The sequence below is a fragment of the Micromonospora sp. NPDC049107 genome, from assembly GCF_040648595.1.
In the GTDB taxonomy this organism is placed as follows: Bacteria; Actinomycetota; Actinomycetes; order Mycobacteriales; family Micromonosporaceae; genus Micromonospora.
Map to the genome: position 1 here is coordinate 1 of NZ_JBEZEC010000004.1, position 113,030 is coordinate 113,030.

Genomic DNA, 113,030 nt, shown 5'->3' on the forward strand with positions numbered 1-113,030 from the left:
CCCCACCCCACCCCCCACCCGCCCCCCGTCCGGACGGAACGCGGTTGATCAAGAGGTTTGCGTCACCGAATGCCACTCTGCTGACGCAAACCTCTTGATCACGCTTCTCAGGCGCGGTTGGTTGGCTCGGGGAGGGGTTCGTTTGGGGCGCGGTGGCGGCGGACGGTGTGGGTGAGGAAGAGCACCCAGGCGACGGCGGCCACCACTCCGGCGAGGGTTAGCGCGGTGACCAGCAGCCAGGTGGAACCCCCGGCGGCGGCGAAGACGCCCTTGCGCGCGCCCGTGTCCAGTGCGGGGGCCGTCTCGCCCGTCGACAGGGTGTCCGGGGCGTCGTAGAGGATCACGTCCGCCCGCTTGGCACCGTCGTCGGCCACGAAGTCGCCGTGCCAGGTGCAGCTTCGACGGGAACACTCCTCCGAGACGGCCGTGAAGGTGCCCGCGGTGCCACCACCGCCCTTCGCCTGCCAGGCCGGTCCGAGGTCACCAACGCCCAGCAGCAGACCGATGCCGGCGATGACAGGCAGGCCGACCCAGACGAAAACCTTGGCCCGCCAGTCGCTGATCTTGTTGAAGATTTCCACGGCGGGAGACACTAACGGCAGGCAGCCGCTCCCGCCGCCCCGTTTCGACGGTCCCCGCGCGGCACGCGTCCGCAGGCCCTACGGCTGCCGCCGCTCACCCTCGTCGGACTGCTCGTCCTCGCCGGCCAGGGCGGAGCGGAGGCGCTCCTTCTCTGCCTTGCGACGAGCCGTGGCCTCGGCCATCTCGTGGGCCATCTCGTCGCGCCAGCCGCGCAGCAGGAAGAAGGAGAGCGCGGCGGAGAACGCCAGCGCCAGGATCAGCTTCAGGAAGATGTCCACGTCGACCAGCCAGAGGGCCGCCAGTACGGCGACGAACAGCCCGATCCGGCCCAGCGTGTACTTGAGCGCCGCGCTCACCTCATGTACTCCTTCTCCGCGCCCGATGGGCGGGTCACTCAGCCCGTCCGGCGGGCCAGCCAACGGACGCCGGGGAACCAGATCGTCGCGTACGCCACTGTGAACGCCGCCGCCGCCAACGCGCCGGACAGCAGCGGCGGCAACCCCGCGCCCAGCCCGGCGACCAGCAGCCCCACGAACACCGCGACCGCCGCCGCGACGAGCGCCGCCACCACCCGGGCAGCCCCGAACCCCCAGGCGCGGAAGTCGTCCCAGAACAGCCAGGCCGGCAGGATCACCGCGAGCCAACCGTTGGTGTGCCCGAAGTCGGCGGCGCCGAACGAGGCGAACGCCCACTCGAACAGCACGAGCGCCAGCACACCGATGACCAGGCCGGCCAGGCACACCCCGAGCAGGTCACCAAGCGTACGGACGCGCCCCTCGGCGTCTCGTCGGGGGAAGCCGCCCTGCTGCTCGGCGCTGCGCTGCTCGGTCATCGACTGCGAGGGTACGTGGTGTCTCAGGCCCAGACCTGCTGCGGCTCGGCGCGGCGCTCGGCCAGCGACGGCGCCCGGTCGTACTCCCGGACGACGTTGTAGCGGGTGTCCCGCTCGACCGGCTGGAAGCCGGCGTCCCAGATCAGGTTCAGCAGGTCGTCGCGGTGCATGGTGTTCGGGGTGCCGTACGAGTCGGCGTCGTGGGTGATCTTGTATTCGACCACTGAGCCATCCAGGTCGTCCACGCCGAAGTTCAACGAGAGCTGGGCCACCGACAGGCCGTGCATCACCCAGAAGTTCTTCACGTGCGGCACGTTGTCGAACAGCAGCCGAGACACGGCGAACGTCTTCAGCGACTCGGCCGGCGAGGCCATCGTCGTGCGCGCCTGGATCCGGTTACGGATCTTGCCGTCCGCCGAGTCGACGAAGTCGTGCTGGTAGCGCAGCGGGATGAAGACCGCGAAACCGCCGGTCTCGTCCTGCAACTCCCGCAGGCGCAGCACGTGGTCGACGCGGTGCCGGGGCTCCTCGATGTGGCCGTACAGCATGGTCGCCGGGGTCTTCATGCCCTTGCTGTGGGCCAGGGCGTGAATGCGCGACCAGTCCTCCCAGTGGCACTCGTGGTCGACGATGTGCTGGCGGACCTCCCAGTCGAAGATCTCCGCGCCGCCACCGGTCAGCGACTCCAGGCCGGCGTCCATCAGCTCGTCGAGAATCTCGTCGGCGCTCAGGCCGCTGATCTTCTCAAACCACTGCACCTCGGTCGCGGTGAAGCACTTGAGCTTGACGTTCGGCAGCGCCGCCTTCAGCTCGCGCAGCACCTTCGGGTAGTAGCGCCACGGCAGCGTCGGGTGCAGGCCGTTGACGATGTGCAGCTCGGTGAGCTGCTCATCCTCCATCTCCTTGGCCTTGCGGACCGCCTCGTCGATGCGCATCGTGTACGCGTCCTTCTCGCCCGGCTTACGCTGGAACGAGCAGTACGCGCAGGACGCCGAGCAGACGTTCGTCAGGTTGAGGTGCCGGTTGACGTTGAACATCACCCGCTCACCGTTCAGCTCGGTGCGCTTGTGGTGCGCCAGCCGCCCCAACCAGGTCAGGTCGTCGCTGTCGTAGAGGGCGACGCCGTCCTCCCGGGTCAGCCGCTCACCGGCGTACACCTTCGCTTCGAGCTCACGCTTGAGTCCGGCGTCCATGGCACGTCCCTTCCACCTGCGGTCTTTCCCGAGGGTACGTCGACCCCCCGGTGGGCCGGGCGGCACGGTCCGCGACAGCGACCCACTTCACCGGACTCTCAGCCTCCCGTAACCCGCCGATGCATCGACATCACTGCCGCCGTGCGGTAAGACAAGGTGGGGCGGAACTCACACACTGGTACCGTCCCGACGGTCGCGCCCACCGAGCGCGACGACGAGCACCGGACGGGGAGCGGAATGGTCGACAGCGGGCGCGGGCGACGGCAGCGACGACGGAGCCCGGTGATCTCGCCGGTGCTGCGGCCGAAGCTCTGGGCCGCCCTGCTCGGCGCGATCGCCGCCGCCGTGCTGGCCACCCCCGCGTACGCCGAGCCAACCGTGCCCTCGACCGTGCCGGACACCGGCGCGCGTCCACCGGCCATCGGTGCCCCGCAGGTGCCCGGCAGCCCGCCCCTCGCCGGCGTCCCGGCCCCCCCGGTCAACCTCGGCAACGGCCCGCTGGCCGCCCAGATCGCCGCCGCCGAGAGTCAGGTCGGCCTGCTCGGCGACCAACTACTGCTGACCCGACAGAAACGTACCGACGCGCAGGCGCAGCTCGTCGCGGCCGGCAAGGTGCTGGCGACCACGCAGGACGCTCTCCTCCGCGCCCAGCAGGCAGCCGACTCCGCAGCCTCGGACGCGGTCAAGGCGGCCGCCGCCCTGCCGCCGGGTGACTTCGTCGACGACATCCAGGGCCTGAGCCGGCTCCAGCGCATCAACCGTGGCGAGAAGGTCGAGGGTGCCACCACCGCCGTGACCGGCGAGTTGGCGCGGGCCCGGGCCAGCGAACAGACCGCCTACCAGGCACACACCGCGGCCAAGGCGGCCGTCGACGCCGTCGAGGCGGAGTTCGCCACCGGCGAGAATGCCCTGCGCACCGCCGAGGCCAGCCTGCTCAAGCTCCGCAAGGACAACGCCGCCCAGCTGATCCTGCTCGAACGGCAGCAGGAGGCCGCCGAGCAGCAGTTCGGATCGGGCTACGTCGCCGGCCAGAGCACCAGCGGCATGTCCGCGCACCCGCGGGCGCTGGCCGCCGTCCGGTACGCGCTCGCCCAGCTCGGTGACCCGTACAAGTGGTCCGAGGAGGGGCCGGACCAGTTCGACTGTTCGGGTCTGATGTGGGCCGCGTACCGCTCCCCGGGCGCCGACTACTTCGATCTGCCCCGGGTCTCCCGCGACCAGTACGCCGCCACCCGGTCCCGCACCGTACGACCCAGCGAGGCGCTCCCCGGCGACCTGATGTTCTTCGCCTCCGGCAGCAGCTACACCACGATCCACCACGTCACCATGTACATCGGTAACGGCAAGATGGTGCAGGCGCCCACGACCGGCGACGTGGTCAAGGTCTCGGTGGTCAACTGGTCCCGGCTCTACGCCGTTACCCGGGTGATCGGGGCGGTGCCGACCCCGAACGTGCCCCTTCCGCCGGTGCCGCCGCCGGCCACCAGCAAGCCGACGCCGCCCGCGAAGCCGACGCCCACCCCCAAGCCGACCCCCACCGGCAAGCCGACCACGAAGCCGCCGACCCCGCCGACCGGCACGGGTACGCCGAAGCCCACCGGTACGCCGACCGGTACGCCGGAGCCGACCGGCGGCACCTCGCCGACCCCGACGGACAGCCCGACCAACACGCCGACGACGCTGCCGCCGCCCCCCACCACGGCACCGGCCAGCTCATCGGCCTCCGCCGCCAGCACGCCGTCCACCAGCCGGAGCGGGACGACCAGCGACAGCCCGAGCGCGGGACGCTGATCCGCCACCGGGGCTCCGGCTGTCCGCCTGGGACGATCTGTGGCACGGTGACAACCAGGCACACCCGGTCCGACGTCACGGGCCGGGTGCGAGCGTGGCGCGGAGGGCGGAGATGGCCGAGCAGAGAGATCCGGCGGAGAGTGTCGACGTCGGCCGGGCCGCGGGGCTGACGACCGCGGATCCGACGACCGCTGATCCGACGACCGACGCCGGCTCGCCGGCCGGTGCTCCCAGCGCCACGCTGACCAGCGCCGACCGGGACACCGCGCTCACCGACGCCGCGGTGCGGGACGGGAACGCCGCGCTCGACGGCGACACCGGCGACGGGGTCGCGGAGTCCGATGGAAAGGCCGCCGGCACGTACGACGCGACAGCCGGAGACGACGCCGCGGGCGACCCCGTCGACGACGCGCACGGCCACGGGGCGGACGTCGAGCCGTCGGAGGACGCCGCCGCTGATCCGACCGCCGCCCCGGTGCGGGCGCGGGCCAGCGTCGCGACAGCCCACCCACGCCCCGGTGATCTGCCGGTGAGCGCTCCAGCCACCGCGACCACCTACCGGGCGGCCGGCTCGGCCAGCACACTGCCCGCGCAGCGGGACATCTCGCCCGCACCGGCATCGGCCGACACCTCGACCGCCCCGGCGCGCGCCAGCGCGACGGCGTCGGTGACCGCCAGCGCCACCGCGCCGACCAGCGCCACCGCCACCGGCCCGACGCCGACGCAGGCCACGGGCCCAACGCCAGCGCCCGCCACCGGCTCGACGCCGACGCAGGCCACCGCCACGGGCACCGCCACCGGCCCGACGTCGGCGCGGGCCAGCGCCACGGTCCCCGGCAGCAGCCGGGTCGCGGCCGGCGGCGGGGCCGCGCCGGAGCCCCGGGCGAGCACGTCCGCCGTCTACCGGTCGGGACCGGTGAATCCCGAACCGCCCGAGCCGGCGCAACCCCCGGAGCCGGCGCAGCCGCCCGCGCGTCCGGCCCCGGAACCGACACCGCCGGGGCCGGGCGAGCCGGAGCCCGCACCGAGCCCAGGGCCGTACCCGCCCGGTCCGACGCCGACGCCGGGCCCCTTCCCCACGCCCCGACCGGACCCGGTGCCGCCGGTTCCGGGACCGCCCGTGCCACCACCCTCGCCGATGCCGCCTGTCCCGGGGCCGCCGACGCCACCCGTCCCCGGGCCGCCGATGCCGCCGCCTGGCCCGCCGGTGCCCGCGCCACCGCCGCAGCCCGGCCCGATGCCGGCGCCACCGTTCCCGCCGCCTCCGGCGACGACCGGCACGCCGGGCGCACCCGCCACGGGTTCGGTCTCCGCGCCGCCGGCCACCTTCTCCGGATGGACCGCCGCGCCGCCCGCCCCGGGCAGCGCCTGGGCCGGGACACCCGGGTCCGCCCCGCCGGTGGTTCCCGCGCCCGCGCTGCCGACGTGGCCGCCGTCCACCACCCCCCTGCCCGGCGGTACGGACCACCGGACGACCACCCCGCACGGCGGGCCCGAGCGGCGAAGCACGACGGCCGATGGTCGTACCGGAGCCCGTGCCGGCGGCGCTGACCAGGCGGGCACCGTCTACGCCAGCGGCGACGGGCCGGGTTTCACCACGATCGCCCTACCGGCGAACGCGGCGGTGGAGAATTCCGGCTCGCTGACCGGGCACATCCTCGCCCAGGGCTGGTCGGACACCCCGGCGGAGCGCTCCCGGAACACCCGCGTGGTGATCGTCCTGATCGCCGCGTTGGGGCTCCTGATCGGGATCAGCGTGCTGGTCGTCCTGCTCGCCAACAACGCCCTGGACGGCCTGATGGGCGGCATGCTCGACGGCTGATCGACACCACGGCTGCGAGGGTGAGTCCGCCCACTACGGTCGGTCAACCGGCTGGCGACTCCGCCGAATCGCCGTACACTGGTCGGGATCACTGACCTGGCGCGCCCGATGTGCGCCCATGGGCGATCTTGCGGGCGATCCGGCGGCACAGCCGCGGCAGGCCATCGCGAAGATGCGCCCCGCTTGAAAGGCATTTGTTGACCACCTCTGCTGACCCCAGCACCGTTCCGTCCGTTTTCGATTCCGCCACGACGGCGGTCGACGCCCCCGTGACGTCCGACGCCCCCGTGACGATCGACGCCCCCGAGACGTCTGACGCCGTTTCGGCCGAGACCGCCGAGTCGATCGACTTCGCCGGTCTGGGCCTGCCCGAGCCGCTGGTTCGCGCTCTGGCCCGACAGGGCATCACCGCACCCTTCCCGATCCAGCAGGCCACCGTCCCCGACGCCCTCGCCGGGCGGGACGTGCTCGGTCGTGGGCAGACCGGGTCGGGCAAGACCCTCGCCTTCGGCCTCCCGCTGCTGGCCCGCGTCGCCGCCGGGCGTCCGGCGCGTCCGATGCGGCCACGCGCCCTGGTCCTGGTACCGACCCGCGAGCTGGCCATGCAGGTCAACGACGCGCTCCTGCCGTTGGGCAAGGCGCTCAACGTGTTCCTGAAGACCGCCGTCGGCGGTGTTCCATACGACCGCCAGATCGACGCGCTCCGGCGGGGCGTGGAGATCATCGTGGCGACCCCGGGCCGGCTCGGCGACCTGATCGAACGGGGCATCTGCCAGCTCGACGACGTCGAGGTGACGGTGCTCGACGAGGCCGACCAGATGGCCGACATGGGCTTCCTCCCCGAGGTGACCGAACTGCTGGCGAAGACGCCGGCCGGCGGTCAGCGCCTGCTCTTCTCCGCCACTCTGGACGGCGACGTCGACGCGCTGGTCAAGCGATTCATGAACGACCCGGTGACGCACTCCACCGCGCCGTCCACCGCCTCGGTGTCCACCATGGACCACCACGTGCTGCTGATCCCGCCGCACGACAAGTTTCCGGTGACCGCCTCGATCGCGGCGCGGGACGGACGGACCATGGTGTTCGCGCGTACGCAGATGGGCGTCGACCGGCTGGTCGACCAGTTGGCCGCGGTCGGCGTGCGGGCCGGTGGGCTGCACGGCGGCAAGACCCAGCGGATGCGGACCAAGACCCTCGCCGAGTTCCGTGAGGGTCGGATGAACGTCCTGGTCGCCACCGACGTGGCGGCCCGTGGTATCCACGTCGACGGGGTCACGCTGGTGCTGCACGTCGACCCGCCGAAGGACCCGAAGGACTACCTGCACCGTGCCGGTCGTACCGCCCGCGCGGGCGAGTCCGGCGCGGTCGCCACGCTGGTGCTGCCCAAGCAGCGCCGTACCACCCTCGCGATGATGGAGAAGGCCGGCGTCGCGCCGGCCGAGACCCGCGTCCGGGTCGGCGACCCGGTGTTGGCGGAGCTGATCGGCGCCCGCGAGCCCAGCGGCGTTCCGGTTCGTGTCGAGGCGGAGCCGCGCGGCTTCGGTGACCGCTCCGGCGGTGGACGACGGTTCGACGACCGCTCCGGCGGCCCGCGCCGGTTCGGCGACCGGCCGCAGGGCGAGCGCCGGTACGGCGACCGTCCCCAGGGCGAGCGCCGCTACGGCGACCGGCCCACCGGCGACCGGCAGTACGGCGACCGCCCGCAGGGCGAGCGCCGCTACGGCGACCGGCCCACCGGCGAGCGCCGCTTCGGCGACCGGCCGCAGGGCGACCGACAGTACGGCGACCGTCCCCAGGGCGAGCGCCGCTACGGCGACCGGCCCACCGGCGAGCGCCGGTACGCCGATCGCGACAGTCGCGGCTACGGCGACCGCCCGCAGACCGACCGGAGTGACCGACCGGCCGGTGAGCGCCGCTTCGGCGACCGCCCGCAGGGCGACCGGCAGTACGGCGACCGGCCGACGGGCGAGCGCCGCTACGGCGACCGCCCGCAGGGCGACCGACAGTACGGCGACCGCCCGCAGGGCGAGCGCCGCTACGCCGACCGGCCGACGGGCGAGCGCCGCTTCGGCGACCGCCCGCAGGGCGACCGCCCGCAGGGTGACCGGCAGTACGGTGACCGGCCGACCGGCGAGCGCCGCTACGGCGACCGGCCGCAGGCCGACCGGGGTGAGCGGCGCTTCCCGGACCGCGACAGCCGGGGCGGCTACCGCTCCGAGGGCCGTGGTCGGGACGACCGACCGCGTGATGATCGGCGGGGTTTCGGCGGGCGGCCGCCGGCGCGTACCCACTGATCTTCTGATCCACGCCGAACGCCGTCGCGGAGCTTGTGCTCCGCGGCGGCGTTCCCGCATGCGCTGCCGACCGCGTCCGGGTCGCGTAACGTCCGGCTCATGGCGACCATGACCAAGTCGATCTTCTGGTCCCGGACGGACACCGCCGGCAGCGAACATGCCCTGCTCGACGACGGCGACGCGTTGTCGGCGCGCGGCACCGTGCTTGCCGTCGATCCGATTCCGTTCACCGCCCGCTACCGGCTGACGACCGCGCCCGACGGGAGCACCGCCCGGGTCGAGGTCGAGGCCGAGGGGTCGGGTTGGCTTCGGCGCGTGACCCTCGAGCGGGCCACGTCCCGGTGGCGGGTCACCACCGCCGAGCAGGGCGACCTGGATGCCGCACTGGTCGGGGCCGGACACCCGCGCGCCGGCTTGCCCGGCACCGACGACCCGGATCGCCTCGCCGACGCGCTCGACGTCGACCTGAGTGGCTCGCCGCTGTTCAACGCCCTTCCGGTACGCCGGCTCGGGTTGACCGGCGGACCGGCCGACATGCCGCGCCGGATCACGGTCGCGTGGGTGCTGCTGCCGGGCCTGGAGGTGGTGCCGGCCGAGCAGATCTACACCGGGCTCGGTCCGGGCCGGGTACGGTTCGCCAGCGGCACCTTCACGGCCGACATCGACCTGGACGCCGACGGGTACGTGGTGCGCTATCCCGGCCTTGCCGAACGGATCGACCCCCGCTGACGGCTGCGCGGGCCCGCCGTCGGACCGGACAGGCAGCTCAGGCGGGCCAGTCGCCGCTGCTCAGGAAGCGCTCGACGGTCGCAGCGTGCGGCGTCAGGTCGAGGCCCTGGGCGGCGACCCAGTCGTCGGAGTAGTACGTGTCGGCGTACCGGTCACCGGCGTCGCAGATCAGGCTGACCACCGAGCCGGTCCGCCCCTCGGCCAGCATGCCGGCGATGAGGCTGAACGCGCCCCACAGGTTGGTGCCGGTGGAGCCGCCCACCCGACGACCGAGCACCGTCGAGCCGGCGCGCATGGCGGCCAGCGAGGCCGCGTCCGGCACCTGGACCATCCGGTCCACGACCGAGGGCAGGAAGGACGCCTCGACCGTGGGCCGGCCGATCCCCTCGATGCGGGAGCCCTTGCCGGTGCGTACGGACCAGTCGGCGGCCACCCAGGCGGGGTAGAAGGCGGAGTTCTCCGGGTCCACGACGCAGAGCTTGGTGGCCAGGCGGCGGTAGCGGGCGTACCGGCCGATGGTGGCGCTGGTGCCACCGGTGCCGGCGCCGACCACGATCCAGGCCGGGATGGGGTGTCGTTCCAGCTCCAACTGCGCGTAGATCGACTCGGCGATGTTGTTGTTACCTCGCCAGTCGGTGGCCCGCTCGGCGTACGTGAACTGGTCCATGAAGTGGCCGCCGGAGTCCTCGGCCAGCCAGCGGGCCTCGACCACCACGCCCGCCGGGTCGTCCACCAGGTGGCACCGGCCGCCCTGGAACTCGATCTGCGCGATCTTCTCGGGCGAGGTGGAGGCGGGCATCACGGCGATGAACGGCAGGCCGAGCATGCGGGCGAAGTACGCCTCGGAGACCGCCGTGGAGCCCGAGGACGCCTCGACGATCGTGGTCTGCGGCCCGATCCAGCCGTTGCACAGGCCGTAGAGGAACAGTGAGCGGGCCAGCCGGTGCTTCAGCGAGCCGGTCGGGTGGGACGACTCGTCCTTGAGGTAGAGGTCGATCCCCCACGCCCGGGGCAGCGGGAAGGGCAGCAGGTGGGTGTCGGCCGAGCGGTTGGCGTCGGCCTCGACGGCGGCAATCGCCTCGGTCACCCAGCTACGGCTGGCCTCGTCGCACCGGTCGAGATGAGTCACGCCCGGAAACCTAGCAACCAGCTCAGGTGGGCTGCGGACCGACCGCCTGGGGGCGGTTCTCCCACTTGGTGGAGAGGGCGATGGCGGTGCGCGTGGAGGCGACCCCGGGGGTCCGGTTGAGCCGCACGATGAGTTGCTCCAGCTCGGCGATCGTGCCGACCCGGGCCTTCAGCAGGAACGACTCGACGCCCGCCATGAAGTAGCAGGACTCGATCTCGGGCAGCACCCGCAGCGACTCCAGCATGTCGTCGGAGTCCGCGCCGGAGTCCTCGACGATGCCGATCAGCGCGGTGACGCCCAGCCCGATCGCCTCGGGCGCCACGTCCGCCCGGTAGCCCAGCACCACGCCGCTGCTCTCCAGCTTGCCGACGCGTTCGTGCACGGCCGGGGCGGAGAGGCCCACCTGTCGGGCCAGCTCGGCGTACGACAGGCGGGCGTTGCCGCGCAGCAGGTCGACGAGGCTCAGGTCGATGGCGTCCACGGAGAGTGACCTTAACGCGTTGGGCGTAACGCGAGGCCTTCGGCATCCGTTGGTCAGAACAGTGAGTAACTGTTCATAAACTGACGGTCTAGGTAGGGGTTGCACCAGTACCATTTACTAACTTCCCAGTCAGTGCATTTTTCGCGTTTGGCGGACAGGCCAGGTCCCTGGTGCTGTAATTGCCATACGTCCCTCATGACGGCTCTGGGCTCGCACCAGCCGGGGGCAGTGTGTTCAGCCAGGGGCTTCGTCGACGCGAGGAGGGGGCTGTGGACACTGGAGATCGCCTGCTGACACCGGGTGAGGTCGCCGCGCTGTTTCGGGTAGACCCGAAGACTGTGACGAGATGGGCGGCGGCCGGCCGGATAGGAAGCATCCGGACTCCAGGCGGGCATCGCCGGTTTCGGGAATCCGAGGTGCGAGCCCTGCTTGAGGGGGAGGGCATGCTGGACGAGGTGGACGAGGTCGGAAAGCCACGCAACGTGGGTCCGGCCGCCTCCACCGGGCCGGGTCCGGCCAACGCCGGCATGTACTGAACTGGTGCGGACAATGTCAGGCGGACCGGACACCTGTCCGGTCCGCGCACCACTGCAACCCAGGTGACGGCTCAGCTCCGGGCCGCGCCGAGTTGGCCGGACCACCGGCGGAACAGGGTGTGTGGCACGCCGAGCGCGTCCAGCACCTTGCCGGCCACGAAGTCGACCAGTTGCTGCGCGCTGGCCGCCGCGCCCGCGCCGTAGAAGCCGGGGCTGGCCGGCAGCACGACCGCGCCGGCGTCGTGCAACGCGATCAGGTGCTCCAGGTGGCTGCGGGTCACCGGGGTCTCCCGGGGCACCACCACGACCGGTCGGCGCTCCTTCAGGTTGACCTCCGCGGCACGTTGCAGCAGATCCTTGGAGAGCCCGATCGCGATGCCGGCGCAGGCCGCGGTGCTGGCGGGTACGACGGCCATTCCGCGTACCCGGTAGGAACCGCTGCTGGGTCCGGCGGCCAGGTCGCCGGCCGGCCAGTGGCGTACGTCCGCTCCGGTCAGGTCCCGGCCCAGCCAGGCCGCGAGGTCTTCGGCCCAGTGCGCGTCGCGGAACGAGCGCCCGGTCTCGTCCAGCAGGGTAAGCCGGGCCGCCCGGGACACGATGAGGTCCACCGGCTCGCCCGCGTCGAGCAGCCCGCCGACGACGGCCGCCGCGTACGGCGTACCGGAGGCCCCGGAGACACCGACCACCCATGGTTCCCGCATGCCCCCAGCCTGCCTGGTCGACGCCGCGCGCCGCTGGGCACCCCACGATCCGCCGCGCCGCAGCCGCCCGACTTGTCCGGCCGGGTAGGTGGTTATCCCGCCGACCTGCGATGCTGCCGATGGCGATTCGCACCGGGAGCAGTTCGCACGGGAGGCATCGGTGACGACCGGCGAGGTCCTCTGGGCGCTGCGCGCCGAGTGCCCGATCCCACCCCGGCTCTCGCCGCACGCCGACCAGGTCCAGCAGTGGCTCGTCGACATCCTGCCCGAGCTGGGCATGCCGCTGGACGACGCCGCGCTGCACCGGCTGGCTCGGGGCGGCTTCGCCCGGTACGCGGGACGGCTCTACCCGGACGCCAGCGAGGCCGACCTGCGGGTGCTGACGGCCCTCTTCACCTGGTTCTTCCTCGTCGACGACGCCTGCGACGGCCCGCACCGGCTCAGCCCGGCGCAGATCCGGGCGCTGCGCGACGGGACGTTGGCACTGCTGCACGACGGTCCCCGCCTCCGGCACGGTGGGTTGACCGGGCCGCTGCGGCGACTGCTGGTGCTGGCCTGGCGGGAACCGCGCAGACGGATGCCGTCCCGGTGGCGGCTACGTTTCGCCGACGCGGTGGGCCGGCACCTCGACGGCACCTGGCGGGAGGCGGCCAACAAGGAGGCCGCCGTCCGACCCGGCGTGGACGAGTACGTCGAGCTGCGACGGGCCACCTCGGCGGCCGAGGTGTCGTATCCGCTGGTGGAGTTCGTCGGCGGCCGGCCCCTGCCCGATCCGGTCTACCACCATCCGCTGCTGCGCCAGATCGCCCGCACCGGCAACGACCTGCTCTCCTGGTACAACGACCTGGCCTCGCTGGAGAAGGACCGGGCCACCTCGGGCGGGCACAACCTGGTCCTGGCGACACAGGCCGAGTGGGGCGTGTCGTCGGACGAGGCGGTACGGCGGGTGGCCGAGCGCTGGCGCGAGTCGATGCGGCGGTTCGTGGCGCTCCGCGCCGCCGTGCCGTCGTTCGGGCCGGCGTTGGACGAGGCCGTCACCGACCATCTCGACGGGGTCGCGTACGCCGTGCGCGGCACCATCGACTGGACCCTGGAGAGCGGCCGCTACCCGACGGCCGCAGCCGGCTAGCTAGGGCCGCAGGCCGAGGCGGATCACCAGGTCGAGCAGGGCGAAGACGAACAGCGCGATGCCGACGAACCCGTTGGCGGTGAAGAACGCCCGGTTGACCTTGCTGAGGTCGGTCGGGCTGACCACCAGGTGCTGGTAGGCGAACGCGACGGCGGTCAGCGCCAGGCCGACCCACCACAGCCAGCCGAACCCGATCAGCGCCCCGAACCACACGAACAGCCCGAAGGTCACCACGTGCGCGAGCGTCGAGGCGTGCAGCGCGAAGCGGCGACCGTACCGGGCGGGCACGCTGTGCACGCCGATCTGCTGGTCGATCTCGGAGTCCTGGCAGGCGTAGATCAGGTCGAAGCCGCCGATCCAGAGCCCGACCGCCGCGCCGAGCAGCCAGGCCGGCCCGGAGCCGGCCAGGGTGCCGGTGACCGCGAGCCAGGCGCCGACCGGGCCGACCGCCTGGGCGATGGCGAGGATGGCGTGCGGCCAGTTGGTGAACCGCTTGCCGTACGGGTAGACGACCAGCGGCACCACGGCGAGCGGCGCGAGCACCAGGCAGAGCGGGTTGAGCAGCGCGGCGGCGGCGAGGAACACCACGAGCGCGACGGCCGCGCCGGTCCAGGCCGTCCGCACGCTCACCGCCCCGGTGACCAGTTCCCGTCCGGCGGTACGCGGGTTCCGGGCGTCGATTTGCCGGTCGAGGATCCGGTTGGCGGCCATCGCGAACGTCCGCGCGCCGACCATCGCCACGGTGATCAGCAGCAGGTCGAGCCACCGCACGTGCCCGCCGTTCACCTGCATGGCGGTCAGCGCCGACAGGTACGCGAACGGCAGCGCGAACACCGAGTGCTCGATCGCGACGAGTTTGAGGAAGGACTTGACCCGGCCCGGCTTCTCCACGGGTGCGTCGAGGACGGCCATCAGATCCCGTACTCCTTCCAGCGCTTGTCGACCAGGGCCGCGACTTCCGGGGCCATGGTCATCTCCTCCGGCCAGCCTCGGGTGTAGCCCTCGGTGGGCAGCTTGCGGGTCGCGTCGACGCCTGCCTTGCCGCCCCAGAACTGCTGGTACGACGAGTGGTCGAGGTGATCCACCGGCCCCTCGGTGAGCAGCAGGTCACGGGCGTAGTCGACGTTGCCGAAGGCGCGGAAGGCCACCTCGTTGTAGTCGTGCACGTCACAGTCCTCGTCGACGATCACGATCAGCTTGGTGAGCGACATGAGGTGCGCGCCCCAGATCGCGTTCATGACCTTCTGCGCGTGCTTCGGGTAGCGCTTGCGGATCGACACGATCGCGCAGTTGTGGAACACCCCGGCGGCCGGCAGGTCGTAGTCGACGATGTCCGGGATCATCAGCTTGAGCAGCGGCTGGAAGATCCGCTCGGTGGCCTTGCCGAGGCCGTGGTCCTCCTGCGGCGGCTTCGACGTGACGATCGAGTGGTAGACCGGGTTCCGCTGCATGGTCATCGCCTCGATGTGCAGCACCGGGAACGGCTCGACCGGCGTGTAGAAGCCGGTGTGGTCGCCGAACGGCCCCTCGGGCAGCCGCTCGCCGGGCTCCAGGTAGCCCTCCAGGACGATCTGGGCGTGCGCCGGCACCTGCAACGGGACGGTGAGGCAGTCGACCATCTCCACCCGCTCGCCCCGCAGGAACCCGGCGAACAGGTATTCGTCGATGTCGCCGGGCAGCGGCGCGCTTGCCGCGTACGAGACGACGGGGTCGCAGCCGATCGCGATCGCGACCGGCAGGCGCTGGCCGAGCCGCTCGGCGACCGCGTGGTGCGCGGTGGAGTCCTTGTGGATCTGCCAGTGCATGCCGAGGGTGTTGCGGCCGTGCTGCTGAAGCCGGTAGAGGCCCAGGTTGCGCTTGCCGGTCTCCGGGTGCTTGGTGTGGGTCAGCCCGTAGTTGTGGAAGATCCCGCCGTCGCCGGGCCACACCTGCAACCCCGGCAGCCGGCCCAGGTCGACGTCGTCGCCCCGGTAGACGACCTCCTGGCAGGGCGCGGTCTTGACCTTGCGCGGGGGCACCGACTTGAGCTGCATGACCTTGCCCAGGCCCTCGCGGATGCCGGACCAGCCGACCGGCAGCTCCGGCTTGATCAACGCGCCGATCCGCGCGCCGACCTCGTCCAGCGAGTCGACGCCGAGGGCCATCGCCATCCGCTTCTCGGTGCCGAACAGGTTGATCGCCACCGGCATCTCACCCCGGGTGGGGTGCTCGAACAGCAGCGCTGGCCCGCCGGCGCGCACCGTGCGGCTGACCACCTCGCTGATCTCCAGGGTCGGGTCGACGGGGACGTCGACCCGACGCAACTCCCCCGCGCGCTCCAGCGCCGCGAGGAAGTCCTTGAGATCGGTGTACGGGAAGCCACGAGCCATGTCGCCCAGTCTCCCGCACCGGGTGCGGCGCGGCCCACGCCGGGTGCTGTGACACCCGCGACGACCCCGGCGAGCCCCGGCCTTGATCCACCCGGGTTTCCGGAAGTCGGGGTGTCCGGCGGCCGGGGACGGCCCGACTTCCGGAAACCCGGGTCGATCAACGTTCGAGCGCAGTGTCGCAGGCATGCGCGGCGCGCGCAGGCATGGCCGCCGGTCGAGCGGGTAGCCGGGCAGCCGGCAGACGGGGGCGGCGGATGGGTGGCGATCGGGTTCCGGCGGGGTTCACCGAGCAACGGGCACGGGTCGGTCGGATGACCATGAACTATGTCCGTGGTGGCAGCGGCCCACCGCTGGTGCTGCTGCACGGGTACCCGCAGTGCTGGTACATGTGGCGGCACCTGCTGCCCGAGTTGGGGCGGTCCTTCGAGGTGGTCGCGCCCGACCTGCGCGGCTTCGGGGACAGCGACGCCCCGGTCGACGGGTACGACAAGAAGAGCGTCGCCGCCGACCTACACGGCCTGCTCGACCAACTCGGCCTGGTCAGTGACCTGCGAGTGGTCGGGCACGACCTGGGGACGATGGTGGCGTACGCGTACGCCGCCGCCCATCCCGACCGGGTGAGCCGGCTGGCGCTCACCGAGGCGCCGATCCCCGACGAGAGCATCTACACGTTTCCCGCGCTCACCGCGGCCGGGCCGGCGGTGTGGAACTTCGGCTTCTTCACGCTCGACAACGGGCTGCCGGAGGAGCTGGTCCGTGGGCGGGAGTCGCTCTGGGTGGACCGGTTCACCGACGCCCTGATGGTGCACAAGGGCAGCATCAGGGCGTCGGACATCGAGGAGTTCGCCGGCCACCTGCGCGACCCGGCGCACCTGCGGGCGAGCTTCGCCCACTTCCGGGCGTTCGACCGGGACATCGCCGACAACGCGACGTACCGGGCCACGAAGCTCACCATGCCGGTGCTGGCCGTCGGCGCGGCGGCCAGCCTCGGCGGCCAGGTCGCCGAGCAGGTACGCCGGTACGCCGACACCGTTCGCGGCGAGGTGATCGACGACTGCGGGCACTGGCTGTACGAGGAGCGCCCGGACGTGATGCTCGCCCTGCTGCGCGACTTCCTCGCGGCCTGAGCCCGAGCCCGGGTTAGGTCAGTGGGTGCGGACCACGCGGCCTGAGCAGGAGCCCTGGGGTCAGGGGGTGCGGGTCAGCTCGACGAAGGAGCGCCACGCGGCCGGGCTGAAGGTCAGCACGCCGCCGTCGCGGTCCTTCGAATCGCGGACGTGCACCCGGCCGGGCAGGTTGTCGGCGACCTCGACGCAGGCGCCGCTGTTGTTGCCGCTGCGGGTGGACTTGCGCCACTGAGCTCCGGTCAGATCCATGGCTTCACGATCTCCTCGAGCAGGTCGATGGACTGCTGCCGGGGCAGCGCGTCGCTGCGCAGACTCTCCCACCTTCCGAGCAGGGTCGCCACCTCGTTGTTCTCGTCGACGGCGGTGCCGCCGGTCTGGTTGTCGAGAAAACCGAGCCAACTGCCGTCGGCGGTGCGGCCCAGGATGAACGGCCCGAACATGCCGGCGTGCAGCCCGACCGCCTGGGGCAGCACGTGCACCCGGATGTGCGGGCGGCGGGCGCACGCCACCAGGTGCCGGAGCTGGCCGGCCAGCACCCCGGCGTTGCCCTCGGCGAAGCGTCGCAGGGCGGCCTCGTCGATCACGGCGGTGAGCTGCGGCGGGTGCTCCCGGTCGAGGATCGTCTGCCGTTCCAGCCGGGCGGCCACCAACTCCTCCACCCGCTCGGCGGTGAGCCCCAGGTCGAGCCGGAACACCGCGCGGGCGTAGTCGGCGGTCTGCAACAGCCCGGGAACCATCGTCGCTTCGAAGCACCGCAACTGGGTGGCCACCCGCTCGACCTCCAACCAGGGGCGGAACCACACCGGCTCGGCGTGCCGGCGACCCAGCTCGCGTAGCGAGACCAGCAGGCCGCCGGTGTCGAGCACCTCGTCGGCCCGGGTCAGGTACGCCAGGTTGGGCACCGTCGAGCCCACCTCGACCGAGGACACCATGGACGGTGAGTAGTGCGCCCGTTTGCCGTACTCCTCCTGGCTGAGCCCGGCCGCGAGCCGGGACCGCCGGAGCTGGTCTCTGATCATTTCCGCTGTGGACAGTGTCGTGGTCACCGCGCCTCACCTTCCGCTGCCGAGGAGGCCCATCGGCCCTTCTGGCGCAAGGTAGCGGAACCGCGACCCTGAGTCAGCCTCTGCCGGCATGTCGCGGTAACGCGGCTCGCTCAGGACACGGGCGGCGTCCAGGCGTGAGCGGCCAGCGGCGGGTCGAGCGGCGCGCGGGTGAGCCGGTTGGCGAAGGTGGACATGGTGTACGCCCCGACCCCGAGCACCACGTCCAGCGCCTGCCGGGGCTGGTAGCCGACCGCCAGGAAGGCTTCCAGTTCCTCGTCGGGCACCGCGCCCCGGTGCTTGAGCACGGCCAGCGTGAACTGGCGCAGCGCTTCCAGTCGCGGCTCGGGCAGCGTCGTGCCGGCGCGCAGCGCGGTGATCAGCGCGGCGCTCGCGCCGATCTCAGTGATCTTGCCGGTGTGCAGGGCCACGCAGAAGTGGCATTCGTGGGAGGTGGAGAGGGCCATGATGACCACCTCCCGCTCGACGGGCGCGAGGCTGGTCTGTTCGAATCCCGCACTGGCGGCGAGGAAGCCGTTGAGTAGCTGTGGCGACTCGGCAATCAGAGCCACCGCGCTGGGGAGCCAGCCGAATCGGCCGCGTACTCCCTCGATGGCCCGGCGTGCGGCGGCGGGTGCGGTCTCGGCGGTGTGGGTGGTGAAGACGGACATGGTTGCCTGCCCTAAGATAGTCAACGTGGTTGACGAAATAGTAAACGTGGTTGTCGAACATGGCAACCCCTGAGCCGTCCCGGCCCGGCTTCCAGCTCCCGCTGCTGCTGCTGGCCGGCTTCCGCACGCTGATCGACGACCTGCACGCCGAGTTGGCCCGCGAAGGGCACCCCGAGCTGCGCCCGCTGCACGGGTTCGTGCTCCAGGCCGTGGGCGTCGACGGCACCACCGCCAGCGAGCTGGGGCAGCGACTGGGCATCTCCAAGCAGGCCGCCGGCAAGACCGTCGACCGGCTGGTCGCCGTCGGCTACCTGGAACGGGTCGACGACCCCGCCGACGCCCGCCGACGGCTGGTCCGGATGACACCGCGCGGCGTCGACGGGCTCCGTCGCTCGGCCGAGATCTTCGATCGGCTACGGCAACGGTGGGCCGCGACCCTGGGCGAGGAGCGCGTGGCCGCGATCGAGGACGACCTGCGCACGATGGCCGCCACCAACTGGTTCCGCCTCGACATGCCGGGCTGGTTCGGCGGCTGACCGCGACCGAGCCCGGTTCGGCCGTTGATCGTGATCGACGGCCCGCTCGCGTGGGTGGGCCGTCGATCGTGATCGACACCGGATCGCCGATGTGGCGGCATCCGACGCCCGGCATTGCCCCCACGTCGGCGATCTGGAGTGGATCAAGGCCATCCGACGGTGTCCGCGCACCGATCGACTGATCGAAAACTGTCATAGGCGATCTCTAGGATCAGGGGTGCCGGTCGGGCTGAAGTGACGCCGACCGGTCCCCCTCACCAAGGAGATCGATGAGATCTGTGCGTGTATCACGGGGCAGGCTCCTGCGCGGCTTCACCGCGCTGGTCGTGGGCGCCGCGACGGTCGGTGTGGCCGCCACGCCGGCCCTGGCGCAGGACGATCCCGGCTGGGTCGAGGCCCTGCTCTACGACGCCACCGTCGGCGGCCCGGACGCTCCCGCTCGGACGGTTCCGCTGACCCTGACCAGCACCGGCGCGGCCCAACCCCGGGTGACCCTCGACCTGACCGGCCTGGCCGGCGTCGCAACGGCCACCTTCCCCACCGCGTGTGTCACCGAGGGCACCTCGGTCACCTGCCCGATGCCGGCCGACGCCACCGAGGAGTTCGGCACGGTCACCGGCACGGTGCCGGTGGTGTTCCGGGCCGCGCCCGGCGCGGTCGACGGCGCGACCGGCACCCTGACCTACACCGCGCTCGGCGAGCAGACCGAGGTGTCCACCCAGCAGGCGACGATCACCGTGCGGTCCGGGCCCGACCTGCTCGACATGGTCGACGAGTACGTCGACGGCGTCGACGTGGGTGACACCCGCGCCGCCCCGGTGGCCGTGGTCAACGCCGGCGACCAACCGGCCGTCGACCTGCGGCTCACCATGCGCTTCCCGGTCGGCCTCGTCCCGGCCAGCTACCGCAACTGCCGCTACGGCACCGACCAGGTGCTCGCCACCGTGGTCGTCTGCACCGTGCGGGGCACGTTCGCGCCCGGCCAGCGGCACGAGCTGCGCGGCGGGCTCGCCACCACGGTCGGTCCGGCCACCCTCGGCGACAAGCGGATCACCCAGATCGTGGAGCCGCTGGCGACCGCCGGGCCCCTTCCGAGCGGTGTGCGACTCACGCACCGCGAGAGCGACCAGGCACTGCGGCTCCGGCCGGTCGGAAAGCCGCTCGGCGTGATCCCGGTCGAGGTCGACGGCGTCGGCGGGCAGACCTACCTGCGTGCGGTGCACGGCGCCTTCGACATCGTCGCCCAGGGCGCCGCCGTCACCGGTGCGGTCGGCGACACCGTCCAGGTCACCGTGGGCATCCGTAACGAAGGGCCGGGCGTGCCGGACGGCACGATCTCCGGCGACACGGTCGGCGCGTTCTACTTCACCCCGCCGGCCGGCATCACCGTGCTGGGCAGCCCGCGCTGCTCACAGACCGGCAGTGAGGAGGAGGAGAACGGCGACGACGCCCCGAAGACCTGGTACTGCGACGGGGGAAGGGCCGTGTTCACCGCCGGGACCAGCAACACGGTCACCTTCGACCTGCGCATCGACAGCCTCTCCGGGACGCCCGGCGAGGTCCAGCCGTACGGCCGCTACCCGCGGGTGGACGACAACCCGGGCAACGACGTCGCGCCGGTGACCGTCGGCTGACCGCACACGCCCTGACGACGCGGGCCGGTCACGGACGATTCCGTGGCCGGCCCGCGCTGTGTTGCCAGGTCAGTTCAGCCCGCCGTACGAGTGCAGGCCGGTGAAGAAGATGTTCACGCCGAACAGGTTCATCAGCATGGTGAGGAAGCCGAGCACGGCGATCCAGGTGGCCACGTTCCGCTTCACGCTGGGCGTGGCCCGCGCGTGCAGGTATCCGGCGTAGACCACCCAGGAGATGAACGCCCAGGTCTCCTTCGGGTCCCAGCCCCACGGCCGACCCCAGGCCGCCTCGGCCCAGATCGCGCCGGCGATCACCGCGAAAGTGAAGATCGGGAAGGCGAACGCGTGCAACGCGAACGTCAGCCGCTCCAGGCTGGCCGCGGCGGGCAGCCGCTTGGCGAGGGTGTACGGGAAGCTCCGCTTGCCCTGCTCGAACCCGTTGCGCATGAGGAAGCCGACGGCCGGCACCGCGCCGAGCAGGAAGATGCCGGACGCGAACACGATGGTCGAGACGTGGATGACGAACCAGTACGAGTTCAGCGCCGGCACCAGCGGCACGATCGGCACGTACAGGACCAGCTCGGCGGTGGCCACCAGGAGCACCATGACCAGGGTGAGGAACAGCCCGAGCTTGCGCAGCGACGGCCGCTTCCAGAGCACCACCAGCCAGGCCGCGACCCCGATGAACGTCACCGTGAGCACGAACTCGTACATGTTGCCCCACGGCATGCGGTCCGCCGCGAGACCGCGGGTGACCAGCGCCCCGAGGTGCAGTACGGCGGCGAGGGCGGTGGCACCCACCGCGACCAGCCCGGCGATCCGCGCCCGGTCGGCCGAGCCGTCGACGGACGGCGGCACCGGTCCGGACGGCTCGGCGGTCACGCCGCCGGCACCGCCGACCCCGGCACCCACCAGCTCGCGAGCGGGCGACGCCACGGCGGCCCGGGTACGCGCGTTGCCCAACGCATACTCGACGGCGTGGCTGATCATCGCGATCAGATACGTCAGGATCGCGAAGGTCACCAGATTGTCGGAGAGCGCGGACATCACTCGGTCCCTTCTCGCACACCGGCCGGGCCACCGGATTCGGTGTCGGCACCGGCCCGCTCGGCCGCCCGTTCGTCACCGTTCACGGCGGCGACCAACTGGGCGAACTCGTCGGCGAACCCTGGATAGTCGGTGCGCGGCAACCCACCGGCCTCCATCAAGCTACTACCGCCTGTCGGAGATCCATCAGCGGGGTCGGCCGGCAGCACCCGGAACCACACCCGGCGACGCCGCCCGAACAGCGAACCCATCAGCCCGACCAGCAGCACACCGCAGCTCACCAGCAACGGTGTCGAACCGGGATCGTGCCGGACGGAGAGCGTCACGTACCGCTCAGTGCCCAGGAACTCGACGGTTGTGCCGTCGTCAAGCGTCCACTTCTCGCCCTTGCGGAGCAGCTTGCTGCCGACTTCCTTGACCTTGCCGTTGCGCACCTGCCGCTGGTCGAGCTGGTAGACCGAGCCGGGGATACCGGCGTCCATGCCGAGGTTGCCCCGGTAGGCGACCAGGTTCAGCGCCGGGTTGCGCTCGGTGGGGTACTCGGAGCGGACGAACGGCGGCTGCTGCGGCGCGGTGGGCAGGTAGATGCCGGTGAACGCCACCTGCTCGCCCGGTACCCGCTTGCCGGTCGCCGGGTCGACGTTCGCGTCCGGGAAGGCGGCCAGCCCTTCGCTGGTCAGGCCCATGTCACCGGTGGTCAGGAACGGCTCGTCACTGACCTGGCTGTTGCCGTACCGGTCGGTGTAGCGGATCACCGGGGCGTACCCGTGGCCGAGCAGGTAGACGCTCGCGTCGGCGAGACGCAGCGGCGAGTTGACCGAGAAGTCCGCGCTGCGGGTCGGCTCGTCGGGGCCGTCCACGGTCACCCGGGCGTTGAAGAACTCCGGCTGGCCGGACGGCAGGAACCGGGCCTGGAAATCGTCCAGCCGCAGGCAGAAGCGGGGCAGGTCGGCGCTGTCGACGCGGGGGCCGAGCTTGGCCTCGGCGTACTGCTGGCGGGTGTTGCAGAACGCGTTGTCCGCGCCCGCCACCAGCAGACGGTTGCCGCTCCACCCGTACCAGGAGCCGAGCGCGACGCCGATCAGCACCGCGATGAGCGAGGTGTGGAACAGCAGGTTGCCGGTCTCCTTGAGGTAGCCCTTCTCGGCGGAGACCTCGTTCCCGCGTACCTCGACCCGCCAACGGCGCTTGCGCAGCACCTCGGCGACGGCGTCCACGCCGCCGGCCGGGGCGGGCAGCGTGGTGTGCTGCGGCAGCCGGGCCATCCGCCTGGGCGCGACCGGTGGCCGGGACCGCAGCGCCCGGAAGTGGTCGCGCAGCCGGGGCGTGATGCAGCCGATCAGCGACGTGAACAGCAGTAGGTAGATGGCGGAGAACCAGACCGACCCGAAAACCTCGAACGCGCCGATCCGGTCCAGCCGAGGCGCCCAGTCCGGGTGGTCGACGAAGTACTGGTTGACCTTCTCCGGGCTGATCCCGCGCTGCGGCAGCACCGATCCGGGGATCGCGGCGATCGCCAGCAGGAAGAGCAGGATCAGGGCCGTACGCATGCTGGTGAGCTGCCGCCACGAGTTGCGCAGCAGGGCCAGCAGCCGGCTGGGCCGGCGGCGCGGCGCCGGGGCCTCGGCCTCCGGGCGCTCGTCGACGACCGTCATATGCTCACCTCGCCCACCCCGACGGTGGTCTGCAACCAGATCACGAAGCTCTGCCATCCGCCGGTGACCAGCGCCAGGCCGATCAGGATGAGCAGGGCGCCGCCGACCCGGGTGACCCAGCGGCTGTTGCGCCGGATGGCGCGGAAGACCCCGAGCAGGCGCTGGAAGCCCAGCCCGAAGACGACGAACGGTATCCCCAACCCGAGGCAGTACGCCACGGCGAGCACCACGGCCCGGTCACTCTGCCCACTGGTGGCCGCCATGCCCATCACCGCGCCGAGGGTCGGCCCGGTGCACGGCACCCAGCTCAGCGCGAACACCGCCCCGAAGACCGGCGCGCCGAGCAGGCCGGCCGACGGCAGCCGGGAGATCCGGAACTCGCGTTGCAGCGCCGGGATCATCCCCAGGTAGCCCAGGCCGAGCACGATGATCAGCACACCGACGACGATCTCCAACTGCCGCTCGTAGTCGAAGAAGACCCGCCCGATGCTGGCGAACAGGATCGCGGTGGCCACGAAGACCACGGTGAAGCCGGCGATGAAGAGCAGCGTCCCGGCGAGCACCCGGCCCTTGACGGCGACCGCCGCGGTCCGCTCCCGTACGGCAACAGCTCCACCCCCGCCCGCCGAAGTGAAAGGAAGGGCCCCTTCCTCTACCGCAGGCGGTAACAAGGTGCCCTTCCTTACACGGCCTTCGAGGTTGGCGCCGGCTAGGCCGGTGACATACGAGAGGTAGCCGGGGACGAGTGGGAGCACGCACGGGGAGAGGAAGCTGACCAGGCCGGCTAGCGCCGCCGCGCCGATGGCGAGCACCAGCGGCCCGCTCTGGGCCAGCTCCTTGAACGTCTCGCCCATCAGTTCGACGCCGGCTTCTCGGCCGCGATCCGATCGACGACCGGTCGCAGGCCCTCCTGCGTGACGGCCGCCCGGATCACCACGGCGACCCGGCCCTCCCGGTCGAGCACGACGGTCGCCGGGACGGTGTTCGGCGGGATGTCCAGGGACAGCGCCAGCTTGCTCGGCGGGTCGAACAGGCTCGGATAGGTGACCCGTCCCTGCTCGAACGCCTTGGCCTTGTCCCGCGAATCCTGCACGTTGACGCCGAGGAAGCTCACCCCGGAGCCCTTGGTGGCCTGGTAGACGGCTTCCAGGTCGTCCGCCTCGGCCCGGCAGGGCGGGCACCAGGAGCCCCAGAAGTTGACCACGACCACCTGGCCACGGGCCTCGCTGACGTCGTACGTGCCGCCGGTGAGCAGCTCACCGGCGAGCTTCGGCGGCGCGGAACGCTGGTCCGGCGCGCACTCGATGATGCCGTCGGAGGTGGTCGAGCAGGTCTTCTCCTGCCCCTTCGACGCCGTACAGCCGACCAGCGCCACCGTGGCGACGGCGGCGAGCAGACCGGCGGTCCACCTCCGGGTGGTCATCAGGCCCCCTTGGCCGTCCGGGCTGTCGCGGAGAGAGCGACGAGGTGCGCGGCCGGCTCGCTGTAGCCGATGCCCACCACCTTCGCGTCGTCGAAGTGGAACGACGTGAGGCTGGCCAGCCCGCACTGGCGCTTGCGCGGGTCGTGCCAGAGCCGCTTGCGCTCGACGTGACGACGCAGCGTCCAGATCGGGAGCTGGTGCGACACCAGCACCGCCTCGCGTCCCTCGGCGGCGACCCGGGCGGCGTGCACGGCCGCGAACATCCGCTCGGCGATCGCCCGGTACGCCTCACCCCAGGACGGCGTCACCGGGTCGCGCAGCACCCACCAGTTGCGCGGGTCGCGGAACGACCCGTCGCCCGGGGAGACCTTCTTGCCCTCGAACCAGTTGGCGCTCTCGATCAGCCGCTCGTCCACCCCGACCGGCAGCCCGAACTGGGCGGCGATGGGCTCGGCGGTCTGCTGGGCGCGCTCCAACGGGCTGGCCACCACGTGCACGATCTCCCGCTCGGCGAGACCCTGCGCGGCGGCCTTGGCCATCTGCACGCCCAGCTCACTGAGGCGGAAACCGGGCAGCCGCCCGTACAGGATCTGGTCGGGGTTGTGCACCTCGCCGTGCCGGAGCACGTGGACCACCGTCTTCGCCACTGTCTACTACCCCCCGTGACCAGCGGCTGCCGCCGCATTCGCCGCCGTCGGCAGCGCGGCGGCGATGTGCTCCAGAGCGGCGTCGTCGATCGCCGCCGACACGAACCACGACTCGAACGCGCTCGGCGGCAGGTAGACGCCGGAGGCGAGCATCGAGTGGAAGAACGCCTTGAACGCCGGCACCTGCTGGGTGCGCGCGCTGTCGTAGTCGACCACGTCGGCGTCCGTGAAGAAGATGGAGAACATGCTGCCCGCGTACGACAAACGGTGCGGGACCCCGGCGGCGGCCAGCGCGTCGGACGCGAGCTTGCCCACGACGGCGGCCGTGTCGTCGAGCCTGCGGTAGAGCGCGTCGTCGGCGAGCCGCAGGGTCGCCAGACCGGCGGCGCAGGCCAGCGGGTTACCGGAGAGCGTCCCGGCCTGGTAGACCGGGCCGGCCGGCGCGAGACGCGCCATGATGTCCGCGCGCCCGCCGAACGCCGCGGCGGGCAGGCCACCACCCATGACCTTGCCGTACGTCCACAGGTCCGCCTCGGAGGCGTCGAGGCCGTGCCACCCGGCGCGGGAGACCCGGAACCCGGTCATCACCTCGTCGACGACGAGCAGGGCGCCGTGCGCGTGCGCGATCCGGGCCAACTGCTGGTTGAAGCCGTCGCGGGGCGCGACCACGCCCATGTTGCCGGCGGCGGCCTCGGTGATCACGGCGGCGATGTGCGGGCCCTCGGCGGCGAACGCCTCCTCGACGGCCCGGATGTCGTTGTACGGCAGCACGATCGTCTCGCTGGCCGCCGCGCCGGTGACGCCGGGCGAGTCGGGCAGGCCGAGGGTCGCCACACCGGAACCGGCGGAGGCGAGCAGCGCGTCGACGTGCCCGTGGTAGCAACCCGCGAACTTGACGATCTTGGAGCGGCCGGTGAAGCCGCGGGCCAGCCGGATCGCCGACATGGTCGCCTCGGTGCCGGAGTTGACCAGGCGGACCTGCTCCACCGGCGTCCGGTTGACGATCTCGGCGGCCAGCTCCACCTCGCCCGGGGTGGGCGTGCCGAAGCTGGTGCCCCGGGCGGCGGCCGTCTGCACGGCGTCCACCACCTCCGGGTGGGCGTGCCCGAGGATCAGCGGACCCCACGAGCACACCAGGTCGACGTAGCGGCGACCGTCGGCGTCGTACAGCCACGGGCCCTCACCACGGACCATGAAGCGCGGGGTGCCGCCAACCGCCTGGAAGGCGCGCACGGGGGAGTTGACCCCGCCCGGCACGATGGCGCGGGCGCGGTCGAACAGGGCCTCGGAGGCCGGCGCGTCGGCCGGGTAACGGCCAGATCCGGCGGAAACGATGTCGGTCACGATGCCGCCATTGTGTCAGCGCCGGACGGTCAACCAGCAGCCACCCCGGGCGAGGGTTACCGGGCTCACCCAGCTCCGGTGCCCGATGGACCGGCTCGTCGCCTCGACAGGCCGGGTCGGCTGGATCGCGCTAGGCTGACCGAGTGGATCGTGCCGAACTGTCCATCACGCTACACCGGACGGGCGACGAAGCAGTGCTTCGCCTGGCCGGTGAGATCGACATGCTCACGGCCGCCCAGCTCAGCACCGTGGTCAACGAGGTGCTGACCGATCCGCCCCCGCGGATCGTGCTCGACCTCGGCGGCGTCACCTTCTGCGACTCGCAGGGCCTGGGCACACTCGTGGTGCTCAGCCGCAAGGCCAGCCACGCGCAGAGCCTGCTGATGCTCACCCACGTCGGCGACTTCCTGATCCGCGTCCTGGACATCACCGGCCTGCGCAGCGCCCTGATGATCAAAAACGACCAACCCACCGGCTAACCCCCACCCCACCCCCACCCCCAACCCCACCCCCACCCCCACCCCCCACCCCGCGCACGACCTCGACCACCCTGTTGATCAAGAGGTTTGCGTCAGAAATCGCGCTTCCGCTGACGCGAACCTCTTGATCAACGCGTGCTTCAGGGGGTGGGGATGTCTCGGGTGTGGAAGGTCTTCAGGGCCAGGGTTAGGAGGGTGGCTGCTGCTGCGCTCAGGGCCAGCAGGGGTAGCGGGGTCCAGTTGTTGTTCAGGACCTGGGGCGTGTGGGTGAACGGGGAGATGTCCAGGACCCACTGGCTCAGCTCCAGGATCGCGCCGATCTGACCCAGCAGCAGGCAACCGGCGAGCACCGCCCAGGCCGCCCACGAGAACCGGGGCAGCCACCCCACCAGCAGCGCCGCCAGCCCCGCGAGGACCCACGCCGCCGGAACCTGGACCAGCCCCACGCCGAGCATCCGGGGCACCTCGCCGCCGACGTCACCGACGCTGAGGCCGTACGACAGTCCCGTCGCCGCCCCCGTCACGGCCAACACGACCACCGGGCCGAGCAGCGCGAAGACCAGGTGCGCCGCCAGCCAGCGGAACCTGCTCACCGCCGTGGCGAGCAGCGGTTCGGCCCGCCCGGCGGTCTCCTCCGCCCGCGCCCGCAGCGCGGCCTGGATGCCGTACCCGGCGGCGGCCAGCGCGGTCAGGCTCAACGTGCTGCCGAGGTACGCCTCGGCCAACGTCGTCGACCCACCCAGCCGGGCCAGCAGCTCGGCGACCTGCTCGTTGCCCTGCACCGCGTCGCCGGCCGCGTCCGCCGCGCCGCCCAGCACCAGACCGAGCAGCCCGAAGCCGACCGCCCAGCCGAGCAACTGGCCCCGGTGCAGCCGCCAGGCCAGGCCGAACGGTCCGGCCAGCGCGCCGCCCGCGGTGGCCGGGCCGAGCCGGGGCGGCAGCACGCCGGCGCCCACGTCCCGGCGTACCGAGACGGGGTACGCGACCAGCGCCACCGCCACACTGAACAGCACCGGCAGCAGCAGCACCCACCAACGCTCGCCGGTGAAGGCCCGCCCCCGGGGCCCCCAGCCGAGCGGGGAGATCCAGCTCAGCCATTCGGCACGTCCGCCGCTGCCACCGGAACCTCCGGCGTCGCCGCCGAGGCGCAGCGCGAACGCCAACCCGAGCACGCCCAGCCCGATGCCGCGCGCCCCGCCGGCGCTCTGGGTGAGCTGCGCGGCCAGGCCGCCGACCGTGGCGAACGCGATGCCGGTCAGGGCCACGCCGGCGCCGAAGAGCAGCGATCCGGCACCAGGCAGGCCCGCCGCGACCAGGCCGCCGGCGATGAGCAGGCCGAGCAGCAGATTCGCGGCGTACGTGACCAGCAGCGCCGCGGTCAGCCCGGCGTACCGGCCGAGGACCGATGCGCCCAGCAACTCCCGCCGGCCGGCCTCCTCCTCGGTGCGGGTGTGTCGTACCACCGTCAGCACGCTCGCCAGGGCGGCAATCATGGCGAACAGCCCGGCTCGCTGGACGGTGAGCGCGCCGATGCTGTCGCCGTACACCGGACCGAGCAGCGCGACGATCGACGGGTTGCTCGCCGTGCTGGCCAGGTAGGCGGCCCGCTCGGCGGCGGTCGGATAGAGGCCGGTGAACGCGCCGGCGTAGCTGGCCGGCAGCACGGCCAGCGGAAGGATCCAGATGGGCAGCACGATCCGGTCCCGCCGCAGGATCAGGCGCATCAGGTGTCGGGTGCCGGTGAACGCGGTGCCGCGCAAACCCGGCTCACTCCTCGCGGTCACGAGCGCACCTGCTCGCCCTGGTAGTGCCGCAGGAACAACTCCTCCAGAGTCGGCGGTTGGCTGACCAGGCTGCGTACGCCGATCTCGGTGAGTCGACGGAGCGCGCTGTCCAGCGCGGCGTCCTCCACGTCGAAGCGCACCCGCTGCCCGTCCACCCGCAGGTCGTGCACGCCGGTGAGCTGACCCAGCCCGTCCACCGGACCGGTCAGCTCGGCCTCGATGGAGGTGCGCCGCAGGTGCCGCAGCTCGCTCAGGGTGCCGGTCTCCACGTCCCGCCCGTTGCGGATGATCGTCACCCGGTCGCAGAGCGCCTCCACCTCGGCCAGGATGTGGCTGGAGAGCAGCACGGTGCGGCCGTCGGCCTTCGCCCGGCGTACCCAGTGCTGGAAGACCTCCTCCATGAGGGGGTCCAGGCCGGACGTCGGCTCGTCCAGGATGAGGAGTTCGGCGTCCGACGCGAGGGCGGCCACCAGGCCGACCTTTTGCCGGTTGCCCTTGGAGTACGTCCGGCCCTTCTTGCGGGGATCCAGCTCGAAGGAGTCGAGCAGTTCGGCTCGGCGGGCCGGGTCGAGGCCGCCGCGCATCCGGCCGAGCAGGTCGATGACCTCGCCGCCGGAGAGGTTGGGCCAGAGCGTCACGTCGCCCGGCACGTACGCCAGCCGGCGGTGCAGGGCCACCGCGTCGCGCCACGGATCGCCCCCGAGCAGGCGGACGGCCCCCGCGTCCGTCCGCAGCAGACCGAGGAGCGCCCGAATGGCCGTCGACTTGCCGGCGCCGTTCGGCCCGAGGAACCCGTGCACCTCGCCGGCGCGGACATTCAGGTCCAGACCGTCGAGCGCCCGGACGCGGCCGAAGGTCTTGACCAGGCCGGACACTTCAATCGGAGTTTCCATATATCGGAAGCTACACTCGTTTCACAAAGTTGTGAAGACAGTGTGAGCGCGGCACCATCGGTGCCCACAAACCACACGGGAGGGGCAGAGATGGCAGCGGCCGACGGCCACGACCCGGTGCACCTCTTCGTCGAACGGATGGCCCTCACGTTCGCCGAGGTCGGCTTCCCCCGGATGGCCGCTCGGGTGCTGTTCACCGTGATGAGCGCGGACGATCCGCTGACGGCCGCCGAGATCGGCGAACGGCTCGGAGTCAGCGCGGCGGCGGTCAGCGGCGCGGTCCGTTACCTCACCCAGTTCGGCATGCTGATCCGCGAGCCGGTCCCCCGCTCCCGCCGCGACCGTTACCGGATGCCGGAGAACCCCTGGTACGAGGGGACCATCACGAAGACCGCGATCTACAAGACGTTCATCGACGTGGCCGAGGGCGGCATCGGGGCGCTCGGCGCGGAGACGCCGGCCGGCGAACGGGTGGCCGAGATGCGCGACTTCTTTATCTTCGTCCAGGAAGAGATCGACTCACTCGGCGAACGCTGGCGCGTCCGCCGGGCCGCCACCGGCCACCTCCGACCCGGCGAAGCCTGACCCGCAGGCCGGCGCCGCGAGCGTGAGCCGGCCCGGCCCCAGCCACGAGCTGCCGAACGCGGCTGGTCAGGCCGTGTTGCCCCAGCGGGCCTGTTCGAGGAGCCCGACTGCACGGTCCCGCGCCTCCCGGTCGTCCGAGCGCAGCAGGGTGGTGGCCTCGTCGACCGCGTCGGTGAGTCGCCGCCACTGCGCGTCGCGATCCCGCACCAGGTCCGACTGGGCGGCCAACTGCCGGGTCTTCACCCACAGCTCGACGAAGACCGACACCTTGGCCCGCAGCACCCACGGGTCGAACGGCTTGGTCAGGTAGTCCACGGCGCCCACCTGGTAGCCCCGCAGAGCGAGCTGGGCGTCCCGGTCGGCGGCGGTGAGAAAGATGATCGGCACGTGCCGGGTGCGCTCCCGGCGCTTGATGTGACTGGCCGTCTCGAAGCCGTCCATGTCCGGCATCTGCGCGTCCAACAGGATCACCGCGAAGTCGTCCACCAGCAACTGCTTGAGGGCCGCCTCGCCGCTCTCCACGGCCACCGACTGGACCGGCAGGCCCTGGAGGATCGCCTCCAGGGCCATCAGGTTCTCCCGGCGGTCGTCCACGAGCAGCGCCTTGGCCATCTGGGTCACGAAGTCTCCTCGGTGCGGCTGCCGCTGATCCAGGACGACATCAGCTCGATCAGGTCGTCGAGGTCGACCGGCTTGGTGATGTAGTCGCTTCCTCCGGCCGCGAGCGCCGACTCGCGGTCGCCCGGCATCGCCTTCGCGGTCAGGAAGACGACGGGGAGGTCGGCGAACCGGTGGTTACGCCGGATCTGACGGGTCGTCTCGTACCCGTCCTGGTCGGGCATCATGGCGTCCATCAGCACGATGTCCACCTCCGGATGCTCGGCCAGCAGGCGGACGCCGTCCGCCCCGTTGTCCGAGTACAGCACGGTCATGCCGTGCAGCTCCAACGCGCTGGTCAGAGCGAAGACGTTACGCACGTCGTCGTCCACGATCAGCACCGTGGCCCCGTCCAGCTGCCGGGTGGCCGGCGCCTCCGGCCGCTCCGGCAACAGCTCCAGCGGCGGCATGAGCAGCGACGACGGCAGGCCGGCGCGCTGTGGCGACGGCGACTGCGGCGCGACGACCGCGTCCGGAGCGAGGACCTGGGGTACGAACAACGTGAACGTCGAGCCCTGGCCGGGCGCCGACGAGACGGTGATCGTGCCACCGATCAGTCGCGCCAGGTCCCGGCTGATCGACAGACCCAGACCGGTGCCGCCGTAGCGGCGGCTGGTCGTGCCGTCCGCCTGCTGGAACGCCTCGAAGATGATCGACAGCTTGTCGTCGGAGATGCCGATCCCGGTGTCGATCACCGTGAAGGCGATCACCTGCTGGGCGTTCGTCAGCGCGGGCACGTCGAACACCGCGTTCGGCGCGGCCGGCGCGATCCGCAACGTCACCGCGCCGTTGTCGGTGAACTTCACCGCGTTGGAGAGCAGGTTGCGCAGGATCTGCTGCAACCGCTGCGCGTCGGTCACCAGCGCCGGCGGCAGATCCTTGCTGACGCGTACCTGGAAGTCGAGATTCTTCTCCTCGGCCTGCGGCGCGAACGCCTGCTCGACGAAGCCGCGCAGCTCGGTGAAGCGGATCTCGGTCGGCTCGACGTCCATCCGGCCCGCCTCGATCTTGGACAGGTCGAGGATGTCGTCGATCAGCCGCAGCAGGTCGGAGCCGGAGCCGTGGATCGTCCGGGCGAACTCGATCTGCTTCGGGCTGAGGTTCTGCTCCGAGTTCTCCGCGAGCAGGCGGGCCAGCAGCAGCAACGAGTTCAGCGGCGTACGCAGCTCGTGGCTCATGTTGGCCAGGAACTCCGACTTGTACGCCGACGCCCGGGTGAGCTGCTGCGCCTTCTCCTCCAGGCCGAGGCGGGCCAGCTCGATCTCCCGGTTCTTGGTCTCGATGTTGCCCTTCTGCTCGGAGAGCAGGGTGGCCTTCTCCTCCAGCTCGGCGTTGGTGCGCTGCAACTCCGCCGACTGCTCCTGCATCTCGTGCGCCAGCCGCTGCGACTGGGCCAGCAGCTCCTCCGTACGCCGGTTGGCCTGGATGGTGTTGACCGCGATGCCGATGGTGAGCACCAGCCGCTCCAGGAACGACAGGTGCAGCTCGGAGAAGGCGGACACGCTGGCGAACTCGATCACCCCGAGCAGCTCCCCCTCGAACAGCACGGGGAGCACCACTAGGTCGGTCGGGGGTGTCTCGGCCAGACCGGAGCGCAGCGTGAGGCGGCTGTTCGGTGGGGCGCTGACCCGGATCGTCCGGCGCGAGAGGGCGGTCTGCCCGACCAGCCCCTCACCCGGCCCGAAGGTCACGTCGTGCCCCCGCGCCACATAGCCGTACGACGAGGTCAACCGCAGCCGCATGCTGCCGTCGGTGTCGTCGGCCAGGAAGAACGCGCCGAGTTGCGCGTCGACCAGCGGCGTCACCTCGGTCATGATCATCCGGCAGACCTCGCCGAGGTCGCGCTGGCCCTGCAACAGGCCGCCGATGCGGGCCAGGTTGGAGTCCAGCCAGCCCTGCTCGGCGTTCTTCTTGGTCGTCTCCCGGAGGGTGACGATCATCTGGTTGATGTTGTCCTTCAGCTCGGCGACCTCGCCCTGCGCCTTGACGGCGATCCGCTGGGTCAGATCGCCCCGGGTCACCGACGTGGACACCTGGGCGATGGCACGTAGCTGGGTGGTCAACGTCGAGGCGAGCTGGTTGACGTTCTCGGTGAGGTCGCGCCAGGTGCCGGAGACGCCCTTGACCTGCGCCTGACCACCCAACTTGCCCTCGATGCCGACCTCGCGGGCGACCCGGGTCACCTCGTCGGCGAACGACGAGAGCTGGTCGACCATCGTGTTGACGGTCGACTTCAGCTCCAGGATCTCGCCCTGGGCGTCCACGGTGATCTTCTGGCTCAGGTCGCCCTTCGCCACCGCGGTGGTCACCGAGGCGATGTTGCGGACCTGGCTGGTCAGGTTCGACGCCATCGAGTTCACGTTGTCCGTCAGGTCACGCCAGGTGCCGGACACGCCCTTGACCTGGGCCTGACCGCCGAGCTTGCCCTCGGTACCCACCTCACGGGCCACCCGGGTCACCTCGTCCGCGAACGACGAGAGCTGGTCCACCATCGTGTTGACGGTCGACTTCAGCTCCAGGATCTCGCCCCGCGCGTCCACCGTGATCTTCTGCGACAGATCGCCCTTCGCCACCGCCGTCGAGACCTGGGCGATGTTGCGGACCTGGGCCGTCAGGTTCGACGCCATCGAGTTCACGTTGTCGGTCAGGTCGCGCCAGGTGCCGGCGACCCCACGCACCTGGGCCTGACCGCCGAGCTTGCCCTCGGTGCCCACCTCACGGGCCACCCGGGTCACCTCGTCCGCGAACGACGAGAGCTGGTCCACCATCGTGTTGACCGTCGACTTCAGCTCCAGGATCTCGCCCCGCGCGTCCACCGTGATCTTCTGCGACAGGTCGCCCTTCGCCACCGCCGTGGTCACCGAGGCGATGTTGCGGACCTGGCTGGTCAGGTTCGACGCCATCGAGTTCACGTTGTCCGTCAGGTCACGCCACGTACCGCTGACGCCCTTGACCTGCGCCTGACCGCCCAGGTTGCCCTCGGTACCCACCTCACGGGCCACCCGGGTCACCTCGTCCGCGAACGACGAGAGCTGGTCGACCATCGTGTTGACGGTGTTCTTCAGCTCCAGGATCTCGCCCTGCGCGTCAACGGTGATCTTCTGGCTCAGGTCGCCCTTCGCCACGGCCGTGGAGACCTGGGAGATGTTGCGGACCTGGCTGGTCAGGTTGCCGGCCAACTGGTTGACGTTCTCGGTGAGGTCACGCCAGGTGCCGGAGACGCCGCGTACCTGCGCCTGACCACCCAACTTGCCCTCGATGCCCACCTCACGGGCCACCCGCGTGACCTCGTCGGCGAACGACGACAACTGGTCCACCATCGTGTTGACGGTGTCCTTCAGCTCCAGGATCTCGCCCTGCGCCGCCACGGTGATCTTCTGCGACAGGTCACCCCGCGCCACCGCCGTGGAGACCTGCGCGATGTTGCGGACCTGGGCGGTCAGGTTCGACGCCATCGAGTTGACGCTGTCGGTCAGGTCCTTCCAGGTGCCCGCCACGTTCGGCACCTCGGCCTGCCCGCCCAACTTGCCCTCGGTGCCCACCTCGCGGGCCACCCGGGTCACCTGCTCGGCGAAGAGCCGCAGCGTGTCCGTGAGGTAGTTCATCGTGGCCGCCAGCTCGGCCACCTCACCGCGCGCGCTGACCGTGATCTTCTGCGACAGGTCGCCCTTGGCCACCGCCGTCGCCACCTGCGAGATCGACCGCACCTGGCCGGTCAGGTTCGACGCCATGGTGTTCACCGAGTCGGTGAGGTCCTTCCACGTGCCGGCGACACCCCGCACGTCGGCCTGGCCGCCCAGCTTGCCCTCGGTGCCCACCTCACGGGCCACCCGGGTCACCTCGTTGGAGAACGACGAGAGCTGGTCGACCATCGTGTTCACGGTGCGCCCGATCCGCAGGTACTCACCGCGCAGCGGCCGACCGTCGATCTCCAACGCCATGTGCTGGGACAGGTCGCCGTCGGCGACCGCCACGATGACGCGGGCGATCTCGGTCGTCGGCCGGCCCAGGTCGTCGATCAGCGAGTTGATCGCCCGCTGCCCCTCCGCCCAGGAGCCGTCCAGCCCCTCGTCATCGAGCCGCTCGGTGAGCCGACCGTCCCGACCGACGATCCGGCTGATCCGCCGCAGGTCCAGGTACTGACGCTCCTGGACCGAGACCACCTCGTTGAAGGCGTCCGCGACCTCGCCCGCCTTGCCGGCGCGACGGGGCAGCCGGACCTTCAGATCACCGCGACGAACCCGTCGCAGCGCCTCGGTCAGCTCATCGAGGAGCGCGTCCTGGTCGGGCGCGGACGGATCCGCGTACGACTGCTTCGCCGTGGTCATGATGCCTCGCTCACCTGGGGGGGTCCGTGCCCGTACAGACACACCGGCACCCCATATTGTGCCCGCGTCGGCCGTAGTGCCAGGGTGCGCGACCCGCCGATCGAACCCGTCGGCCCCCGGGATCCTCGCGGCGGTACCCAACCGGACACAGAAGTCGCCCAGTGGCGCTCGTCACGTTGGAGACGCCGCGCCGCCCCCACCGATCACCGATCCGCTTGGCACCCGGCCGGGGGACGGTAGAGGATACGGGGGTGTCAGCCGAGGCGGGGCCCGCGACGGCCGGGGCCCGGAACGGGGCTGTCCGGCGTGTCCGTCTGCCCGCCGACCGCCGTACGCCCGCCGCCGCCCGCGCGGTCGTCCGCTCCGTCCTGGCCGAGGCGCACCTCGACGACCTGGTCAACGAGGCGCTGCTGCTCACCACCGAGCTGACCACCAACGCCGTCGAGCACGCCGGCACCGAACTGGACATCGAGGTCGTGGCGGACGATGTCGGGCTCTCCGTGACCGTCTCCGACTTCGCGCCCAGCTCCGGCAACGACGAGCTGACCGTCGGCACCCGCAACGACACGAGCGAGATCGACGAGGTCTCCGAGCGAGGTCGCGGACTGCTGCTCGTCGACCACTTCGCCAGCCGCTGGGGCACCACGTACCTGCCGACCGGCAAGGGCGTCTGGTTCCGCCTGGACCGGCCCGGCACCGAGCCGGGCGCCGGCGCCAGCGCCGGCGGCACGTCGGTGGTCGCCGGCCCCGGGGCCGGCGACGGCTCGGCGCCGAGCGCGGGCGCGATGAGCGAACTCATGCAGACCGCCCCCGACATGTACGCGGACGACCCGCTGCCGGACTTCGCCGCCAGCCTGCTCAACCGGGTCGCCGAGATGGTCGGCGCGGCCGGTGGGGCCGTCCGCCTCGACCGGGGCGACGGGCAGGGCCGACAGTTGTTGGCACGTTTCGGCCGGCAGCCCCGCCCCGACAGCGAACTGCTCCGGGTGCCGCTGACCGTGCACCGCCCGTACGCCGGGGAGTTGGAGCTGGACGCAGCGCCATCGGCGTACGCCCGCCCGTTGGCGGTGCTCACCGCGGAGCGGCTGTCGCTGCACCTGGAGAACGACCGGCTGCGCCGGGCGGACGTCCGCCGGCAGGCCTGGCTGACGTTCCTCGCCGAGGCCAGCGAGCTGCTGGCCCAGTCGCTGGACGTCGAGCTGACCATGGCGTTGATTCCGCAGTTGGTGGTGCCCCGCCTGGGCCAGTGGTGCGCCGTGCACACGACCGACGAGTGGGGGCGGCTGCGGTTGGCCGCGACCAGCCACGCCGACGAGTCGGTGCTGCCACAACTGCACCGGGTGCTGGCGGAGACCGGCCCGGATTCCATCCAGGCCCGGCTGCGGGAGGCGTCCCGGAGTGCGGCGCAGATCCCGCTCGGCGGCCCGATGGAGGGCTTCGCGGTTCCGCTGATCGCCCGCGGCCAGCGTCTCGGCACTCTCGCGGTGGGCCGGCACCAACGGCACCGGCACGACCCGGACGAGGTGGCCGTCCTGGAGGACGTGGCGCGGCGGGCCGCGCTGGCGATCGAGAACGCCCGGATCCACGCCGAGCGGCGACGGGTGGCGCAGACGCTCCAGAAGTCCCTGCTGCCGCCCGTGCTGCCGGTCGTGGAGGGCATCGGCTTCGCCGCCGAGTACGTACCCACCGGCGATGACGCCGAGGTGGGTGGCGACTTCTACGACGTGGTGCCGCTGCCCGACGGACGCTGGCTCGTGGTGATCGGCGACGTGTCGGGCAAGGGCGTCCAGGCGGCGGCGGTCACCGGGCTCGTCCGGGACGTGATCCGGGTGCTGGTGGGTGACGGCAAGCCGTTGCCGGAGGCGCTGGCCCGGCTCAACGAGACGCTCGTCGAGCGGGGCGGCGGCCGGTACTGCACGTTGGCACTGGCCGCGGTGGGGCCGGGCGACGGCGACCACCTCGACGTGTCGCTGCACCTGGCCGGGCACGACCGGCCGGTGCTGCTGGCCGGCGCGGGTGGCGCCCGGTTCGTCGGTGCCGGGGGCACGGCGCTGGGTCTGCTCGACACCATCACCTCACCGACGACGGAGATCACGCTCACCCCCGGCGACTCGCTGATCTTCTATACCGACGGGGTCACCGAGCGGCGGCACGGTCGGGAGCTGTTCGGCACCGACCGGCTGCGCGACGCGGCGGCGCCGCTGGCCGGCTACTCCGCCGACGTGGTCGCCGCGCGCCTGCGCGCCGCCGCCATCAACTTCTCGGTCGAGCCACCCCGGGACGACATCGCCGTCCTGGTGCTCCGCAACGACGCGGTCTGACCGGCGCAGGCTCACCCCGCCGGCGTTGCGTCACGTCCGCACCGGCCGGGGCAGCCTCACAGGCCGCCGGGGAGGCGGCCGGGGGCGAGGCGTCGCTCCGGGTCGAGGTGCTCCTTCGCGGCGCGGAGCTGGACCAGGCCGGCCAACTCTCCCCACAGGTCGACGGCCTGTCGGACGGCGGCCGGGGCGGAGACGACCACGCAGCGACCCTGCCGGGCCAGCAGCACCCCCCGGACGGCGGCCAGGATGGACGCCACCCGGTCGGGTGGCACCGCGCCGGGCAGGGCCGCGTGCACCACGCCCAGACCGGCCGAGCCCCGCACCGGCACGGGAGCGCCGGCCGCGTCGCGCAGCGCGTACACGGCGGCGTGCAGATCGCTGATCGGCACCTCCAGCCGTAGTGCCGTGTCGCCGGGCGCGAAGGGGTAACGACGCCACCACGGCGGTGCCGAGTGGGTCACGGTCGCCTCGCCGTGCAGCAGGCCAACCAGCCGTTCGGCGCGTTCGTTCACCTCGGCCGGGCCGCCTTCGAGCAACACGACGAGGCTGCCCGCCCGGGACGGGGCCCCGGACCGGCCGGACATCGACGGGTGGCGCTCGCGGGCGGTGGCGGACGGATGGCCCGGCGGGTACACGCTGCGTGGCCGGGGCAGGCCGCCGGGCAGGTCCAGCTCGATGGCCGCCGGGTCGAGGCGGGCGGCGAGGATCGACCGGATCAGCTCGTGGACCTCCAGCGGGGTCCACACCGGCCGGGACACCCACAGCCGGCTGGCGGGCACCGGCTGCACCCGCAGGCTCGCCGAGACCAGCACGCCGAGCGCGCCCTGCGAACCACAGAGCAGCCGGGCCAGGTCGAGCCCCGGCGCGCCGCCGCCGGCGCTGACCAGCTCACCGTCGGCGGCCAGATAGCGGACGCCGACGAGCTGGTCGCACGGGCTGCCGTGGCGGTGCCGCAGTGGACCGGCCTCCCCGGCGGCGAGCACCCCGCCGAGGGTCGCGCCGGGCGAGGGAGCGTCCATCGCGAGCCGCTGCCCGGTGCGTTCCAGAGTGGCCTGTACCGCCCGCAGTGGAGTGCCCGCGCCCACCTCGACCACGGGGGCGCCCACCGGCTCGTGGCCGATGCCAGCCAGCCGACCCGTGTCGAGCAGGATGTCGACCTGCGTCGGGGTGGCACCCCAGTCGATCTTCGTGCCGGCGCCCCGGGGCACCACCGTCAGATCGTGGACGGCGGCCAGCCGCAGCACCTCGGCCGCGGCGTGCGGCCCGCCGGGCACCGCCACCCAGCGCGCGGGCCGCCCGGCCACCTCGTCGGCCGAGCCGGCGAGTCGGGCGAACGGCGGACCGCAGATCGCGGTCAATCGCCGGGTGATCTCGAGGGCTCCGGACCGGCCGAGGGAACTCGCTGCTGCCGCCATGCCGGCAATCGTACATGTGTACGAAAGACGGGGTGGGGATGTTCGGGATGCCGCTGGTCCGGCACGGAGGGTGAGTCGGCCGGTAACGTGGCCGCCGTGACCACCGAGACTGCCCCGCCCGCGGCGAAGCGGGTGCCCACCGAGCGCACCCACCACGGCGACACCGTCGTCGACGAGTACGCCTGGCTCGCCGCCAAGGACGACCCGGAGACGATCGCCTACCTGACCGCCGAGAACGCGTACACCGAGGAGCGCACCGCGCACCTGGCCGCCCTGCGGGCGGAGCTGTTCGAGGAGACCCGCCAGCGCACCCGCGAGACGGACCTGTCGGTGCCCACCCGCAAGGGCGGGTACTGGTACTACACCCGCACGATCGAGGGCCAGCAGTACGGGGTGCACTGCCGGCGCGCGGTCCGCGACGGCGAGTCCGAGCCACCGGTCAGCGCGGACGGCGCCCCGCTCGACGGCGAGGAGGTGCTGCTCGACGGCAACCTGCTGGCCGAGGGGCACGACTTCTTCTCGCTGGGCGCGTTCGACGTCAGCCCGGACGGGCGCTGGCTGGCGTACTCGACGGACTTCTCCGGCGACGAGCGCTTCACCCTGCGCGTGAAGGACCTGAACACCGGCGAGCTGCTGCCCGACGAGGTGCCCGACACCTTCTACGGCACCGCCTGGTCGGCCGACGCGTCGGCGCTGTTCTACGTGACGGTCGACGACGCCTGGCGGCCGAACCGGGTCTGGCGGCACACCATCGGCTCCGCCGCCTCCGACGACGTGGTGGTGCACCAGGAGGACGACGAGCGGTTCTGGGTGGGCGTCGAGCTGACCCGGTCGGAGAAGTTCATCCTCATCGACATCCACAGCAAGATCACCAGCGAGGTGCTGGTGATTCCGGCCGGCAACCCCACCGGCGCGCCGGCCGTGATCGCGCCCCGCCGGCAGGGCGTCGAGTACGCGGTGGAGCACCACGGCCACCGTTTCCTGATCCTGCACAACGACGGCGCGGAGGACTTCGCGCTGGCGTTCACCTCGGCGGACACCCCGGGCGACTGGGTTCCGCTGATCGAGCACACCCCGGGCACCCGGCTGGAGGCGGTCGACGCGTTCGCCAACCACCTGGTGGTGTCCCTGCGTACCGACGGCCTCACCGGCCTGCGGGTGCTGCCGGTCGGCAGCGACGACGGGTACGACATCGACTTCCCCGAGCCGCTGTACAGCGTCGGGCTGGACGCCAACCCGGAGTACCGCACCGGGCAGGTCCGGTTGCGCTACTCCTCGCTGGTCACCCCCGACTCGGTCTACGACTACGACCTGGTCACCCGGCAGATGGTGCTGCGCAAGCAGAAGCCGGTGCTGCCCGGGCCGGACGGCCGGCCGTACGACCCGGCCGAGTACGAGCAGCACCGCGACTGGGCGCTCGCCGACGACGGCACCCGGGTGCCGATCTCGCTGGTCTGCCGGGTCGGCACGCCCCGGGACGGCTCGGCGCCCTGCGAGCTGTACGGCTACGGCTCGTACGAGGCCAGCATGGACCCGTGGTTCTCGGTGGCCCGACTGTCCCTGCTGGACCGGGGCGTGGTCTTCGCCGTGGCGCACACCCGGGGCGGCGGCGAGCTGGGCCGACGCTGGTACGACCAGGGCAAGATGCTGGCCAAGAAGAACACCTTCACCGACTTCGTGGCCTGCGCCCGGCACCTGGTCAAGGCCGGTTGGACGGCCAGTGACCGGCTGGTGGCCCGGGGCGCGTCGGCCGGCGGCCTGCTGATGGGCGCGGTCGCCAACCTCGCTCCGGACGCCTTCACGGGGATCGTGGCGCAGGTGCCGTTCGTGGACGCGCTCACCTCGATCCTCGACCCGTCGCTGCCGCTGACCGTCACGGAGTGGGAGGAGTGGGGCAACCCCCTCGACGATCCCGAGGTGTACGCGTACATGAAGTCGTACACGCCGTACGAGAACGTCACGGCGGTGGACTACCCGGCGATCCTCGCGGTGACCAGCCTCAACGACACGCGGGTGCTCTACTCCGAGCCGGCGAAGTGGATCGCGCGGCTGCGGGCGACCGCACCGCAGGGCGACTACCTGCTCAAGACCGAGATGGGCGCCGGGCACGGCGGCCCGAGCGGCCGGTACGACGCCTGGCGCGAGGAGGCGTTCATCAACGCCTGGATCCTGGACCGCCTGGGCCGCGCCTGAGCGGTCCGGCCTGGCCGTGCCGGCGGGCCGCCGCCGGCACGGCCGCTCAGGCCGTCCGCAACTCGTCCACCGCCGTGCTCACCCGCAGGAAGAGCAGGCCGACACCGACCGTCACCAGCACCGCCGCCAGAGCGCCGGCGCCGAGCCAGGCCAGGTGCTCCAGCGGTACGGCGACAGTCCGCTCCTGCGCAGCGGTCGGCACGAGGTGGGTGTACTGGTCGCGGGTGGCCGGGTCGTCGCAGAGCGCCGCCGTGGCGTCGCACACCGTCGTCGACGATGTGCTCGTGGTGACGCTGGGAAAGAGTCCCCTACCGAGCAGCACGCCGACGGTGAGCGCCAGCAGGATCGCCGGCACCGCAGGGGCCAATGCCTGCCAGGCCACCGATCCGCTGAGCGTGCTGCGGGGCACGCCGGTGGCGACCAGCGCCGCGTACGCGCGACGGCGGGCCACGATTCCCTCGACCAGCGCGACGAGCAGACCGCCCGCCGCGATCAGCACCGCGACGGCGACTGCGGCGTCGACCAGGTCCATTGTCGACAGGTAGAACGGGTTGACGCCGCCGTCGTCCACCCCGGCGAGACGGTTCTGCTCCCGTTCCAGCGCGGCCTGGGCAACGAAGTAGGCACGCTGGACCGCCGCGCCGGCACCGAAGATCATGGCGGCCAGCAAGGCGGCGAACGTCCGGCTGCCCGCCCACGGGTCGGCCATCAGCCGGCCCGCCGCGAGTAGCGCCGCCGCGCCGCGGGCATGTCGGCGCAGCAGACGCCCGCAGGTGTACGAGATCCAGCCGACGCCGACGACCACCCCGATCATCGCGGCGAGCCCGCCCGCCAGGAAGAGCAGGGGCACCAGCCAGCCCCGCACCACGTCGTTCCCGTCGACCCATCGGAGCATCGGGCGCGTGGCCGCGAAGCAGGCCAGACCGAGGCCGATCAGCACTCCGGCCCAGGGGCGTGGACCCTGCTCGCGGGCGGCCTTGCGACTGACCCCGAGCGGGCTCGTCGTGACGGTACGCAACATGAGGGCGGTGGCCAGCGCCGCGATCACCGGCAGACCCAGCACCACCGCGGCCAGCGCGGCGACCGAGGGCAGCACGTCGGTGGGCAGCGCCAACCGGCCCTGGTCGTCCGGCCGGTGCAGCAGCTCGCGGCCGACCAGGTAGACGCCCAGCCCGACACCGGTGCCGAGCAGGCTGGCCAGGCCGGTCTCCAGCACCGCCAGTCGGGTGACCTGACCGGGGGTCGCGCCGGCCAACCGGAGCGCGGCGAGTCGCCGGTCCCGGGCCGGAGCGCCGAGCCGGGCACACTGGCCGGCCAGCGCCAGCACCGGTACGGCCAGCATCAGCAGCGCGAAGGCGGTCCCGCCGCGCAGTCCCGGTTCACGCAGCAGCGCGTTGCGGTACTGCTCGGACTGCGCCCAGGCGTCGCCGGCCGGTTTCTGGATCGCGAGCACGGTGAGCGCCGCCAGCCCGGCCAGCGCCGCCAGCAGCGCACTGAGCGCGGTCAGCACCACGCGTGCCGTGTCGGTGCGGTTGCCGGCCAACGCGAGTCGCACCAGCGTCGCCGGCCTCACCGTGCGCCGCCCGCCAACGGCACGTCCAGCCCCAGGCCGGTGTGGTCCGCCAGGCCGTCGCGCAGCACGATCTCCCGATCGGCGTACGCGGCGATCCGCGGCTCGTGGGTGACCAGCACGACGGAGGTGCGTTGCTCCCGTGCGAGCCGGACCAGTTGGGTGAGCACCTGCTCGCCGGTGAGCGTGTCGAGCGCGCCGGTCGGCTCGTCGGCGAAGAGCACCCGCGGCTCGGTGACCAGTGCCCGCGCCGTCGCACACCGCTGCTGCTGGCCGCCGGACATCTCGCCGGGCCGCAGGTCGGCCAGGTCGGCCACCCCGAACCGCTCCAGCCAGGTGAGCGCGGCCGTCCGCGCCTCTCGCCGCCCCGTGCCGGCGAGGAGCAGGGGCAGCGCCACGTTCTCGGCCGCCGTCAGCTCGGCCACCAACTGCCCGAACTGGAACAGCACCCCGAACTCGGTACGCCGTAGCCGGGACCGGGCCGCCTCCGACCAGGTGTCGAGCCGGTGGCCGCGCCAGGTGACCTCGCCCGCGTCGGGCCGGAGGATCCCGGCCAGGCAGTGCAGCAGGGTCGACTTGCCGCAGCCACTCGGCCCGGTGACCGCGACGATCTCGCCCTCGGCCACGTCGAGCGTCACACCGCGCAGGGCGGGCGTCGGGCCGTACGCCCGAACCACGCCGCGAGCCTGGAGTTGCGTCACGCGTGCACCTCCCGGTGCCAGTCGGCGACCCGGCCCAGCGTGGTGTGCAGCCACCGCAGGTCGGCGTCGAGATGGGCGATCGCGAAGTCGGCCGCGACCACGTCGTTGAGGGTGGCGGCCGGGTCGGTCTTGACCGCCGTCAGCTCCCGCAGCCGCGCGGTGTGCGCGGCACGCTGGGCGACCAGGTACGACCGCGCCCGGTCGACGTCGGCGACCAGCAGCGCCACGACGACCTTGGCGAAGAGCGTGCTGGCCACGTACGGCATCGGCGACTCCACCGTGGACAGCCACCGATCCAGGGTGGAGCGACCCTCGTCGGTCAGCGCGTACGCCGTGCGGTCCGGCCCGGAGGCGCGGTCCTGACCGGCGGCGGCCACCAGACCGTCCCGTTCGAGGCGACCGAGGGTCGCGTAGACCTGCCCGAAGGCCAACGGTCGAGCCCGGGGCAGCCGCTGGTCATGCGCACGCTTGAGCTCATACCCGTGCCGACTCCCCCCAGCCAGCAACCCAAGCAGAACATGCGGCGTAGACACCGCCCCACTATTCACCCAGCGAATACCCCCGTCAACACCCCCCACCCCCACCCCCCACCCACCCCCACCCCTTCACCCGCGTGATCAAGAGGTTCGCGTCATCGACAGGGCGAAATTTGACGCAAACCTCTTGATCACCGGAGCAGAGAGGGGGCCGGGGGGCCTGGGGGGGCGGAGGGCCGGGGGGTGGGGTGGGGGTTTAGTGGCGGCGGAGGACTACTACGGCTACGTCGTCCTGGATCTTGTCGGGGGCGAGTTCGACCAGGAGGCGGGCGCAGAAGTCGTCCAGGTTGTCGTCCACCGTGGTCGACACCGCCGCTAGCGCGGCCAGCCCCTCGTCGATGGTGGCGTCCCGGCGCTCGATCAGCCCGTCGGTGTAGAACACCAGCGTGGCGCCGGTCGGCAGGACGAACTCCAGGTCGGCCGGTCGGGGCGCGCGGACGCCGAGCAGGGGTGCCGAGTGCTGCACGAACTCCACCTTGCCGTCCCGGTGCAGCAGCGGCGGCAGATGACCGGCGCTGGCCAGCCGGACGTGACCGCTCGGCGGGTGCAGCAGCAGGACGCAGAGCGTGGCCAGTTCGTTCGGCAGCAGGGTACGCATCAGCTCGTTGACCCGGTGCAGGATCTCGCCGGGCTGGTGCCCCTCGACGGCGTACGCCCGTACCGCGTGCCGCAGCTCGGCCATCACGGTGGCCGCGTGCAGCGAGTGGCCGGCCACGTCCCCGATCGCCAGCAGGAGGTGCCCGTCGAGCATCACCAGCTCGTAGAAGTCGCCGCCCACCTCGGTCTGCGCGCTGGCCGGCTCGTAGCGCACCGCGAAGTCCAGTCCGGCGACCGTGGGCAGGCTGCGCGGGAGCAGACTGCGTTGGAGGGTGACGGCGATCCGGTGCTCCTCGTCGAAGGAGCGCTGGGCCTCGACGGCCGCCGCGACGGCCTGGGCGAGCTGCACGAGCACCGGCGTCCGGGCGGTCTGGGTGGCGGTGGGTACGACCACGTAGAGCGGCGCGCGGTCCTCCCGCAGCCGGGCCGCGGCCACGGTCACCGTGTCGTCCGCGGGCCAGGTGAGCAGACCCCAGTTCTCCGGAGGCTCCACCCGCACGGTGGCGCCGGTGGGCACTCCGGTGTCGTCGACGACCCACGGCACAACGGCGGCTTCGGCGCCGGGGCCGGCGCAGACACCGGCGATGCAGTCACCGTCGAACGTCTCGGCGATCACTGCGGCGGGGCTCTTAAAGATCTGCGCGGCCCCCTCCGCGGCGACCTCGAGGAGCCGCCCGAACGTCGCCGCGGCGTGCACCGCGACGGTGGTGTCGGCGAGGCCGAGCAGTCGCTCGGCGAGCAGTTCGGCACGCTGCCGGGCCTGGTAGTAGCGCAGCACCGCCCGGGTGGTGGCGATCAGCTCCTCCGGCTCGATCGGCTCGGCCAGGTACGCGTCCGCCCCCCGGGTGAGCCCCTGGGCGCGGTCGGCCACGTCCACGGCGTGCGCGGAGACGTGAATCACCGGCAGCGCCGGGTGGGCCGCCTTGATCCGCTCGCACACCTCGTAGCCGCTCAGGTCGGGCAGCCGGACGTCCAGCACCACGAGGTCGATCCGCTCCGTCTCGACCCGGGCCAGCGCCTCGGTGCCGCTCTCCGACTCGAGCACCGTGTACCCGGCCCGGCTGAGCCAACTGACCAGCAGGTAACGCTTGGTACGGCTGTCATCGACCACCAGGACGGTCGTCGGTACGGCGTCCACCGTCACGCTCCGCCGATGGGCAGTGAGACGGTGAAGGTGCTGCCCCGGCCGGGCTCGCTGGCCAGCTCCAGCGTGCCACCGAGCAGGGTCACCAGTCGCCGGGCGTACGGCAGGCCGAGGCCGGTGCCGCCGACCCGGGTCGCGCCGGGCACCTGGTAGAACTCCTCGAAGATCCGATCGTGCAGCTCGGGGGGGATACCCGGGCCGGTGTCACTGACCTCGAAGCGCCACCGGTCGTCGCGGCGTCGGGCGCGCAGCCGCACCTCGCCGCGCTCGGTGAACTTCAGCCCGTTGTGCAGCAGGTTGCGCAGCACCTGGCCGAGCAGCACCTCGTCGGTGCGCAGCACGGCCGGCACGGTCGGCTCCTCCACCGTCAGCTCCACCCTGGGCCGGGTGGCCAGTGCCCGCATGGTGCCGCGCAGTTGACCGAAGACCGGGCGCAGGTCCACGTCCGCCCAGTCGGGCTCGATCCGGCCCGATTCGGCCTTGGCGAGGTCCAGCAGTTCGTTGACCAGACCGAGCAGATCCTCCGCCGAGGAGCGGATGAGGCCGACCTGACGGACCTGCTCGGTGGTGAGAGGGTCGGAGGAGGAGTCCGCGAGCAGGCGTCCCAGCCCGATGATCGCGGTCACCGGGGCGCGCAGCTCGTGGCTCACGTTCGCCAGGAACCGGCTCTTCGACTCGCTCGCGGCACGCAGTTGGGCCGACTTCTCGTCCAGCTCGGCGTAGAGGGCGACGACTCCCCGGTTGGTCGCCTCCAGCTCCTCGGTGAGCTGGTTGTAGAGCGCCACCACGCCACGGTTGGTCTCGGCCAGCTCCTCGTTGAGCACGGCCAGCTCGTCGCGTTGGCTGCGCACCTCGTCGAGCGCCGCGATGAGCTGGCCGTTCTGCACGGTCAACTCGTCCAACGCGCTGCCCGGCGCGGTGCGGCCGAGTTCGGAACGGAACTCGGCCAGCCGCTCCGGGGTCGGGATCGGCGCGTTCGCCGGGACTCTGCGGGACATCCTTACGACCGTAACCCCCTCGGCGGTCGTCACGCTCAGGGAGTCGACCAGGCGGGACACCGCACCGGACTGCGGCTCGTACCGGCCGTCGGGTAGCGGCCCCACCGGCGCCAGGTCGGCGCGGAGGTGGAAGCGGCCGTCGGGCCGCCCCTCGAGGTGGAAGATGACGTCCGCGCCGCCGGTCAGCCGCAGCAGGTCCCGGGCGACCTCACTGAGAGCGGTGGCGATCCGCACCTGGTCCTGGTGTTCGAGGCCCACCACGCCGGCCACCTCGCGGCCACGCTGGCGGATGACGAAGATGTCCTGTTCGACGCGGAGCGCCATCTGCAGCAGCGGCACCGAGGCCGGATCAACGCTCATGCCCGGACCTCGCCACCAGGACACAGGCGTCGTCGCGCCGCGTTCCGGCGTCGCGCAGCAGGGTTGCCGCCAGCACCAGCGGGGACCGTTCGACGAGGCCCGGGTAGTCGGCCAACCGCCAGCGGTCGACGACGCCGTCGCTGTGCATGACGAGCCGGGAACCCGGCCCGAACGGGTAGTCGTAGCCGCGTACCGTCGGCCGTTGGTGCCCGGCGATGCCGGGCAGCGACACGAGCCCGCGGCGTTGGCCATCGTCGTCGACGATCACGCCGGAGATGTTGCCGAGCCCGGCGTAGTGCAGCACGCCAGGTGCCAGTTCGGCGACCGCGAGCGCCGCGCCACGGGTGTGCGACATGCTCCGGTGCAGGTGGCTCACCACCGCCGCCGGGGCGCCGGCCGGCGCGTTGCGGAAGGCGGCGAGCGCGGCCTCGGTGGCGGCGGCGGCCAGCGGGCCGTGCCCCAGACCGTCGCTGACGAGCACCTGGTGCCGGCCGTCGACGAGCCGGACGGCGTACCCGTCACCGCTGACCGTCTCGCCGGGGATCGGCCGGGTGAGACCACCGGCCCAGGACGGTGTCGCCGGTTCGGCCGGCCAGACCTGGACGGCGAAGACGGTCCCCTTACCGGGCAGGGAGTAGCCGTCGAACCAGCTCGCCTGCCGGACGATGGCGCCGAGGCCGATGCCGAGCGTGCCGGTGGTGGAGTGCCCGTCCCGGGAGGAGACGGTGAGGTCGGCCATGCCGGGCCCGGAGTCGATGGCGACCATCTCCACGCCGGCCTGCCCGGCACGGCGGACCGGCCGCAGCAGCAGGACGCCGTTGTCGGCGTGCTTGACGAGGTTGCTGGTCAGTTCGGCGGCCACGATGGCCAGGTCCGCGATGCGGGCCGCACCCATCTCGATCTGCTCGCCGAGGCGTTCCGCAGCGCGTCGTACGGCGCTGGCGGTACTGCCCGCCTCCACCCGGAACCAGATGCCGCTGTCGGTGACCGGGTCCCCGTTCACCGGGCCCACTTGGTGACCGTGATCCGGGTGCCGGCCTCCGCCGACGTCTCGATCTCGAACTCGTCGACCAGCCGGCGGGACCCGCTGAGGCCGAGGCCGAGGCCGCCGCCGGTGGTGTACCCGTCGGTCAGGGCCAGGTCGAGGTCGGCGATGCCGGGGCCGGAGTCGGCGAAGACGATCCGCAGGCCCTTACGTCGGCCGTTGTCCACGGTCGCCACCTCGACGGTGCCGCCGCCGCCGTACACCAGGGTGTTGCGGGCCAGCTCGCTCGCGGCCGTGACCACCTTGGTCTGGTCGACCAGCGACAGCTTGACGGCGACCGCCACCGACCGGACCAGTTGCCGGACGCGTACCACGTCCTCGTCGCTGCGGACCGACTGCGCCTGCGGGTGGCCCAGGTCGATGCCCGTGGTCACGGCGTGGCCGTCTCGGCGTCCGGATCGTCGTCGAGCTGGTGATCGAGCTCGTCGGCGTTGGCCGCCGCGATCAGCTCCATGCCGCGCTCGACGTTCAGCGCGGTACGGATGCCGTTCAGCGACAGCCCCAGTTCGACAAGTGTGATGGCGACGGCGGGGCGCATGCCGACCACCACCGTCTCGGCGTCGAGGACCTTCGAGATCGACGCGATGGTGGAGAGCATCCGGCCGACGAACGAGTCGACGATGTCCAGCGCGGTGATGTCGATGATGACGCCGTGGCAGCCGGTCGCCACGATCCGCTCGGCGAGATCGTCCTGGAGCTGAACCGCCGTCTGGTCGGACATGTCGAGCTGGATGGAGACCAGCAGGATGTCACCGATCTTGAGGATCGGTACGCGTTCCATCAGGCGTCCCTGCGGGACTGGCGACGGGCGGACTCGATCCCGGTGAGCCGCAGCACGTGGCGCAGCGCGTCGGCGAGGCTGGCCTTGGTGGCGATGTCGCCGAACTCGATGCCGAGCGCCACGATGGTCTGCGCGATCTGCGGCCGGATGCCGGAGATGATGCAGTCGGCGCCCATCAGTCGGGCGGCCACCACGGTCTTCAGGATGTGCTGGGCGACCTGGGTGTCCACGGCGGGGACGCCGGTGATGTCGATGATCGCGTACGGGGAACCGGTGTCGACCAGGGTCTGCAGCAGCCGCTCCATGACCACCTGGGCCCGGGCGGAGTCCAGGGTGCCGACCAGCGGGACGGCCACCACGCCCTCCCACAGCTTCACCACCGGGGTGGAGAGTTCGAGCAACTGCTCGGCCTGGTCGGCGATGAGGCTCTCGCGGGTACGCACGAAGCTCTCGAAGGTGAACAGGCCCAGCTCGTCGACGAGCTTGGAGTAGGCGACGAAGTCGTGCAGCGCGTCGGCCCCGCCGGACTCCTGGAGCAGCTCGGCCAGTACGTCCTTGAGCGCGAAGACGCTGATCGTCGTCTCGGTGGCGGAGAAGCCCTGCCGGGCCCTGCCCCGGGACAACTCGGAGAGCGTGGCGCGCAGTTCACCCGTGCTCTCGGCGGACAGGTCGAAGCTGCCCTGCTGGGCGACGCCGATGATGGCCTGATGCAGATCCTCGACCTGTCGGCGCAGCTCGGCGTGGCTCAGCCGGCCCCGCAGCGAGCCGGCCACGATGTCGGTCCACCGCTGCGTGATCTGCTCGGCGTGGCCGCCCAGCAGCGCGGCCAGTCGGCCACTTTCCTCGGCGTTCAACGCCATCGCGAAAACCCCCCTCGACCTGGACCGGCCGGACTCTATCACCGGGGCCTGCACAACTACTTGCTCCGTAGCAATGGAATGACGGGGACCACCGGATGCCGGCTCCCGTTCTGCGTGCGACCCCGGTCGTGGGATACCGTTCCCCCGATAACAGGAGGTCTGGCGAATGTCCCTGACGGTGCACACGGAACAACGCGGCGACGTGGTCGTCGTGTCGGTCGCGGGCGAGCTGGACATGGCAACCGCACCGCAGTTGCAGGACCAGATCACCGACCTGCTCGACAAGGGCCGCAACCGGCTGGTGTTCGACCTGGCGGACGTCTCGTTCTGCGACTCGACCGGTCTGTCGGTGTTCGTTCGCGCCAAGAACAGCTGTGACGAGGCCGGCGGTGTGGTGCGGCTGGCCGCTCCGCAGCGTGGCGTGCTGCGCATCCTCGAGGTGAGCGGGCTCGTCGAGGTGCTGCACACCTACCCGACGGTGGACGAGGCCGTCGCCGGCGAACCGACGCCGGCGTCCTCCTGACCGCTGTTTCGACCTACTCGTCCTCGACGTAGCGGGGACGGGCGATCGCCATGCCCGCCGCCGTCTGCACGGCGAGCGCGGCCAGCAGGAATCCGATCGGCGCCGTCCAGCCGCCGGTGATCTCGTAGAGGATGCCGACCGACAGCGGGCCGAGGGCGGCGATCACGTACCCGGTGCTCTGCGCGAAGGCGGAGAGCGCGACGGTCCCGTCGGCGGTCCGCGCGCGCAGACCGATCGTCGTGAGGATCAGCGGGAACGCGCCCTGGCCGAGCGCCAGCAGGGTCACCCAGAGCAGCGCGGCGCCGTGCGGTGCCAGCGCCAGCCCCAGGTAGGCCAGCGCCGACGCGCCGGTCAGGCCGAACACCAGCGGGCGCAGGGTGGCGAGCCGGCCGGCGAGGGTGGGCATCAGCAGCGCGATCGGCACGCCGAGCGCGGTCACCCCGGCGAGCAGCAGCCCGGCCGACTCGGGCCGGTAGCCGGCGTCGCGGAACAGTTGGGCCAGCCAACCCATGATGGCGTAGCCGCTGAGTGACTGCGCCCCGAAGTAGATCGCCATGGCCCAACCCAGCCGGGTCCGCGCCGGCCGGACCCGCGCGGCGACGGCCGCCGTCGGGGTCGCGCGCCGCGCGCCCCGGCGGGTCCGCAGCGCCAGCGGCACCCACGGGAGTACGGCCACCGCGGCCAGCCCGGCCCAGACGCCCAGCCCGGCCCGCCAGGACCCGAAGGCGTGCGCGATCGGCACGGCGGAGGCCGCGGCCACCGTCGTGCCCAGGGTCAACGCCATGGTGTACGCCCCGGTGACGAGGCCGGTCCGGTGGCCGAAGTGCTGCTTGACGAGCATGGGCAGCAGGATGTTGGCGACCGCGATGCCGGCCAGTGCCAACGCGCTGGTGAGCACGAAGATCCAGGCCGAGTCGGTGGCGGCCCGGAGCACCTGGCCGACGGCCAGGACGATCATGGCGACCACCAGTACCCGGGCCGGGGCGACCCGGCGGACCAGCCACGGGGTGAGCGCGCCGAGGCCGGCGAACGCGATGGTCGGCAGGGTGGTGACCAGTCCGGCCATGACGCCGGAGAGCCCCAACCCGGCGCGGATCTCGTCGAGCAGGGCGCCGAGGCTGGTGACCGCCATGCGCAGGTTCAGCGCGACCAGCAGCATCCCGACCAGCACCAGCGCGCCACCGGTCACCGGGTGCGTCCGCCGGGCCGTGGTGCCGTCCGCCGGGCGGGTGTCGACGGCGAGGACGGGTGCGGGCGGGGCCGGAGCGGCGGCGGCTGGCGGGGTCATGACCTCTAACCTACAATCATGGGATGAATTTCAGGCCGGTGATGTAACCAGTGCCACCGTCGGTCGATTCCCCCGCCGCGCAGCCAGCCGCGCCTCCCCGGGGGCACCGCGTCCGCCAGACCATCGAGCAACTCCGGGCCCGGATCCTCGGCGGCGAGTGGCCGGTGGGCGGCCGCATCCCCACCGAGCCACAGTTGGTCGCCGCGCTGGGCGTCGGGCGCAACACGATCCGCGAGGCCGTCCGCGCCCTCGTGCACGCCGGGGTGCTGGAGTGCCGGCAGGGCTCCGGCACCTACGTGGTGTCCACCGACGAGCTGGCCCCGGTGGTGGCCCGTCGACTGGGCGACGACCGGATGACCGAGGTCATCGAGGTACGCCGTGCCTTCGAGGTGGAGGCGGCCCGACTCGCCGCGCTGAGGCGTACCCCGCAGGACCTGGCGGCGCTCGACGGCGCGCTCGCCGACCGCGAGGCGGCCTGGCGCGGCGGCCGGGTCGACGCGTTCGTGGAGGCCGACGCGGCGCTGCACGTCGCGGTGGTCGCCGCCGCGCACAACGCGATGCTCGCCGAGCTGTACGCCTCCTTCGGCGCCGCCCTGCGCAGCACCGTCGCCCAGGCGATGGGGGGCGCGCTCGCGCCCGAGCGCTACGTCGACCACACCCGGCTGGTCGAGGCGATCCGCGCCGGCGACGCGGGCCGGGCGGCGATCGAGGCCGGTGCTTTTCTGGAGCCGGCCGACGGGGCATAGGTTGTCCGCGACGGAAAACCGGACACCTCGGGAGTACGGATGCTCAAGGGCTTCAAAGATTTCATCATGCGCGGCAACGTCGTCGACCTGGCGGTCGGCATCGTGATCGGCGCCGCGTTCACCGGCGTGGTCACCCAGCTCACCAAGTCGTTCCTCGAACCGCTGATCAAGGCGATCGGCGGAGGCACCGCCCTCAGCGCCGGGAAATGGAAGCTCACTGAGGGCAACTACGTGGACTGGGCGGCATTCATCAACGCCGTGATCACGTTCCTGCTCACCGCGGCGGTGCTCTACTTCTTCGTGGTGTTCCCGATGAACAAGCTGGCCGAGCGGCGGCAGCGGGGCGAGGAGCCGCCGCCCGCGGCCCCCAGCGAGGAGGTCAAGCTGCTCACCGAGATCCGGGACGCCCTGGTCTCCGCCGGTCACACGACCCCGGGCCAGCAGCGCGGGGCGCTTGACGACGTGCTGGGCCGCCGGACCGAACCGCCGACGCAGCGCTGACCCACACGGATGCACATCGGCCCCTGCGGGATTCCCGCAGGGGCCGCATCTTCTCGTACGTGTGTTCGATAGAGTCCGGCCATGGAGCAGCGCAAGCACTGGTGGAACGGGAAGTGGGGGCGGCTGGCCCGGCGGGACGTCTTCCTCCGGGTGGACGCCGACCGGTGGCACGTCGAGCAGCGGGCCGGCGGCGCCGAGGGCATTTCCCGGTTCTACGAGTACGGCAGCGCCGACGAGGCCGAGGAGACGGTCCGGGCGCTGCTCGACGGCACGGACACCTGGCGGGAGCTGTCTCCCCGCCCACCGGGCGGCTGGACCCTCCCGAACGGCTGAGCGCGCGGCTCCGGAGGCGGCGTTTAGCGGCGGGCCGCCTCGGGAACCGCTGAGAGATGGACCAGCAGGACGCGCAGCAAGCGACCATCTCGCGGATCACCACCGGGATGCCGGTGATCGACGTGGCCGGCACCGAGGTCGGCACCGTGGACCTCGTCCAGCGGGGCGACCCGAACGCGGTGACCGTGCAGACACCGACCGCCGACCCGGGCAGCAGCCTGGACGAGCTGATCGAGGCGACCGCGGTCGAGGAGCCGGACGTGCCGGCCGACCTGGCGGCACGTCTGCTGCACACCGGCTACCTGAAGGTCTCCACCGAGTCGGCCGACGGAGCCGTGTACGTCCCGGCCGACCGGATCGGCTCGGTGGCCGACGGCCGGGTCCTCCTCGCCGTGGGCATGGCCGACCTCCCCCGCGAGGAGTAACCCGGTCGCCCTGATCGACTCGGCTTCCCGCAAACAGCGGCATCACCGCACCCCGGACACCCCGCCTTCCAGAAGCCCGAGTGGATCAGGCCGGGAGCCGTCGTGCTGGCTCGGTCGAACTCTCCGACGAGGGCGGGACGGGCGCGGGCGGGACGGGCGCGGCCGGGCGACGGAAGAGCAGCAGCATCAGGCAGCCGGCGATCAGCCCCCAGAACGCGCCTCCCACGCCGACCAGCGTCACCCCGGACGCGGTCACCACGAAGGTGACCACAGCGGCTTCCCGGCCCTCGGGGTCGGTCACCGCCGCCGCGAGCGCGGTGGCGAGCGCGCCCAGCAGGGCCAGCCCCGCGACGGCCTCGATGAGGATCGGCGGCGCGACCGCCACCAGGGCCGTGGCGACGCCCGCGCCCAGCCCGAGCAGGGCGAGCCCGACGCCGGCGGTGACCGAGGCGACCCACCGACGCTCCCGGTCGGGATGCGCGTCGGGGCCGGCGGCCAGCGCGGCGGTGATCGCCGCGAGGTTCACGGCGTGTCCGCCGGCGGGGGCGGCCAGCAGGCTGGCGAGCCCGGTGGCGCGCAGGGCCGCGCCGAACGGCGGACGGTAGCCGTAGCCGACCAGCACCGCCATGCCCGGTACGTTCTGCGCCGCCATCGTGACCAGGAACAGCGGAAGGGCCAAGCCGACCAGCGCGGACACGTTCCAGGCCGGCACGGTCACGGTGACCGACGGGATCAGCGCGGTGCCGCTCAGCCCGGCCGGGGGCGCGGTCAGCGCGAGCGCCACCACCGCCACCAGCAGCGCCCCGGGCACCGCCCAGCGGCGGGCGAACCGGTGCAGCAGCAGCCAGCCGACCACCACCGGACCGGCCACCCGGGGCAGCTCGACGAGCGCCCGGACCGGTGCGGTGCACAGGGGCAGCAGCACTCCGGCGAGCATCGCGCCGGCCACCGGCTTGGGGATGGCGGCCACCGCCCGGCTCAGCGGCGGGAAGAGACCGGCCGCGACGATCAGCAGCCCGGAGACGAGGAACGCGCCCACCGCGACCGGCCAACCTCCGGGCGGCGGCCCGGTCGCCACCAGCAGCGCCGCGCCCGGCGTCGACCAGGCGACGCTCATCGGGATGCGGTGCCGCCAACCCAGCCACACGGCGGCGAGCCCGCACGCCACGCAGAGGGCGAGCAGGCCGGAGGCGGCCTGCGCGTCCGACGCGCCGACCGCCCGGAGCCCGGCCAGCACGACGGTGAAGGAGCTGGCGAAGCCGACCAGCGCGGTCACCACGCCGGCCAGCACCGGTTGCGCGCGTCCACCCATGTCACCACCCCCGGAGCGTTCCGTTTACGGAACGGCAGTGTGTAGCACCATAGTCGGATGCCGCAGCCACCACCAGCGGGCCGTCCCGGCCTCGACGTGGACCCCGTCGTCGTCGGTCGGCGCGTCCGCGCCCTGCGCGAGGAGCGGGGCATCTCGCTGTCCACACTGGCCCGGCTCGCCGGCATCGGGAAGGCGACCCTCTCCGGACTGGAACACGGCACCCGCAACCCGACCCTGGAGACGCTCTGGGCGGTCACCGCGCAGCTCGGCGTACCGTTCACCGCCCTGCTGGCCGACCCGACCCCCGGGCCCGTCGTGCACGGCGCCGCCGTCACCGCCACCCTGCTGGAAGTGTTCACCGACACCGACGCGACCTACGAGCTGTACCGGATGCGCGTCGCACCGGGCGTCGTGCAGACGTCCCCCGCCCACCAGCCGGGCGTCACCGAACACATCACCGTCTTCGGCGGAGTGCTGCGGGCCGGCCCGGCCGACGCGCCACTGACCGCCCCGGCCGGCGGTCACCTCCGCTGGGTCTCCGACGTGCCGCACACGTACGCGGCGGTGGGCGACGAGGAGGTCGCCGCGAGCCTGCTGCTCCGCTACCCCCGCAACTGAACCCGGCTCAGTCCACCGGGGCGGGGACCGGCAGCCGTCGGCGTACCGCCCAGAGCGCTACCTCGGTCCGCGACGCCGACCCGGTCTTGCGCAGCAGGTTCGACACGTGCACGGTGACCGTCCGCACCGAGATGCCGAGCGCCTTCGCGACCTGCTTGTTCGACATACCGCTGACCAGGCAGCCCAGTACCTCGACCTCCCGGGCGGTCAACTCCACGTCGACCGCCTCGACCGGGCCGAGCGGCGTACGCGGCCCGGGTAACCGTCGCAGCAACGCGTCCGGCCCCTCCCCGGCGTACGCGGCCAGCAGCTCGGTCAACGCGTACGGATTGCCGCCGGTGTGTCGCCAGACCGAGGTGACCAGCCGGTCGGACGGCGGCGCACCCTCGTACACCTGGGTCAACACCTCGGCGACCTCGGCCGGGCGCAGCGGACCCAGATGCTGGCGGACGACGCCGCGTACCCCGCAGAGGCGGGCCAACGCGCGGCGGGTGAGGTCCGGGGCCACCGCGTCGGCGGCCGGCCGGCTGGCGACGATCAGCAGCGCCGGCAGCTCGGCCACGGTGGCCAGCTCACCGACCAGGTTGACGCTGGCCGGGTCGAGCGCGTGCAGATCGTCCACGACCAGCACCGCCGGGCCGGGGCCGACCAGCAACTGGACGGTACGGACGGCGAGGCGCAGCAGGGTGCCCGGCGCGTACCGTTCGCGCGGCGCGGTGGGCTGCTGGGCGAGCCACGCCAGCGCGTCCGGCGGCAGGGCGAGCGAGCCGGTGTCGCGGCCGGTGAGCACCGACGCCAACCAGTCGTACGGGGCCGGACCGTACACCCGGGCGGCCCCCGAGAGCACCACGGACGGACGCGGCGTGAGGGCATCCACGGCGGCGGCGACCAGCAGACTCTTGCCCACGCCGGCCGCGCCGGTGAGCACCGCGACGGTCGGCGCGCGACGCTCGGCGGCTGCCACGGACGACCACGCCCGGTCGAGCTCGGCGAGCTCGCCGGCGCGTCCGACCATGGACACCGGCATCATTTCTCAACCCTACGCAGTAGTGCGTAGAGACGAAGGCGGGGTGTTCTTGGCAAGCTGGCACCATGACGCTGATCCTCCGCTCGGCCATCCTCAACGACATCGGCCTGGTCCGCACCAACAACGAGGACTCGGCCCTCGCCGGTGACCGCCTGATCGCCGTCGCCGACGGCATGGGTGGCCTGCCCGCGGGCGAGGTGGCGAGCGAGATCGTGATCCGGATCCTGGACGAGCTGACCCCACCCACCGAACCGGACGCGGCCGCGGACGCCCTGCGTGCCGTGGTCAGCACCGCCAACCAGCGCATCCACGCCGCGATCACCGTGGACCCGGCGCGCGAGGGGATGGGCACCACGCTGACCACCGCGCTGCTGGCCGGCGAGACGCTGGTGCTGGCCCAGGTCGGTGACTCCCGCTGCTATCTGCTGCGCGACGGGGAGCTGACCCAGCTCACCCGGGACGACACGTTCGTGCAGGCGCTCGTCGACCAGGGCACCCTCTCCCCCGACCAGGCCCGGCACCACCCGCAGCGCTCCCTGGTGACCCGGGCCGTGCAGGGCGCGGACACGCCGCCGGCCGTCGGTGTGCTCACCGTGGCGCAGGGTGACCGGCTGCTGCTGTGCAGCGACGGGCTCTCCGACTACGTCGAGGACGACGCCATCGCGGCGGCGCTGGGCATGTACTCCGACCGCCAGCAGTGCGGCGAGCAGTTGGTGAAGCTGGCCCACCACGCCGGTGCTCCCGACAACGTCACGGTCGTCGTCTCGGACGTCACCACCCGCTGACCGATCCGGCCCGCTCGACGGTCCCATGAGGGCCGCCCGATCGGGTCCAGTCACCTCAACTAGGTGGTTGTGCCATCTAGGTTGCGGCACTAGTGTCCCGGCTGTGGATTCCGACCGGCGCGGGCAGTGGCTGCGGGGGGTGCTCGACATCTGCGTCCTGGCCCTGTTGGCCGAACGCGAGTCCTACGGCTACCAACTCGCCCAGGCGCTCGACGCGGCGGGCGTCGGGCCGATCCAGGGCGGCACGCTCTACCCCGTCCTGCTGCGCCTACAGAAGACCGGTCTGGTAACCGCCCAGTGGCGGGAGGGCACCGCCGGGCCGGCCCGCAAGTACTACCGGCTCACCGACGACGGGCAGGCGGCGCTGCGCGAGGGCGGCAGCGCCTGGCTCACCTTCGTACGGCCGGTGAACGACATCGTCACGAAGGGGGTTGCCGGGTGAACGCCAACGACTGGCTCCGGACATTCGCCGCCGAGCTGCACCAGCGCCGGGTCGCGCCGGACGCCGCCCGGCACGTGGTCGCCGAGGCCGCCACACACCTGCGCGACTCCGGCGGTGATCCCTGGGTCGTCTTCGGTCCACCCCAGCAGTACGCGGGCGCGATCGTGGAGAGCATCGGCACCGCGCCCGGGCCACGCCCCGGACCGGTCCGGCTGCACGCGGCGGGCATCACCAAACGGTACGGCCGGCAGACGGTGCTGCGGGACGTCTCGCTGACCGTCCGGGCCGGACAGATCGCGGCGGTGGTCGGCGCGAACGGCTGCGGCAAGAGCACCTTCCTACGGATCTGCGCCGGGCTGATGTCGCCCGACGCCGGCGAGGTGACCGTCAACGGTCGGCTCGGCTTCTGCCCGCAGTCCGGCGGCACCTCCGACTTCCTGCTCGCCGACGAGCACTTCGTGCTGGTCGGCGCCGGCCAGGGCATCGCCCGTGGACGAGCCCGCCGCGCCGGCCGGGCGGCGGCCCGACAGCTCGGCTGGGAGGCGGGCGGCACCGTGCAGGCCCGGCACCTCTCCGGCGGCACACGACAGAAGCTCAACCTGACCATCTCCACCCTCAGCGAGCCGGACGTCCTGTTGCTCGACGAGCCGTACCAGGGCTTCGACCAGGGCACCTACGTCAACTTCTGGGATCAGCTCAGCCGGTTGCGGGACGGGGGCGCGGCGATCGTCGTGGTGACCCACCTCCTGAACCAACTCGACCGGGTGGACACCGTGCTCGACCTGACCCCGGCACACCAGTCCGGGCGGGTCGCGCCCGGTGTTCGAGGAGGCCGCCCGTGAACAGGCTCGTCACCGTCGCCGAGATGACGCTACGGGAGCTGCTGCGGCGTCGGGGCGTACTCCTGTTGCTGTTGTTGATGCCGTTGACCTTCTACCTGATCCGGCGGGACGCGTACCTCGGTCAGTCGGTCCGGTCGCTGCTGCTCGGCGTCTGCTGGGCGGTGAGCACCGCGGCGCTCTTCGCGACCACCGCGGCGCGGGAGTTGGAGCCGAGGCTTCGACTGGCCGGCTATCGTCCGCACCACCTCTACCTGGGCCGGATGCTCGGCCTGTGGGCGGTGGGGCTCGTCATCTCCGTACCCTTCTTCCTCCTGCCGATGCTCGACGGCGCGGACCTGCGCTACGGCGGCCTGGTCGCGGCGCTGCTGTGTTGCGTCGCGGTGGCCGCGCCGTTCGGGGTGCTGATCGGCACGCTGCTGCCCCGCGAGATGGAGGGCACGCTGCTGCTGCTCACGGTGGTGACCGTGCAGATGCTCATCGACCCGGCCGAGTCGGGGGCGAGGTTGACGCCGTTCTGGTCGAGCCGGGAGATCGCGACCTGGGCGGTGGACCACACCGACGACGGTTACCTGACCCGGGGTGTGCTGCACGGCCTCATCGTCACCGCCCTGCTGGTTGTGGGCGTGGCCACCGTGGCCAGTGTGCGGCTGCGCCGCCGCCGGCACCTGCGCCACCTACCCGTCGGCTGAGCGGATCTGGTCAATCCGGTTGCTGTCGCAGGCCGTGCGGGTTGAGATGAGCGGATGACCATCCGCCGGGTGACCGCCGACGACCGTCTCACCACCAGCTTCCCGCTGGCCGCGTACGCGTTCGACTCGTCACCGCTGGGCGCCGCGCGGGTCGAGCAGTTCCGTGACTACCTGCCCTACAACGAGGGCAACACGACGCTCACCGTCGAGGAGGACGGCGTCACGCTGGCCGCCGCCTCGGCCATCCCGATGCGGCAGAACCTGCGCGGGGTGGTGCTGCCGATGGCCGGCGTCGCCAGTGTGGCCACCCATCCGCTGGCCCGCCGGCAGGGGCACGTACGGACGCTGCTGCACCAACTGCTCGACGAGATGCGCGACGAGGGGCACGCGCTCAGCGCGCTCTACCCGTTCCGACCCAGCTTCTACGCCCGGTTCGGCTATGTGGGGCTCCCCAAGCCGCGCACGGTCACCTTCACCCCGGCCGACCTCGGGCCGCTGCTGCGCGCCGAACTCCCCGGCGAGGTGGGCTGGGAGCGGATCGGGGCGGGCTACCCGGCGTGGCGCGCGTTCACCGAGCGCTGCCTGCGGGACCGGCACGGCTTCTCGCTCTTTCCGGACTACCGGGCGGTCGGGCTGCGGGACCGCGACGAGCACTGGCTGCTCACCGCCCGGGTGGACGGCGAGGTCACCGGCGCGGTCACCTACCGGATCGACGAGCACGGCGGCACGCTGCACGGCAACGAACTGCTCGCCACCGACCCGCTCGCCCGGATGCTGCTGCTGCAGTTCCTCGCCCGGCACGTCGACCAGGTCGGACGGGTCAGCGTCCAGGTGCCGCCGGACGAGCTGCCCGAGCTGTGGCTCACCGACCTGGACGTGCACGTCGAGGCGCGGGCGGGCCGCCCCGGGGCGTCCGCGCCGATGGCCCGGCTCCTGTCGCTGGACGCGCTGCGCGGGCTGCCCGCCGGGCCGGGTCGGGTCCGCGTCGAGCTGACCGACGACCGGTGGCTGGCCGGCACCCACCTGCTGGACGGCACGACCGGCAACCTGGAGATCGTTGCCGGCGACCGCGGCCCGGCGCCGACCGCGACGCTCACCGCGGCCGGGCTCTCCGCTCTGGCGTACGGGGTGCTGGATCCGTCCGAGCTGCCGTTGCGAGGGCTGGGCGAGGTGCCGGTCGACGCCGCCGCCGAGCTGCGTGGCATCTTTCCGCGCGCGGTCCCGTACCTCTTCGCCGACTTCTGAGCACGGTTTGCCGCCCCCACCACCCGGGGTACGGTCCCGGGAATGCCGGAGTGGTTGCAGGCGGGCGGATGGGGACTGCTGGCCGGGTCGGCGCTGCTGATCGGAGCAGCGGTCGGCTGGTTCGCGCGGGTGCCCCAGCGGCTCATCGCGTCGGTCATGGCGTTCGGCGCGGGCGTGCTGCTCTCCGCCGTCTCGTACGAGCTGATCGAGGTCGCGCACGACCAGGGCGGGATGCTGCCCACGGTGATCGGCGCGGCCGGCGGCACCTGCGCGTACACCCTCGCCAACGTGGGCCTCGCCCGGCGCGGCGCGCGACACCGCAAGCGCTCGGGCGGTCAGCAGCCCTCCGAGGACGAGCAACCCGGCTCCGGGTCGGCCATCGCCGTGGGGGCGCTGCTGGACGGCGTACCCGAATCGGTCGTGATCGGCGCGAGCCTGCTGGCCGGCGGCGCGGTCAGCCTGGTCACGGTCGTGGCGGTGTTCCTCAGCAACATCCCGGAGGGGCTGTCCAGCGCGGCCGGCATGCGCCAGGCCGGCCGGACCCGCCGGTACGTGTTCCTGCTCTGGACCGGGATCGCGCTGATCAGCGGACTCGCCGCGCTGGTCGGCAACACGCTGCTGGGTGGCGCGCCACCGGAGGTGCTGGCCGCCATCACGGCGTTGGCGGCCGGGGCGATCCTCGCCATGATCACCGACACGATGGTCCCGGAGGCGTTCGAGAACGCCCACCTGCTGGTCGGTCTCATCACGGTCGCCGGCTTCCTGACCGCGTTCGCCCTCTCCCACGCCTGACCGTGGGTCGAGCCTTAGCCAGGGGTTAAACCTGGCCCGGCGGATTCGGCGGCGCGGCGTCGCGACTCCTAGAGTCACGGGGTGCGCATGACGTCGCTTACCGCCCTGCTCGTCCTCGGTGTCGCCACCGCGACCCTGCCCGCGTGCGCGTCCGACGCGCCGACGCCGAACGCCACGCCGTCCGCCTCGCCGCAGGCCGTGGCGACCGGCGACCAGGACGTCGTGCCGGCGGGACGCGACGGCCTCGGCGGTCCGGGGGCCAGCGCCAGCCCGAAGCCGACCACTTCGGCAGCCAAGGCGCTTGCGGCCGGCAACCCGAACGGCCACGCGAGCGTGCCCACCGAGGCCCGTGCCGTGGACACCTCGAAGCCGACCCGGACCGTCGGCACCGGCACCCCGGCGAGCTGCACCTCCGCGGCCGTGGTGAAGGCGGTCGCCGCCGGTGGCGTCATCACGTTCGACTGTGGACCGGCCCCGGTGACGATCAAGATGGCCGCGACGGCGAAGGTCCGCAACGCCAACGGGCCGAAGGTCGTGCTGGACGGCGGCGGCAAGGTCACGCTGAGCGGCCAGGGACAGCGCCGCATCCTCTACCTGAACACCTGCGACGAGGCCCAGGGCTGGACCACCTCGCACTGCCAGAACCAGGACCACCCGCAGCTCACCGTGCAGAACCTGACCTTCGCCGACGGCAACTCCACGGGCGACCGGGCCGAGGGTGGCGGCGGGGGCGCGATCTTCGTCCGCGGCGGGCGGCTCAAGATCGTCAACTCACGCTTCGTTCGGAACCGCTGCGACCGTACCGGCCCGGACCTGGGCGGCGCGGCCGTGCGGGTGCTGAGCCAGTACGAGAACAAGCCGGTGTACGTCGTGAGCAGCACCTTCGACGGCGGCTCCTGCTCGAACGGAGGGGCGCTGAGCAGCATTGGCGTGTCGTGGACGGTGCTGAACGGCCTGCTGCGGAACAACGAGGCCATCGGCAACGGCGCCAACCCGGCCAAGTCGGGGACGCCCGGCGGTGGCAGCGGCGGCGCGATCTACTGCGACGGCAACGAGTTCGCCGTCCGCATCGCCGGCACGATCATCGAGAACAACAGGGCCAACGAGGGCGGCGGCGCGATCTTCTTCGTCAGCAACAACCGCACCGGCACCATGAAGATCGAGAACTCGACCCTGCGCCGCAACCCCAGCGGCAAGTTCGAGACCCCCGGCCACCCCGGCATCTTCTTCCTGGGCGCCGCGCTCACCTGACCCCCCTTCTGAACTTCTGGCCCGGTGATCAAGAGGTTTGCGTCAGATTTCGTCCGTCTGGTGACGCGAACCTCTTGATCACCTCAGTAGGGGTTTCCCTGGCCTGGGGGACGGCCCGCCAGGAGGCCGGTGGGGCGGCCGGGCTGCCGGGATGCGGCGGACAGGGGCGGGCTGGGGGTGTGTTCGCCACCGGCCATGCCGGCGAACAGCTCCTTCAGCGCGGTCAACGCGTCGATCTTCGGAGTCCAGCCCAACTCGGTCTCCGCCCGCTCGCTGGACATCAGCGGCGCGTTCAGCCCCAGCTCGACCCAGCCCGCGTCGACCGGTTGCAGCCGCGCCCGCCACGTCAGCGCCGCCGCCACCCGCAGCACCGGTGCCGCGACCGGCACCGTCCAACCATGGAAGTGCCGAGCCACCAGCTCCGGCGTCAGCACCGGGTCTGCGGCGACATTGAAAGCGCCGCGGGCATCACCCAGAACCGCCCTGGCGTACGCGTCAGCCACATCGTCGGCATGCACCGCCTGCATCCGCAGCCGCCGGTTCGTGGGTACGAGAGGAATCCGACCGAAGCGCAGCAGTCGTACCGGCGCGAACGGGCCGAGAAAGTACCGGGTGATCTCCACGCCGGCGTCCCTCTGGAAGATCAGACCGGGTCGCAGCCGCACCACCCGCAGGGCCGGGTGCTCCCGCTCCAACCCGTTCAGCAGCGCCTCGACCTCGGCCTTGTGCTCGCTGTACGACGAGCCGGACACTCCGGTGGCCGGCCACCGCTCGCTGATCGGGTGGTCCTTCGGGCCGGGCGCGTACGTGCCGACCGACGACGCGTACACCAGCGCCGGCACCCCGGCCCGCGCCACCGCCTCGAACACCGCCCGGCTGCCGTCGACGTTCGTCCGCCGCAGGATCCGTTGATCGTGACTGGGCTGGATCTGCCAGGCCAGGTGGACCACCGCGTCCGCGCCCGCGAAGATCTCGGCCAACTGAGCCGGGGCAGCCGGCGCGCCGATGTCGCAGGAGTGCCATTCGACCTGGTCGTACGGCGTACCGGCATCCGGTCCGGGCAGCCGCCGGGCCACCCCGGCCAGCTCCACACCGCGCTCCCGGCGCAGCCGCCGCAGCACCGCCGTACCGACGTTGCCGCTCGCCCCCACCACCACGATCCGCATGCCCGACCCCGTACCCGCCCAGGACCAGCTCAACCACCGTGTGTCCCGCCGCGGCCTTCTTGATCGACTCGACTTCCCGGAAACCGGGGTGTCCCGGCCACTCGGATACCCCGACTTCCCGGACGGCGAGTCGATCAAGGGCGAGGTGCTCTGACGAGGCATCGACGGCCGGCCGGAAGCCGAGAGCCGGCATCGCTGACTGTCAGGTAACCTAAGCGCGCGGGCCGCTAGCTCAATGGCAGAGCTGTGGACTTTTAATCCATAGGTTCAGGGTTCGAGTCCCTGGCGGCCCACTCTCGCGCAGGTCAGCGACACTTAGAGGCCGCTGTTGCCGTGCGTCGGGCCGGTACGGCAGATGCCAACCGTGCCGACTTCGATGGCGGTCCTGGCCGCGAACTGCCGTGTCGCTCATGCCGTCCGCCCAACCGCTCTTTCAACGGCCCGATGTGCGCCAGGCCGTCGGGCGCCGAACAGCAGCGACCAGGGACGACCCTTGGCGACGACGTTTGTCGAGGTCACGCTTGATCGACAGCCCACGAGGGTCGGTGCCATGATGGGGCCATGCCGAGCGACGTCTGGGTGTCGTTGACCTCGCTGGGCGGGGTGGCACTGGGCGGGGGCTTGTCGTTCTGGGTCCAACGCATGACTCAACGGTCGGCTGAGCGAGCAGAGGAACGACGGCAGGCCATGGCTCTTGGCGAGAGCCGCCGAACGGAACGGCTGGCCCAGTTGCAGAGTTTCATCGAGGTCACGGCCGAGGCTGAGCGATGCGCATTCACGCGTCCATTCAGCTGGCAGGACGGCGATGAGTGGCAAGTCCAAACGCAAGCGATCATGAACCGTGTATGGGTGGCTGAGCGGATGATCCGCCTGACGTTTCCACTTCCGGTTCATACGGCGGCTCGGGCCTACTTCCTTGACCTCAACCGGGCTGTATGGGAAGTGCTACCCGACGGGCAAAGCGTAAGGGACTATTTGGAAGATCATCGGCTAGCCTTCCTCGACGCCGCTCGGACGGCCGTGGACTAAGCGGTTAGGCCACGACGAACCTCGGGCTCCTCATCGGGGACGTACCCGGCTGCCGACGCCTCGGGACAGCCATCCACGGAATCGAACCGCCGCCGACGACGACTGTCGACAGCAAGGGTGACAGCCACATCCGTGGATGACAGGTCCGGCTGGCCGAAATGATGCTCGCTAAAACTCGAAAGGAAGATCAAGCTGCATCAGCGGCGGCCGACTCACGCGTTGACCGTACTGCCCGCCGGGACTCCCAACGACCTGCCAGCCACACCAGGTTCCCCCAGTAGCTTTCGACCCGGTATCTGTGCCGCAGCTCGGCGATAAGCGGGCTCGCTATCTCGCGGATCTCCAGGATGGACGCTCCCCAGTTGTCGACGATGAAGTTCTCGTCGGCCATATTGGCACGAACGAACATGCCCGCCACATCGAAGCCGTTACAACGGACCATGACTGCCGTCTTCTGCTCCTCGGTCCACTGACTGTAAGGAACTTCGAGGACCGACGGCAGCACCCGGGCGGCGGACCGCATTTCGGGCGAGGTGATCAATTTGACCACTTCCATCGTGCCTTGAACCTCTTGTGAACGGTATGCCGCCTCGACCTGCCGCCCAGCGTGCCGGGCCTGGCGAGCTCCGACCAGCAACGCCAGGGCGACGATCAAAGTGGAGACGACCTGGGAGATGGCGATGACAGTGTTCACGCCGCCGATCATTGCTCATACCCGGCAATAGATCGAGTGCGCTCAACTCGACATGCAGGCCGCTGAGCCGCCACCCGAGCCGCCCCCCGAGCGCCGAACCCCGTCACGCATAACCTGACGGATCAACGAGCCCGGTTTCTCCGGCGATCCGGCGCGGTGTTGACGCTCGATCAGGACGCCGACTGCCCCTGCTGTGACCCGCGTCAGGCGATGGACACCCTGCACACGATCGCCAGGGCGGTCCCTCCGACCGGCAGGCGCGAGATCCAGGCGATCGTGGATCCCCTTGCTGAGCGGTACCGCGCCCGCACCCTGCACGATCCGAGCTGGCCACAAGACGGCCAGTGGTGGTGGCGACGCATCGCCGATCGCTGAGTGACCGCGAGACCACTGCGGCGCGGGTCGGCGCTTCCGTCACTCGCGTCGGGCGGCTCCGCGCAGCGCGTACGCCACCACGCCCGCGACCGCCAGGACGGCCGCGACCACGGCCGCCGGCCGGCTGTCATGGGGTTGACCCGGCCAGGTGGCGAGCGTGCCCCACGGGCCCGGTTGGGGGAACATGGCGGCGGCGATCGCCCAGCCCACGGGGAGGAACCAGGCGCGGGCCGCGCCCGCGACCGTCGCGCAGAGCGCGGTCAGGCCCAGCAGGCCGGCGGAGTCGCGGACCAGCAGCGCGGTGGGGCCGAAACGGGCGCCGGTGGGTTGGGTGGCGAGCAGCACGACGAGTACGAGCGCCAGCGCGGCCAGCAGGTGCACGGCTCGCCGCCACGGCCAGCGCAGTGCGGCGGTGCGTTCCAGGTCCTCGTCGGGGGCGGCCAGGGTGGTCGACAGGGTCGCCACCATCAGCGTGACCGTCAGGACGACAAGCAGGAGGATGACGTCGCGCTCGGTGGACAGCGTCAGCCACAGCGCCCAGATCAGGACGGCGGCGCCGACGGACGCGGCCAGTGCCACGGGTACGCGTCGTGCGCGTAGGTGCAGCATCATCGCGACAGCAGTCCGGTGGGGTCCTGGCAGGCCAGGATGGCGTCGCGTACCGCCGTCACGCGGGAGAGCGCCTCCGGTGCGGGCAGCTTCTGGAGGTCCCGCCACAGGGTGACCGCCTCGGCGTTGAGCTGCGGATCCTCCTCGATCATTTCGGGGATGACGCCGACGTCGGAGACCGGCTCGCGGCCGAGCAGGTGGTATGCGGCGGCTCGTTCGACCGCGCCGTTGCGCTCGCAGTCCGGGCCGCCGTATCCGGTGCCCAGGCCGAACACCATCTCGGGGACCACGGCGTCGGGATGAGCCAGGCCGCCGTGGTCGTCGATCCGAACGTCGATCGTGACGGTGTCGGCGTCGCGGAGGGGCACGTCCCCGATGAGGTAGGCCCTCGTGTCCTCGTGCGCCTGGGTGGGTGCGTCCGGCATCTTGGCGAGGGCGGCCAGGCCCTGGCGGGCGAGCGGGGTCAGCGTGTCCAGCACATTGGCGTTGACCCGGGTGACGCAGACCTTCGGGGCGTCGTCGGTGCAGACGAGTTCGCGGGCCACGGGATCGATCGGCGCGACGAGGGTTGCCTCGTCACGGGGGACGAGCGCCGCCGCGACACCGAAGCCGAGCAACACCGGCAGCACGGCGGCCACCGACGTACGGGGACCTTGCGCGACCAGCAGGAGTACGCCGGTCAGCGCCAGCCCGCCCAGGAAGATGGCGAGCACGGCGGTGACCCGGGGGTCGATGGTCTGGAACGGGTAGAACGTGCTGCTGCCGTACGCGGGAGACAGGATCGCGCCCATCCAGTCCGGCCGCATGATCGCGGTGAAGAAGACCAGCAGCACACCGGCCACGGCGAGCACGGGCGCGGTCACCAGGGCGGGTAGCAGCCGCCCGATGCCCAGGCCGAGCCAGGCCGCCGCGACCAGGGAGAACGCGCCGACCAGCGTGATGGCGACGACGTCCGGCGGGAAGTACGCGGCGGTGGACGCGATCCGCATGCCGCCCGCGCCGACCACCAGCAGGAAGGCGAGCCCGAGCGCGGCCCCCATCGCGACGAGGACCGGAAGCATCCGGCGGGCGCGGGATCGGGGTGTGGTGGCGAACAGTTCCCCGACCTTGGCCCGGTGTTCGCGGCGGCCCTGCCACGCTCCGGCGGCGAGGGCGATCGGCCAGAGCAGGAGCAGGTACTCCTTGACGGCGAGCGTGAGGGACATCCACCCCTCCGACCAGCGGCCCGGGGCGAGGTAGAGGGCGGCGACGCCGACCGCCACCACGAGGAGCGCGGCGCCGGCTGCGGCGGAGCGCCGGAGTTCGATCCGCAGGACGCTCATCGGCTGGCCGCCTCGTGGCGACGGAGCAGCGCCGAGTAGCCGCGCTCGGCGGGGCTGTCACCCGGATGGCGCTCGTCGCCCTCGGCGGCCAGACCGGCGGGCGTGCCCTGCCACACCAACCGACCCTCGTTGATCAGCACCACCTCGGTACAGGCGGCGACCACGTCCTCGACGAGGTGGGTGGAGACCAGCACGCAGGCGTCCGTACCCAGGTCGCGCAGCAGCTCGCGCAGGTCGAGGCGCTGCTCGGGGTCGAGGCCGACGGTCGGCTCGTCCAGCAGCAGCACCCGCGGATCGTTGACGATGGCCTGGGCGACGCCGGCCCGGCGGAGCATCCCGCCGGAGAGTGTGCGGAGCCGGGCGTCGGCTTTGGCGCTGAGCCCGACGCGGTCGATCGCGCGCTGCGTGGCCGCTGGGATGTCGGACTTCGGCATCTCCTTCAACCAGGCCAGGTACGACACGAACTCGCGCACAGTGAAGCGCGGGTAGTAGCCGAAGTGCTGCGGCAGGTAACCCAGCGAACGCCGGGCCTGGCGCAGGTCGGCGCGGCCGTCCACCGAACTGCCGAGCAGGGTGAGCCGGCCGCCGGACGGCTTGAGCACGGTGGCCAGGGCACGCATCAACGTCGTCTTGCCCGCGCCGTTGCGCCCCAGCAGGCCGTGGACGCCGGTGCCGAGGCTCAGGTCGAGCCCGTCGACGGCCAGGTGTCGGCCGGCCCGCACCTTCAGCGCCTCGGCGTGGATGGCCCAGGGGTGGATGGTGGTGGCCGTCTCGGCCAGGCTCACCGCTCGCATGGTGGTTCCCTTCAGAACGAGGTGAGGCGCCGGAAGCTGTTGGCGCGCAGGAGGGTCAGGGCGGCCAGCACGACCGTGACGACGGCCCACCCACCGATGGCCGCCGGTTCCAGGAGCACCGGCAACTCGGCGGTGGCGAGGCTGGGTGCGATCACGGCGGCGGCCCAGGCGGCCATCAGCCCGACTGCGGCGCGGCGGACCCCGACGAGGGAGCCGAGCAGCAGCGTGGCGGCGGTGAAGGCGAGGCACGGCAGCAGCATCAGCGCGGGGTTCACCCGGCTGGCCCCGTAGGCGGCGAGCACGGCGAGCACCGGGATGACGAGGACGAGCACCCCGGCGGTACGGCGCAGGAGCATCGTCAGACCGGCCGAGGGGGTGCCGACGACGAGTTCCCAGGCCGGGTCGCCGCGTCTGCTCCAGGCCGCGGCGACCCCGGGCAGCGGCGCGAGGGGCGCGAGCAGCAGCACGATCGACGGCAGCTCGGACAGGAAGTACGTGAGCACGGCCGCGGTGCCGAGCACGCCGGCGGTCATGGCGACCCAGGGCAGCAGCGCCGCCACGAACCAGCGCTGCCGCAGCGGCGTACGGAGGAAGGCCCTTGATCGTGGGGTGGGGCCGGCGGCGATCGCGCGGTCGACGGCTGCCGCGACCTCGGCGACCAGGGCGCGCGACTCGATGGTGGTGCTGCCGGCGAGGCGGGCGCGGCAGTCGGCGCAGCTCTCCAGGTGCACTTCGATCGACCAGACGGTCGCCTCGTCGAGACCGGGATCGCCGTCGGCGTAGCGGTCGATGTCGTTCAGGGTGGGATGCGTGGTCACGACAGGGCCTCCCGCAGGACGATCCGGGCGCGGCGGATCCGGGACTTGACGGTGTTCTCGGGTACGCCCAGCAGCACGGACGTTTCGCGGACGGTGAAGCCGTCCAGGACAGTGGCGCGGAGCACCGCGCGGACCTCGGGCGGCAGCACGGCGAGGGCCTGTTCGAGTTCCTGCCCGACCCGGCCGGCGAGCGCCTCGTCCTCGGCGGCGGGCACGACCGTCTCGACCGGATGCACCTGCGGCACCCGGGCCTGCCGCGAACGACGCCGGAACGCGTCCACCAGGCGGTGCGCGGCGATGGTCCACAGCCAACCGACGGCGCTGCCGCTGACCTGGTCGCCGGCGAAGCTGCCGGCTGACCGCCACACCGTCAGGTAGGTCTCCTGGAGGACGTCGGCGACCACGTCCGGGTCCGCGCACCGGCGGCGCAGGCGCACCTCCAACCAGGGCGCGGTACGCCGGTACAGCTCGTCGAAGGCCCGCCGGTCACCGCGGGCCACGCGACGGACGAGCTCCTGCTCGTCCGTCGTGTCCAGGCTTCGTCTCACGTGAGGTAAGACGACCGTCCCCGCGCGATCGGGTCCCCCACTCCTGTGACCGTCGTCACTCTGCTCGGCTATCTGATGCCGGCAGTGTGGCCAGCGCCTTGGCGCTGCGGCTGCCCGGTTCGGGCGTGCCGACCAGCAGTTGCTGACCGGGAGCGTCCCGGACGTCGAAGGTCTGGTAGGTCAGCTCGATCCGCCCCACCTCGGGGTGTTGGATGACCTTGAACATGCGGGTCAGGCCCTGCGCTGTCTGGTCCGCCCAGAGGGCGCGAAACTCTGGCGAGTCCCGTCGCAGGTCGCTGACGAGCGCCTCGATCCGGGGGTCGCCCGGGAAGAGACCGGCGTTGAGTCGCAGGGCGTGTACGACGTTCTCGGTCAGGGTCGGCCAGTCGGGAAAGACGGTACGGGCCTGCGGATGCCGGAACAGCACCCGGACCATGTTGGTCGGGCCGGTGAACGGGGACAGCAGGGCCGCCGCCACGCCGTTGGTGGCCAGCACGTCGAACGCGGGACTGAGCACGTACGCGGCGGAGATGGGGAAGGCGTCCAACAGCCGCAGTAGGGCGGGGTGGACGGACGCCCGAGCATTTTCCGGGCCGGGGCGCGGATGGAGCCCGGCGAGCCGGAAGAGGTGACCGCGCGCCTCCTGGTCGAGGCGTAGGGCCCGGCCGATCGCGTCGAGCACCTGTGCGGAGGGATTGCGCTCCCGGCCCTGCTCCAGGCGGGCGTAGTAGTCGGCGCTCACCCGGGCCAGGACCGCGATCTCCTCGCGGCGCAGTCCCGGTACCCGGCGGTCGCTACTCCCGAGCAGCCCGACCCCTTTCGGGCCCACTCGGGCGCGGTTGGCCCGAAGGAATTCCCCAAGCCGGTTTGAATCGGACATGTCGACCAGCCTAGAACCCGGCGACACCGGGCCAGCCGCCGGCTTCGCGGGGCCGGTCGCCGCGCCGTACAGCTTCCGGCCGAGGGCGTACGGGACAGAGCGGACCGAAGTTGAACGAGGACGTATGCGCCGCCGAGGTGTCGCGCACCCAGGAAGCCACACCCTTCCGGGGGTCGTGCACGGGCCGCATCGTTGAGCAGCGGCGCTCGGCCGCAGGTCCGAAGCACGACGGGGGAAGCAATGGCAGACAGCACCGACTCGAAGATCATCCTCATCACCGGGGCCAGCAGCGGCATCGGCGCGGCGACGGCTCGCCGACTGGCCGCCGACGGCCATCACGTCGTGCTGGGCGCCCGGCGGGTGGACCGGCTCGCCGCGCTCGTCGACGAGCTGCGCGCTGCCGGTGGCGCAGCCGACCACCACGAGCTGGACGTGACGAGCCGGGACAGCATGCTCTCCTTCGTCAAGGCCGCTCACGATCGGCACGGCCGCGTCGACGTACTGATCAACAACGCCGGCGTGATGGCCCTCTCCACCCTCGACGCGCTGCGGGTGCACGAGTGGGAGCAGATGGTCGAGGTGAACCTGCTCGGCACCCTCTACGGCATCGCCGCCGCGTTGCCACTGATGCGGGCGCGCGGTACGGGACACATCATCAACATCGGTTCGACAGCGGCGTACCGCGTCGACGCGACGGCGGCCGTCTACTGCGCCACCAAGTACGCGGTCCGGGCCCTCACCGAGGGGCTACGCCAGGAGAGCCGGGACGTCCGGGTGACGCTGGTGAGCCCCGGCTACACCCACTCGGAGCTCACCGAGCACGGCGGCTCCCCCGAGGTGCGCGCCGCCGTCCACGCGGCGGCCCAGGAACTGGGGATGCCGGCCTCGGCGGTCGCCGACGCCATCGCCTACGCGATCGCCCAGCCGGACAGCGTCGACGTCAACGACATCACCATGCGATCCACCGTGCAGGGCTGAGCGCACACCACGAGGAGGGCACCCATGAGCGAAGCGCTCGAGATGACCACGTTCCGGCTCGTCGCCGGCCTCACCGGCGCCGACTTCGTCGACGCCAACGAGGACATCAACGAGTACCTGCGACGGCAGCCCGGCTTCCGGTGGCGTCGGATCATGCAGGCCGACGACGGCACCATCACCGACATCGTCGCGTGGGACTCGGCCGCCGACGGCCGGCGCAGCGCCTCGGAGATCATGACCGAGATGGCCGGCTCCCCGGTGCACGCCACCATCGACCAGGCCACGGTCGACTTCCGGATCGTCCCGGTGCTGCAACACACCAGCTGACATCGACACCTGACGCCACCTTCCGGAAGTGCGCCGCGGCGCGCCCGGAAGGTGGTGCCTGCCGTCCCCGCCTGGTCCGGAGCCTGGCGCGGACGGCTCACGTGGCTATCCTCTTCAGGTGCTGGTCCGTGTGGAGATCGTTGACGCGGGTCCGGCATTTCGAAGGGACTAGCGACATGGCCCGTGTGGTACCGGCAGTTATCCGCGCACTCGACGTCCTCGAACTGTTCCTGGACTGCCCCCAACTGTCGGCCCGCCAGGTGATGGAGCGGCTCGACCTGCCGCGCACGACCGTCCACGAGCTGCTCGTGACGCTCGAGGCTCGCTCGTACCTGATCTCCGTGCCGGGTCAACCGGTGCAGTATCGGCTCGGGATGCCGCTGTTCCAGCTGGGCGCGGCGTTCGCGGGTCGGCTCGATCTGGTACGCGAGGCGCAGGGTGTCGCGCGGGACGTGGCCGCCGCCTGTGACGAGGCGGTTCACGTGGCGGTGCTGGACGGCGCGGATGTCGTCTACCTCGTCAAGTTCGACAGCATCCACCCCGTTCGGATGGTGTCCGGAGTCGGGTTGCGGCTGCCCGCCCACTGCACGGCGGTCGGCAAGGTGCTGCTGTCGGCCCTCGATCCGGAGGACTTGGACGCGGTCCTGTTGAAGGATCCCCTGCCGGGCATGACGTCGGACAGCATCACCGACCCGGACCTCCTGCGGGCGCATCTCGACCAGGTCCGGGCGGAGGGCGTCGCGGTCGACGTCGGCGAGTCGGACAGCGCGATGCGCTGCGTCGCGGCGGCGATCCGGGATCACTCCGGGGCCGTCATCGCCGCGATGAGCCTGTCCGCGCCGATCATCCGGTGGACGCCGCAGGTGCAGGTGGAGTGGACCGGGTTGGTTCGCGAGGGCGCGGCAGCGCTGTCGACGCGCATGGGCTATCGGGCCCAGTCCCGGTAGCAAACCTCCCGCTTTCGGTTCGAAACAGCATCGAAACATTGACATCGGTGACCGGGCTGCTCTAGCGTCGCACCACTCGATGCGGTATATCGAACCTAGTTCGAAATCTCGAACGGCGGTGGTCTCGTGACACGACCGAACCGGAACGTCAGCGCCCCTGTCTCGACCCTGTCGCCGACCGCCTCGACCACGTCGCGCCATCCGAGGTGCGGCACCCGACAGATCTCGGGTGGCTCGGACGGAGCACGCGTGAGCGGACGTCCCGCGGCGGCCGGCTGGCCCGCTCGCCGTGACGGCGACCGACGAGCGAACTGATCTCGACAGGCGACCCTCCGTGGTCGCCACCACAGAAGCCCAACTGGAAACACGACGATCGCGGCGTTCGCCGGGTACGCCTTCGGCGTGCGGCCGTGCGCGGCGAGATGAAGGAGGCGGGTGTCCATGGAGGACAAATCGGGTTGGTCTCGACGCGGCGTGCTGGGGATGGGGGTGGGAGTGCTCGGCGCGGCGGGTCTGGCCGCGTGTGGGGGCACCTCCGAATCGCCGACCAAGGTGCAGGCCGAGGTTCCGCAGGAGCTGATCGACGCCGCCGCGTCGATGAAGGGCTCCTCGATGGGGATGTTGTCGCAGAAGCTGTACTCGACGGCGGCGAACGACGCCCTCGACAGCTCGATCAAGAAGTTCGCCGACACCACCGGCACCAAGATCGAGAACAGCCTTGTGCAGGCCGACGCGGGCGACGTGGTCGCCAAGATCGATGCCGAGGTCAAGGGCGGGGTGGCTCGTGACCTGGCGTTCATGACCGACTCCCGGTTCGTCGCGCAGTTCCAGGCGCTGGGCGACCTGGAGGACGTCACGGACGTCGTCCAGGCGCTGACCGCCAAGTACGGCGAGCCGTGCGCGGAGGCCAAGAACTACTGCGTCTTCGACGGCAAGTGGTTCGCGATCCCGTACCACTTCATCGGGATCGGGTCGTTCCTGCGCAAGGACTGGATGCAGGACAAGGGCATCACGCCCAAAGACATCTACAGCTGGGAGGAGCTGCGGGACGTCTGCCTGGAGATCTCCGATCCCGGCAAGCGCCGGTTCGGCTGGGGCATGACGATCAACCGGTCCGGCGACGCCAACGGCATGATCGAGGCGCTGATCAACGCGTACGGCGGGTCGATCGCCTCCAACGACGGCCGCAAGGTCACGTTCGAGTCGCCGGAGACGGTGCAGGCGGTGACCTTCCTCGGCGACATCTACACGAACTCCAAGTACAAGCCGATGCTGCCGCCGGGAATCGCGAGCTGGACCGACACCAGCAACAACGAGAACTGGCTCGCCGGCATCCTCGGCTACACCCGCAACCAGTTCAGCGTCTACGCGGACTCGCGGACCAAGAAGAACCCGGTGCACGCCAACACCCACGTGTTCTCCGACTGCATCGGACCGGCCACCAACAACCCCCTGCTGCTCGGCCAGTCACAGGGCTTCGTCATCTTCAAGGGCGCCAAGAACCCCGCGCTCGCCAAGCTCCTGGCGCAGTACCTGGTCAGCGCGCCCGCGCTGCTCGGAGTGGCGAAGGAGGCACCCGGTCTGGTGATGCCCGCCTGGGAGAAGGTCTGGGACGCGGACCCGTTCTTCACCAGCGGCGACCCGGCGTTCCCCATGCTGCGCAAGATCACCCAGTTGCAGCTGCCGTTGAACACGAAGAACGGCCTGACCTTCCCGCAGAAGGCCAGCGCCGGCCAGCAGGCCGTCGGCTCGGCCTACGTTCTCACCGACATGATGCAGCAGGTCGTGCAGGGCACCGCGCCCGCGCAGGCCGTCAAGGCGGCCCACACGAAGATGGTGCAGATCTTCAACCAGCAGGGGCTGCCGCAGTGAGGACGCTCCGTCCCGCGCGGGTCCCGGCGGCGAGGGCTTCCTCGCCGCCGGGATCCGGCTCCCTCACGCCGACCCAGCGCCGGCTGGGTCGTGACTGGCGAATGGCGGCGCTATTCCTGACGCCGATGGCCGTGCTGGTCGGCGGCCTTGTGCTCGTACCGATCGCCCGATCGATCGTCACCAGCACCACCGAACGGCACGGGCAGGAGTCCGTGTTCGTCGGCCTGGACAACTATCTGCACCTCGTCGGCGACGACCAGTTCCACACGGGCGTGGTGAACTCGTTCGTCTTCACCGCGTACGCCGAGATCTTCAAGGTCGTGCTCGGGCTGGCCGCGGCCCTGCTGCTGCACCACCGACGCCGCGGGCGGGCGGTGCTGGCGGGGTTGCTCCTGGTGCCGTGGGTGGTGCCGACCGTGGTGACCGCGTTCAGCTGGCGCGCGCTGCTCGACCCGATCTTCGGCAGCGTCAACAACCTGCTCACCGCCACCGGAATCGGGCCGCTGCTGGTCGACCTGCACCTGGTGGACAGCTGGCCGGCGGGCTGGCTGTCCGACCCGTCGCTGGCGATGCCGTCGGTCATCATGGTGAACGTCTGGAAGGGGGTGCCCTTCTTCACCGTGTGCTTCCTCGCCGGCCTGAAGGCCATCCCGGCCGACCTGTACGAGGCGGCGACCATCGACGGCGCGTCGGCGTGGCAGCGGTTCGCCAACGTGACGCTGCCCGGCCTGCGCCACGTGATCACCGTGACGGTGACCCTGTCGTCGATCTGGACGTTCAACAACTTCGACCTGGTCTGGCTGCTCACCCAGGGTGGTCCGGGTGACGTGACCGCGCCGTACGTGCTCGTCGCGTACTCGAAGGCGATCCTGCAGTTGCAGTACGGCGCGGGCGCGGCGGTCACGCTCGTCATGCTGCCGGTCATCGGCGGGCTGGTGTTCTTCCTGGTCCGGCTGCTGCGCCAGGATTCGGGGGCGAAACTGCCCCGGGCACGACGCGCGACGCTGCGGGTCGGTACGCGGGCGCGCAAGGCCCTGCCGTGGGTGATCACCGCGGTGGTCACCGGGCTGCTGATCTGGGCGTCGCCGGAGATCTTCTGGAAGGCGGCGGTGATCCTCGGGGTGATCCTGCTGATCGCGGCGGCGGTGGGCCGGGTGGTGTCGACCCTCCAGTCGCGCGGCGGTCGCCGGGCATCCTCGGCGGTGTCGGGCTTCGGCTCCTGGGTCGCGCTCGCCGGGCTGCTCTTCTTCGTGCTCGGTCCGCTGTACTGGATCGGCGTCACGGCCTTCAAGTCCGAGGGCCAGGTCGTCATGCGTACGGACGACCTGTGGCCGACGCCGTGGACCACGGAGCAGTTCACCGGGCTCTTCGCCAACCAGCCGTTCGGTCGCTGGTACCTCAACACCCTGCTGGTGTCCGCGGCGTCCACGGCGGTGGCGCTGGTCTGCGCCGCTCTCGCGGGTTACGCGCTGGCCCGGCTGCGGTTCCGTGGCGCGCAGGGGTTCACCGTCACCGTGCTGCTCACCTACGTGATGCCGGGCGCGCTGCTGTTCATCCCGCTCTACCAGATGCTCATCGGCGTGCGACTCACCGACTCGTTGTGGTCGCTGGTCGTGACGTACCCGACGTTCACACTTCCGTTCGCCACGTGGCTGCTGGTCGGCTACTTCTCCTCGATCCCCGTGGAGCTGGAGGAGGCCGCGCTCGTCGACGGCTGCACCCGCCTACAGGCGTTCGGCCGGGTGGTGTTGCCGCTGGCCAAGCCCGGACTGCTGGCGGTCGCCCTCTTCACCCTGACCAACGCCTGGAACGAGTTCCTCTTCGCCTTCGTGTTCATCACGAAGGACGAGTACAAGACGTTGCCGGTGGGGATGCAGTCGATGATCGCCGGAGATGTCGTACCGCAGGGACAGCTCGCCGCGGCCTCGCTGCTCGTCAGCATCCCCGTGGTGATCATGTACGCGCTCGGGCAGCGCTTCCTGACCGAAGGGCTCACCGCCGGGGCGGTGAAGGGCTGACCGGCGGAAATCAGGTGTACGCGAGCAGGAAGTCGACGGTGCCCGTACCGCCGGGCTGGCCCTGCGGGGTCTGGAGTGCGGGCTCGCTGTTGATGACGTAGAACCCGCCGTTGCCGACCAGGCGAGGGGTGACCGCCATCGCCTGGTTGGCCATGTTCGCCCCGGTCGGGCGTACGACGAAGTCGCGCAGCAGCGTGAACAGGTTGTCGTTCAGATTCGACACGTGCAGCACGCGGTAGGAGCGGGGGGCCGGGGCGCCCCCGCTCGTCAGGCCCCAGATCGGGACGATCTGGTTCCGCCAGTTCGCCGGGTTGTTGCTGATCACGTTGTCGTACGAGTTGAGCTGGGTCTGAATTCCACTGTGGATGCCGGCCAGGTGGATGTGCAGTTGGTCCTGCTGGCGGGCGTCGGCCGAGTTGATCCCGAGCCCGATGTGCGGGTACACCACGTGCGAGGGCTGCCCGGGCTGCGCGTTGATCCAGGCGTCCAACCAGTAGTTCGGCGCGGCGGCGGTGGCGATGAACGGGCACTCGATGCCCTTCACCCGGCAGGTCGGCACGAGCAGATAGTTGTGGGTGTTCGGCGGCGCGCCGTTGAGCACCACGTAGGTGGACGTGGTGCGCAGGCAGTTGGTCGGCGGTGAGGTCCGTGTACCCAGGCAGACCTGGACCCGGTCCCAGAGGTCGAACCGGCCGCCGGTGTCGGTGGGATAGCCGCACAGCGCCGACGGCGTCGGGCAGGCCGTGCCACCCGGGTTCGGCGGTGGCGGGGGTTGGGGTGTGCCGTCACCACCGTCGGCCATTCCGCCGTCCGCCCCGGCCAGGGTGAGAAGCCCGCCCGCGCTGACGGCCCCGGACAACTTGACGAACTGCCGTCGGGCCATCTGATCGATCCGTCTGCTGCCGCTCATCGCCACTCTCCACCCAGGCCGGTCCGAGGACGCTGCCCGACCCGAAGTCCCTGGTCAGGGTTCGGACGGGAAGGTTGGAACGTGCCGAGATTAGGACAAACATTCACACCTCAGAGGGTCGCCGACGGCGGAGTCCCCTGATCGTGTCCTGACCACTCCCCCCGGGGCCGGCCGCCGAAGGCGAGAGCGGGTCAGCGGCGGACGCCGACCCCGGCGTACCCGTGCGATTCCACGACCTCGGACTCCCCGTCCGGCCGCCACCGGGTGGTCTCCACCAGACCGGGCTCCACCAGGTCGTACCCGGCGAAGAAGCGCAGCGTCTCGGCGTGCGTGCGGGGCACCAGCGGCGCGCTGCTGTTGCGGTACACGGCCTGACCGCGCTCGGCCAACTCTGCCGGGATGCCGTCCAGCGTCAGGTGCGACAACGCCAGGTGGCTGCCGGGCACGGTCGCGTCGCGCAGCCGGGCGACGGCCCCCCACGGGTCGTCCCCGTCCGGAACGAAGTGCAGCACCGCGAGCAGCAGCACGGCCACCGGGCGGTCCAGGTCGAGCGTGCCCCGCACGCCCGGGTCGGCCAGCAGGTCGTCGGGCCGTCGCAGGTCACCCTGCACGACGGCGGTGCCGGGCACGTCCGTCAACAACCGCCTGGCGTACGCGACGGCCACCTCGTCGTAGTCCACGTAGACCACCCGGGCGTCCGGCGTCACCGCACGCACCACCTCGTGCACCGTGCCCTGGGTGGGGAGCCCCGCGCCGATGTCCAGGAACTGGTGTACGCCCTGCCCGACGGCGTACCGGACGGCCCGGCGCAGGAACTGTCTGTTCATCTGGGCGGCCGCCGCGGTGTCCGGGAAGATCTCCAGCACCCGCTGGGCGGCGGCCCGATCGGCGGCGAAGTTGTTGCTGCCACCCAGGAAGTAGTCGTACATCCGGGCGACGTTGGGGCGGGCGGTGACGTCGGTGGTGTCGGGTGCCGGCTGCTCGGTCACGAGGGATCCCTTCGACGCACGGTCGGATCTCGATGTGTAGCAGCTGAGCCGACGACCCGCCGCCCCCTCGTGTCGTTGATCCGGCTGCACCCCTGGTCAGCGCCGACCACGGTGGGGGCACCCACTCACGAGGAGGGACGCCGATGACCAGTCAACGGGAGACCGTACGGGTCGAGAAAGACCTGTTCCGCGCCGTGTACGACTCGCCCGCGTCACTGCCCGGCCGACACCGGTGGACCACGCCGGAGTCGGATGTCCGGCGTCTGGAGAAGCTGCTGGGTATGCCGACGCGCACCATCGGCGCCCCGCTCTGGGTCAGCGGCGACGAGCCGGACTGCCCGAAGTGCGGCCGGCGGATCACCTGGTACGACATCGTCTCCTCGGCGGTCACCGGACTGCACGACAAGGGCATGATCGCCGAGGTCATCCTCGGCGACCACAAGTACGTCAACACCGAGGTCCCGGACGCCATCGCGGGGGTGCACTGCGCCGACTGCCACACCGCCATTGAGGGCCTGCGCAGCTTCAAGTGCCACAACTGGGCGTACGCCTTCGAGGCGCTGGAGGCCGCCCGGGAGCGCATGGCCGGCGGCCCCGGCCCGACCCAGCGCGTGGCCGAGGGACCCGCGTCGACCTGAGCCCCGGTCAGCCGATCGCGCGCTGGACCCACCTGCCCCACGTTCGCGTTTCCAAGATGTCTCCAAGGTGAACGCGGTATGAACGTGTGGAGAGGTGATTCATGGCCGACAACGGCAGTACGGACGTCCCAGAGATCAGCGCCGAGTGGTACCGCGACATCGTCGATGCCGCCGCCGGCACCCCGCACCCGGTGCAGTGGTTCGTCGGGCACGCCACCGAGGGGGTGATCCTGCTCCTCGGCGCGCTCCTGGTGGTGGCCGCGCTGCGCCGACTGGCCGGCGGCCCGCACGACCGGGCACTCGCCCTCGTCGCGCCGCTGCCGACTCTCCTGGCGTACGCGGGCAGCGAATTGCTCAAGACCGTGGTGGACGAGGACCGGCCGTGTCGGACAGTGGGCCGGGCCATCATCGCCGGCACCTGCCCACCGCCGGGTGACTACTCGTTCCCGAGCAACCACGCCACCCTCGCCGGCGCGCTGGCGGTCACCACGCTGCTGCTCTCCCGGCGGCTCGGGCTGCTCGCCCTGCCGCTGGCCCTGCTGGCCGCGTTCTCCCGGGTCTTCGTGGGCGTGCACTACCCGCACGACGTGGCCGCGGGCCTGCTGCTCGGCGCCCTGGTCGCCCTCGTCGCGACCCCGCTGCTGGCCCGCCCGGCCGCCGAGGCGCTACGTCGCCGCACCGACGCCCGCCGTCGAATACCCGACCTGGCCGGCCGACCCCGCCCGTAACCCTCAGGTCGCCAGGAGGGCGCCCGCCGTGCCGAGGAGCAGGAACGGGCCGAACGGCAGGTGGGTGGTCCAGCGGACCCGTCGGGCCACCAGCAGCCCCAGGCTCACCAGCGCGGACAGCCCGAACGTGAGCAGCAGCCCGAGCACGAGGACGGGCCACCCGTACCAGCCGAGCAGCGCGCCCACGCCGAGCGCCAACTTGGCGTCGCCCAGCCCGAAGCCGCGGCGACCGAGCAGCAACGTGCTGGCGGCGAAGAACAGGGCCAGACTCGTACCGGCGGCGACGGCCCGCACCCACGGACCCGCCCCGGCGCCGGCCAGCGCCGCCACGCCGAGCAGCAGCCAGGTTCCGCCAGCGGCGGGCAGGGTGAGCCGGTCGGGTAGCCGGTGCACGGCCAGGTCGACGAAGACCGCCGGTAGCGTCCAGCCCAGCCACCAGGCCAGGGCCGGCAACGCGCCCAGCGGCGGGCCGACGAGCACGAGCAGCGCCACGGCGGCCAGGGCCGCCACCTCGATCGTGCCGGGCGGCGGCCCGACCCGGGCGCGGCACCGACCACACCGGGCCGCCGGACCGAGCGCGGGCCACGGCCTGGTCAGGCTGATCGCGGCCCCGCAGGCGTCGCACCCGGTCCGGCTGGCGGCGTCCGAGGGTACGGCGTGACGCACGACGGCCAACCGCGCCAGCGGGGTGACGAGCAGGGCTGCCAGCACGGGTGCGAGCCGGAGACGACGGGTACCCGGCACCGGCCCCACCTCGCTGACCGCAGGACCGCCGGAGGCGGACGGTTGGTCGGTCGGTTCGGCCGTCAGCGCCACGTCGACCCCGCCGAACGTCGCGCGACCGCCCCGAAAGGTGAACACGGATCGTGACTGAACGTTCGCTCGGGTGTAGCGGATGGCGCGGAAAGCGACGTCCCCCACCGACTCCGTCCGCCCCGGATCGGCCCGCACGATGTGCGGTCGCCGCCGAGCCGCGACGCTGGCCACATGCCGGCTTCCGGTTGCGATGTCCCATTCTCGTAAGGGGCGTAGGGGTCAGGACGGATCGGCCCGCGCCAACGAGGCCGGGCCATTGGCGACCCCTCGACCGACAGCCATCCGAAGCGCCGCACGGACACCTGCCACCACCACCCATCATCACTCAGAGTGTTCGCATGAATTGCCTCTGTTGCATCGGCGAGCGTGAGCTTATGCTCGCCCCTTGAGTGTGACGCAAGCCTCACATCGATGATCGGACAACACAGGACCTCGCATTTGTAGAAGATCCGCAACGGTGAATGCAGAAGCGCCAATGAACGGCCGGATGAAGTGATCCGGGCGCGCTTTCGCATGCTCGACACCGGCGCTTCGTCGCCACGTCGGGCTGTCACGAGGAGGGTTCGGCGGTGGTCGGACGGCAGTTCAGGCGAGCAACAACCTGCCTGCTGGCGATCGTGGCGACGGTGGCGGCCACCGCCTGCGGCAGCGGGCCGGAGGTGGTCGACCGCCCGACGTCGGAGCGTGCCGACGGGGTACGGGCAGATTCGGATGTCGAACGCGGGGCCGCCGAAAAGGCGGCGCTCGAGGCGTACTCCGGATATCTCGCGGCCTCGCGCACGGCGAGTGGGCGCGGCGATCCGCACGCGCCGGAACTGTCCAGATTTCTCGCTGATCCACTGCTGACCCGGGTGCAATTGTCCATTCGCGACGCTAAGGAGCACGGCGCGATGCGTACCGGGACCTTGCGATCCGATCCCACCGTGATCGCCGTCGACCTCGACTCGGACCCGGCCACCGTGGAGATCCAGGACTGCCTGGACGCGACCGGCTACCGGCTCGTCTACACGAAGGACCAACGGGTGGTGCCGGGCAGCGGCGGCGGCAAGCACCTGGCGACCGCCACCGCCACCCGCTATCCGGACGGCCGCTGGCTGATCAGCTCCGGCGTCGCGCACCAGGACCAGCCGTGCTGAGCCGCCGGCTCCTCGCCGGGGTCGGTGTGGCGATGCTGCTGGTGGTCGGCACGACCCTGCCGGCCTCCGCCGCCCGCCGTGCGGGCCCGGGGGTGGAGTGCCCGCCCGGCCAACCGGACTGCAACGTCTGGGACGACGAGCCGGGCCACCCCGGCGACCCGGGGGGCGGCGGGGACAACGGCGGCGGAGACTCCGGCGGCGGCGGGGGTGGCGGCGTCTGCCAGTGGGGCGGCCGGACGATCCCCTGCTACGACGACCTGCTGGGTTGGTTCAACAACGGCGACGGCTGCTACTACAAGCTCGCCGTGCCGCAACCGTCGGCACCCGAGGGCCAGCAGTGGTACGTCCAGACCTGCAACGGCGGCGACCTCGGCGCGCAGCGAACCTTGCCGCTCGACGGGCCGCCGGCCGGCTTCGGCGCTCCGCCGGACCCGGAGGAGCTGGCCCGCCGGGCGCTCGCGTCGATCAAGCTGCTGCCGGCGCGGCTCAAGGTCGCCCCCCGCAAGGACATCGGCCCCGGCCTGGTCGGCCTGCCGGTCTGGATGTGGGCCACCCCGAGCGCCAGCTACTTCGGGCCGCTGAACGCCTCCGCGACCGACCGTGGGCTGACCGTCTCGATCGAGGCGAAAGTCAACCGGATCGTCTGGAGCATGGGCAACGGCGACACGGTCACCTGCACCAAGCCCGGCACCCCGTACGACCCGAAGGGCAAGCGCGCCGGCCGCACCTCGCCGGACTGCGGCTACGACCACGGCTACCCGAAGGCGGGCACCTACCGGGTGGGTGCCACCACGTACTGGACGGTCCGCTGGTGGACCGACAACGGCGTGGAGGGCGACCCGATCGCGCAGACCCGGACCAGCGGCACCGTGCCGGTACAGATCAGGGAGCTCCAGGTGGTGACCAGGTGAGTGACCCGGTTCTGCGAGCACCCCAGCCACGAATGGAGATCGAACGGTGAGTGTGGCGACGCGTAACGCGACCGGACCGGTGGACGCGCCGGTCAGCCCGCCCAAGGTGGTCCGGCAGCGCCGCGTCCGTCCAGGCTTGCTGGGTCTCGCCGTACTCCTGATCGCCCTCGGTGGGCTGGGGGCCGCGTTCGCGGTCACCTCGGTCCGGGCCACCGGCAGCTACCTCGCGGTGGCCCGACCGGTGGAGGTGGGCCGGGAGGTCACCGCCGCCGACCTGATCACCGTGCAGGTCGCCGGCGGCCAGGGGCTACGCCCCGTGCCGGCGGGCCGGCTGGACGAGGTGGTCGGCAAGCGGGCCGCCGTGGCGCTGGTGCCGGGCACCCTGCTCACCCTCGGGCAGGTGACCGACGACCCGCTGCTCGGCCCGGGGCAGCAGCAGATCGCGCTCGGCCTGAAGACCGCCCAGGTGCCCGCCCGCGCGCTGCACCCCGGCGACAAGGTGCTGCTGGTCAGCACCCCGGACGACGACGCCACCGGGGCGGCCGCCACGGCGGGCACCCGGTTCACGGCCACCGTCATCGACATGGTCAGCCCGACGGACGACGAGAAGGTGCTGTACCTGGCGCTCCTCATCCGGGACGTACCCGCCGTGGTGGCGCTCGCCGCCCAGGAGCGGGTCGCCGTCGTGCTGATCGAGGCGGCCTGACCATGGCGATCATCGCGTTGGTGTCCGCGAAGGGTTCGCCCGGCGTGACCACCTCGGCGTTGGCCTGCGCCCTGACCTGGCACCGCCGGCTGGTCCTCGCCGAGTGCGACCCGGCAGGCGGGTCGATCCTCGCCGGCTATCTGGGCGGCCAGTTGGACGGTCCGCGCGGCATCGGGGAGTTGGCCGTCGGCGAGCTGCGCGACGGCAACCTGGAGACCGCGTTCTGGTCCCAGTTGGTCGACCTGGACGCGCCGCGCCGGGAACGGCTGCTGCTGCCCGGTCTGGTCGACCCGACGCAGGCCGGCAGCGTCACCCCGCTCTGGCAGCGCTTCGCCGACTACTTCAACGCCCTGGACCGGGGCACACCCGGCTACGACGTGCTCGTCGACTGCGGCCGACTGCACGTGAACGGCCCACCGTGGCCACTGCTGCGGGCCGCCTCGGTGGTGCTGCTGGTGACCCGGGCGAACCTGCCCGACCTGTCCGGGACGCGGGCGGTGGTCACCACGATCGAGCGGGACTTCGCCGAGCACCGGGTACCGCCGGGCACCCTGCGGCTGCTGCTGGTCGGCGACGGGCACGGGCGCGCCGAGATCAGTCGCGGGCTGAGGCTGCCGGTGATCGCCCGGCTGCCGCACGACCCGCGTACCGCGGGGGTGCTCGGCCTCGGTGGGACCGTGCGGGCCGGACGGCCGCTGCTGCGCGCGGCGACCGCGCTGGAGGTGCCGGTCGGGGCGCTGCTGGAACGGCGACGCGCCCGGCTGGCCTGGCCGGTACAGCAGGGGGTGCCGGATGCGGTTTGAACCCGTCTCGGCCGACCCCCGCCAGCAGCCGCCGGGCGCGACGTCCACCGCGCCACCGCTGACCCCCGCGAACGGCCGGCACCACCACGTGCCGCCGATGCCGCAGCCGACGCCCACGCCGCCGCCCGAGACGGCCCCTCGACCCCGGATGGACTTCCAGGTGGTCCGGGAGCTGCGCCGGGAACTCACCGAACGACTCACCCTGTGGCAGCGCGGCCGGGAGTTCACCGCCGACGAGGAGGACACCGAGCGGGCGCGGCTGGCCGTCCAGGTGGTCGCCGAGTACGCCGACGCGGTCCGCCGGGCCGGCACGCCGATGGCCGCCGGCGAGGAGCGTCTGCTGCTCGACCAGGTGACCGCCGAGCTGGTCGGACTCGGCCGGCTACAGACCCTGCTGGTCGACGACACCATCGAGGAGGTGCACATCCTCGGCTGCGACCAGGTGCGCATCACCCGACACGGCGGCGGGGTGGACTGGGGCGAGCCGATCGCCGACAGCGACGCCGAACTGGTCGAGATCCTCCAGGCGGCGGCGCGGCGGGCCGGCGCGACCGAGCGGTCCCTGTCCACCGTGAAGCCCACCCTCGACCTGCAACTGCCCGACGGCAGCCGGTTGGCGGCGGTGTTCCTGGTCAGCCACCGCCCGTACGCGGTGATCCGCAAGCACAACACCCTGGACGTGAGCCTCGACGACGTCGCCGGTAGCCGGGGCGACCTGGACGAGATGATCGACCCGCTGCTGCGTGACTTCCTGCGCGCGGCGATGCGCGCCGGGTTGAACATCATGGTCGCCGGGCTGGCCGGCGCCGGAAAGACCACAATCATCCGGGCCTTGATGAACGAGATCCCGCCCGACGAGCCGTACGTGCTGCTGGAGGAGAGCCGGGAACTGCTGCCGGCGCGCCGCCGCGAACGGCACCGGGCGGTGATGAGCTTCGAGGCGCGGGAAGGGCACGGCGAGCGCGGCTTCGACGGCCGTCCGGCGGGCGAGGTGACGATCGCCGACCTGATCCCGCTGTCGCTGCGGATGGGCGTCCTGCGGATCATCGTGGGCGAGGTGCGGTCCCGCGAGATCGTGCCGATGCTCCAGGCGATGACCACCAGCCGGGGCTCGATGTGCACGATCCACGCCCGTACGGCCGCCGGTGTCGGCGAGCGGATCGTCGAGTTGGCGTTGGCGCACGGCCGCGAGATGACCGTCGACCAGGCACGTCGGATGGCCGGCAACGCCCTCGACCTGATCGTCTACGTCACCGTCGAGGACGAGAGCGCGATCGGCGGACGTAAGCACCGGTTCGTCTCGCACGTGGAAGAGGTGATCGGGGCCGGCGAGGCCGGACGGATCACCACCACCACCGTCTTCGGTCCCGGTCCGGACGGCCGCGCGGTCCCCCGGCACCTGCCGGAACGCGTCCGCGACCAGTTGCTCCGCGTGGGGTACGACTCCCGACTGCTGACCCGGTGGATCGAGGCCGGTACGGGCGCGTGGCGGCGGCCCCGACAGACCCGACTGGCCCGGCGGTGACCTGATGGGGAACAGCCTGGAGTTGATCGCGGTGGTCTCCGGGGCCGCCTGCGTGGCGGGGCTCCTGCTGGCGGTGGTCGCGCTGGTCGGCACCCGTCGACCCCCGGGCCCCGGCCCGGGAGCGGGGCCCGGCCTGAGTCGCCTCTGGCGGGGCTCCGGCGCCACGCCCGCCGAACGGCGGTCCTACCAGGCGCTGTTGCTCGCCGCGGTGGTCGCCGGGGCGTTGGCGTTCCTGCTGACCGGGCTACCGGTGGTGGGGCTGCTCGTGGCGGTGGCGGTACCCGGTACGCCGTGGCTGTTCGCGGTGGGCAAGGCCGAGCAGCGGGCGATCGCCCGGATCGAGGCCGTCGGCGAGTGGACCCGCCGGCTCAAGGACGTCTCCGGTACGGGCCAGGGCCTCCAACAGGCGATCATCAGCACGATCGGCAGCGTGCCACCCGGCATCGAGGACGAGGTACGACTGCTCGCCGCCCGGTTGCAGGCCGGCTGGCTGGCCCGCTCCGCGCTGCTGGCGTTCGCCGACGAGATCGGCGACCCGGTCTGCGACCAGGTGGTGGCGGCCCTGATCCTGCACCTCACCGACCGGGGCGAGCGGTTGGGCGACGTACTCGGCTCGATCGCCGGCGCGGCGTCCGCCGAGGTGGCGACCCGCCGGGAGATCGAGGCCAAGCGCACCCAGCCCCGGTTCGCGGTCCGGTTCCTGACCGGGATGACGCTGGCGACGCTGGCGTACGGCCTGATCAACACCGAGTACATCGAGCCGTACGGCACCCCGACCGGTCAGGTGGTGATGGCCGCGCTCGGCATCGCCTTCATCGGCCTGCTGGCCTGGGTCCGCTCGATGAGTCAGCCGCAGCGACCGGCCCGGTTCCTGCCGGCGCCCGACCCACAGGAGGTCGTCGCGTGAGCGCGAGCGCCACGGTGCCGGCAAGAGGCCCGCGATGATCGTCAACTGGCTCCTCGGCGTCGCCGTCACCGGCGGGGCGGCGATCGGGTTGGGCCTGTTCCTGGTGATCCGCGAGCTGGTGCCGGCCACTCCCGCGCTCGGCCCGGCGCTGCGCCGCCTGCACCAGCCGCCTGGTACCGGCCGGGCGGCCACTCCCGCCTCCCGGCGGTTGGACTGGCTCAGCGGGCTGTCCCGCTGGCTACGACCGCCGCACCGGCAGCTCGCCCTGATCGGCCAGACCCCCGAGCAGTACGCGCTGTCGGTGCTGCTGTCCGCGCTGATCGGACTGGCCACGCCGACCCTGCTCGGGGTGGCGCTGTTCGTCCTCGGCATCTCGCTGCCGCTGGTCGTACCGGTGCTCGGGGGCCTCGGCATGGCGTTCGTCGCCGGTCTGCTGGCGCACCGGTCGGTCCTGACCAAGGCGGACGCCGCCCGCGACGAGTTCCGCCAGGCCGTCTGCACGTACCTGGATCTGGTGGCGTTGCAGCTCTCCGCCGCGCACGGGCCCGTGCAGTCGTTGGAGCGGGCCGCGGCGGTCTGCGACGGCTGGGTGTTCGACCGCCTTCAGGAGGCGCTGCGGATCGCCCAGATGCAGATGCACGCCCCCTGGGACGAGCTGCGCGACCTCGCCGACAAGATCGGTATCCCGGAGTTGGGCGACGTCGGCGCGATCATGCGCTCCTCCGGCAGCGAGGGCGCGCAGGTGCACGAGACCCTGCGCAGCCGGGCCGACTCGCTACGCGACCAGATCCGCACCGACAACCTGGCCCGCGCCGAGGGCGTGACCAGCAAGCTCGACATTCCGGGCGCGCTCCTCGTCTTCGTGCTGCTCGGTTTCGTCGTCTACCCGTTCATCGCCCGTGTCTGATCCGACCCCGAGAAGGAGTACGCCATGTCCATCCTCACCTACCTGCACGTCGTGGTGACGACGCGCTTCGCCGAGCTACGCCGGGACGGCGAGCGGGGCGACAGCCCGGTACCGACCGCGGTGATCATCTTCGGCCTGGTCTTCGTGGCCACCATCGTCACCGGCCTGGCCCTCGGCAAGGCCAACGACTGGATGAAGGCCATCCCGGGCCACACGAACCCGAAGTAGCCGGCATGCGCCGAGTCACGTACCCGAGGTGGCGCCGGGCGGTTTCCGCTGCCCGGCGTCGTCTCGTGACCGGCGACCGGGAGGGGGGCGCGAATCCGGTGGAGCTGGCCGTGGTGATGCCGCTGATCCTGGTGCTGCTGTTCGCGTCGCTCCAGGTGGCGGCCGTCTTCCTGGCTCGTGCCACGGCGTTGAACGCCGCCCAGAGCGGGGTCAACGCCGAACGGCGGTACAACGCGTCCGACGGCGCCGGAGTAGCCAGCGCCAAGCAGTTCCTGTCCACCAGCGGTAGCTGGCTGCTGGGCTGGGACAAGGCCGGCGGTCCGAGCTGTGTGACCAGCGAGGTCGACGTGACCTGCACGGTCACCGGCCGGTCCCTGTCGGTCGTACCCGGCATGGACTTCGAGATCGGGCAGACCGCGCACGGGCCGGTGGAGCGGGTGACAGCGCCGTGAGCCGGACCACCGAGCGCGGCTCGGTCTCCATCGAGGTGGCGGTGCTCGCGCCCGCGTTCATCGCGCTGATGGTGCTGGCGGGCGTTGCCGGACGCAGCGCGGTGGCGGCGGAGGCTCTCGACGCCGCCGCGCACGACGCGGCCCGCGCCGCGTCGATCTCCCGCGACCCGACCGACGCGAAGGAACAGGCCCGCAAGGCAGCCCAGGAGCAGTTGGACTGGCACGGACTGGACTGCGGAGCCGCTCCGACCCTGACCTTCGGCGGCAGGGTCGGCAACAGCGACACCGGATTCGACGACGCCTACCGCAGCGCGCTCGGCCAGAACGCGACGGTCACCGTCACGGTCGAGTGCCGGGTGTCGTTCCGCGACCTACGGCTCAACGCCCTACCGGGCATGCCCACCGAGAACAAGATCGAGGCCAGTTTCACCTCGCCCCTGGACCGCTACCGGAGCCGACGATGAACCTCCGTACGCTCTCCGGCGACCACGGCCGGGTCAGCATCTTCCTGGCCGTGGCGATGATCGGCGTACTGGCCATCGTGGGGCTCTCGTTCGACGGCGCGGGCCAGCTCCGCACGCTGCAACGCGCCGACAACCTGGCCGCTGAGGCGGCCCGCGCGGGCGGGCAGGCCATCGACCGGGCCACCGCGATCGAGGGTGGGCCGACGCGGATCGACCAGCCGCAGGCCCGCGTGGCGGTCGCCGAATACCTCACCGCCGTCGGCTCCACCACCAGCCACACCGTGAGCTTCCCGCAGATCGCCGGGGAGGTCGTCGTCCGGGTACGCCTCACGATCACCTACCGCCGCTCGATGCTCGGCCTGTTCGGCTTCGCTGACCAGGTCACCATCACCGGAGAGGCGACCGCACGGGCCATCACCACAGCCCCACCCCCGGTCCCATAGGAAGGAAGGCAGCCATGTCCGCATCGGGTCGGTCCGTCGTACGGCGGACGGGACGCGTCCTCACCGGCCTCGGCGCGCTCGTCGTGCTCTGCGCCCTGGTGGCGGGCGCGCCGGTCGCGCTGCTCGCTTTCGCCGGCAATCCCCTGCCCGACCATCTGCCCACCCTCGCCGAGGTGGGCACCACCCTGACCAGCCGGGACGACGGGCAACTCTTCCTTCGGGCCCTGGCATTGGCCGGTTGGTTCGGCTGGGCCACGTTCACCTTCTCCGTCCTCGTCGAGTTGGGCGCGCAGACCCTGCGCCGGCCGGCGCCGAAGCTGCCCGGAATGAGCCGCCAGCAGAAGGCCGCCGCCGCGCTGGTCGGTTCGGTCGCCCTGATCCTCGCGGCCAGCCCGGCCGCCGCCAGCGCCGCCGCGGTCTACGTCGGTCCGGCGTACGCCCAGCCGAGCGCGTCGGCCACCACCACGCGGCTCACCGAGAGCACCCCGCTGGGCCTGGCCGCGAGCGGGCCCCGCGACGCCCTGGGGAGCGGGCCGCTCGGACTTGTCGCGCCGGGCGGGCCGAGCCCCGGCGACCAGGCTGCGCCGGTGTACCGCGTTGCCCGGGGCGACTACCTCGGCGAGGTGGCCGAGCGGTACCTCGACGAGTTCGACGACTACCGGCAACTCGCCAAGCTGAACCGGCTGGACGACCCGGACCGGATTCGTCCCGGGCAACTGCTCCGGCTCCCGGCGGAGGCCACCGACCAGGGCGCACGCTCGCACGCGACCGGCAAACTCGTCGGTCGACCCGCCGCGCCCACACCGCCCGCGCGACCGGCCCCGGAGCGGTCGGCGCCGGAGCGCACACAGCAGGCACCACCCAGCGGTACGGAGTCGACGGGTGAGGCACCCACGATGACCGTCGGCGCGGCCCGGGCCGGAACCACCGACCGGGTGAACCGACCGCTGGCCGTCTCCGCCGTCCTGGCCGTGGCGAGCATCGTCGGCGCCCAGATCGGCGCGGTCCTCGGTCTCCGCCGTCGGCCGGCCACGGCCGGCGCCGCACCCCGGCTGACTGCGGCCGCCCGTACCCCGCGACGCCGGTCAACCCGGGTCGGCGGCAGCTCCACCACCGAGAGCCGCGCCTCCCGGAGCGGCAGCACTGGTCGGAGCGGCAACCCCGGTCGGAGCGGCAGCACTGCTCGGAGCGGTGACGCGGGTCGGAGCGGCAGCCCTGGTCGGAGCGGTGAGGCGGGTTGGAGCGGTGACGCGGGTCGAGCGGGCAGTGGCGCCGCCTGGGCCGCCCGTCGTGCGGCGGCGGCCACCGAGACGCCCGCCCCGCCCACTGGCCCTCCGACCGGCACGCCGCTGGCCCTGCCCGGTCGTAGCGCCGGAGCGGTCGGCGAATGGGACGACGACGGCGTCCAGGGCGGTCGGCACCGGCGGGGTTGAGCCGGCACCCGCACGCGTAGGTCGCAGCCCCGCTCGCCGAGTTCCGCTCGAACGACGCCCGGGAGCTGCGGCCCACGCGCGGCCAACGCCCGAGCGCCATGGCCCACACACAGCCGACGCCCGAGCGCGAGTGGCCCACGCGCGGCCAACGCCCGAGCGCCGTGCCCCACACGCGCCCGGGAGCGGACACCCCGGACAGACTGATGCCACATAGTCATCAAGATGACTATGTGGCATCAGTGCGTCGAGGGCGGCCGGTCATCGTCGACCCCGCAGCACGCTGTCAGGGGAGACGGGTCTGGAGCACGCCGTCCTGGATGCGGGTGGGCAGGATCTGCTGGTCATTGCCGGAGGGACCTTGCATGACCTCGCCGCCGTTGAGACGGAACGCGCTGCCGTGCCACGGGCAGACCACGCACGCGTGGCCGTCGATCTCCTGGACCTCGCCCTCGCCCAGCGGCCCGCTCTGGTGCGGGCACCGCTCCAGCATCACCGTGACCTCGTCACCGTGGCGGTAGAGGATCACCGAGATGTCGTCGTCTACCTCTCGGGTGATCAGCGTGCGCTGCGGCAGGGTGGCCATGTCGGCCAGCGAGTGCCAGCCGTCGCTCATCCGGTGCAGCTCGGACACGCTCTGGTTGACCTGGGCGCCCTGCTTGTACGCCAGATGCCCGCCGATGTACGCGCCGAGGCTGACGGCGGAGAGGCCGAGGAACCCGAGCGCCCTGCCGACGCCGCTCCGCCCGGAGAGCCGCGCCGCCAGTGAGCCGGCGTAGAGGCCGACACCGACGGTGTTCGCGGCCGCGTGCACGAGGCCGACCCGGCGCTGGTCCCGGGAGAGCGCCGCCCAGTCGTTCAACCCGGCGACCGCCGCCGGCAGGGCGCTGACCGTCCCCAAGCCGACCAGCACGGTCGCCGGTCGGCGCTGCCCTGGCATCAGGTCCAGCACGGCGGCACTGATCCACGCCCCGACCGGCACCTGCACCATGGCCGGGTGCAGCGGGTGCCCCAGCGTCACGCCGTGCAGCAGGTCCCGCAGTCGCCGCGGTCGCAGCGTCCCCAGGACAGCCTTCTGCAACCGGTCACCCGCGCGGTCCAGCCGGGAGTCCTGCTCAACTTTCGTCAATAGCGCTCGCACGAGTACCGACTTCCCGGCGATCCCCCTCCCAAACCGGTCGCTGACGACAAACCTGCCGGGGGCGGGCATGCTGGCGGGATGGGTGTGCGGGTGGAGCGCAACGGGGCTGTCACTACGGTGATTCTGGATCGGCCGGAGGCGCGGAACGCTGTCGACGGGGCTACCGCTCGGGCGTTGGCGGATGCCTTCCGCGCCTTCGAGGCTGATCCGGACGCGGCGGTCGCCGTGCTGTGGGGGGCGGGCGGCACGTTCTGCGCCGGAGCCGACCTGAAGGCCATCGGCACGCCGAGAGGCAACCGGGTGGAGCCGGAGGGGGACGGCCCGATGGGTCCCACCCGGATGGTGCTCAGCAAGCCGGTGATCGCGGCCATCTCGGGGTACGCGGTGGCCGGCGGTCTGGAACTGGCGCTCTGGTGTGACCTGCGGGTCGCCGAATCCGACGCCACGCTCGGAGTGTTCTGCCGCCGCTGGGGCGTACCGCTGATCGACGGCGGCACGGTCCGGCTGCCTCGACTGGTCGGGGAGAGCCGCGCGATGGACCTGATCCTCACCGGGCGGGCGGTGCCGGCCGACGAGGCGTACGCCATGGGGTTGGTCAACCGGGTGGTGCCGACGGGCCAGGCGCGGGCGGCGGCCGAGGAACTGGCGACGGCGATCGCGCGGCACCCGCAGACCTGCCTGCGCAACGACCGGGCGGCCCTGCTGGCCGGCGTCGGACGGCCCGAGGCGGAGGCGCTGGCGACCGAACTGGCGTACGGGATGGATTCGCTGGACACCGACGCGCTGGCCGGCGCGGCCCGGTTCGCCGCGGGCGAGGGCCGGCACGGCACAACGCCGCCGGGAGGGTGGGACCTCCCGGCGGCGTCGGCTACCGGGTGAATCAGTTGCGGTTGATGGTGAAGGTCGTCGTGGGGTTCTGGATGTCCACCGCGTTGTTGCTCAGCCGCAGGTTGGTGAAGGTGACCGACCCGACGGCGGGACCCTGCCCGGACTCCGGCATGGGGTTGGCCCAGATGCCGAAGCCGGACTTGGCGTCGTAGGCGTCACCGCTCTTGCGGGCGCCGCTGATGGAGATGTTGGTGAAGACCGTGTCGGTGATCGGGTTCTGCGGCTGCCCACCGACGTAGTTGGTCTGGAACATGATGCCGCTGTAGGTCGGATCGACGATGTCCACGTCGCTGACGCGGATGCCCTGGAACACCTTCGAGGCGGAGAACACCCAGATCGCCGGGAAGGTCTGCCCACCCCAGAAGTGCCCACCGGCTCGCACGATCGAGATGTTCTCGAACTTCGTCGGCGGGCTCGCGCCGAAGCCGTTCATCGGGTAGCCGAAGTCGAGCGAGCTGATGGTGATGCCGGAGTAGACGAGCGTGTCCGCGATGTAGATGTTGCGGAACGTGTTGCCGTAGCCGCCGTAGACGGCCACGCCGGCGGCCCGCCAGGTCAGCGTCGACGTCAGGTTCTCGTAGACGTTGTCCTTCATGTCGGCGCCGCCCGCGTCGATCGCCGAGAACAGCGCGAAGCTGTCGTCGCCGGTGGCCCGGGCGTCGTTGTTGCTGACCAGGTTGTTGGTGCTGCCGTTGGTCATGTTGACGCCGTCGGCGAACAGGTTGCGGATCCGTGAGTTCCGGATCGTCATGTAGTCGGTGTTGGCGCCCCAGTAGAGGCAGACCTGGTGCTCGGCCCAGATGTTGTCGATCACGATGTTCGACACGTTGGAGAAGTCGAACACCTTGCCCGGACCGTCGATCCGCGAGGTGTAGTTGCCGAAGTACGCGAAGTTCTTGAACGACGAGCCGGCCGCCGAGTTCTCGGCCCGGAAGCCGATATCGGTGTTCTCCTGGCCGGACGGTGCGTTGAACCGGGTGTACCAGGGGCCCGCGCCGGTCACCTGGACCGCCTTGCCGTACACCTGGAACTTGGACGAGGTGGAGTAGTTGCCGGCGGGCAGGTACACCCCGATCAGGTTGCCGGTGGTGTCCATCCGGACCCGGTCCAGGGCGTTCTGCACGTCCTGGTGGGTGAAGCCGGTCGGCGTGGCGTACCGCGCCGAGTCCGGGTTGGCGATCGGCGACACCTGCTCGGTGTTGATGAAGTCGATCGCGTACGTGGTGGTGTTGGCCGCGTCCTTCTGCAGGCGGATCTTGCTGCCGGCCGGCACGGTCGAGTTGAGCATGACGTTGGCTTCGTCGTAGATGTGGCGCGGTCCGCCCGCGCTCGGAGTGTTCCCCGGGCTGGTCTCGTTGCCGTACAGCCAGGCGTAGCGGGACGTCAGGTCGATGGCCTTGTGGAACGTGCCGTTGACGTAGACGTTGAGCGTCGAGTTGATGCCCCCGCCGCCCGCCGCGTCCGGGATGGAGAAGCGGGTGACAAGCGTGTTGGTGCTGGCCCGGGTGGTGAACTCGACGTAGGCGCCGGTCGAGTTCAGGGTCACCGCACGCCGGCCGGACGCCTCACCGGCGACGTCGCCGACGGTCCGGTTCGGGCCCACGACGTTCGCGCCGCCGCCGACCACGCCGTCCTCGGCCTCGTACATGTCGTACGGCATGTTGGCGCCACGCCCGACGAAGAGCGGCTGGTCGGAGGTGTTGTTGGTCTGCTTCACCGGCAGTTCGTTGGCGTCGGCGGCGAGCACGACCCGGACGGTGTACTTGCCGTTCGCCGCCGTCCAGGTGCCCAGGTTGACCGGGCCGACGGTGGCCCCGGCGTTGATCACACCGGAGTACGAGCCGGTCAGGGTACGGACCACGGTGCCGGAGTCGTTGAGAACGGTGAGCGTGATGCCGTGCGAACCGGACGCCGACGCCACACTGCCGGCGTTGCGGATCGACACCGAGAACGTGACGGTGTTGCCGGCCGACGGGTTCCCCGGCGACCAGGCGACCGAGGAGGCGACCAGGTCACTGGTGGCGACCGGGCTGACGACCAGCGGGCTGGGGTTGGAGTAGCTGTTGTTGGTGTCGTCCTGCTCGACGACGGTGTTCGACTCGTCGACCTTCGCGCTGAGCGGGTAGCTGCCCGCGTCGCGGGTGCCGATGCTGGCGCTGACCGTGGTCGACGCGCCGGCCGCGAGGGCACCGACCGACGCGGTGCCGACCCGGGTGGAGCCCAGGTAGAAGTTGACGTTGGTCGCGGCGGAGGCCGCCGATCCGGCGTTCCGCACGGTCGCCGAGAGCGTGACGGTGCTGGTCTCGACGGGTGCGGACGGGCTGAACGACATGCCGGTGACGGTGAGGTCCGGGTTCGGCGCGGGGGTGCCGAAGACCTGGAACTCGGCCACCTGACCGGCCGGGGCGCCGGTGTTCGAGGCGATCGAGAGGCGTACGTCGGCCGCCGCGCCGGAGACCGGGATGGTCACCGTGTTGCCGCTGCCCGGGTTGAACGTGTAGTTCGTCGCGCCGACCAACGTGGTGAAGCTCGACGAGCCCTGGTCCCGGCCGAGCACGGTGATGTTCTGGGTACGCGTACCCCACGCCGAGTCCGGGTTGAGCTTCAGCACGATCTGGCTGAGGCTGGCGTTCGCGCCGAGCTGCACGGTCAGCGTGCTCGGGTTGCCGTTGCCCTCCCAGTAGGTGGCCACGTTGTTGTCGTTGGCGTTGGTCGCCACGAACGTGTGCACGTAGCCGGAGGCGGTGATCGGCTTGCCGACCGCCAGGTTGCTCCCGGTGGGCGGGTTACCGGTGCCGGTACGGGTCACCGTGTTGCTGTTCGACGACTGGTTGCCGGCCGCGTCCTTGGCCCGCACGTAGTACGAGACCGTGGCGCTGTCCGCCTGGCTGTCGGTGTACGTCAGCGTCGAGCCGCTGACGCTGCCGCGCAGCGCGCCGTTGGCGTAGACGTCGTACCCGGTCACCCCGACGTTGTCGCTCGACGCCGACCAGGTGAGCCGGATCTGACCGCTGGCCGGCTGGGTGTACGCCAGGTTGCCGGGGGCGCTGGGGGCCTGGGTGTCGGTGCTGCCGCTGGATCCGTACACCTCCACTTCGGAGAGCTGCGCGGCCGGCCAGCCGGTGTTGCCGGTGACCTGCACCCGGACGTAGCGGGTGCTGGCGGCGGTGAAGCTGACGGTCGCGGTGTTGCCGCTGCTCGGGTTGAAGGTGTAGTCGGCCGACGACTTCAGGGTGCTGAAGGTCGAGCCGTTGGTGGAGCTGAGCACCGACAGCGTCTGCGTACGCGTCTGCCAGTCCGACGACGGCGGCAGCTTCAGCACGACCCGGTCCACGCCGACCGTGGCGCCCAGGTCGGCCTGGATCCACTGCGGGAACGCGTTGTTGGCGCTCTCCCAGTAGGTCGAGGCGTTGCCGTCGTTCGCGTTGCTCGCCACGTAGTTCTGGTTGTAGCTGCTGGCGCTCATGGTGGCCGAGAGCCCGGCGAGCAGGGCCGCGCGGGCGGAACCCGCGGGTGCGGAGGCGGGCGTCGCCGCCGGGGCCGCGGTCGCGGGGGTGACGGCGGGAGCGGCGGCGAGGAGCAGTCCGGCGAGCGTGCCGGCGAGCAGTCGGCGGCGGGCCGGCGATCGGTCGGCTCGGACGGTCGAACCGGGCGAGCCGGTTCGCGGGGTGCCTCGGGTGGGGCCGTTTCTGGACATCGGTCGCTACACCTCTTTCGGGGGTGGTGTGGGGTGCGTTGCCCGGTGACGGGCGCAGGGGTACGCCCGTCGTGCCGCGACAGGTGGGGGACGGTGCGGTGGCCCCCGCCCTGGTCGGGCGGGGGCCGTCGGCCTAGCTGGAGTAGACCTCGAACTCGCTGAGCTGACCGGCGGGCCAGCCCGTGTTGCCGGTGACGGTCAGGCGCAGGTACCGCTGGCTGGTCGCCGTGAAGGTCACGGTGACCGTGTTGCCGCTGGACGGGTTGAAGGTGTAGCCGGCGGACGCCTTGAGGGTGTTGAACGACGAGCCGTCGGTGGAGCCGAGCACCGCCAGGTTCTGCGTGCGCGTCTGCCAGGCCGACGACGGCGGCAGCTTCAGTACGACCCGGGACACCGTTCGGGTCGCGCCCAGGTCGACGGTCAGCGACTGCGGGAAGGCGTTGTTGGCGCTCTCCCAGTAGGTGTTCGCGTTGCCGTCCACCGCGTTGGACCCGGCGTAGACGTCGGAGTGGCTGGTCTCGGTGATCGACCGTCCCGCCGCCAGGTTGCCGGTGGGGGCCGGCGTGGTCGGGGGCGGGGTGGTCGTCGGGGGCGCGGTGGTGGGCGGGGCCGTGGTCTGCGTGCCGCCGTACACCTCGACCTCGCTGAGCTGCGCGGCCGGCCAGCCGGTGTTGCCGGTCACGGTGACCCGGATGTAGCGGCGGTCACCGGAGGGCAGCCCGATCGACACGGTGTTGCCCGAGCCGGGTGCGAAGACCCGACCGGCGGACGACGCCAGCGTGCCGTACGACGAACCGTCCGTGGAGCCGAGCACCGACAGTGTCTCGGTGCGCTGCTCCCAGCCGGCGGGCAGCTTGAGCACCACCCGGTCGACCGAGCGGACCGCGCCCAGGTCGACGGTGACCGACTGCGGGAAGGCGTTGTTGGCGCTCTCCCAGTAGGTCGAGGCGTTGCCGTCCACCACGTTGCCCGCCGTGTAGCTCTGGTTGGTGCTGGTCGCGACCGTCGACCGGTTCAGCGCCAGGTTCCCACCGGTGGGCGGCGGGGTCGTCGGAGGCGCGGTGGTCGGCGGCGCGGTGGTCGGCGGCGCGGTCGTGGGCGGCGCGGTGGTCGGGCCGGTGGTCGGCGGGGTGCTGGGCCCACCACCCCACTGCGGTTCCGGCCACGGGCCGCAGTACGGGGTCGAGGTGTACCAGCCCGAGTTGCCCGAGCCCTGGGTGATCTGGAAGCCGCCACCCACGCAGTTGTGCATCGGGTTGCTCTGGGCGATGTTGGTGGCCCGCACGTTGGTGAACGACACCTGGCTGGGTGCCTGCACCTGGAGCGCGTACGTGCCGGCGCCGTCGATCCGGACGTTGGTGAGGTTGATGCCGCTGGTCTGACCCTCGATCCAGTGCAGCGCCGCGTACGAGCTGTCCAGGATGTCGGTGTCGGTGATGTTGATGGTGGCCTGCTGGAACGCCTCGTTCAGGGCGGAGAACCAGATCGCCCCGACGCCGAAGTTCCAGTTGTAGTCCGAGTTGCCGTTGCGGATCAGCGTGTTCCGGGCGATCGTCCAGGTGCCCCGGACGGCGGTGTCGCCCTGCACACCCGGGTAGCGGTTGGCGACGTGGATGCCGCCGCCGTTGGTCAACGAGTCGGCCGTCACGTTGTCAGTGATCTTGATGTCCCGGCCGCCGTAGCTGACCAGGTGGTTCGCCAGCAGCGTCACACCGATGGTGTTGTGCGTGAACGAGTTGTTGACGTTCGGCACGCTCTGCGCCCACATGGCGAGCGCGTCGTCGCCGGTGTTGCGGACGAACGTGTTGGTCACCGTCGAGTTGGTGACGCCGGTGTGGAAGTTCACCCCGTCCGCGGTCTGGTCGAGGATCCGGCTGTTGCGGATGGTGAAGTTGTCCATCGGCCCGTCCATCCACGCGCCGACCTTGGTGTTCTCCAACCAGAGGTTGTCCACCACCGAGTTGGTCATCGCCCCGCCCAGCGCGTTGACCTGGTCGTCGTCCACCCGTTCGCGGATGTCGCCGATGATGGCGAAGTCCCGCAGGGTGACGTTGCGGCTCGGCCCGTTCGCCTCGTGCGACCGGATCTCACCGGTGTAGCCGCCGCCGGGGACGTACTTGCCGTAGATGCCGGCAGCCCGCTTGCGGTCGGTGGGGTGCCGGCCGCCGAGCACCGAGTACCAGGGGCCGGCGCCGCGCAGGGTCACCCCGTCGACCACCACGTGGTCCCAGAGGGTGAACGTGCCGGTCGGGATCCAGACCGCCCGGCCCTGGGCCTTGCCGGCGTCGACCGCCGCCTGGAACTTAGCGGTCGAGTCGGTCGCGCCGGTCGGGTCCGCGCCGAAGTCGGTGACCACATCGATGACACCGGAGGGCTTCGCGATCGGCGCGACCACCTCGAAGTCGGCCAGGTCGATCGTGAAGGTGGGTGACTGGGCGGTCGAGGAGACCTGCAACCGGATCTTCGTGCCGGCCGGCTGGGTGCTGCCGAACAACGCCCGGGTCTCGTCGTAGAAGTGGTGCGGGTTGGTGTCGCCCGGGTTGTTGTTGAAGGGGTAGCCGCCGTAGTACCAGCCGTACTTCGACGTGACCGGGACCGACTTCAGCAGGTTGCCGTTGGCCCGCAGGTCGATGGTGGCGTCCCGGCCCGTGCCCGAGGAGTTGTCCGGCAGGCTGTACCGGAAGGTGACCGCGTTGGCCGGAGCGGTGAGCGTGAACTCGACGTACTCACCGACGGCGTCGAGGGTGACCGCCTCCCGGCCGGACGCCTCCGACGGCAGCGTGCCGTAGCGCCGGTCCGGGCCGATCTTCGTGCCGTTGTGCGCGGCCTTCTCCGCCTCCTGCTCAAGAAAGGGGACGGTGGCGCCCCGGCCGGAGATGTCGAAGGGGGACAACCCGGCCGCCGAGGCCGGGGTGGCACTGCCGGTGACCGCGAGGGCGGTCAGGGTGGTGGCCGCGAGCAGGGTGGCGGCGATGGCGGCCAACCCTGCCCGGGCCGGGTGTCGAAGGTGGGGCGGAGTGCCGGTGGTGTGGTTGGCCATGAGCTGCGCTCTCCCTTTCGTCAGGCAGGCCAGGTCCCCCGTGTCGGTGCGGTGTGGCGGTCCCTCGTACTCCCTTCGTGGGCGCGGTGGGCGGGTGGTGTGGTGGCGGGGGGGGGGGGGGGGGCCCCCCCCCCCCCCGGGGGGGGGGGGGGGGGGGGGGGGGGGGGGGCGGGGGGGGGGGCGGGCCCCCCCCCCACCACGTCGGGTCGGATCAGGTCAGGGCGGCGGCGTCCGCGCGCGGTCCGTCGGCCTCGTCGGGGGTACGCAGCCAGACGGCGGTGTCCGACGGCAGCAGCCCGTCGTCGAGGGGGCCGCTGGCCAGCAGCACCTCCCCGTCGACGGGCATCGGCACGGCCGCGTCGGTGAGGTTGACGAGGCAGTGGAAGCCGCCGCCGCGGCTGAAGGCCAGCACGCCGTCCGGGGCGGGCAGCCAGGTCAACTCGCCGTCGCCGAGCGCCGCCTCGGCGCGCCGGACGTGGATGGCCTCCCGGTACAGCTCCAGCATCGAGGCCGCGTCGCCGGTCTGCGCCAGCGCCGTCCGGTCCTTCCAGTCGGCCGGCTGGGGCAACCAGGGCGCCGCCGAGCCTTCCGGGCTGAACTCGAAGGGCGGCTCGTCACCGGCCCAGGGCAGCGGCACCCGGCAGCCGTCCCGCCCGGGGTCGACCCGTCCGGAGCGTTCCCACATCGGGTCCTGCCGCATCGCGTACGGGATGTCCTCGACCTCCCAGAGCCCCAGCTCCTCGCCCTGGTAGACGTAGGCGGCGCCGGGCAGCGACAGTGACAGCAGCGCGGCGGCCCGCGCCCGCCGGGTGCCCAGCTCCAGGTCGGTGGGGATCCCCTCGCGCTTCGCGGCGAAGCTGAACGTGGTGTCCGCCCGGCCGTAGCGGGTGACGTGCCGGGTCACGTCGTGGTTGGAGAGCACCCAGGTGGCGGGCGCGCCGACCGGCGCGTGCGCGCTCAGCGTGCCGTCGATGCTCTCCCGCAGCGCGGAGGCGTCCCAGGCGCAGCCGAGGAAGTCGAAGTTGAACGCGGCGTGCAGTTCGTCGGGGCGCAGGTAGTTGGCGAACCGTTGCCGGTCCGGCAACCACACCTCACCGATCAGCGCGCGGTCGGCGTACGAGTCGGCGACCCGCCGCCAGCCCCGGTAGATGTCGTGCACCCCGTCGAGGTCGTGGAACGGGTGCGGCCGGTCCGGCTCGACCTCGGGCAGCGTCCCGTCCTTCACGAGCAGGCCGGCGGAGTCGATCCGGATGCCGTCGACGCCCCGGTCGAACCAGAACCGCAGGATGTCCTCGAACTCGGCCCGTACCCGGGGGTGGTCCCAGTTGAAGTCCGGCTGCTGGGGGGCGAAGAGGTGCAGGTACCAGTCGCCGGGCGTGCCGTCCGGGTTGGTGGTGCGGGTCCACGTCTCGCCGCCGAACTCACCCACCCAGTCGGTGGGCCGCTGGTCGCCGTTCGGGCCCCGCCCGGGGCGGAACCAGAACAGGTCCCGCTCGGGCGCCCCCGGACCGCCGGCCAGCGCGGCCTGGAACCACGGGTGCGCGTCGGAGCAGTGGTTGGGCACCACGTCGACGATCGTCCGGATGCCCAGCTCGTGCGCCTCCGCGATCAGCGCCTCGACCTCGGCGAGCGTGCCGAAGACCGGATCGATGTCGCGGTAGTCGGACACGTCGTACCCGGCGTCGGCCATCGGCGACGGATACCAGGGACTGAACCAGATCGCGTCGATGCCAAGCGCGGACAGGTGGTTCAGGCGGGAGCGGATACCTGCGATGTCACCGATGCCGTCACCGTTGCCGTCGGCGAAGCTGCGTGGGTACACCTGATAGATAACGGCTCCACGCCACCACGGACTGCTGTCTGCTGTGGACACGAGCACCTGCTTTCTGCGTCAGTACGTCGCCGGGTACGCCGGTGGCGATTGTGTGTCGGACGAACGGCCGTTGTTCGCTCCGCTGTCTTCGGTGGTGGCTATCCCTTGATGCTGCCGGCGGTCAGGCCAGACATGATGTTCCGCTGGAAGATCAGGAAGACGATAACGGTCGGGATGGCGGCGATGACCGACGCGGCGATCACGATGTTCATGGGCGTACCGCCCGCGAAGGAGTAGATGCCGACACTGACCGTCCGGGTCTCCGGTGAGGGCATGACCAGCTTCGGCCAGAGGAAGTCCTTCCAGACCGCCGTCATGGCCAGGATCGCGACGACGCCGAGGATCGGGCGGGACATCGGCAGGATGATCGACCAGAGCGTCCGCAGCGACGTCGCCCCGTCGACCAGGGCCGCCGCCATCAATTCTTCGGGAATCGAATCGAAGAATCGCTTCAGCAGAAAGATGTTGAATGCGTTCGCCACCAGCGGCAGCCAGATGGCGAACGGCGAGTCGAGCAGGTTGATGTGCAGGATCGGCAGGTCGATCACGGTCACGTACTGGGGGACGATGAGCACCATTGCCGGAATCATCAGCGTGGCGAGCATCAGCCCGAGAATCACGTTGCCGAAGATCGGTCGCAGTTTCGACAACGAGTACGCGGCGGCCGCGTCGAGGACAAGCTGGAACAGCACCGCGCCGATCGCGTAGTAGAACGTGTTGAACAGCAGCTTGGCGAGTTCCAGGTTGTTCCAGGCGTCGATGTAGTTCTGCGGCTGCGGGTCCTTCGGGAACAGCGTGGGTGGGGTCTGCGCGATCTCCTGGCCGGACTTGAGCGCGCCGGTGACCATCCAGTAGAGCGGCCCGATAAAGACGAGCGTGAACGCCGTCACGACGACGACCAGCAGCGTCCAGTAGATGACCCGCCCGCGCCCTCGGCTGATCTGGGCATGCGAGATGAGGGTCCGGGTTCCGGAGTCCTGTGCCATTGCGCGCCGTCCTAGTCCTGTTTCGCAGTCAGCCGCACGTACACGGCGGAGAAGCCGGCCAGCACCACGAGCATGAGCACGCCGAGTGCGGCCGCGCCGTTGAGGTCGTTCTGGAAGAACCCGTGCTGGTAGATGAGGTACGCCACGGTGGTCGCGGAATCCTCCGCGCCCGCGCCGTTGGCGAGGATCAGTGGCTCGATGAAGAGCTGCATCGTGGCGACGATCTGGATCATCGCCAGGAGCGCGAGGATGAGCCGGGTCTGCGGGATCGTCACGTGGCGGATCCGCTTGAAGATCCCGGCGCCGTCGAGCTCGGCGGCCTCGTACAGTTCGCCGGGGATGTTCTGCAGTGACGCCAGGTAGATCAGCACAGCGCCGCCCATGTTCATCCAGGTGGACGCGATCACCATGGCCGGCATCGTCATCTCCGGCGACTGCATCCACTGCGACGTCGGCAGGTGCAGCGCCTTGAGGATCGCGTTGAACAGCCCGGCCTCGCTGGGGTCGTACGCGTAGAACTTGAAGAGGTACAGGGCCGAGGCCGGCGGCAGCATCACCGGCAGGTAGACCAGGATCCGCAGGTAGCCCTTGGCGTGCCGGAACTCGTTGAGCAGGATCGCCACGAAGAACGGCACCGCGTACCCGAGCACGAGCGCGAGCAGCGTGAAGTAGAAGGTGTTCTTCCATGCCGGCCAGAAGCTGGGGTCGGCGAGGAGGCGGGTGTAGTTGTCCCAGCCCACCCAGGTCGTCTCGCCGCGCCGGGTCCGCTGGAAGCTCATGACGACGCCACGGACCATCGGGTACCAGGAGAAGACCAGGAAGCAGAGCACGGCGCCGATCAGGAAGGCGTGCCCGGTGAGGTTGTCCCGTACCTTGCGGCCGAGGCTCGTACGCTGCTTCGGCCCTGCCGCGTACGACGGCATCGGGCGGCCCGGTTTCCCGGGGGCCTGGGGGGCGGCGGTGATCGCCACGGCACACTCCTGCGGAGATCGGTGGGGCGGACGGTACGGCGCCGGGGTGTGGGGGCCGGTGCGACGGCCCCCACACCTGCGGATCAGCTCTCCGCGGCGAGGAGCTGGTTGACCTTTTCTTCGGCCGTCTTGAGCAGCGCGTCGATGTTCGCGTTCGGGTTCGTCAGCACCCCGGACATCGCGGCGTCGAGCACCGCGTAGATCGCCTGGGCGTTACGCGGCTCGCCCTTGATCGGCACCGGGGTCGCCTCGAAGAGGGCGAAGTTCGTGGTGTCGACGTTGGCGTTGGCCTTGCGCAGCTCGAGTTCCTGCTTCTGCACCTCACTGCCGTTGGCGAACAGCAGCGGCTGCGGCAGACCCACCGGGTAGTTCTGCGGCTTGGCGCGCACGTAGTCGAACTGGCCCTTGCCGGGGGTCAGCTTCTGGTACGCGATCCACTTCAGACCGGCCTTGACCTGCTCGGGAGAGAGGTCCTTCTTGAAGAAGTAGCCCTCGCCACCGCCGAGCGTGCCCTTCGCCGGACCGTCCTGGCCGGGCAGCGGGCTCATCGCCCAGTCCTGGAACTTGCCCTGGAACTGGCTGACGATCGCCTGGGTGGCGTCCGGCGCGCCGATGAACATGCCGACCTTGCCCGCGCCGGCGTTGGTGAGCAGGTCACCCCACTGGAGCAGCTGACGGGAGCCCATGCTGTTGTCGCCGTACCGCATGTCCTTGATGTTCTGCAGGACCTGCTTACCCATCGGGTTGTTGAAGTCGGCCTTCTTGCCGTCGGCCGTGAGCACCTGGCCGCCCTGCGAGTAGAGCAGCGAGGTGAAGTGCCAGCCGCCGGTGTTGCCGGCGCTGTACTCCGAGTAGCCGGCGATGCCGTTGCCGAGCGCCGAGATCTTCTTGGCGGCGGCCCGGACCTCGCCCCACGTCTTGGGCGGGTTGTTGACGTCCAACCCGGCCTGCTGGAACAGGACCTTGTTGTAGACCAGGCCCATCGAGTAGTTCTTCACCGGTACGGCGTAGAGCTTGCCGCCGTCGGTGAAGACCTCCTTGAGCGCCGGGTCGACGCTGTCCCAGGTGGAGATCGTGTCCTTGTTGACGTACTGGGAGATGTCCATCGCCTGACCGGAGTCGAGCACCTGCTGAAGATCCGTCATGTACCCGTAGAACACGTCGGTCACGGTGCCGCCGGCCAGGCGGGCGGTGAAGTCCGGCGGGTTGTTGCACTGCTCGCCGACGCTCACGCTCTTGATGACGATGTCCGGGTTCTGCTTCTGGAACTCGGCAACGTCGTCGTTCCAGTTCTTCAACAGCTCTTTCTGCGCGCCGACCGGCTGGCAGTCGACGGTGATGGTGACCTTGCCGCCGGCGGTCGAGTCCTTGTCGTCACTCTTCGTGGAGCATGCCGTGAGGCTGAACCCCAGGCCGGCCACGAGCGCCAGCGTCGCAGCCCTTCGGTATTGCGGTACGGACATCTGTCCATCCCTTCGGGAACGGGTGTCTCCATGAGATGCGCTGATCTGCGGTGATACGACCTGACGCCCTGTAGCTGCGCCGAAGCCAGGTGTGAGTGGAGTCACTGTAACGAGCACGACTCATTTCAGCAAGGTGTCGACGAGGTTTTGAAAGGACTCGACATCGGGGCGACAGACGACGACAGGATGCGGGATTGCGCCCGTTATGCGGCTACTTGCGCACCAAAAAGGCCGTCGACCGCGAGAGCGGTCGACGGCCTTCGGGGAAGGTCGGTCAGTGGGCCAGGAGCGCGATCACCGGCGGGGTGCGGGCGCGGTCGAGCCGCGGACCACCAGCTCCGGCTCGAACAGCAGCTCGTCCTGCAGGACGCCGGCACCCTCGATCTGGGTCACCAGCAGGTCCACCGCCGCCTGTCCCATCGTCTCGATCGGCTGCCGGACAGTGGTCAGCGGCGGATCGGTGCAGGTCATGAACGCGGAGTCGTCGAAGCCCACCACCGAGATGTCCGTCGGCACCGCACGACCCAGCCGCCGGGCGGCCCGGATCGTGCCCAGAGCCAGGACGTCGCTGGCGCAGATGATGCCGGTCACGCCCCGCTCGACCAGCTTCGTCGCGGCGACCCGGGCGCCCTCCATCGAGAAGCTGGAACGCTCGACGCACTCCCGTTCGGCGTCACTCCAGTCGGCGGCCTGCACCATCGCGTCCAGCTTGCGGCGGGACGGCACGTGCCCCTCCGGGCCGAGCACCATCCCGATCCGCTCGTGGCCGAGCGAGCGCAGATGCCCGTACGCCTGCTCCACCGCCACCGCGTCGTCGGTCGAGACCCGGGGAAAGCCCAGCTCGTCCACACCGGCGTTGACCAGCACCACCGGGAGGCCCCGGTCGGTCAGCCGTCGGTAGTGGTCGTGCCGGGCGTCGGCGAGCGCGTACGAGCCGCCGGCGAAGATCACGCCGGACACCTGGTGGTCGAGGAGCATCTCGACGTAGTCCATCTCGGACACGCCGCCGATGGTGCGGGCGCACAGGGCCGGCGTGTAGCCGCGCTGGGCGAGCGTCCCGGTCACCACCTCGGCGAGCGCTGGGAAGATCGGGTTCTGCAACTCGGGCAGCACCAGCCCGACCAGCCGGGCACGCTCACCGCGCAGCTTGGTCGGCCGCTCGTAGCCGAGCACGTCGAGCGCGGTCAGCACCGCCGTCCGGGTCGCCTCCGAGACACCGTCCCGACCGTTGAGCACCCGGCTGACGGTGGCCTCGCTGACGCCCGCCTTCTTGGCAACTTCAGTCAACCGCTTGGTCACGGCCGCAATCGTACGTCACAGAAATGAAAGAAATGAACCGTGAAACGGTCAGATTTTGCGGTGCAACTGTCGCAGCTCGCCAGGCTTCAACCGGTTCGTCGTCAGGACAGATCGCGCAGCGCGTCCTCGATGGCACGGTGGAACGTGGGGTACGCGTAGATCATGTGCCGCAGTTGGCTCAGCGGCACGGCCGCGTGCACCGCCACCACGAGCGCCGACAGCACCTCGCCACCGGCCGGGCCGACCGACGTCGCGCCGATCAGCACGCCCTGGTCGGCGTCCGCGACGAGCTTGATGAAGCCCTCGTCGCCGACCCGGTGGATCCAGCCCCGGGTCGAGCTGCTGAGCTTGGTGAACCCGACCTGCACGTTGATCCCGCGTTCGCGGGCCTGCCGCTCGGTCAGCCCCACGGCGCCGACCTCGGGATCGGTGAAGGTCACCCGGGGCAGCGCGCGGTAGTCGGCGCGCGGGACGGTACCGGCCGAGCCGCTCGATCCGCTGGCGGCCAGCGAACTGGAGGAACCCATCGCACCGCCGACCACGCTGGCGGTCCCGCTCGCGTCCGGGCCGGCGGTCGCCTGCCGGTAGTGGGCGAGGACGTCGGACACCACGATGGCCGCCTGGTACATGGCGATGTGCGTGAACGCCCCCTCGCCGGTCAGGTCACCCACCGCCCAGATGCCCTCGGTGACGTGCATCCGGTCGTCCACCGGCAGGTAACGCTGCTCGGCGTCGACGCCGACGGTGTCCAGCCCCAACTCCTCCAGGTGCGCCCGACGCCCGGTGACGACGAGCAGGCGCTCGGCGGTGAACTCCGCCCCACCACCGCCGTGCAGCGTGAAACGGTCACCGTCATGGTCGACCCGTTCGGCGCGTACCCCGGTGTGGATCTCGACGCCGTCGGCGCGCAGCGCGGCGGCGGCAACGTCGGAAGCCTCCGGCTCCTCCACGGCCAGCACCCGGTCCAACGCCTCCACCACGGTGACACGGACGCCGAAGCGCGCGAAGACCTGGGCCAGTTCCAGCCCGATCGCGCCACCACCGAGCACCAGCAGCGACTCCGGCAGCTCCTCGACCTCGATCGCCTGGTGGTTGGTCCAGTACGGCGTGTCGGCCAGGCCGTCGATCGGCGGCACCGAGGGCCGGGTGCCGGTGCCCAGGACGATGCCGTGCCGGGCCTGGAACACCTGGTCGCCGACGCGGACGCGCGCCGGGCCGTCGAGCCGGCCACTACCCCGGACGAACCGGCCACCCTTGCCGGTGAACCGGTCGACCGCGACCTTGTCGTCCCAGGTGTCGGTGGCCTCCTCGCGGATCCGCTTCGCCACCGGCGCCCAGTCCGGCTGGACCTGCGCCGTGCCCGCCAGCCCGTCGACCCGACGCGCCTCGGCGAGCGCGTTGGCGGCCCTGATCATCATCTTGCTCGGGATGCAGCCCCAGTACGGGCACTCGCCGCCGACGAGGTCCCGCTCGACACCGACGACGCTCAGGCCGGCCTCGGCGAGTCGCTCGGCCACCTCCTCGCCGCCCACCCCGAGGCCCACCACGACAACATCCACCAGCTCCGGCTCCGCCACCGGAACAGCATCCCCCAACGGCACCGTCCCGACCACCGGGGTCCGGAAAGTCGGCGGGCGTACCGCTCCGGAGCGCCTACGGTGATCCGATGCACGCACGCTTCGCCCCCGTCCGGGACTGCTTCCACGACCTGCTGACCGCCGGCCGGGAGACCGGTGCCAGCCTCACCATCTGGTACGACGGCCAGCCGGTGGTCGACCTGGTGGGCGGGTTCCGCGCCGGTGACGGGCCGTCCGGCCAACCGTGGCGACCGGACACGCTGGTCAACGTCTACTCGGTCGGTAAGCCGGTGGCCGCGCTGTGCCTGCTGCTACTCGTCGACCGGGGCCGGGTCGACCTGGACTCGCCCGTGCAGCGGTACTGGCCGGAGTTCCGTACCCCGGCCACCGTGCGGCACGTGTTGTCGCACACCGCCGGGCTGCCGGCGTTCCCGGTGCCCCGGCCGGCCAGCGCGGTCGCGGACTGGGCGCTGCTCGCCGGCGACCTGGCCGCCGCCGAGCCCGAATGGCCGCCCGGAACGCTGGCCGGCGAGCACGCCTGGACGTACGGCCACCTGGTGGGCGAGCTGGTCCGCCGGGTGGACGGCCGCAGCGTGGGCCGCTTCCTCGCCGACGAGATCGCCGGCCCGTGGCAGCTCGACCTCGGGTTCGGGCTGGCCGAGACGGACCAACGGCGCTGCGCGGACCTGCGCTACGGCGACCCGGAGTGGCCGATCCGCAAACTGGGCGAGCCGGAGACCCTGCGGGCGAGGGCGTTGGGCAACCCGGCCGGTGGGCTGGACCTCGCCGTGCTGAACAGTCCGCTGTGGCGGGGTGCCGAGATGCCGGCGGTCAACCTGCACGCCACCTCCGTCGGCCTGGGCCGGCTCTACGCGGGTCTGCTGGCCGGCGGCGTCCTGGACGGCGTACGGCTGTTCAGCCCCGCCCTTCTCGACGAGGCGACCCGGGTCCAGTACGACGGCCCGGACGTGGTGCTGGACCGCCGGGTCCGGTGGACGCTGGGCATGCAGTGGGAACCCGACCTCAGTTGGGGCATGGGCGGGCTCGGCGGCAGCAGCGCCTGGGCCGACCCGGTACGCGGCTACACGCTCGCGTACGTCACGGCACAGCTCGCCGAACACGACCGGGTCGACGAGTTGGCCGAGGTGCTGCACTCCTGCCTCTGATCAGCGCAGCCAGACCGGATCGGTGCCGGGCACGGTGAGCGGCGGCGGATAGTCAAGCGCGCGGCGAAGGTCGTCGGGCAGCTTCCACGGCTGGTGGATGGCCTTGCCCGACACCTGCGCCAACTCCGGCACCCACCGGCGTACGTAGTCGCCGGCCGGGTCGTACCGCTCGGCCTGCCGGACCGGGTTGAACCCCCGGTACGGCTTGGTGTCGTTACCGGTGCCGGCGACCCACTGCCAGTTGCCGGAGTTGTTGGCCACGTCGCCGTCGAGGAGCCAGCGGAAGAAGACCTGTACGCCGGCCCGCCAGTCCTGCCCCAGGTGCTTGGTGAGGTAACCGGCGGTGATCAGCCGGGCCCGGTTGTGCTGCCAACCCTGGGCCCGCATCTGCCGCATCCCGGCGTCCACGATCGGCATGCCCGTCCGGCCCTCGGCCCAGGCCGTGCGGGCGTCATCGTCGTAGCGCCACTCTTCGGTGGCGCCCCGCCGGTACGCGGCCGTCGAGATCTGCGGGAACGCGGCGGTGACCTGGTAGTAGAAGTCGCGCCAGCAGATCTGCCGCACGAACGGACCGGACCGGTCGCCGGCCCGGTTGGCCACCGACATCGGCGACACGCAACCGAAGCGCAGGTACGGGCTGAGGCGGGAGGTGTCGTCGCCGGCCATGTCGTCGTGCTGGTCGTCGTACCGGCCCAGCTCGGGCAGCCAGTCGGCGAGCCGCTGCCGGGCGACGCGTTCGCCGCCGACGGCCGCGTCCGGTGACTCCCCCGCCGGCAGCGCCGGCAACCCGCCCACGCTCACCCCGTCGGGCAGCACGATGCGGCGCGGCGCGGCCAACTCCTCGCGCCACCGGGCGGCGGCCCACGCCCGGTGGTAGGGGCTGAACACCCGGTAGTGGTCGCCTCCGCCGCCGGGCCGCAGGGCGCCCGGCTCGACGACCGTCAGCCCCGGAAAGAGCCGCAGGTGCAGCCGGTGCCGCTCGCACTCGGCCCGCAGTCGGCGCTCCCGCCGGCGGGCGTAGTGGCTGACGTCGGCGGAGAGCGCCACGGCGGTGGCACCGACCTTGCCGGCCAGCCCGATCGTCTCGGCCACCGGGTCGCCGCGCCGCACCACCAGGTCGCCGCCGCGCTCGCGCAGCGCGTCCCGCAGGTCGGCGAGCGCCTGGTGCAGGAACCGGGTGCGGTTGGCCGACAACCCGGCCAGGGTCGGGTCGAGCACGTACAACGGCACCACCCGGTCGAACGCCGCGCAGGTCGTCGCCAGCGCCGGGTGGTCGTGTACCCGCAGGTCGCGGGTGAAGAGCACGACCGCGGTGCCCCCGCTCACGGGGCCGCCGGCTGGACCGTCGGGCCCGGGATCGTGACCGGGGTACCCGTCGACGTCAGCAGAGCACGCGCGGCCACCGCCATCCGTCGCCGCTGCGGCACCAGGGCGCGACGGGCGAACACGTCGTAGTCCTGCGCGGCCACCTCGTCGAGGATGCCGCCGTAGAGCGCGTACGCCGTGCGCATGCACGCCTGCGAGGCGGGAGCGAGCATGGTGATGCCGGGCGCGGCGGCGGCGTAGTGCGCCTGGGCCCGGGTCACCTCGTACTCGATCAACTCGCGGGTGCGGGGCGTGCCCTGCCCTCGGTCGCGGGCCTCGATCAGCTCCTCGCGGGTGACGCCGAACTTCGCCAGGTCCTCGTCAGGGAGGTAGGTGCGGCCCCGGTCGAGGTCCTCGGCGACGTCCCGGATGAAGTTGGTGAGCTGGAAGGCGAAGCCGAGCTGCCGGGCCGGCTCGCGGGCCGCCGCCGGGTCGGAGCTGCCCAGGATCGGCAACATCATCGTGCCGATCACCGCCGCCGAACCCTCCATGTAGTCGAGCAGGTGGTCGTATGTCGGGTACGAGGTGACCGTCAGGTCCATCGCCATGCTCTTGAGAAACGACGCGAAGTCGTCCCGGTCCAGATCGAAGATGGCGATCGTGTGCAGCACGGCCGGCAGCAGCGGGTCGTCAACCGACGCGCCGTGCAGGCCAGCCACGAACCGGCTGGCCCAGTCGTCGAGCAGGGCGGCCCGCTCGGCAGGTGGGAGGGCCTCGGTGCTGTCGACGATCTCGTCGGCGTACCGCGTGAATCCGTAGAGGGCGTGCACGTGTCGCCGTTTCCACGCGGGGAGCAGCCGGGTGGCGAGATAGTAGGTGCGGCCGTGACGTTTGTGCAGCTCACGGCACCGGTCATAGGCAGCGGTGAGATCGGTGTCCACGGGCCCTCCTCAAATATCGACGCACCAATCGACGCAACTCGTACCCTAGGGTACGCTCGTCCACATGGCCAACGACGCAGTTGCGGGCAACGCGGTACGTGTGGCGCCGACGGAGCCAGGCGAGCGGGACGACCCGGTCCGCGCTGTCCTGGCCGCTTACACCCAGGACCTGATCACTGCGGTCGACGAGACCCTCTCCACCTTCCTCACCGCCGAGGTCGACACACTCACCGAGATCGACGCAGCCATGGGCGGATTCGCGTCCGCCGCACGCGCGGCCGTGCTGTCGGGCGGAAAGCGGATCCGGTCCACGTTCGGCTACTGGGGCTGGCGCGGGGCCGTCGGTGGCGACGAACCGCTCCCCGCAGTCCTGCCCGCGCTGGCCGCGCTCGAACTGCTGCACACCTTCGCGCTGGTCCACGACGACGTGATGGACGCCTCCACCACCCGTCGCGGCCGGCCCACGGCACACGTCGCGCTCGCCGCCCAGCACGTCGCCGCCGGTCACCGGGGCGACCCGGACCGGTTCGGCGAGGCCGCCGCCGTGCTGATCGGCGACCTCTGCATGGTCTGGGCCGACAAGCTGCTCGCCCGCACCGCCATCACCCCGGCGAGGCTGTTCGAGGTCCGCCGCTGCTACGACCAGATGCGGGTCGAGACGGTCGCGGGGCAGTACCTGGACGTGCTCGGCGAGAACGACCCGGAAAGCTGGTCGGTCGATCGGGCGCTGCGCGTAGCGCGCTACAAGACCGCCAGCTACACCGTGCAGCGACCGCTGCTGTTCGGCGCCCGCCTGGCCGGGGTGACGGTCGACGACGCGCTGGTCACCGCGTACACCCGCTACGGCCTGGCCGTCGGCGAGGCGTTCCAGCTCCGCGACGACCTGCTCGGCGTCTACGGCGACCCGGAGTCGACCGGCAAACCGGCCGGCGACGACCTGCGCGTCGGCAAGCCCACCACGCTGCTCATGCTGGCCCGCCAACTGGCCACGCCGAGCCAGCTCCGGGCGCTGGAGCAGACCGACGGCGAACCCGTCGAACGGCTCGCCGACGTGGTCGCCGCGACCGGTGCGGTGGCCCGGGTGGAGCGGATGATCGCCGAGCGGGTCGGCGATGCCCTGGCCGCGCTCGACAGCGCGCCCGTGGACCGGACGGCGCGTACCGCGCTGACCGGGTTGGCCACCGCTGCCACCAGTCGGCGGGCCTGATGACCGAGGATCTCGAGGAGGTGGTCACGTGCGGACGGTGACGGGACGGACGGACCGGGTGGTGGTCGTGGGCGCCGGGCTGGGTGGGCTCGCCTGTGCGCTGCACCTCGCCGGCAGCGGCCGGCAGGTGACGGTGCTGGAGCGCGAGCCGGTCCCCGGCGGGCGCGCGGGCCGACTCTCCGTGGACGGGTACGAGTTCGACACCGGCCCGACCGTGCTCACCATGCCCGACCTCATCGCCGAGGCGCTCGGGGCCGTCGGCGAGGAGCTGCGCGACTGGCTCGACCTGACCCCGCTGGACCCGGCGTACCGGGCGTACTACCCG

At 71.7% G+C, this 113,030-nt stretch carries 108 protein-coding genes, 1 tRNA gene and 1 pseudogene (1 of these 110 running past the window's edge); 53 read left to right on the forward strand and 57 right to left on the reverse strand.

What is annotated here, in order from left to right:
- Positions 1-107: 107 nt before the first annotated feature.
- The 4 genes from AB0B55_RS11085 to mqnE form a co-directional block, all read right to left on the reverse strand.
- Complete coding sequence (locus tag AB0B55_RS11085; RefSeq protein WP_357171595.1) at positions 108-581, reverse strand: hypothetical protein; 474 nt, start codon at positions 579-581, stop codon at positions 108-110.
- 78 nt (positions 582-659) lie between these two features.
- The gene (locus AB0B55_RS11090) at positions 660-938 is read right to left on the reverse strand and encodes a DUF4229 domain-containing protein (RefSeq protein ID WP_357133704.1); all 279 of its coding nucleotides are present in this window, start codon (positions 936-938) and stop codon (positions 660-662) included.
- 38 nt (positions 939-976) lie between these two features.
- Entirely contained in the window at positions 977-1,414 is a 438-nt protein-coding gene (locus tag AB0B55_RS11095; protein ID WP_357133706.1) for a hypothetical protein, read from the reverse strand.
- Between the two features lie 23 nt (positions 1,415-1,437).
- The gene (mqnE, locus tag AB0B55_RS11100; RefSeq protein WP_357133708.1) at positions 1,438-2,607 is read right to left on the reverse strand and encodes an aminofutalosine synthase MqnE; all 1,170 of its coding nucleotides are present in this window, start codon (positions 2,605-2,607) and stop codon (positions 1,438-1,440) included.
- A 237-nt stretch (positions 2,608-2,844) separates the two neighbouring features.
- Here mqnE and AB0B55_RS11105 point away from each other — a divergent pair, with 237 nt between their 5' ends.
- The 4 genes from AB0B55_RS11105 to AB0B55_RS11120 all read left to right on the forward strand — a co-directional run bounded on the left by AB0B55_RS11105 (position 2,845) and on the right by AB0B55_RS11120 (position 9,243).
- Positions 2,845-4,398 carry an NlpC/P60 family protein gene (locus tag AB0B55_RS11105; protein ID WP_357133710.1) on the forward strand — a complete coding sequence of 518 codons (1,554 nt, stop codon included), beginning with the start codon at positions 2,845-2,847 and terminating at the stop codon, positions 4,396-4,398.
- A gap of 112 nt (positions 4,399-4,510) precedes the next feature.
- On the forward strand, positions 4,511-6,220 hold the full coding sequence (locus tag AB0B55_RS11110; RefSeq protein ID WP_357171596.1) for a hypothetical protein: 1,710 nt from the start codon (positions 4,511-4,513) through the stop codon (positions 6,218-6,220).
- 293 nt (positions 6,221-6,513) lie between these two features.
- On the forward strand, positions 6,514-8,514 hold the full coding sequence (locus tag AB0B55_RS11115; RefSeq protein WP_357171820.1) for a DEAD/DEAH box helicase: 2,001 nt from the start codon (positions 6,514-6,516) through the stop codon (positions 8,512-8,514).
- A gap of 108 nt (positions 8,515-8,622) precedes the next feature.
- Entirely contained in the window at positions 8,623-9,243 is a 621-nt protein-coding gene (locus AB0B55_RS11120) for a putative glycolipid-binding domain-containing protein (RefSeq protein WP_357171821.1), read from the forward strand.
- Between the two features lie 37 nt (positions 9,244-9,280).
- On the opposite strand, the gene AB0B55_RS11125 is transcribed toward AB0B55_RS11120, so the two are convergent.
- Together AB0B55_RS11125 and AB0B55_RS11130 are read right to left on the reverse strand one after the other, a co-directional pair.
- Positions 9,281-10,372 (reverse strand): PLP-dependent cysteine synthase family protein, encoded by a 1,092-nt coding sequence (locus AB0B55_RS11125; RefSeq protein ID WP_357133714.1) that lies wholly within the window; start codon positions 10,370-10,372, stop codon positions 9,281-9,283.
- Between the two features lie 22 nt (positions 10,373-10,394).
- Positions 10,395-10,853 (reverse strand): Lrp/AsnC family transcriptional regulator, encoded by a 459-nt coding sequence (locus tag AB0B55_RS11130; protein WP_357133716.1) that lies wholly within the window; start codon positions 10,851-10,853, stop codon positions 10,395-10,397.
- 269 nt (positions 10,854-11,122) lie between these two features.
- Here AB0B55_RS11130 and AB0B55_RS11135 point away from each other — a divergent pair, with 269 nt between their 5' ends.
- Positions 11,123-11,389 carry a BldC family transcriptional regulator gene (locus AB0B55_RS11135; protein WP_007454516.1) on the forward strand — a complete coding sequence of 89 codons (267 nt, stop codon included), beginning with the start codon at positions 11,123-11,125 and terminating at the stop codon, positions 11,387-11,389.
- Between the two features lie 71 nt (positions 11,390-11,460).
- Here the strand turns inward: AB0B55_RS11135 and AB0B55_RS11140 are convergent, their stop codons facing one another.
- Entirely contained in the window at positions 11,461-12,090 is a 630-nt protein-coding gene (locus AB0B55_RS11140) for a UbiX family flavin prenyltransferase (protein ID WP_355048303.1), read from the reverse strand.
- Positions 12,091-12,250: 160 nt separating this feature from the next.
- Between AB0B55_RS11140 and AB0B55_RS11145 the strand changes: the two genes are divergently transcribed.
- The gene (locus AB0B55_RS11145; RefSeq protein ID WP_357171597.1) at positions 12,251-13,219 is read left to right on the forward strand and encodes a terpene synthase; all 969 of its coding nucleotides are present in this window, start codon (positions 12,251-12,253) and stop codon (positions 13,217-13,219) included.
- On the opposite strand, the gene mqnP is transcribed toward AB0B55_RS11145, so the two are convergent.
- On the reverse strand, positions 13,220-14,131 hold the full coding sequence (gene mqnP, locus AB0B55_RS11150; RefSeq protein WP_357171598.1) for a menaquinone biosynthesis prenyltransferase MqnP: 912 nt from the start codon (positions 14,129-14,131) through the stop codon (positions 13,220-13,222).
- Positions 14,131-15,588, reverse strand: coding sequence for a menaquinone biosynthesis decarboxylase (locus tag AB0B55_RS11155; RefSeq protein ID WP_357171599.1), 1,458 nt, complete (start codon positions 15,586-15,588; stop codon positions 14,131-14,133). The genes mqnP and AB0B55_RS11155 overlap by 1 nt, the downstream gene beginning before the upstream one ends.
- A gap of 311 nt (positions 15,589-15,899) precedes the next feature.
- Between AB0B55_RS11155 and AB0B55_RS11160 the strand changes: the two genes are divergently transcribed.
- Positions 15,900-16,715, forward strand: a complete 816-nt coding sequence (locus tag AB0B55_RS11160; RefSeq protein ID WP_357171600.1) for an alpha/beta hydrolase — start codon at positions 15,900-15,902, stop codon at positions 16,713-16,715.
- 60 nt (positions 16,716-16,775) lie between these two features.
- Here the strand turns inward: AB0B55_RS11160 and AB0B55_RS11165 are convergent, their stop codons facing one another.
- From AB0B55_RS11165 to AB0B55_RS11175, 3 genes are all read right to left on the reverse strand, one after another.
- Positions 16,776-16,964, reverse strand: coding sequence for a DUF397 domain-containing protein (locus tag AB0B55_RS11165; protein ID WP_357133726.1), 189 nt, complete (start codon positions 16,962-16,964; stop codon positions 16,776-16,778).
- Positions 16,955-17,734: a helix-turn-helix transcriptional regulator gene (locus AB0B55_RS11170; RefSeq protein ID WP_357133847.1), complete on the reverse strand. Its 780-nt coding sequence runs from the start codon at positions 17,732-17,734 to the stop codon at positions 16,955-16,957. The genes AB0B55_RS11165 and AB0B55_RS11170 overlap by 10 nt, the downstream gene beginning before the upstream one ends.
- A gap of 137 nt (positions 17,735-17,871) precedes the next feature.
- Positions 17,872-18,429, reverse strand: coding sequence for a carboxymuconolactone decarboxylase family protein (locus tag AB0B55_RS11175; protein ID WP_357171601.1), 558 nt, complete (start codon positions 18,427-18,429; stop codon positions 17,872-17,874).
- Between the two features lie 59 nt (positions 18,430-18,488).
- Between AB0B55_RS11175 and AB0B55_RS11180 the strand changes: the two genes are divergently transcribed.
- On the forward strand, positions 18,489-18,965 hold the full coding sequence (locus AB0B55_RS11180; RefSeq protein ID WP_357133730.1) for a MarR family winged helix-turn-helix transcriptional regulator: 477 nt from the start codon (positions 18,489-18,491) through the stop codon (positions 18,963-18,965).
- A 278-nt stretch (positions 18,966-19,243) separates the two neighbouring features.
- Positions 19,244-20,599 (forward strand): hypothetical protein, encoded by a 1,356-nt coding sequence (locus tag AB0B55_RS11185; protein ID WP_357171602.1) that lies wholly within the window; start codon positions 19,244-19,246, stop codon positions 20,597-20,599.
- Positions 20,600-20,668: 69 nt separating this feature from the next.
- Here AB0B55_RS11185 and ccsB read toward each other — a convergent pair whose 3' ends face one another.
- The 6 genes from ccsB to hemL are packed head-to-tail and all read right to left on the reverse strand — an operon-like array spanning position 20,669 to position 26,715.
- Entirely contained in the window at positions 20,669-21,646 is a 978-nt protein-coding gene (ccsB, locus tag AB0B55_RS11190; protein WP_357171603.1) for a c-type cytochrome biogenesis protein CcsB, read from the reverse strand.
- Positions 21,646-23,301 (reverse strand): cytochrome c biogenesis protein ResB, encoded by a 1,656-nt coding sequence (locus tag AB0B55_RS11195; protein WP_357133737.1) that lies wholly within the window; start codon positions 23,299-23,301, stop codon positions 21,646-21,648. The genes ccsB and AB0B55_RS11195 overlap by 1 nt, the downstream gene beginning before the upstream one ends.
- Positions 23,298-24,155, reverse strand: a complete 858-nt coding sequence (locus tag AB0B55_RS11200) for a cytochrome c biogenesis protein CcdA (protein ID WP_357133739.1) — start codon at positions 24,153-24,155, stop codon at positions 23,298-23,300. The genes AB0B55_RS11195 and AB0B55_RS11200 overlap by 4 nt, the downstream gene beginning before the upstream one ends.
- Positions 24,155-24,724 (reverse strand): TlpA disulfide reductase family protein, encoded by a 570-nt coding sequence (locus AB0B55_RS11205; protein WP_357171604.1) that lies wholly within the window; start codon positions 24,722-24,724, stop codon positions 24,155-24,157. Before AB0B55_RS11205 ends, AB0B55_RS11200 begins: the two co-directional genes overlap by 1 nt.
- The gene (locus tag AB0B55_RS11210) at positions 24,724-25,371 is read right to left on the reverse strand and encodes a histidine phosphatase family protein (RefSeq protein ID WP_357171605.1); all 648 of its coding nucleotides are present in this window, start codon (positions 25,369-25,371) and stop codon (positions 24,724-24,726) included. The genes AB0B55_RS11205 and AB0B55_RS11210 overlap by 1 nt, the downstream gene beginning before the upstream one ends.
- A gap of 6 nt (positions 25,372-25,377) precedes the next feature.
- Positions 25,378-26,715, reverse strand: a complete 1,338-nt coding sequence (hemL, locus tag AB0B55_RS11215; RefSeq protein ID WP_357171606.1) for a glutamate-1-semialdehyde 2,1-aminomutase — start codon at positions 26,713-26,715, stop codon at positions 25,378-25,380.
- A gap of 143 nt (positions 26,716-26,858) precedes the next feature.
- On the opposite strand from hemL, the gene AB0B55_RS11220 reads away from it, so the two are divergent.
- Positions 26,859-27,194 (forward strand): STAS domain-containing protein, encoded by a 336-nt coding sequence (locus AB0B55_RS11220; RefSeq protein ID WP_357133747.1) that lies wholly within the window; start codon positions 26,859-26,861, stop codon positions 27,192-27,194.
- A gap of 140 nt (positions 27,195-27,334) precedes the next feature.
- Here AB0B55_RS11220 and AB0B55_RS11225 read toward each other — a convergent pair whose 3' ends face one another.
- Together AB0B55_RS11225 and AB0B55_RS11230 are read right to left on the reverse strand one after the other, a co-directional pair.
- A complete protein-coding gene (locus AB0B55_RS11225) occupies positions 27,335-28,978 on the reverse strand; it encodes an ABC transporter permease (protein ID WP_357171607.1) in 1,644 nt (547 codons plus the stop codon).
- Entirely contained in the window at positions 28,975-29,871 is an 897-nt protein-coding gene (locus tag AB0B55_RS11230) for an ABC transporter ATP-binding protein (protein WP_357171608.1), read from the reverse strand. Before AB0B55_RS11230 ends, AB0B55_RS11225 begins: the two co-directional genes overlap by 4 nt.
- Before the next feature lie 90 nt (positions 29,872-29,961).
- Here AB0B55_RS11230 and AB0B55_RS11235 point away from each other — a divergent pair, with 90 nt between their 5' ends.
- Positions 29,962-30,456: a helix-turn-helix domain-containing protein gene (locus AB0B55_RS11235; RefSeq protein ID WP_357133753.1), complete on the forward strand. Its 495-nt coding sequence runs from the start codon at positions 29,962-29,964 to the stop codon at positions 30,454-30,456.
- 66 nt (positions 30,457-30,522) lie between these two features.
- On the opposite strand, the gene AB0B55_RS11240 is transcribed toward AB0B55_RS11235, so the two are convergent.
- Both AB0B55_RS11240 and AB0B55_RS11245 read right to left on the reverse strand, forming a co-directional pair.
- Positions 30,523-31,077 (reverse strand): response regulator, encoded by a 555-nt coding sequence (locus tag AB0B55_RS11240; RefSeq protein ID WP_357133755.1) that lies wholly within the window; start codon positions 31,075-31,077, stop codon positions 30,523-30,525.
- Positions 31,074-35,441: a HAMP domain-containing protein gene (locus AB0B55_RS11245; RefSeq protein WP_357171609.1), complete on the reverse strand. Its 4,368-nt coding sequence runs from the start codon at positions 35,439-35,441 to the stop codon at positions 31,074-31,076. The genes AB0B55_RS11240 and AB0B55_RS11245 overlap by 4 nt, the downstream gene beginning before the upstream one ends.
- 251 nt (positions 35,442-35,692) lie before the next feature.
- On the opposite strand from AB0B55_RS11245, the gene AB0B55_RS11250 reads away from it, so the two are divergent.
- Positions 35,693-37,762 carry a SpoIIE family protein phosphatase gene (locus AB0B55_RS11250; RefSeq protein WP_357171610.1) on the forward strand — a complete coding sequence of 690 codons (2,070 nt, stop codon included), beginning with the start codon at positions 35,693-35,695 and terminating at the stop codon, positions 37,760-37,762.
- A gap of 56 nt (positions 37,763-37,818) precedes the next feature.
- Here AB0B55_RS11250 and AB0B55_RS11255 read toward each other — a convergent pair whose 3' ends face one another.
- Positions 37,819-39,177: an FAD-binding oxidoreductase gene (locus tag AB0B55_RS11255; RefSeq protein ID WP_357171611.1), complete on the reverse strand. Its 1,359-nt coding sequence runs from the start codon at positions 39,175-39,177 to the stop codon at positions 37,819-37,821.
- A gap of 96 nt (positions 39,178-39,273) precedes the next feature.
- Here AB0B55_RS11255 and AB0B55_RS11260 point away from each other — a divergent pair, with 96 nt between their 5' ends.
- A complete protein-coding gene (locus tag AB0B55_RS11260) occupies positions 39,274-41,370 on the forward strand; it encodes a S9 family peptidase (RefSeq protein ID WP_357133762.1) in 2,097 nt (698 codons plus the stop codon).
- Between the two features lie 46 nt (positions 41,371-41,416).
- Here the strand turns inward: AB0B55_RS11260 and AB0B55_RS11265 are convergent, their stop codons facing one another.
- From AB0B55_RS11265 to AB0B55_RS11305, 9 genes are all read right to left on the reverse strand, one after another.
- Positions 41,417-42,943, reverse strand: a complete 1,527-nt coding sequence (locus tag AB0B55_RS11265; protein WP_357171613.1) for an FtsX-like permease family protein — start codon at positions 42,941-42,943, stop codon at positions 41,417-41,419.
- On the reverse strand, positions 42,940-43,641 hold the full coding sequence (locus AB0B55_RS11270; RefSeq protein WP_357171614.1) for an ABC transporter ATP-binding protein: 702 nt from the start codon (positions 43,639-43,641) through the stop codon (positions 42,940-42,942). The genes AB0B55_RS11265 and AB0B55_RS11270 overlap by 4 nt, the downstream gene beginning before the upstream one ends.
- A complete protein-coding gene (locus AB0B55_RS11275) occupies positions 43,638-44,174 on the reverse strand; it encodes a PadR family transcriptional regulator (protein ID WP_357133768.1) in 537 nt (178 codons plus the stop codon). The genes AB0B55_RS11270 and AB0B55_RS11275 overlap by 4 nt, the downstream gene beginning before the upstream one ends.
- 199 nt (positions 44,175-44,373) lie before the next feature.
- The gene (locus AB0B55_RS11280) at positions 44,374-45,912 is read right to left on the reverse strand and encodes a SpoIIE family protein phosphatase (protein ID WP_357133770.1); all 1,539 of its coding nucleotides are present in this window, start codon (positions 45,910-45,912) and stop codon (positions 44,374-44,376) included.
- A 2-nt stretch (positions 45,913-45,914) separates the two neighbouring features.
- On the reverse strand, positions 45,915-47,276 hold the full coding sequence (locus tag AB0B55_RS11285) for a sensor histidine kinase (protein ID WP_357133772.1): 1,362 nt from the start codon (positions 47,274-47,276) through the stop codon (positions 45,915-45,917).
- Positions 47,266-48,288 (reverse strand): SpoIIE family protein phosphatase, encoded by a 1,023-nt coding sequence (locus AB0B55_RS11290; RefSeq protein WP_357133774.1) that lies wholly within the window; start codon positions 48,286-48,288, stop codon positions 47,266-47,268. The genes AB0B55_RS11285 and AB0B55_RS11290 overlap by 11 nt, the downstream gene beginning before the upstream one ends.
- Positions 48,276-48,695, reverse strand: a complete 420-nt coding sequence (locus AB0B55_RS11295; RefSeq protein ID WP_357133776.1) for an anti-sigma regulatory factor — start codon at positions 48,693-48,695, stop codon at positions 48,276-48,278. Before AB0B55_RS11295 ends, AB0B55_RS11290 begins: the two co-directional genes overlap by 13 nt.
- On the reverse strand, positions 48,692-49,102 hold the full coding sequence (locus AB0B55_RS11300) for an STAS domain-containing protein (RefSeq protein ID WP_355048333.1): 411 nt from the start codon (positions 49,100-49,102) through the stop codon (positions 48,692-48,694). Before AB0B55_RS11300 ends, AB0B55_RS11295 begins: the two co-directional genes overlap by 4 nt.
- Complete coding sequence (locus AB0B55_RS11305) at positions 49,102-49,962, reverse strand: STAS domain-containing protein (RefSeq protein ID WP_357133779.1); 861 nt, start codon at positions 49,960-49,962, stop codon at positions 49,102-49,104. Before AB0B55_RS11305 ends, AB0B55_RS11300 begins: the two co-directional genes overlap by 1 nt.
- A 166-nt stretch (positions 49,963-50,128) precedes the next feature.
- Here AB0B55_RS11305 and AB0B55_RS11310 point away from each other — a divergent pair, with 166 nt between their 5' ends.
- The gene (locus tag AB0B55_RS11310) at positions 50,129-50,485 is read left to right on the forward strand and encodes an STAS domain-containing protein (RefSeq protein ID WP_007454464.1); all 357 of its coding nucleotides are present in this window, start codon (positions 50,129-50,131) and stop codon (positions 50,483-50,485) included.
- A 13-nt stretch (positions 50,486-50,498) separates the two neighbouring features.
- Here AB0B55_RS11310 and AB0B55_RS11315 read toward each other — a convergent pair whose 3' ends face one another.
- Positions 50,499-51,644: an MFS transporter gene (locus AB0B55_RS11315; RefSeq protein WP_355048772.1), complete on the reverse strand. Its 1,146-nt coding sequence runs from the start codon at positions 51,642-51,644 to the stop codon at positions 50,499-50,501.
- A 179-nt stretch (positions 51,645-51,823) separates the two neighbouring features.
- Between AB0B55_RS11315 and AB0B55_RS11320 the strand changes: the two genes are divergently transcribed.
- The 4 genes from AB0B55_RS11320 (at position 51,824) to AB0B55_RS11335 (ending at position 53,778) form a co-directional block, all read left to right on the forward strand.
- Positions 51,824-52,519, forward strand: coding sequence for an FCD domain-containing protein (locus AB0B55_RS11320; RefSeq protein ID WP_357171616.1), 696 nt, complete (start codon positions 51,824-51,826; stop codon positions 52,517-52,519).
- 39 nt (positions 52,520-52,558) lie between these two features.
- Positions 52,559-53,020, forward strand: a complete 462-nt coding sequence (mscL, locus tag AB0B55_RS11325) for a large conductance mechanosensitive channel protein MscL (protein ID WP_357171618.1) — start codon at positions 52,559-52,561, stop codon at positions 53,018-53,020.
- An 81-nt stretch (positions 53,021-53,101) separates the two neighbouring features.
- The gene (locus AB0B55_RS11330) at positions 53,102-53,353 is read left to right on the forward strand and encodes a hypothetical protein (protein WP_355048337.1); all 252 of its coding nucleotides are present in this window, start codon (positions 53,102-53,104) and stop codon (positions 53,351-53,353) included.
- 56 nt (positions 53,354-53,409) lie between these two features.
- Entirely contained in the window at positions 53,410-53,778 is a 369-nt protein-coding gene (locus AB0B55_RS11335; protein ID WP_357133785.1) for a hypothetical protein, read from the forward strand.
- A gap of 85 nt (positions 53,779-53,863) precedes the next feature.
- On the opposite strand, the gene AB0B55_RS11340 is transcribed toward AB0B55_RS11335, so the two are convergent.
- Positions 53,864-55,090, reverse strand: a complete 1,227-nt coding sequence (locus AB0B55_RS11340) for a benzoate/H(+) symporter BenE family transporter (RefSeq protein WP_357171620.1) — start codon at positions 55,088-55,090, stop codon at positions 53,864-53,866.
- 57 nt (positions 55,091-55,147) lie between these two features.
- Between AB0B55_RS11340 and AB0B55_RS11345 the strand changes: the two genes are divergently transcribed.
- Positions 55,148-55,708: an XRE family transcriptional regulator gene (locus tag AB0B55_RS11345; protein WP_357133789.1), complete on the forward strand. Its 561-nt coding sequence runs from the start codon at positions 55,148-55,150 to the stop codon at positions 55,706-55,708.
- Between the two features lie 7 nt (positions 55,709-55,715).
- Here the strand turns inward: AB0B55_RS11345 and AB0B55_RS11350 are convergent, their stop codons facing one another.
- Entirely contained in the window at positions 55,716-56,738 is a 1,023-nt protein-coding gene (locus tag AB0B55_RS11350; RefSeq protein WP_357171621.1) for an AAA family ATPase, read from the reverse strand.
- A gap of 62 nt (positions 56,739-56,800) precedes the next feature.
- On the opposite strand from AB0B55_RS11350, the gene AB0B55_RS11355 reads away from it, so the two are divergent.
- The 7 genes from AB0B55_RS11355 to AB0B55_RS11385 all read left to right on the forward strand — a co-directional run bounded on the left by AB0B55_RS11355 (position 56,801) and on the right by AB0B55_RS11385 (position 62,781).
- Entirely contained in the window at positions 56,801-57,520 is a 720-nt protein-coding gene (locus tag AB0B55_RS11355) for a protein phosphatase 2C domain-containing protein (protein WP_357133793.1), read from the forward strand.
- A gap of 103 nt (positions 57,521-57,623) precedes the next feature.
- On the forward strand, positions 57,624-57,962 hold the full coding sequence (locus AB0B55_RS11360; protein ID WP_357133795.1) for a PadR family transcriptional regulator: 339 nt from the start codon (positions 57,624-57,626) through the stop codon (positions 57,960-57,962).
- Entirely contained in the window at positions 57,959-58,804 is an 846-nt protein-coding gene (locus AB0B55_RS11365) for an ATP-binding cassette domain-containing protein (protein WP_357171622.1), read from the forward strand. Before AB0B55_RS11360 ends, AB0B55_RS11365 begins: the two co-directional genes overlap by 4 nt.
- On the forward strand, positions 58,801-59,493 hold the full coding sequence (locus tag AB0B55_RS11370) for an ABC transporter permease (protein ID WP_357133799.1): 693 nt from the start codon (positions 58,801-58,803) through the stop codon (positions 59,491-59,493). The genes AB0B55_RS11365 and AB0B55_RS11370 overlap by 4 nt, the downstream gene beginning before the upstream one ends.
- Positions 59,494-59,547: 54 nt before the next feature.
- Positions 59,548-60,738: a GNAT family N-acetyltransferase gene (locus AB0B55_RS11375; protein ID WP_357171624.1), complete on the forward strand. Its 1,191-nt coding sequence runs from the start codon at positions 59,548-59,550 to the stop codon at positions 60,736-60,738.
- A gap of 42 nt (positions 60,739-60,780) precedes the next feature.
- The gene (locus AB0B55_RS11380; RefSeq protein WP_357171625.1) at positions 60,781-61,530 is read left to right on the forward strand and encodes a ZIP family zinc transporter; all 750 of its coding nucleotides are present in this window, start codon (positions 60,781-60,783) and stop codon (positions 61,528-61,530) included.
- A gap of 87 nt (positions 61,531-61,617) precedes the next feature.
- Positions 61,618-62,781, forward strand: coding sequence for a hypothetical protein (locus AB0B55_RS11385; RefSeq protein ID WP_357171627.1), 1,164 nt, complete (start codon positions 61,618-61,620; stop codon positions 62,779-62,781).
- Positions 62,782-62,864: 83 nt separating this feature from the next.
- Here AB0B55_RS11385 and AB0B55_RS11390 read toward each other — a convergent pair whose 3' ends face one another.
- The gene (locus tag AB0B55_RS11390; protein ID WP_357171629.1) at positions 62,865-63,947 is read right to left on the reverse strand and encodes an NAD-dependent epimerase/dehydratase family protein; all 1,083 of its coding nucleotides are present in this window, start codon (positions 63,945-63,947) and stop codon (positions 62,865-62,867) included.
- Here AB0B55_RS11390 and AB0B55_RS11395 point away from each other — a divergent pair.
- From AB0B55_RS11395 to AB0B55_RS11405, 3 genes are all read left to right on the forward strand, one after another.
- Positions 63,946-64,101 carry a hypothetical protein gene (locus AB0B55_RS11395; RefSeq protein WP_357171630.1) on the forward strand — a complete coding sequence of 52 codons (156 nt, stop codon included), beginning with the start codon at positions 63,946-63,948 and terminating at the stop codon, positions 64,099-64,101. The two genes, AB0B55_RS11390 and AB0B55_RS11395, sit on opposite strands and share 2 nt — an antisense overlap.
- A 67-nt stretch (positions 64,102-64,168) precedes the next feature.
- A tRNA-Lys gene (locus AB0B55_RS11400) sits at positions 64,169-64,240 on the forward strand.
- 268 nt (positions 64,241-64,508) lie between these two features.
- Positions 64,509-64,976, forward strand: coding sequence for a hypothetical protein (locus AB0B55_RS11405; protein WP_357131942.1), 468 nt, complete (start codon positions 64,509-64,511; stop codon positions 64,974-64,976).
- Positions 64,977-65,163: 187 nt separating this feature from the next.
- Here the strand turns inward: AB0B55_RS11405 and AB0B55_RS11410 are convergent, their stop codons facing one another.
- Positions 65,164-65,670 (reverse strand): DUF4760 domain-containing protein, encoded by a 507-nt coding sequence (locus tag AB0B55_RS11410; protein ID WP_357171632.1) that lies wholly within the window; start codon positions 65,668-65,670, stop codon positions 65,164-65,166.
- A 210-nt stretch (positions 65,671-65,880) separates the two neighbouring features.
- Here AB0B55_RS11410 and AB0B55_RS11415 point away from each other — a divergent pair, with 210 nt between their 5' ends.
- Positions 65,881-66,045: a hypothetical protein gene (locus AB0B55_RS11415; protein WP_357171633.1), complete on the forward strand. Its 165-nt coding sequence runs from the start codon at positions 65,881-65,883 to the stop codon at positions 66,043-66,045.
- Between the two features lie 39 nt (positions 66,046-66,084).
- Here AB0B55_RS11415 and AB0B55_RS11420 read toward each other — a convergent pair whose 3' ends face one another.
- Genes AB0B55_RS11420 through AB0B55_RS11445 form a run of 6 tightly spaced genes read right to left on the reverse strand, consistent with a single transcriptional unit; the run spans position 66,085 to position 71,016 of the window.
- Positions 66,085-66,657: a hypothetical protein gene (locus AB0B55_RS11420; RefSeq protein ID WP_357171635.1), complete on the reverse strand. Its 573-nt coding sequence runs from the start codon at positions 66,655-66,657 to the stop codon at positions 66,085-66,087.
- The gene (locus AB0B55_RS11425) at positions 66,654-67,976 is read right to left on the reverse strand and encodes a hypothetical protein (RefSeq protein ID WP_357131954.1); all 1,323 of its coding nucleotides are present in this window, start codon (positions 67,974-67,976) and stop codon (positions 66,654-66,656) included. Before AB0B55_RS11425 ends, AB0B55_RS11420 begins: the two co-directional genes overlap by 4 nt.
- On the reverse strand, positions 67,973-68,770 hold the full coding sequence (locus AB0B55_RS11430) for an ATP-binding cassette domain-containing protein (protein WP_357131957.1): 798 nt from the start codon (positions 68,768-68,770) through the stop codon (positions 67,973-67,975). Before AB0B55_RS11430 ends, AB0B55_RS11425 begins: the two co-directional genes overlap by 4 nt.
- 11 nt (positions 68,771-68,781) lie before the next feature.
- Positions 68,782-69,588, reverse strand: coding sequence for a zf-HC2 domain-containing protein (locus AB0B55_RS11435; protein WP_357131960.1), 807 nt, complete (start codon positions 69,586-69,588; stop codon positions 68,782-68,784).
- Entirely contained in the window at positions 69,585-70,136 is a 552-nt protein-coding gene (locus AB0B55_RS11440; protein WP_357131963.1) for a sigma-70 family RNA polymerase sigma factor, read from the reverse strand. Before AB0B55_RS11440 ends, AB0B55_RS11435 begins: the two co-directional genes overlap by 4 nt.
- Positions 70,137-70,191: 55 nt before the next feature.
- Positions 70,192-71,016, reverse strand: coding sequence for a helix-turn-helix transcriptional regulator (locus AB0B55_RS11445; RefSeq protein WP_357171636.1), 825 nt, complete (start codon positions 71,014-71,016; stop codon positions 70,192-70,194).
- Between the two features lie 240 nt (positions 71,017-71,256).
- On the opposite strand from AB0B55_RS11445, the gene AB0B55_RS11450 reads away from it, so the two are divergent.
- From AB0B55_RS11450 to AB0B55_RS11470, 5 genes are all read left to right on the forward strand, one after another.
- The gene (locus AB0B55_RS11450; RefSeq protein ID WP_357131969.1) at positions 71,257-71,994 is read left to right on the forward strand and encodes an SDR family oxidoreductase; all 738 of its coding nucleotides are present in this window, start codon (positions 71,257-71,259) and stop codon (positions 71,992-71,994) included.
- A gap of 24 nt (positions 71,995-72,018) precedes the next feature.
- Positions 72,019-72,321 (forward strand): hypothetical protein, encoded by a 303-nt coding sequence (locus AB0B55_RS11455; RefSeq protein WP_357171637.1) that lies wholly within the window; start codon positions 72,019-72,021, stop codon positions 72,319-72,321.
- A 176-nt stretch (positions 72,322-72,497) separates the two neighbouring features.
- Positions 72,498-73,268 (forward strand): IclR family transcriptional regulator, encoded by a 771-nt coding sequence (locus AB0B55_RS11460; RefSeq protein ID WP_357131975.1) that lies wholly within the window; start codon positions 72,498-72,500, stop codon positions 73,266-73,268.
- Positions 73,269-73,709: 441 nt separating this feature from the next.
- Entirely contained in the window at positions 73,710-75,140 is a 1,431-nt protein-coding gene (locus AB0B55_RS11465) for an extracellular solute-binding protein (protein ID WP_357171639.1), read from the forward strand.
- A 101-nt stretch (positions 75,141-75,241) separates the two neighbouring features.
- Complete coding sequence (locus AB0B55_RS11470; protein ID WP_357131981.1) at positions 75,242-77,158, forward strand: ABC transporter permease subunit; 1,917 nt, start codon at positions 75,242-75,244, stop codon at positions 77,156-77,158.
- Between the two features lie 10 nt (positions 77,159-77,168).
- Here AB0B55_RS11470 and AB0B55_RS11475 read toward each other — a convergent pair whose 3' ends face one another.
- Complete coding sequence (locus tag AB0B55_RS11475; protein WP_357171640.1) at positions 77,169-78,068, reverse strand: CDP-diacylglycerol diphosphatase; 900 nt, start codon at positions 78,066-78,068, stop codon at positions 77,169-77,171.
- A gap of 191 nt (positions 78,069-78,259) precedes the next feature.
- Positions 78,260-79,057 (reverse strand): SAM-dependent methyltransferase, encoded by a 798-nt coding sequence (locus AB0B55_RS11480; RefSeq protein WP_357171641.1) that lies wholly within the window; start codon positions 79,055-79,057, stop codon positions 78,260-78,262.
- A 143-nt stretch (positions 79,058-79,200) separates the two neighbouring features.
- Between AB0B55_RS11480 and AB0B55_RS11485 the strand changes: the two genes are divergently transcribed.
- Positions 79,201-79,695: a hypothetical protein gene (locus tag AB0B55_RS11485; RefSeq protein WP_357171642.1), complete on the forward strand. Its 495-nt coding sequence runs from the start codon at positions 79,201-79,203 to the stop codon at positions 79,693-79,695.
- Positions 79,696-79,796: 101 nt separating this feature from the next.
- Complete coding sequence (locus AB0B55_RS11490; RefSeq protein ID WP_357131993.1) at positions 79,797-80,423, forward strand: phosphatase PAP2 family protein; 627 nt, start codon at positions 79,797-79,799, stop codon at positions 80,421-80,423.
- A 3-nt stretch (positions 80,424-80,426) separates the two neighbouring features.
- Here the strand turns inward: AB0B55_RS11490 and AB0B55_RS11495 are convergent, their stop codons facing one another.
- Positions 80,427-81,176, reverse strand: coding sequence for an A24 family peptidase (locus AB0B55_RS11495; RefSeq protein WP_357171822.1), 750 nt, complete (start codon positions 81,174-81,176; stop codon positions 80,427-80,429).
- 722 nt (positions 81,177-81,898) lie between these two features.
- Between AB0B55_RS11495 and AB0B55_RS11500 the strand changes: the two genes are divergently transcribed.
- The 12 genes and pseudogenes from AB0B55_RS11500 to AB0B55_RS11555 all read left to right on the forward strand — a co-directional run.
- A complete protein-coding gene (locus AB0B55_RS11500) occupies positions 81,899-82,375 on the forward strand; it encodes a hypothetical protein (protein ID WP_357132252.1) in 477 nt (158 codons plus the stop codon).
- Positions 82,376-82,407: 32 nt separating this feature from the next.
- Complete coding sequence (locus AB0B55_RS11505) at positions 82,408-83,286, forward strand: hypothetical protein (RefSeq protein ID WP_357171823.1); 879 nt, start codon at positions 82,408-82,410, stop codon at positions 83,284-83,286.
- A 46-nt stretch (positions 83,287-83,332) separates the two neighbouring features.
- Positions 83,333-83,992, forward strand: a complete 660-nt coding sequence (locus AB0B55_RS11510) for an SAF domain-containing protein (protein ID WP_355048367.1) — start codon at positions 83,333-83,335, stop codon at positions 83,990-83,992.
- 2 nt (positions 83,993-83,994) lie between these two features.
- Positions 83,995-84,795, forward strand: coding sequence for a ParA family protein (locus AB0B55_RS11515; protein WP_357131996.1), 801 nt, complete (start codon positions 83,995-83,997; stop codon positions 84,793-84,795).
- A complete protein-coding gene (locus tag AB0B55_RS11520) occupies positions 84,785-86,320 on the forward strand; it encodes a CpaF/VirB11 family protein (protein ID WP_357171644.1) in 1,536 nt (511 codons plus the stop codon). Before AB0B55_RS11515 ends, AB0B55_RS11520 begins: the two co-directional genes overlap by 11 nt.
- A gap of 4 nt (positions 86,321-86,324) precedes the next feature.
- The gene (locus AB0B55_RS11525) at positions 86,325-87,227 is read left to right on the forward strand and encodes a type II secretion system F family protein (RefSeq protein WP_357132002.1); all 903 of its coding nucleotides are present in this window, start codon (positions 86,325-86,327) and stop codon (positions 87,225-87,227) included.
- A 37-nt stretch (positions 87,228-87,264) separates the two neighbouring features.
- Positions 87,265-88,134: a type II secretion system F family protein gene (locus AB0B55_RS11530; RefSeq protein WP_357171824.1), complete on the forward strand. Its 870-nt coding sequence runs from the start codon at positions 87,265-87,267 to the stop codon at positions 88,132-88,134.
- 24 nt (positions 88,135-88,158) lie between these two features.
- Complete coding sequence (locus tag AB0B55_RS11535) at positions 88,159-88,362, forward strand: hypothetical protein (RefSeq protein WP_357132005.1); 204 nt, start codon at positions 88,159-88,161, stop codon at positions 88,360-88,362.
- A gap of 5 nt (positions 88,363-88,367) precedes the next feature.
- Positions 88,368-88,814 carry a TadE family protein gene (locus tag AB0B55_RS11540; RefSeq protein WP_357171646.1) on the forward strand — a complete coding sequence of 149 codons (447 nt, stop codon included), beginning with the start codon at positions 88,368-88,370 and terminating at the stop codon, positions 88,812-88,814.
- Positions 88,811-89,278 carry a TadE/TadG family type IV pilus assembly protein gene (locus AB0B55_RS11545; RefSeq protein ID WP_357132011.1) on the forward strand — a complete coding sequence of 156 codons (468 nt, stop codon included), beginning with the start codon at positions 88,811-88,813 and terminating at the stop codon, positions 89,276-89,278. The genes AB0B55_RS11540 and AB0B55_RS11545 overlap by 4 nt, the downstream gene beginning before the upstream one ends.
- Complete coding sequence (locus AB0B55_RS11550; RefSeq protein ID WP_357132014.1) at positions 89,275-89,721, forward strand: pilus assembly protein TadG-related protein; 447 nt, start codon at positions 89,275-89,277, stop codon at positions 89,719-89,721. The genes AB0B55_RS11545 and AB0B55_RS11550 overlap by 4 nt, the downstream gene beginning before the upstream one ends.
- A 14-nt stretch (positions 89,722-89,735) precedes the next feature.
- Positions 89,736-90,755 (forward strand): annotated as a pseudogene (locus AB0B55_RS11555) (LysM domain-containing protein); the annotation flags it as partial.
- 682 nt (positions 90,756-91,437) lie between these two features.
- Here the strand turns inward: AB0B55_RS11555 and AB0B55_RS11560 are convergent.
- Complete coding sequence (locus AB0B55_RS11560; protein ID WP_357132017.1) at positions 91,438-92,292, reverse strand: DUF2231 domain-containing protein; 855 nt, start codon at positions 92,290-92,292, stop codon at positions 91,438-91,440.
- Between the two features lie 78 nt (positions 92,293-92,370).
- On the opposite strand from AB0B55_RS11560, the gene AB0B55_RS11565 reads away from it, so the two are divergent.
- Positions 92,371-93,171, forward strand: a complete 801-nt coding sequence (locus AB0B55_RS11565) for a crotonase/enoyl-CoA hydratase family protein (RefSeq protein WP_357171647.1) — start codon at positions 92,371-92,373, stop codon at positions 93,169-93,171.
- A gap of 1 nt (position 93,172) precedes the next feature.
- Here the strand turns inward: AB0B55_RS11565 and AB0B55_RS11570 are convergent, their stop codons facing one another.
- From AB0B55_RS11570 to AB0B55_RS11605, 8 genes are all read right to left on the reverse strand, one after another.
- A complete protein-coding gene (locus tag AB0B55_RS11570) occupies positions 93,173-96,877 on the reverse strand; it encodes a discoidin domain-containing protein (RefSeq protein ID WP_357171649.1) in 3,705 nt (1,234 codons plus the stop codon).
- Between the two features lie 133 nt (positions 96,878-97,010).
- Positions 97,011-99,917 (reverse strand): discoidin domain-containing protein, encoded by a 2,907-nt coding sequence (locus AB0B55_RS11575; RefSeq protein WP_357171650.1) that lies wholly within the window; start codon positions 99,915-99,917, stop codon positions 97,011-97,013.
- Positions 99,918-100,128: 211 nt separating this feature from the next.
- Positions 100,129-101,790: a glycoside hydrolase family 13 protein gene (locus AB0B55_RS11580; protein ID WP_357132029.1), complete on the reverse strand. Its 1,662-nt coding sequence runs from the start codon at positions 101,788-101,790 to the stop codon at positions 100,129-100,131.
- A 98-nt stretch (positions 101,791-101,888) separates the two neighbouring features.
- The gene (locus AB0B55_RS11585; RefSeq protein ID WP_357132032.1) at positions 101,889-102,776 is read right to left on the reverse strand and encodes a carbohydrate ABC transporter permease; all 888 of its coding nucleotides are present in this window, start codon (positions 102,774-102,776) and stop codon (positions 101,889-101,891) included.
- Positions 102,777-102,787: 11 nt separating this feature from the next.
- Positions 102,788-103,747: a sugar ABC transporter permease gene (locus AB0B55_RS11590; RefSeq protein ID WP_357132035.1), complete on the reverse strand. Its 960-nt coding sequence runs from the start codon at positions 103,745-103,747 to the stop codon at positions 102,788-102,790.
- Between the two features lie 83 nt (positions 103,748-103,830).
- A complete protein-coding gene (locus AB0B55_RS11595) occupies positions 103,831-105,210 on the reverse strand; it encodes an extracellular solute-binding protein (protein WP_357132038.1) in 1,380 nt (459 codons plus the stop codon).
- Positions 105,211-105,504: 294 nt separating this feature from the next.
- The gene (locus AB0B55_RS11600) at positions 105,505-106,509 is read right to left on the reverse strand and encodes a LacI family DNA-binding transcriptional regulator (RefSeq protein ID WP_357171652.1); all 1,005 of its coding nucleotides are present in this window, start codon (positions 106,507-106,509) and stop codon (positions 105,505-105,507) included.
- Positions 106,510-106,610: 101 nt separating this feature from the next.
- Positions 106,611-108,086 (reverse strand): FAD-dependent oxidoreductase, encoded by a 1,476-nt coding sequence (locus AB0B55_RS11605; RefSeq protein ID WP_357171654.1) that lies wholly within the window; start codon positions 108,084-108,086, stop codon positions 106,611-106,613.
- A gap of 89 nt (positions 108,087-108,175) precedes the next feature.
- Here AB0B55_RS11605 and AB0B55_RS11610 point away from each other — a divergent pair, with 89 nt between their 5' ends.
- Positions 108,176-109,252, forward strand: coding sequence for a serine hydrolase domain-containing protein (locus AB0B55_RS11610; protein WP_357171655.1), 1,077 nt, complete (start codon positions 108,176-108,178; stop codon positions 109,250-109,252).
- Here AB0B55_RS11610 and AB0B55_RS11615 read toward each other — a convergent pair whose 3' ends face one another.
- Both AB0B55_RS11615 and AB0B55_RS11620 read right to left on the reverse strand, forming a co-directional pair.
- Positions 109,253-110,578: a deoxyribodipyrimidine photo-lyase gene (locus AB0B55_RS11615; protein ID WP_357171657.1), complete on the reverse strand. Its 1,326-nt coding sequence runs from the start codon at positions 110,576-110,578 to the stop codon at positions 109,253-109,255. It abuts the gene before it with no gap.
- Entirely contained in the window at positions 110,575-111,498 is a 924-nt protein-coding gene (locus AB0B55_RS11620) for a phytoene/squalene synthase family protein (protein WP_357132054.1), read from the reverse strand. Before AB0B55_RS11620 ends, AB0B55_RS11615 begins: the two co-directional genes overlap by 4 nt.
- Positions 111,499-111,562: 64 nt before the next feature.
- Between AB0B55_RS11620 and AB0B55_RS11625 the strand changes: the two genes are divergently transcribed.
- Positions 111,563-112,705, forward strand: a complete 1,143-nt coding sequence (locus AB0B55_RS11625; protein ID WP_357132057.1) for a polyprenyl synthetase family protein — start codon at positions 111,563-111,565, stop codon at positions 112,703-112,705.
- 28 nt (positions 112,706-112,733) lie between these two features.
- Positions 112,734-113,030 carry the beginning of a phytoene desaturase family protein gene (crtI, locus tag AB0B55_RS11630; RefSeq protein WP_357132060.1) on the forward strand. Its footprint extends 1,185 nt past the window's final position, so the window shows 297 of its 1,482 coding nt (coding positions 1-297); its start codon is at positions 112,734-112,736; the stop codon falls past the right edge of the window.

Bases quoted from the DNA above. Each gene is read 5' to 3' on its own strand.
- AB0B55_RS11095 (WP_357133706.1), bottom strand. From the start codon at position 1,414: ATGACCGAGCAGCGCAGCGCCGAGCAGCAGGGCGGCTTCCCCCGACGA.
- mqnE (WP_357133708.1), bottom strand. From the start codon at position 2,607: ATGGACGCCGGACTCAAGCGTGAGCTCGAAGCGAAGGTGTACGCCGGT.
- AB0B55_RS11105 (WP_357133710.1), top strand. From the start codon at position 2,845: ATGGTCGACAGCGGGCGCGGGCGACGGCAGCGACGACGGAGCCCGGTG.
- AB0B55_RS11110 (WP_357171596.1), top strand. From the start codon at position 4,511: ATGGCCGAGCAGAGAGATCCGGCGGAGAGTGTCGACGTCGGCCGGGCC.
- AB0B55_RS11120 (WP_357171821.1), top strand. From the start codon at position 8,623: ATGACCAAGTCGATCTTCTGGTCCCGGACGGACACCGCCGGCAGCGAA.
- AB0B55_RS11140 (WP_355048303.1), bottom strand. From the start codon at position 12,090: ATGCGGGAACCATGGGTGGTCGGTGTCTCCGGGGCCTCCGGTACGCCG.
- mqnP (WP_357171598.1), bottom strand. From the start codon at position 14,131: ATGGCCGTCCTCGACGCACCCGTGGAGAAGCCGGGCCGGGTCAAGTCC.
- AB0B55_RS11155 (WP_357171599.1), bottom strand. From the start codon at position 15,588: ATGGCTCGTGGCTTCCCGTACACCGATCTCAAGGACTTCCTCGCGGCG.
- AB0B55_RS11160 (WP_357171600.1), top strand. From the start codon at position 15,900: ATGACCATGAACTATGTCCGTGGTGGCAGCGGCCCACCGCTGGTGCTG.
- AB0B55_RS11165 (WP_357133726.1), bottom strand. From the start codon at position 16,964: ATGGATCTGACCGGAGCTCAGTGGCGCAAGTCCACCCGCAGCGGCAAC.
- AB0B55_RS11170 (WP_357133847.1), bottom strand. From the start codon at position 17,734: ATGATCAGAGACCAGCTCCGGCGGTCCCGGCTCGCGGCCGGGCTCAGC.
- AB0B55_RS11175 (WP_357171601.1), bottom strand. From the start codon at position 18,429: ATGTCCGTCTTCACCACCCACACCGCCGAGACCGCACCCGCCGCCGCA.
- AB0B55_RS11180 (WP_357133730.1), top strand. From the start codon at position 18,489: ATGGCAACCCCTGAGCCGTCCCGGCCCGGCTTCCAGCTCCCGCTGCTG.
- ccsB (WP_357171603.1), bottom strand. From the start codon at position 21,646: ATGTCCGCGCTCTCCGACAATCTGGTGACCTTCGCGATCCTGACGTAT.
- AB0B55_RS11195 (WP_357133737.1), bottom strand. From the start codon at position 23,301: ATGACGGTCGTCGACGAGCGCCCGGAGGCCGAGGCCCCGGCGCCGCGC.
- AB0B55_RS11200 (WP_357133739.1), bottom strand. From the start codon at position 24,155: ATGGGCGAGACGTTCAAGGAGCTGGCCCAGAGCGGGCCGCTGGTGCTC.
- AB0B55_RS11205 (WP_357171604.1), bottom strand. From the start codon at position 24,724: ATGACCACCCGGAGGTGGACCGCCGGTCTGCTCGCCGCCGTCGCCACG.
- AB0B55_RS11230 (WP_357171608.1), bottom strand. From the start codon at position 29,871: ATGGAAACTCCGATTGAAGTGTCCGGCCTGGTCAAGACCTTCGGCCGC.
- AB0B55_RS11235 (WP_357133753.1), top strand. From the start codon at position 29,962: ATGGCAGCGGCCGACGGCCACGACCCGGTGCACCTCTTCGTCGAACGG.
- AB0B55_RS11245 (WP_357171609.1), bottom strand. From the start codon at position 35,441: ATGACCACGGCGAAGCAGTCGTACGCGGATCCGTCCGCGCCCGACCAG.
- AB0B55_RS11255 (WP_357171611.1), bottom strand. From the start codon at position 39,177: ATGGCGGCAGCAGCGAGTTCCCTCGGCCGGTCCGGAGCCCTCGAGATC.
- AB0B55_RS11285 (WP_357133772.1), bottom strand. From the start codon at position 47,276: ATGAGCGTTGATCCGGCCTCGGTGCCGCTGCTGCAGATGGCGCTCCGC.
- AB0B55_RS11300 (WP_355048333.1), bottom strand. From the start codon at position 49,102: ATGGAACGCGTACCGATCCTCAAGATCGGTGACATCCTGCTGGTCTCC.
- AB0B55_RS11305 (WP_357133779.1), bottom strand. From the start codon at position 49,962: ATGGCGTTGAACGCCGAGGAAAGTGGCCGACTGGCCGCGCTGCTGGGC.
- AB0B55_RS11310 (WP_007454464.1), top strand. From the start codon at position 50,129: ATGTCCCTGACGGTGCACACGGAACAACGCGGCGACGTGGTCGTCGTG.
- AB0B55_RS11315 (WP_355048772.1), bottom strand. From the start codon at position 51,644: ATGCTGCTGGTCGCGCTGAACCTGCGCATGGCGGTCACCAGCCTCGGC.
- mscL (WP_357171618.1), top strand. From the start codon at position 52,559: ATGCTCAAGGGCTTCAAAGATTTCATCATGCGCGGCAACGTCGTCGAC.
- AB0B55_RS11330 (WP_355048337.1), top strand. From the start codon at position 53,102: ATGGAGCAGCGCAAGCACTGGTGGAACGGGAAGTGGGGGCGGCTGGCC.
- AB0B55_RS11335 (WP_357133785.1), top strand. From the start codon at position 53,410: ATGGACCAGCAGGACGCGCAGCAAGCGACCATCTCGCGGATCACCACC.
- AB0B55_RS11340 (WP_357171620.1), bottom strand. From the start codon at position 55,090: ATGGGTGGACGCGCGCAACCGGTGCTGGCCGGCGTGGTGACCGCGCTG.
- AB0B55_RS11345 (WP_357133789.1), top strand. From the start codon at position 55,148: ATGCCGCAGCCACCACCAGCGGGCCGTCCCGGCCTCGACGTGGACCCC.
- AB0B55_RS11350 (WP_357171621.1), bottom strand. From the start codon at position 56,738: ATGATGCCGGTGTCCATGGTCGGACGCGCCGGCGAGCTCGCCGAGCTC.
- AB0B55_RS11355 (WP_357133793.1), top strand. From the start codon at position 56,801: ATGACGCTGATCCTCCGCTCGGCCATCCTCAACGACATCGGCCTGGTC.
- AB0B55_RS11375 (WP_357171624.1), top strand. From the start codon at position 59,548: ATGACCATCCGCCGGGTGACCGCCGACGACCGTCTCACCACCAGCTTC.
- AB0B55_RS11380 (WP_357171625.1), top strand. From the start codon at position 60,781: ATGCCGGAGTGGTTGCAGGCGGGCGGATGGGGACTGCTGGCCGGGTCG.
- AB0B55_RS11385 (WP_357171627.1), top strand. From the start codon at position 61,618: ATGACGTCGCTTACCGCCCTGCTCGTCCTCGGTGTCGCCACCGCGACC.
- AB0B55_RS11395 (WP_357171630.1), top strand. From the start codon at position 63,946: ATGCCCGACCCCGTACCCGCCCAGGACCAGCTCAACCACCGTGTGTCC.
- AB0B55_RS11390 (WP_357171629.1), bottom strand. From the start codon at position 63,947: ATGCGGATCGTGGTGGTGGGGGCGAGCGGCAACGTCGGTACGGCGGTG.
- AB0B55_RS11405 (WP_357131942.1), top strand. From the start codon at position 64,509: ATGCCGAGCGACGTCTGGGTGTCGTTGACCTCGCTGGGCGGGGTGGCA.
- AB0B55_RS11415 (WP_357171633.1), top strand. From the start codon at position 65,881: ATGGACACCCTGCACACGATCGCCAGGGCGGTCCCTCCGACCGGCAGG.
- AB0B55_RS11420 (WP_357171635.1), bottom strand. From the start codon at position 66,657: ATGATGCTGCACCTACGCGCACGACGCGTACCCGTGGCACTGGCCGCG.
- AB0B55_RS11425 (WP_357131954.1), bottom strand. From the start codon at position 67,976: ATGAGCGTCCTGCGGATCGAACTCCGGCGCTCCGCCGCAGCCGGCGCC.
- AB0B55_RS11430 (WP_357131957.1), bottom strand. From the start codon at position 68,770: ATGCGAGCGGTGAGCCTGGCCGAGACGGCCACCACCATCCACCCCTGG.
- AB0B55_RS11445 (WP_357171636.1), bottom strand. From the start codon at position 71,016: ATGTCCGATTCAAACCGGCTTGGGGAATTCCTTCGGGCCAACCGCGCC.
- AB0B55_RS11450 (WP_357131969.1), top strand. From the start codon at position 71,257: ATGGCAGACAGCACCGACTCGAAGATCATCCTCATCACCGGGGCCAGC.
- AB0B55_RS11455 (WP_357171637.1), top strand. From the start codon at position 72,019: ATGAGCGAAGCGCTCGAGATGACCACGTTCCGGCTCGTCGCCGGCCTC.
- AB0B55_RS11460 (WP_357131975.1), top strand. From the start codon at position 72,498: ATGGCCCGTGTGGTACCGGCAGTTATCCGCGCACTCGACGTCCTCGAA.
- AB0B55_RS11465 (WP_357171639.1), top strand. From the start codon at position 73,710: ATGGAGGACAAATCGGGTTGGTCTCGACGCGGCGTGCTGGGGATGGGG.
- AB0B55_RS11470 (WP_357131981.1), top strand. From the start codon at position 75,242: ATGGCGGCGCTATTCCTGACGCCGATGGCCGTGCTGGTCGGCGGCCTT.
- AB0B55_RS11475 (WP_357171640.1), bottom strand. From the start codon at position 78,068: ATGAGCGGCAGCAGACGGATCGATCAGATGGCCCGACGGCAGTTCGTC.
- AB0B55_RS11485 (WP_357171642.1), top strand. From the start codon at position 79,201: ATGACCAGTCAACGGGAGACCGTACGGGTCGAGAAAGACCTGTTCCGC.
- AB0B55_RS11490 (WP_357131993.1), top strand. From the start codon at position 79,797: ATGGCCGACAACGGCAGTACGGACGTCCCAGAGATCAGCGCCGAGTGG.
- AB0B55_RS11505 (WP_357171823.1), top strand. From the start codon at position 82,408: ATGCTGCTGGTGGTCGGCACGACCCTGCCGGCCTCCGCCGCCCGCCGT.
- AB0B55_RS11515 (WP_357131996.1), top strand. From the start codon at position 83,995: ATGGCGATCATCGCGTTGGTGTCCGCGAAGGGTTCGCCCGGCGTGACC.
- AB0B55_RS11520 (WP_357171644.1), top strand. From the start codon at position 84,785: ATGCGGTTTGAACCCGTCTCGGCCGACCCCCGCCAGCAGCCGCCGGGC.
- AB0B55_RS11525 (WP_357132002.1), top strand. From the start codon at position 86,325: ATGGGGAACAGCCTGGAGTTGATCGCGGTGGTCTCCGGGGCCGCCTGC.
- AB0B55_RS11535 (WP_357132005.1), top strand. From the start codon at position 88,159: ATGTCCATCCTCACCTACCTGCACGTCGTGGTGACGACGCGCTTCGCC.
- AB0B55_RS11540 (WP_357171646.1), top strand. From the start codon at position 88,368: ATGCGCCGAGTCACGTACCCGAGGTGGCGCCGGGCGGTTTCCGCTGCC.
- AB0B55_RS11550 (WP_357132014.1), top strand. From the start codon at position 89,275: ATGAACCTCCGTACGCTCTCCGGCGACCACGGCCGGGTCAGCATCTTC.
- AB0B55_RS11565 (WP_357171647.1), top strand. From the start codon at position 92,371: ATGGGTGTGCGGGTGGAGCGCAACGGGGCTGTCACTACGGTGATTCTG.
- AB0B55_RS11570 (WP_357171649.1), bottom strand. From the start codon at position 96,877: ATGTCCAGAAACGGCCCCACCCGAGGCACCCCGCGAACCGGCTCGCCC.
- AB0B55_RS11575 (WP_357171650.1), bottom strand. From the start codon at position 99,917: ATGGCCAACCACACCACCGGCACTCCGCCCCACCTTCGACACCCGGCC.
- AB0B55_RS11585 (WP_357132032.1), bottom strand. From the start codon at position 102,776: ATGGCACAGGACTCCGGAACCCGGACCCTCATCTCGCATGCCCAGATC.
- AB0B55_RS11595 (WP_357132038.1), bottom strand. From the start codon at position 105,210: ATGTCCGTACCGCAATACCGAAGGGCTGCGACGCTGGCGCTCGTGGCC.
- AB0B55_RS11610 (WP_357171655.1), top strand. From the start codon at position 108,176: ATGCACGCACGCTTCGCCCCCGTCCGGGACTGCTTCCACGACCTGCTG.
- AB0B55_RS11625 (WP_357132057.1), top strand. From the start codon at position 111,563: ATGGCCAACGACGCAGTTGCGGGCAACGCGGTACGTGTGGCGCCGACG.